Origin of the sequence: Nonomuraea sp. NPDC049419 (genome assembly GCF_040676995.1) — a bacterium.
In the GTDB taxonomy this organism is placed as follows: domain Bacteria; phylum Actinomycetota; class Actinomycetes; order Streptosporangiales; family Streptosporangiaceae; genus Nonomuraea; species Nonomuraea salmonea.
In genome coordinates this window covers 228,552-340,082 of record NZ_JBFAQB010000007.1, presented here as the reverse complement: position 1 = coordinate 340,082, position 111,531 = coordinate 228,552, and the positions used below count along the sequence as shown (strand labels likewise).

Below are 111,531 nucleotides of genomic sequence, written 5' to 3'. Positions count from 1 at the left end.
TCCCGTACGGCACACCACGCGGGTGCCGCCGAGGCCGCCCAGCCGCTCGCGGATGTCCTCCTCCATCTCGAGTTTGTCACGTTCCGCCAGGATCGCGATGACGGAGTGCTTCTGGCTGGCCTGCGCCTTGACCAGCTCGGAGATGATCGTGAACACCTGGTCCGACCAGCCGAGGATGACCGTGTGCCCGCGCTCCACGATCCGCGAGCGCCCCCTGCGCAGCCGGTCCACCTTCTGCTTGAGGCCGTTGGACAGCAGACCCACCAGCATGCTGACGATGAACAACCCGCCGAGCGACATCGCGAACATGATCGCGACGTAGGTGATGGACCCCTCGTCACTGGCGACCTTGCCCGGGCTCAGGGCGTGCATGAGGGAGATCCACAGCAGCTCGCCGGCGTGGTCGACACCCTCGGGCTCGTTGGGCGCCAGCCACAGCGTCAGTCCCGTCACGACCACCATCAGCGCGGCCGACACGATCGCCAGCCACCCGATGAGCGACGCCGTCCCCTTCGACATGGTGTTGTCGAACCAGTACCGCGCCCGTTCGCGGAACGTGACTTTCGACACTTCCCCCATACCTCCGCTTAAGGACTGATTTACCCGACGTCACAAGGTACCGGGCATACACCCCTCTCGCATGGCGAAGCGGTCACAGTTTCCCCGGCGCCATCGGGGCTGGCGCGCCCGGCCCCCTCGTCACCACGGGGCCGGGTACTCTCAAGGAGAACCACTGTCCCCAGCCAGAAAACTCTTCGACATCCGGCCCCTGAGACGGAGATCATCAACGGTATGTCTGTGATTAGGGAGGTGCCGTTCCCCAGCCCGGACTCCTCTGAGCTCCCGATGAACATCTGGATCGACGACGCCGACTCCGCCATCGACGTGATCGACGCTCTGGCACTGTCGCCGTTCGCGACGGGCGTGCAGCCGTGGTCCCGCCTGGCCAACCTGGAGCGCGTACGCCCTGACGCCCCGCTCGCCCCCGCCGGCGGCCGGGTGCTGCGCACCGCCCGGGTCGAGGACGGCTCCGAGTCGCGGCTGATCTGCGGTGACGGCTGGACCCTGCGCGTCGTACGCCACCGCAACCGCACGGCGACGGTCAGCGTCACCGCGGTCGACGAAGACCTGGCCAAGAGCGTGCTCGCGGAGAGCATCGAAGGCGCGGAAGAGGCCGTCCCCGACGTCGACCACGTGGAGATGGGCTTCTGGTGGCGCGGCATGCACGGCGGCACCCGCTCGGAGAAGCCGATCACCGCGCAGCCCTGGGACGAGATCAGCACCAACTACTCGGCGAAGGTCCGCCCGGCGCTCGACCGGCTCATGGCGGTCACCCCAGAAGACGTCAACGGCCGCCTCATCCTGCTGCACGGCCAGCCCGGCACCGGCAAGACCACGCTGCTGCGCACACTCGCCAAGCAGTGGCGCGACTGGTGCCAGGTCGACTGCGTGCTCGACCCCGAGCGGCTGTTCAACGAGCCCGGCTACCTCATGGAGGTCGCCGTCGGCTACGACACCGACGAGGAGTCCCAGCGCTGGCGGCTGCTCGTGCTGGAGGACTGCGACGAGCTGATCAGCTCCGGCGCCAAGGCCCAGGCGGGTCAGGGGCTGTCCCGGCTGCTCAACCTCACCGACGGGCTGCTCGGGCAGGGCCGCGACGTGCTCGTCGCCATCACCACCAACGAAGACCTCACCCGCCTCCACCCCGCCGTCGTCCGCCCCGGCCGCTGCCTGGCGCAGCTCGAGGTGGGGCCGCTGAGCAAGGAGGAGGCGGTGACGTGGCTGGGCACGCCGGAGGGCGTCGGCCCGTCCGGCGCCACCCTGGCCCAGCTCTACGCCCTCCGCTCAGGCCGCGAGATCACCCCGACCCCGGGCGACGAGTCGACCGGCCTCTACCTCTGACGCCGGCCCCGGGGGCGCGTTTCGCGGCGCGCCCCCGGATCGCCTTTCAGGTGAGGTAGGTGTGCAGGCGGCGGGCCTCGCGGACGAAGTTGTTCGACGCCTTGCGCTGGGCGATCTCGGCCACGCACGGCACCGCGCCGCGCGCGCCCGCCCATCGGGCCGCCCGTAACGCGAACACGAGGCCCTGCGTGTGCCGGGTGTGCGACCGCTCGCCCGGCGCGGGCAGGAAGCCCGGCAGGAACGCGGTCACGATCCGCCACACCTCCCGCTGCGCGCCGAACGCGGCCGCCGCCTCCAAGGTCTCGAACGCCGGGCCGGGCTTGAGCTCCGTACGCTGGATCAGCAGCGCGAGCCGCCGTCCCACGCGCTCGGCGTCAAGCCCGCCGCGCGCGGCCAGCTCCACGACCGGCCGCGCCCGCTCCTCCGCCGCCCCGCGCGCCCGATCCGCGACCAGGTACGCCACCACGAGCGCGACCGCCTCCCCGGGCGGCCCACCCGCCGCCGCCAGGGCCTGCGCCTGCGCCGTCTCCACGCGCGCCCGCCGCCACCGCTCCATGAGATGCGGCACGCAGTGGGCCGCCACCGCCTCGCGATCGGACGGCATCAGATGGGGCCACCACCCCAGATACCCGCCGTGATCACGCAGCCGATGCGCCACGGACCCGCTGAACAGCCCGTCCACGAGCTCCAGCCCCGTGGGCCCGTCCGGCCACAGCCGCGCGCTCAACTCGTGCACCCGCCCCGGCACCGGCCCGGTGTCAGCCGCACAACAAGCCCAGCCCTCCTGCCAAGGGCCGGACTCGCCGGCTGCCACCTCACCGTTTCGCTCACCACCATCGCCGGCTGGAAAGACGCCACCGGCTGAGCGGTCCGCACCCCCGCCGCCCGGGCTGCCGGACGGAAGGACGTTCACGCCAGGCCCTGGCGTGGCGGGCGGGAGGACGTTCACACCAAGCCCTGGCATGGCCGGCGGGAGGACGTTCACGCCAGGCGCTGGTATGGCGGCGTCCTGGCTGCCGAGCACCCGGCATGACCAGATCACCTCGGCGATCGGTTCCGGCCGCTCGCCGTTCATCCAGCGGGCGGCGATGCGGCCCGCCTCCGAGGTGAGCCGGGCCGCCTGGGCCGCCGCGTGCCGCGGGATCGCGCGGGGCAGCCGTAACAGCGCCTGCTGCAGGTCGGCGGGCAGGGCCTCGGCGCCCGCCCGTTCGTAGCCGGACAGGCGCTCCACCAGCACCTCCGGATCCAGTGCTCCGGACCCCTCGGTGGGTTCGGCGAGCAGATAGGGCGGCAGCGTGCCCGCGGCGAGCGCGTCGTGGACCTCGGCCCAGCGTCGCAACAGGAACAGGTGCGGCCCTGGCACGTCCCCCGCCCCCGGCAGTCGCTCGTCCGCGGACGACGTGACGACAATCCCGGTCACGAGGAGGGCGATCGCCTGAGCCCAGTGGCCGATGTCCAGCCAGGGGCCCGGGGGCGGGGGCCGATGTTCCGTGAGGCGGGTGGTGAGGGCGTCGCGGGCGTGTCCATACAGGCGGACGACGCCCGCGAGCCAGCGTTCCGCGCCCTGCCAGTCGTCCGGCGGGCACGGATCCAGCTCGCCCGCCGCCCGCACCGGCGGGGGGAACGCGCCGGCCTCGAGGGGTGGGGGCAAGGAGACCGGGGTGAAGCCGTCGAGATCCCCGGGCCCGGCCGCCGCGTCCGCACCGAACACGGCGGCGAGCGTCTCGGCCAGCTCCTGCGGCAGGACCCCCATCGCCTCCCTGATCGCCCGGCCCCCCTCGGCGGTGAACCGCTTGGCGTGCTTGACCGCCACCCGCACGGCCCGCCCCTGCACGTCGGTGGACTCCGAGCCGAACGCGCAGCCCAGCGCGGGCGCCAGCGCGTCGAGCCCGGCGGCGGGGTCACCGGCGGCGACCTCGTCGAGCCAGGTGACGCCGGCCGTCTGCAGCTTGCGTTCGGGCCTGAGCAGCAACGCGCGCACCGCCTCGGTCACGTCGCCCCCTTCCAGGTCGTCGAGCCGCCGTACGTGCCTGAGCACCGTCTCGGCGACCGCGCCCGGCGCGGCAGGCAGCAACCCCAGGTAGGCGCGGCGACGGCGGCTCATCTCGTCGTCCGTGGGCTGGAGCAGCTCATGGAGGCGTACGAAGAAGCGCAGGTCGGCGGGCTGCCCGCCACGCAGGAACCGCCGCAGGCACCCGTCGAGCAGCAGGTCGCGCCCGATCCGCCCGTCGCCCGCCAGCTCGTGCAGCGCGGCAAGCCACGACCGGGGCCTGAGCGGGTCGGAGCGTTCGTCGCGCAGCAGCGCCCCGACCCCCTCGGCGTCGAACATCCGGGGCACGAGGTGGTCGAGCAGCGGGTCGGCGCGCAGCCCCGCGGCGTCGGGTGTGCAGGCGGCCCACGCGACGACGAGCGGGTCGTGCTCGGGCGGGGTCACTCCGGTGTGGCGCAGCAGGGCCAGCACCGTACGGACCCCCTGCCCAGGACCGCCGCGCCGGCGCGGCCCTGGAGCGAGCTTGAGTGCGGCCAGGGTGGCGAACTCGGCCCGCCACTCCGCCGTGCGCTCGGCCAGCCCAGGCCCGAGCAACCAGAGCAGCACGGCGTCACCCGGCTCCTCCGCCCGGACACGACTCCGGACTTCTCCGGCGAAGCGCCCATACCGTTGCGAACGGCTCGTGACGGCGGCCTGGTGCGCGACGTGCGAGCCGCGATCCCATGGGACCTGCGCGCCGTCATACGGGCCGTCATACGGGCCGTCATACGCGCCGCGCCCGGAAGGAGCGTGGCGGCCGTGCCCCAAGGAGGCGCGCGGCGCCGGCTCGGAGGGGGTGTAAGGGCTGTGCGCGCCTCGTGGGCCGGGCCGCCACGGAGCGCGGGGGTCGAGGCGGTGGAGGAGGTCGGCGGCCGTCTCGGGGTCGGCGGTGGCGACGGCGGCCGCCACCGCGTCCCACGACGTGGCGAGCGGCTCCTCCCCGACGTTCACGGCGCCGCCTCCCCCGCGGCCCGGGCGCCGGGTAAGGCCGTGTCACCGGCGGGCGTGCGGCCGGGCATGCGGGCCGGCGGGCAGGGCACGGGATGCGCGTGTGCCTGGAAAGGGAAAGTCATGCCCCAGACCATAGGGTTGATCACCGACACATTCGCCCCGGTACGTAAACCATCCGATGTGCGGCATGCGGCACAAAACCACAATGTGCCTGGTGCTCACCGTCGATCTGGCCCGCGTCGCCTTCACCCGCTTCGCCGTACCGACGGCACAGGAAGGCGCGCAGGAGTGGACCGGTGCCGAGCAACCGATCGGCTTCGCGGCCACCCAGATCATCCCGTCGTGGACGGCCCGCACCCCGCCCGGCTCGTGGATCGAGATCGCGTTACGCGCGAAGGCCCGTTCCGAAGCCGAGGACACCTGGACCAAGTGGTACGTCATGGGCCGCTGGTCCGAGCACGGCGACCCGCGGACGTCGGTGCCCGGCCAGGGCGACGAGAACGGCGACGTGGCCGTGGACACGTTCGTGGCCAGGCGTCCGGTGACCGCCTACCAGGTGCGGGTGACCAGGCACGGCGCGGGCGCCGAGCTGACGGGCCTGGGCGTGATGGCCTCGGCCCTGCCGCCGCACCCGCCCGCCCCCAGCGCTCCCGGCCCGGGCGGCGCGGTGGAGCTGGACGTACCCCGTCACTCCCAGCACGCGCACGCCGGCCACCACCCGCGCTACGACGGCGGCGGCGCCAACTGGTGCAGCCCGGCCTCGGTGGCGATGGTGCTGGCGTTCTGGGGCCGCGGCCCGGCCCCCGAGGAGCTGGCCTGGGTGGGCGGCGGCGACCCCGCTCCGGCGGTGGACCACGCGGCGGCGGGCACGTACGACGCGAGCTACCAGGGCACCGGCAACTGGCCGTTCAACGTCGCCTACGCCGGCCGGTACGGTTTGTCCGGGTTCGTAACGCGGCTGCGGTCGGCGGCCGAGCTGGAGCCGTTCGTCAGAGCCGGCATCCCGGTGATCACCTCCCAGTCGTTCAAGGCGCACGAGCTGCCCGGCTCCTGCTACAGCACGAACGGTCACATCCTGGTCGTCACCGGCTTCACCGCCGAGGGCGACGTGGTGGTGAACGACCCCGCCGCCCCCACGGACGGCGAGGTCAGGCGGGTCTACCCGCGGGCCGCGTTCGAGCACGTGTGGCTGCGGAGCTCGGGCAGCGGCGGCATCGCGTACGTGCTGCACCCCCCAGACGTCCCTCTTCCTCCTAGTACCAACGGCAATTGGTGAGTTCATGAGCATTAGCCCGATCGACGTGGCGAGGACCGACGGCGGTCCCCAGTGGGTGGAGGCGGTGGCCACGCCCGCCGGGGTCGAGGTCTGGTGGGACGAGCCCCGCCCGCACGAGGGCGGCCGGCGCTGCGTGGTCCGCCGCCTGCCGGACGGCACCCGCCTGGACGCGCTCCCCGAGGGCTGGAACGCCCGCAACCGGGTCGTCGAGTACGGAGGCCGCTCCTGGCGCCCGCTGCCCGGCGGTGGCCTGGTCTTCACGAACTGGGCCGACCAGCGCCTCTACCGCCTGGACGGTCCCTTGGACGGTGCCGAGCCGGTGGCGCTCACCCCGGAGGGCCCCGCGCGCTACGGCGACCTGTACCTGCCGCCGGGCCGCGACGAGGTGTGGGCCGTCAGGGAGACCCACGACGCGCGGGACCTGGTGGCGGTGCCGCTGGACGGCGGTGACGTGCGGGTCATCGTCAAGGCCCAGCACTTCGTGATGAACCCCCGCATCTCCCCCGACGGCCGCACGGTCTCCTGGATCGGCTGGGACCACCCCAACATGCCCTGGGACGGCACCGAGCTGTGCGTCGCCACGCTGGCCGCCGACGGCACGGCGGGCCCGTACGAGGTGGTGGCGGGCGGCCCGAGCGAGTCGGTCACGCAGGCCGAGTGGCGCGACGCGACGAGCCTGTACGCGGTGACCGACCCGACCGGCTGGTGGAACGTGCACCTCGTCCCGCTCGGCGGCGGCGAGGCCCGCAACCTGACGCCGATGGAGTCCGAGTTCGGCGTGGCGCCGTGGAAGCCCGGCCTGGCCACGTTCGCGGTCGCGGACGACGGCCGGCTGGTCGTCGTGCACGGCACCGCCGACCGCCGCCGCCTGGGCGTGCTCGACCCCGGGACCGGCGAGCTGCGGGACCTGGGCGGCACGGCCACCCACTGGTCGGGGACGGTCTCGGTCGCGGGCGGCAAGGCCGTGGCGGTCAAGGGGACGCCGTACACGCCGCTGCAGGTCACGCTGGTCGGCCTGGACGACGGCGGGCACGAGGTGGTGTCGGCGCCCAAGCCGCTGCCGGACCGCGCGCTGCTGCCGGCCCCCGAGGCGGTGACGATCGAGGGCGTGCACGCCCACCTCTACCCGCCGTCCGGCGCCCAGGGTCCGGGTCCGTACGTGATCTTCGTGCACGGCGGCCCCACCGGCAACATGCCGATCCTGCTGGACCTGGAGATCGCCTACTTCACCAGCAGGGGCATCGGCGTGGCGGTGGTCAACTACGGCGGCTCGACCGGCTACGGCCGCGCCTACCGGGAGCGGCTGCGCCACCAGTGGGGCGTCGTGGACGTCCAGGACTGCGCCATAGTGGCGCGCGGGCTGGTCGAGCGCGGGGTCGCCGACGCGGCCAGGATCGCCATCAGGGGCGGCAGCGCGGGCGGCTGGACCACCGTGGCGGCGCTGGTGCACAGCGACGTGTTCGCGGGCGGGGTCGCGCACTACGCGATCACCGACCCGGAGAGCTGGGCCGCCGAGACCCACGACTTCGAGTCGCGCTATCTGGACGGCCTGGTGGGCCCGCTGCCCGAGACGCGGCAGCGCTACACAGAACGCTCCCCGCTCCTGAACGCCTTCCGGGCCTCGGGCCCCTGCCTCATGTTGCACGGCCTGGAGGACGCGATCGTGGACGTGAGCCAGGCCGAGCGATTCACCGCCGAACTGGACAAACATGGCAAAGAGTGGGCATTGCTCACCTTCCCCGGCGAGCAGCACGGCTGGCGCAGGGAAGAGACCATCGTCGCGGTATTGGAGGCCGAGCTGGCCTTCTACGGGTTGATCTTCGGCATGGAGACCCCCGACGTGCCGCCTCTGACACTGAAGGGGAGAGCGTGAAGAGCGTCGCCGAGATCTGCTCGGACCTGATCAGGTTCGACACCACCAATCCGGGCTCGGGAGAGCGGCCGGCGGCCGAGTACGTCGCCACGCTGCTCGCCGACGCCGGGATGGAGCCGGTGGTGTTCGAGTCGGCGCCGAAGCGGACCACGGTCGTGACCAGGATCGACGGCGACTCGCCCGACGCGCTGCTGATCCACGGCCACCTCGACGTGGTGCCCGCCGACCCGGCCGAGTGGCGCATGCACCCGTTCTCCGGCGAGATCGTGGACGACTGCGTGTACGGCCGCGGCGCGGTCGACATGAAGGGCTCGTGCGCGATGACGCTGGCCACCGTGCTCGGCATGGCGGCGCGCGGCGAGCGGCCCAAGCGCGACCTGGTGCTGGCGTTCCTCGCCGACGAGGAGGCGACCGGCGACTACGGCTCGCGGCACGCCGTGGGCGAGCACCGTGACCTGTTCGACGGGGTGAGCGAGGCGATCAGCGAGTCGGGCGGGTTCAGCGTGGCCTCGGGCGACGACCGGGTCTACCCGATCGCGGTGGGCGAGCGGGGCACCGCGTGGATGCGGCTGACCGCGCACGGCGTGGCGGGCCACGGCTCACGCCCGCCCAGGGACAATCCGGTCGCCACGCTGGCGCACGCCCTGTCACGGGTGGCGTCGTACGAGTGGCCGGTACGCCTGACGCCCCCGGTCGCGGCGCTCGTCAGGGAGCTCGGCGAGATCACCGGGCAGCCCGTGGACCTCGACCGCCTCGACGCCGAGGCGGCCCGGCTGGGCGCGCTCGGCCACCTGTTCAAGGGCCAGATCCGCAACTCGGCGAACCCCACCATGCTGGACGCCGGCTACAAGGTGAACGTCGTGCCCTCCACGGCCCAGGCGCACGTGGACGGGCGCTACCTGCCTGGCCTTCAGGAGGAGTTCCTCGGCGTGATCGACGAGCTGCTCGGGCCGAAGATCACCCGCGAGTTCGTCAACCTCGAGGACGCGCCGGGCGCCCCCTACCCGTCGCCGTTCTTCGACGAGCTGGCCGGGGCGCTGGTGGCCGAGGACCCGCGGGCGCGGCCGGTGCCGTACGTGATGGCCGGCGGCACGGACGCCAAGTCGTTCGCCCGCATCGGCATCAAGGGCTACGGCTTCGCGCCGCTCATGCTCCGGCCCGACCTCGACTACTTCGGCATGTTCCACGGCAAGGACGAGCGGGTGCCGGTGGAGGGCCTGGAGTTCGGCACCCGCGTGCTGACCCGGCTGCTCACCTGAGCGTCAGGAGAAGATCGTCTTGGGCCGTTCCTGCAGCACGCCGTCCACGTAAACGTCGAGCTTCTCGTCGTAGAACGCGACCAGCCCGGCGACCTTCTCGCTCTCGGGCAGCGGCGTGCGGTAGGACCAGGCCAGGTCCTTCTTGCCGTTGACCGACCAGTAGTGTGCCGTGCCCTTGTACGGGCAGTTCGTCACGGTGTCGGTCGGCTCCAGCAGGTCGAGCCGTACGTCGGTCTTCGGCAGGTAGTAGCGGGTGGGCAGCCCGGTCTCGAACAGCAGGCGCGGGCTGTGCGAGTCGGCCACCGTGACACCGTCCACCTCGATGCGGACGTGCCGCGAGCTGCTGAGGATGTCCACCCGCGTGTACGGGTTACGCGCGTGGAAGAAGACCTCCTCGTCCTCCTCGAACCAGGCGTCCATCGCGCCCCACTCGAACCGCACGTACCCCTTGATCTCCTCCAGGGGCGAGTCGGGGTAGGCGAGCGCGGCGTCGGCGGCCTCCTTCGTCCCCGAGGCGACGGTGTAGACCACGGCGTCGCCCCGGCTCGGCGAGTGCTTGGTCGCGCCCGTCGGCTTGAGCGCGGACTCGTCCACGTCGGCGAGCGGGAAGTAGTAGGCCGGGTAGTAGGGCACCTCCCAGACCAGGAGGGCGGAGGTGGTGTCGGCCACCACCCGGCCGCCGAGGTAGGTCCTGACACGCTTGGCCGTACGCTCGACGCGCACCCGGCCGCGGTTCTTGGCATCCATATCCCCGCAAACCCGCCCGCGGCCCCGCCTATTCCGGTCGTCAGCCGAGACCGAAGGCGGCCAGCGTGCCCCACGTCGTCAGCGTGCCGGTCACCGCTCCTGCGGCGACCTGCAGCCAGGTGTGGTGGGAGAGCCTGACCCGCGCCCAGCACACCAGCGCCACCACCGCCGCCCCGATGAGCGCGGCCGGCCAGGCGGGCAGCACGTGCGCGAGCACCACGACCGTGCCGGCCGAGACGGCGGCGTGGAAGGAGATCTTCCAGCGCAGCGTGATCGGGACGGTCACCGCCAGCGCGATCAGCATCGCCGTCACGGTGGCCACGAGCAGCGTCGGGGCGCCCAGCACGACCAGCAGGGCCAGCGCCACCAGCACGGCCGCGACGGCCGCCAGCAGCGGCTTGGTGCGCCGCGTCCGGTCCACGATGTGGTGCGAGTCCAGCAACCCCCTGCGTACGCCCACCGCGATCACCGCCGCCGGCACCCCGCCGCAGAGCATCGACGCCACCAGCCCCCAGGCGGCGCCGCTCCACCCCTGCGCGAGCAGCCCAACGGCCGGCGGCATGACGATGACCAGCACCTGAGGTGCCAGGATGTTCGTCACCCGCCTCGCCACCAGCTCAGCCGTCATGGCACGAAACAGTACGCGATCATGCCCCACACTCACCCCACCAGCCACAAAACCCCAGGTAAGGCACCCCCACCCCAAACAGCCAAGAAGCCTCAAACCCCCACCAACGGGCCAGGAGGGCGGCGCATCACCCAACCACCCGCCTGAACAGGCGCGGGAGTCAGGTGACATCCCCCACCAACGGGCCAGGAGGTCGGCGCGTCACCCAACCACCCGCCTGAACAGGCGCGGGGTCAGGTTTTGGAGGCTGCGTTGACGATGCGGGTGGTGGAGCGGCCCGGGACGGCGTCCATCTCCCAGCAATCGGCGCCCAGGATCGCCGCCGCGGCGGCGCGGGCGCCCGCGTGCGGGTCGCCGGCCGTGTGGGCGAGCGCGGCGGGACGCATCGGGGCGAGCAGGTCGATGTAGTCCTCCGGGCCGTGCGCCTCGGGTGGCCCGGTGACGACGAAGACGCCGGTCACGAACCGGAGCGCGGCCAGCACCTCGGCCCGCTCCTCGGCCGGGTTGACCGGCCGGGTAGGACCCTTCCACGCCCGCACCCGCGGGTCGTCCTCCACGCCGACGACCAGCGGCAGCCCGCGCGCGGCCACCGCACCGAGGTAGCGCACGTGACCCACGTGCAGGATGTCGAAGACTCCGGTCACGACCGCCGTGCCCGGCCGGTCGTACGGCTGCACCCAGACGGCCTCCAGGCTGCTCACGCGACCTCCTGCTCCCCCATGGGCCTAGACGACTCGTCGATCGCAGCGTACTCGGTCGGCGCGCGAGGCCGTGCAGGCGACCTCGGAAAGGCGATTCCTACCTTTTCGCGATAATCTCCGGCCCCCCTCTGGCGCGTCTCATAACGTCACCAGATTTGGGGGAGGTCGCCGTGGCACCGCCGGACGCGCACCAGGTGAACGAGGACGACCGGCCAGGCACAGGCGACCACGTGGTCCGGTTGCCGGGAACGCCGTCGCAGGTCTCCAGGGCCAGGGCGCTGGTGAAGACGGCGCTCGGCCGGGATCATCCGCTCTACGACGACGTGGTGCTGCTGACGAGCGAGCTGGCCACGAACGCGATCCTGCACACCAGGTCGGGCGCCGGCGGCTCGTTCACGGTGAGCCTGGCCAGCTCGCGCAGCGCGGTGCGGGTGTTCGTGACGGACGCGGGCTCGGACGGGCCGCCGTGCGTGTGCCGTACGGGGACGCAGGAGACCAACGGACGGGGGCTGCCGTTGATCGAGGCGCTCAGCCACCGCTGGGGCTTCACGCGCGAGCACGGCGCGACGACGGTCTGGTTCGAGCTGCTGGAGGAGCCCGTCCCGGCCGGCGTCGCGGTCTGACTCACCGAAGGTCAGAGGTCGAGCCGGCACAGCCCCTCGGCGAGCGCCTTCGTGGTCAGGCGGGTGCGGCTGTCGCAGCCGAGCTTGGCGAAGATGTGCTCCAGGTGCGTGGTGACCGTGCGCACGCTGAGCACGAGAGCCGCCGCGATCTGGGGGTTGGAGTCTCCGGCCGCGACCCGGGTGAGGACGTCGACCTCGCGCCCGGTCAGGTCGTACGGCAGGGGGCACGGCCGCTCGGCCGCCACCGCGCCCTGGAGCGCCCCCTGGAACCCCACTCCGGCCCTGACCAGCCGCACTTCGTGCCAGCGCCCGTCGCCGCCGAGCCACAGCCCCTGCCTGCTCAGCTCGCGCGAGTCGATGAAGGCCCGCGCGCAGGCGGCCATCGCGGGGTCGTCCCGCAGGACGGGCGACACCTCGCGGCCCGGCACCGCGCGCCGCGTGCCGAGCCGGTCGAAGGCCACCGCGCGGAAGCCGGCGGGCAGCCCCACCGGATCGATCACGCACCGGTTGAGGTCGGTGACGTGGGCGAGCAGCGGGCTGACCGCGGCCACCAGCGCGCCGGTGCGCCGCGGGAACGCCTGCCTGGCGGCCAGGTGGAGCAGCCCGGTGAAGCGGCCCTCGTCGAGGAAGAGCGGCGCGGTCAGCCCGGCCCGCCAGCCGTAGGGGGCGAGGTGGCGGCGGAAGTAGCGCTCGGTGCCTGGCTCGGGCATCTCGACGGGCGCGCGGGTGTCGAGGGCCCTGCGGTAGGCGTCGAGCCCGGCGTACTCCTCCGCCGCGTCGCGGTCGATGCGGGGGTGACCGTCGGAGATCACGCTCTGGTGGCGGCCGGTGGCGGGGTCGTAGGCGACGAACTCGTAGGCGTCGAGCGGGACGACGCGGCGCAGCGCCGCCATCGCGCCGTGGGCGCCCCCACCGCCCGCGACCTGGTAGCCGACCTCGGCGAACGCCTGGAGATGGCGCACGTCAACGGTGATCTGGGCCACGCCTGCCTTTATATCATTTACCGATTTTCGCCCTTGGCTTTACCGAAACCCGGGGTGCTATGGTCGTGCCATGCAGCAGCGCGCCTTCGTCACGACGACGCCGGACACCGTCCCGGCGCGCTGATTCCTTGCTTCCCGGGCGGACGCCCGGGGAGCTGGTCGTTCGCCCTTTCCACGGAAAGGTTGATCATGAACGACCACCGCAGGCTCGGCCGCGAGCTGGGCATCTTCGACACCGACCCGCTGATCGGCTCAGGGCTGCCCTACTGGCTGCCCGCCGGCGCGGCCGTGCGCAAGGCCGTTGAGGACTACGTGCACGAGCTCGAACGCCGCAACGGCTACCAGCACGTCAACTCGCCAGTGCTGGGCAAACGCGAGCTGTACGAACGCTCGGGCCACTGGGCTCATTACGCCGACGACATGTTCCCGCCGATGGTGGTGGGCGGTGAGGAGTTCGTGCTGCGGCCCAGCCTGTGCCCGCACCACGCGCTCATCTACCGCTCCAGGCAGCGCAGCCACCGCGAGCTGCCGCTGCGCATCGCGGAGCTGGGCGGCATGTACCGCTCGGAGCTGTCGGGCGTGCTGGGCGGCCTGACCAGGGTGCGCTCGATCCAGCTCAACGACGGCCACGTGTTCTGCGCACCCGAGCAGGCCGCCGCCGAGGTGTCGGCCGCGCTCGACCTCATCGAGGCGGCGCACGAGCGGCTCGGCATCAGGGCCGCCCGCTACCGGCTGTCGCTGCGCGGCGAGGGCGCGAAGTTCGTGGACGACCCGGCCATGTGGGCGCGCTCGGAGTCGGTGCTGCGCAAGGTGCTGAAGGAGCGCGGGCGGCCGTACGACGAGGAGCGCGGCGAGGGCGCCTTCTACGGCCCGAAGATCGACATCCAGATCGCCGACCCGGCGGGCCGCGAGTCGACCCTGTCCACCGTCCAGGTCGACTACTTCCAGCCCGAGCGCTTCGACCTGGGCTACGTCGGCGGCGAGCGCCCCGTGATGGTGCACCGCAGCGTGGTGGGCGGCATCGAGCGGCTGGTCGCCCACCTGGTCGAGGTGCACGGCGGCGCCTTCCCCGCCTGGCTGGCCCCGGTGCAGGCGGTGGTGCTGCCGCTGTCGGACGCCGAGCTGCCGGCCGCCGAGGGCCTGCTGCGGCGCTGCCTGGAGTCGGGGTTGCGGGCGGAGCTGGCGCCGGCCGATCGGGGCAGCCTCGGGGCCAGGATCAGGGCGCACCGGCTGGTGCCGTACCAGCTGGTGGTGGGGCCGCGCGAGGCGGCGAGCGGGAGCGCGTCGGTACGGCTGCGTGACGGCTCCCAGGCCGGTGAGGTGCCGGTGGAGGAGCTCGCCGGGCGAGCGCGGCCGTTCGGCCGACGGTAAAGATCAATCGGATAACGGAGGCTTCCCCGATCGTGTAAAGGGCTCGTAAAGTCCGCTGCAACGGCCGAGGTCCGAGGAGGACGGCTTGACCGAGCTGAGCGATCGTGAGGCCGACCTGGTCTCCGCCCACGAGCAGGAACGCCCGGCGCGCGAGCTGGGCGGTCCGCTCCGTGCCGGGGTGTGGGTCGTGGGCGGGCTGCTGTCGGCGTACTCGCTGCTGGTGGTGTTCCGGCCGGTCGAGGCGATCCAGCACCGGATGACGTTCCTGGCGGTGGCGCTGCCGCTGGTCTTCCTCTGCTACCGCTCGGGGCTGGACGCGGTCGTGCGCCGCCTGCTGGGGCGACCCGCACCCGAGCCCAGGGACAGCACGAAGCCGGAGCGGCCGGGCGTGGCCGACTGGCTGCTGGCCGCCGCGTCGCTGGCCGTGCTCGTCTACCCGCTGCTCGACATGGACGCCTTCCGCGAGCGCGGCTCCGGCGCGGCGCTGACGGACCTCGACGTGGTGTTCGGCGTGGCGCTGACCGTGCTGCTGCTGGAGGCGGTACGCCGCACGGTCGGCCTGGCCTTCGCCGTCATCTGCGTGGGCTTCCTGCTGTACGCCTACTACGGCGCGTACCTGCCGATCGACTGGACGATCGGGCACCCCGGCTTCGACGTCTCGCAGATCGTCTCGCAGCTCTACACCGGCACCGAGGGCTTCTTCGGCGTGCCGATGCAGGTCGCGGCGAGCTACATCATCCTGTTCACCATCTACGGCGCGGTGCTCGACCACTCCGGCGCCAGCAAGTTCTTCATCGACCTGAGCTTCGCCGCCTTCCGCAGGTCGAGGTCCGCACCCGGCCGTACGGTGACCACGGCGGGCTTCCTGCTCGGCACCGTGTCCGGCTCGGGCGTGGCGACCACGGTGAGCCTGGGCAGCGTGGCCTGGCCGGTGCTGCGGCGGGCCGGCTACCCGAGGGAGGCGGCGGGCGGCATCCTCGCGGCCGGCGGCATCGGCGCGATCCTGTCGCCGCCCACGCTCGGCGCGGCGGCGTTCATCATCGCCGAATACCTCGGCGTCAGCTACCTGCAGGTCCTGCTGTACGCGACCGTGCCGACCCTGCTCTACTACCTCGGCATCTTCCTGGCCATCGAGATCGACTCGCGCCGCTTCGGCACCCGCGCGGTCGAGGTGGACGCCCCTGGCGCGGGGCGGCTGCTGCTGCGCTTCGGCTACCACTTCAGCTCGCTGATCCTCATCGTGGTGCTGATGGCGCTCGACCGGTCGGCGTTCCAGGCGGTGGTGATCGCCACGGTGGTCGCGTTCCTGCTGTCGTTCCTCGACCCGGAGCACCGGATGGGGCCGCGGCGCATCGGGCGGGCGCTGGCCAAGGGCGCGCTGGAGGTGCTGCCGGTGACCGCGGTCTGCGCGGCGGCCGGCATCATCGTCGGCTCGATCACGCTCACCGGGCTCGGCCAGAACCTCGCCGACATCATCGTGGACATCGGCGCCGGCAGCCTGATCGCGACCACGGTCATGGCGGCGGTCGCGGTGCTGCTGCTGGGCCTCGCCGTCCCGGTGACGGCCAGCTTCATCATCGCCGCGGTGATCATCGGGCCCGCGCTGTTCGACCTCGGGGTGACGCGGCCCGAGGCGTACATGTTCGTCTTCTACTACGCGGTGCTGTCGGAGGTGAGCCCGCCCACGGCGCTGTCGGCGGTCGCGGCGGCGGCGATCACGGGCGGCAACACGTACCGGACGATGATGATGACCTGGCGGTACACGCTGCCCGCCTTCCTGGTGCCGTTCGCCTTCGTGCTCACCCCCAACGGGCAGGCGCTGCTCGGGCAGGGCCCGTTCGGCACCGTGCTGCTGATGACCGCCGTGTCGGCGGTCGCGGTGGCCGCGCTGGCGGTGGCCACCGGCGGCGCGGCCGCCTGGCCCGAGCGGGTGCTCGCGGCGGTGGCCGCGGTGCTGCTGCTCTTCCTCGAACCCGTCCCCATCGTCGCCGGCCTCGCCGTCCTGGCCGTGGCCGCCGCCGTGCATCTCGTCAGAAGAAGGAGAAGGGACCCAAGGTGAAGCGGATACTCACGATCGTCGCCGCCGCCGTCCTGACCGTGGCCGGCTGCGGGGGCGGTGGCGCGGGCGGCGGCTCGGGCAACCGGATCTCGATCGCCACGGGCGGCACGACGGGCGTCTACTACGTCTACGGCGGCGGCCTGGCCAAGCAGCTGTCGGCCAACATCGCGAACACGCAGGCCACCGCGTCGGTCACCTCGGCCTCGGTGGAGAACATCAAGCTGCTCGCCTCCGGCAAGGCCCAGATCGGCTTCTCCCAGGCCGACACCGCCGCCGACGCGGTCAACGGCAAGGACAGCTTCACCGCCAGGCAGCCCGTCAAGGCGCTGGCCCGCATCTACGACAACTACCTGCACCTGGTGCTCGCCCCAGGCGTCAGCGCGGCCAAGATCGCCGACCTGAAGGGCAAGCGCGTCTCGCTCGGTCCCGCCAACTCCGGCACGCAGGTGGTGGCGCGGCGCGTGCTGGAGGCGGCCGGGCTCGACCCCGACAACGACATCACCAAGCAGCAGCTGTCCATCAACGAGTCCGTGCAGGCCGCCAAGGACGGCACGATCGACGCGTTCTTCTGGGTCGGCGGCCTGCCCACGGCCGGCATCACCGACCTCGCGGTGAGCAGGCCGGACATGACGATGATGGACACCAGCGAGGTGCTGCCGGCGATGCGGTCCACGCACGGCGAGCAGTACGTGAGCCTCGACGTCGACCTGGCCGCCACCTACAAGCTGTCCGGAATGATCAAGACCGTCGGCATCGCCAACGTGCTGCTGGTGCCCGGCTCGATGGACGAGCAGCTCGCGTACGACATCACCAAGACGCTGTTCGAGAAGAAGGCCGAGCTGGAGAAGGTGCACCCCGAGGCGAAGAAGCTGGACCCGGCGCTCGGCCGGCAGGTCGCCCCGGTCGAGCTGCACCCCGGCGCGGCCCGCTACTACAAGGAGAAGGCCTGACCCGGCTGGTCCTGGCGCTCGTGGCGGTGGCGGCGCTCGGCGCGGCCGGCGGCCCCGGGCGCCTGACCGTGAACGGCCTGCCCATCGTGGCGGGCCGCTTCGCGATCGCGTACGTGCATTCGATGTACCGGGCGCCGTCCGCCGAGGTGTTCACCGTGGAGGGCGGCCGGTTCACGATGCGGGCGGTGGTCTCGGCGAGCGGCGGCGTGCTCGACTACTACGCGCTGGAGGGCGAGCGGGCCAGGCTGCCTGGCGGCCGGTGGGTGCTGCGCCTGGCCGAGCCGGTGGCGTACCGGGAGCTGTCGCTGCTGACCACCTCGCTCGGCCGCAGGACGCTGGTCTCGGGCGGGAGCTGCCTGCCGCTCTATCCGCGCGGCGGCGCCGCCGAGGTGCGGGTGGCGCTGCGGGTCACTCCCGACGTGCGGGGCGGGCCCTGCGATCAGAGCCAGTCCTTCTTCTTGAACACCACGTAGAGCGCGACCGAGGTGAGCCCCATCAGCGCCGTGGACAGCCAGAACCCCCACTGCTCGCCGGTGCCGGGGTAGGGCAGGTTCTGCCCGTAGAAGCCGGTGATCGCGGTGGGCACGGCGATGATCGCCGCCCAGCTCGTGATCTTCTTCATGATCTCGTTGAGCCGGAAGCCCTGCTGCGCCAGGCGGGTGTCGCGGACGTTGGCGAGCATGTCGCGGACCGCGTCCACCCACTCCCCGACGCGCAGCACGTGGTCGCGGACGTCCTCGTAGTAGGGAGCCATCACCGGGTCGCCCATCAGGGCCTGGTCGCGCCTGAGCAGGGTGCCGATGACCTCGTGCATCGGCAGCGAGACCCGGCGCAGCTTGGTGGCGTTCTTGCGCAGCACGTACAGGGTGCGCTGGAGGTCCTTGCCGTTGCTCAGCTGCTCGGCGAACAGCGACTCCTCCAGCTCCTCGGCCTCCGCGTCGAGGTCCTGGGCCAGCTCGAACTGGGTGTCCACGACGTAGTCGAGCAGGCCGTGCAGCAGGAACATCACGCCGTGCCCCGCCAGGTGCGCGGCGGCGTCCCAGCGCCTGACCACCTCAGCGATGTCGAAATGCCCGCTCTCGCGAATGGTGACCAGGGCGTTGGCGGTGACGAAGACGTCCACCTCGACGGCGTGCACGCGGCGGTCGTCGTCGAAGTGCACGCCGTAGGCGGCGATGAACAGGTGGTTGTCGTAGATGTCCAGCTTGGGCCGCTGGTGTCCGGCCAGGACGTCCTCCAGGGCCAGCTCGTGCAGCCCCAGCTCCTCGCCGATCAGGGCGAGGTCGGCCGGCGACGGCGCGCACAGGTCGAACCAGACCGTGGCGTCCCGGTCGCCCACGTATCGCGAGACGTCCGCTATGGGGAAGCCCTCGCTCTCCAGGCGGCCGTTCCGGTAAAGACGGGTGTGCACTAGCCGAGTCTGGCAAGAAGTGCGGCGAAACGTCGCGCGTTGTGCACGGCTGCTCCTCCCGGATCGTTGTTGAAGTAGACGTAGGCGTCGGGCCAGCCGGCCTCGGCGACGCGGGCGGCCCACGTCCGCAGGGCGCGCTCCCCGTACGCGTAGGCCGACCTGCCCTGGTGCAGGCGGAGGTAACCCCACGTCGCGGTACGCCAAAAGGGCGTCCGCGGCCGGCCCAGCCGGTCGGCCCAGCACAGCGCCGCCGCGCGCGACTCCAGCACCGCCCGCGCCTCCTCGGTCCACCAGGACGGGTGCCGCGGCTCCACGGCCACCCTCGTGCCGGGCGGGAAGCAGGCCAGGCAGCGGTCGAGCAGCCCCGGGTCGGCCTTGAGAGTGGGCGGGAGCTGGAGCAGGATCGGCCCCAGCTTCTCCTCCAGCCCGGCGGCCGCGGCCATCAGCCTGGCCACCGGCTCCTCCGGTTCGTTCAGCCTCCTGATGTGGGTCAGGAACCTGCTGGCCTTGACCGCCATCACGAACCCCGGCGGCGTACGCTCCCGCCAGCCGGCGAACACCTCCCTGCTCGGCAGCCGGTAGAACGCGTTGTTGCTCTCGACGGTCGGGAACTCCCCCGCGTACGTCTCCAGCCACAGCCGCTGCGGCACCCCCGGCGGATAGAGCACCCCGCGCCAGTCCTTGTACTGCCACCCTGAGGTGCCGGCCAGCCATGTCATGCCGTTGCGCCTACCCCACCCCGCGAGGTGCAGTACTGTCCTACTTCGTCGGCCAGTCGGCCAAGGAGGACCTCTCACGCGATGGGCGCCAACCACGCTCACGGCACCACCGTCACCGAAGCGGGCGGTTCACGGCGTACGGTGACGGCCGGGCTGGCCGTCCTGGTGCCGCTGGCGATCGTCACGCTGGCCGCGCTGATCTGGCTCTGGCCCGAGGGCACCGCCGCCGGGCCCGCGCCCGAGTCCGGCGTCCAGCGGCTCACCGGAACGGTCGTCAGCGTCACGCTCGGACGCTGCCCCGACGCCCCCGAGGGTGCGCCCAAGCCCGACCCGGCCACCTGCGGCGAGGCCGTCGTCACGGTCGGCGACGGGCCCGACCTGGGCGGCGAGGTGGAGCTGCGGCTGCCGGGCGGGCCGGGCGCGCAGCGCTTCACGCCGGGCGACGACGTGATCCTGCTGCGCGACGCCGACGGCGCCTACCAGCTCTCCGACCACGACAGGTCGCTGCCGCTGTGGTTGTTCGGCGCGGCGTTCGCGCTGGCCGTCATCGCCTTCGGGCGCTGGCGCGGGGTGACCGCGCTGGCGGGGCTCGCGGTGACGTTCGTGCTGCTGCTGACGTTCGTCATCCCCGGCATCCTGGAGGGCCGGTCGCCGATGCTGGTCGCCATCGTCGGGTCGGCGGCGATCATGCTGACCGTGCTCTACCTGACGCACGGCTTCTCCCCGTCCACGTCGGTCGCCGTGCTCGGGACGCTGGCCAGCCTGGCGCTGACCGGGCTGCTGTCGTACGCGGCGCTGGGGGTGGCCAGGCTCAACGGCGTCACCGACGACAGCGCGCTGACGCTCGGCATGAGCCTGAACATCGACACGCAGGGCCTGCTGCTGGCCGGGATCATCATCGGCGCGCTCGGCGTGCTCGACGACGTCACCGTCACCCAGGCCGTGACGGTGGCCGAACTGGCCCGCGCCAACCCGTCGTACGGCTTCGCCCGCCTCTACCGCGCGGCCGGGCGCATCGGGCGGGCGCACATCGCGTCGGTGATCAACACCATCATCCTGGCGTACGCGGGGGCGTCGCTGCCGCTGCTGCTGCTGTTCAGCATCGGCGCGCAGCCCCTGGGCGAGGTGATGACGACGCCGGTGATCGCGCAGGAGATCGTGCGCGGCGTGGTCGGCACGCTCGGGCTCATCGCGGCCGTCCCCATCACCACGGCCCTCGCCGCCCTCGCCGCCACCCGCTCCCGCCCCGCCCCGCCCCAGAACCCCCCGCCCCAGAACCCCCCGCCCCAGGACCGCAAGCCGCCCCGCGACCGCAGGGCCCGCGGCCGGGACGACGACGGCCCGTCGGACTTCTTCGCGCCGCAGGACCAGGACCCCGGCGACTTCTTCGCGCCGCAGGAGCGGAACCCCGGCGACTTCTTCACCCCCCGCCCGGCCGGGCCGCCTCCAGGAACGGCATCTGCCGAAAAGGCGTCACAGGCGGAGCCCCAGCGACCGGCGCGCCACCGCCGCCGCGCCGGCACCTGACGCCGTGCCGGGGTGAGGCGGGCGCCGCCCGCCGGCCGGCCCTGGCCGGGGACTCAGTCGGCTTCGATGCTGCCGTCCACGCGGAGCTTGCGGCGGGCGCGTTCGTAGAACGTGGTGCCCAGCCGGACCACCTTGGCGGCACCGGGCCAGGCGGTCACGGTGAGGCTGTCGCCGGGGCACAGATGCCCCATCACGGCGCCGTCCACCTCGACGGCCAGCCGCCCGCTGCTCGGCAGCACGTGGAGGCTCACCTCCTCGTCGGCGGGCAGCGCCAGGGCCCGGTTGAACGCGGAGTGCGCGGCGGCGGGCACGACCAGCACCGCCTCCACGCGGGGCGAGACGATCGGCCCTCCGGCGGAGAAGCTGTAGGCGGTGGACCCGGTGCTGGTGGCGACGATGACGGCGTCGGCGGAGTAGCGCACGAAGGGGCTGCCGGACGGGGTGACGGCGACGTTGGCCAGCCCGTGGCCGGGATAGCGGACGAGCGCGATGTCGTTGAACGCGGTCATCTCGGTGCCGTTGACGCTGGTGCGGATGGCCATGCGCGGCTCGATCGTGTATTCGTGCCGGTCGATGGCCGACAACGTCTTCGGCAGCTCGTCCACGTCGATCTCGGCGAGGAAGCCCAGCTTGCCGAGGTTCACGCCGAGGATGGGCGTCGGCCGCCCGGCCAGCAGCCGCATCGTCCGCAGCATGGTGCCGTCGCCGCCCAGGCCGACGAGCAGATCGGCCTTCTCGACCAGCGCGTCGGTGTCGACGGGCACGGCGGTGCAGTCGATGCGGCCCACCTCCTCGGGCAGGCCGAGCACCGTGGCACCCTTGTCGGCGGCCCACCGCAGGATGGTGTCGATCGCCTTCTTCGAGTCGCGCTGGGGGTGCAGCACCAGCCCGACCGTCCCGACCATGCCCATGCCGCCACCTTACGTGGACCGCCGGCGTGCGGACGCAACGGGGGATCATGCCTTCGCGGGTGTCCGGTAGCGTCGTGGCCATGCGGCTTCATGTGGGATGCGCGATGTGGGCGAACGCGCGGTGGCAGGGCCGTTTCGTGCCCGCCCACCTGCCTCAGGCCGAGCGGCTGAAGGCGTACGCGGGCTGGTGCGACGCGGTCGAGGGCAACACCACGTTCTACGCCACACCGGCCCGCGCCACGGTCGAGTCGTGGGCGGCGCAGACCTCGCCCGGCTTCCGTTTCGTCGTCAAGCTGCCCAAGGCCGTCACCCACGAGCACCGGCTGATGGGCGGCGAGGCCGAGCTGCGCGCGTTCCTCGACGCCATGGAGCCGCTGGGGCCGCGCGTGCACGCGTTCTGGGTGCAGGTGCCCGGCTCGTTCGGGCCGTCCGACGTGGGCACGCTCGCGGCCTTCCTGCGCCGGCTGCCGCGCGGCGTGCGCTGCGCCGTGGAGGTCCGCCACCCGGCGTTCTTCACCGACGAGCGGGCGGCCCGCCTGCTCGAACGGATGCTGGACGGCGCGGGCGCGGAGTGGGTGCCGTTCGACACCACGGTCATGTTCGCCGCGCCGCCGGCCAGCGCCGCCGAGCGGGAGGCGTGGGAACGCAAGCCACGCCTCCCCCGCCGCATGCGGGCGCTGACCGCCCACCCGATCGTGCGTTACCTCGGCCGCGACGACGAGGAGCGCACGGTGGCGGGCTGGCGCCCGTGGGTGACGACGGCCGCCGAGTGGCTCCGCGAGGGCCGCTCACCGACGGTGTTCATCCACACCCCCGACAACGCCGACGCGCCGGCGCTGGCCCGCCGCTTCCACGACGAGGTACGCGCCCTCGTCCCGGACCTGGCCCCGCTCCCCGACCCGGAGCCGCACGAGCCCCTCACGTTGTTCTGATGCTCAGCGGACCAGGCAGGGCCGCTTCGGGTCGAAGGTCCAGTCCTTCACCAGGTACTGCATGGCCACGGAGTCGTCGCGGGCGCCCAGACCGTGGCGCAGGTAGCGGTCGTGGGCCTCGGCCAGGGCGTCCCTGTCCAGCTCGACCCCGAGCCCCGGCGTGTCGGGCACCTGGACGGCGCCGTCCGTGATCTGGAACGGCTTGGTGGTGAGGGCCTGGCCGTCCTGCCAGATCCAGTGCGTGTCGAGCGCCGTGATCTCGCCCGGCGCGGCGGCCCCGACGTGGGTGAACATGGCGAGCGAGATGTCGAAGTGGTTGTTGGAGTGCGACCCCCACGTCAGCCCGAAGTCGTGGCAGAGCTGCGCGACGCGCACCGAGCCCGCCATCGTCCAGAAGTGCGGGTCGGCCAGCGGGATGTCGACCGCGTCCGAGCGTACGGCGTGGGCCAGCTCCCGCCAGTCCGTGGCGATCATGTTGGTCGCGGTCGGCAGCCCGGTCGCCCGCCGGAACTCGGCCATCGTCTCCCGCCCCGAGAAGCGGCCCTCGGCGCCGCACGGGTCCTCGGCGTAGGCCAGGACGCCTCCGAGGTCCCGGCACAGCCGTACGGCGTCGGCCAGCGGCCAGCCGCCGTTGGGGTCGAGCGTGACGCGGGCCTCGGGGAACCGGCGGGCCAGCGCCCTGACCGCCTCGATCTCCTCCTCGCCGGCCAGCACGCCGCCCTTGAGCTTGAAGTCGGTGAAGCCGTAGCGCTCCTGGGCGGCCTCGGCCAGCGCGACCACCGCGTCGGGGGTGAGCGCCTCCCGGCGGCGCAGCCGCGACCACTGGTCGTCGCCCTCGTCGTCCACGAGGTACGGCAGGTCCGTCCTGCCGGGGTCGCCGACGTAGAACAGGTAGCCGAGCATCGGCACGCGGTCGCGCTGCCTGCCCTCGCCCAGGAGGTCGGCGACGGGCAGGCCGAGGTACTGGCCGTGCAGGTCGAGCAGCCCTGACTCGAGGCCGGTGACGGCGTGCACGGTGGTGCGCAGGTCGAAGGTCTGCTGCCCGCGCCCGCCCGCGTCCCGGGCGGCGTAACGGCCGGCCACGTCGCGCAGCAGGGCGCGGTAGCGGGCGACCGGCTGCCCGGCGAGCAGCGCGCCGGCCTCCTCGACGGTCCGCCTGATGGCCTCGCCGCCGGGCACCTCGCCGAGCCCGGTACGCCCGTCGGAGTCGGTGACGATGACGACGTTGCGGGTGAAGAACGGCCCGTGGGCGCCGCTGAGGTTGAGGAGCATGCTGTCGTACCCGGCGACCGGGACGACCTCGACGCTCGCGATGGTGGGCGACATCTCGGGAGGATCCCCCTAGCTGATCTTGTTGATGAGCGCGGTCAGCTCGGCGAGCTCGCCCTCGGTGAGGTTCTGCAGCGGCGGGCGCACGGGCCCGGCGGGGCGGCCGACGGCGGTCAGCCCGGCCTTGATGATGGAGACGGCGTAGCCCTTCATACGGTCGCGGATGTCGAGGTAGGGCAGCACGAACTCGCGGATGCGCCGGTAGACGGCCTCCCGGTCCTGGGCGCGCACGTCGGCGTAGAAGTCGAGCGCGTACTGCGGCACGAAGTTGAAGATGGCCGACGAGTACGTGCTCATTCCGAGCTGCAGCAGCGGCAGCGCGAAGGTCTCGGCGGTGGGCAGGCCGCCGATGTAGGCCAGGCGGTCGCCGACGGAGGCGTAGATGCGGGTGAGGTTCTCGATGTCGCCGACGCCGTCCTTGAAGCCGATGAGCGTCTCGTTCCGCTCGACGAGGGCCGCCACGGAGCGGTCGTTGAGCACGGCGTTGGCCCGGCTGTAGACGATCACGCCGAGGTCGGTGGCGGCGCACACGGCGGAGACGTGCTCGACCAGGCCCGCCTGGCCGGCCTCGGTGAGGTAGGGCGGCATCAGCAGCAGGCCGTCGGCGCCGGCCGCCGCGGCGGCCTTGGCCTGGGCGACGGCGTTGGCGGTGCCGCCGGTGGCCGGGGCCATCACGGGGACGCGCCCGTCGACCTCGTCCACGGCGGCGCGGACCACCCGGTCGATCTCCGCGCCGGTCAGCGAGAAGCCCTCACCCGTGCCGCCCGCGGCGAACAGGCCGGCGACGGGGTAGCCGCTCAGCCAGGACAGGTGCTCGCGGTAGCGCGGCTCGTCGAACTCCAGGTCGCCGGTGAAGTGGGTGACGGGGAACGACAGCAAACCGCTCTTGAGCTGGGTGGCGAGCTCCTGCGGGGAGTAACTGGACACGATGAGGCTCCTCGCTTGACATGCGGCCGTGGGGTTTCCCCGCATCGGCTGAAAGGTCTGACGTCCGACAGGCTAAGAAGGAGGAGTGATTCCTGTCCAAGTGCGATTCTGTATCCGGCGATGCCTTACGAGCATCATGCCTCCAGGTCGGGCAGCAGGTCGAGCACCCGGCCGAGCGCGGGGTTGGTCGAGTTGCGGTCCCAGATGACGTGCAGCTCGACGGGTTCGCCGGTGGCCGCGCCGGCGTCGAGCGGGTCGCCGCCGCCGCGGACGAGGTCGCAGAAGGCGATGCCGTCCACGCCGAGCGAGCGCGCGCTGGCGGGCGCCAGCGCCACGCCGCGCCCGGCCGCCACGAGCAGCACGGCGGTGAGGATCTGGTGCACCTGCTGCTCGATGCGGGCGTGCGCGTTGGTGAGGAAGCGCACGGTCAGCTCGTGGAAGTAACGCGACTGTACGGGGTTGTAACTGATCACCGCGAGCCCGTCGAAGTCGTCGGGCGCGAGCGGCCTGCCGAGCCCGGCCAGCCGGTGCCCGGCGGGCACGACGGCGCACAGCGGCTCGCGGAAGACGACCCGGGAGTCGAGCGTGGCGATGTCGAACGGCGGCCGGGCGAGACCGAGATCGAGCTCGCCGCGCAGCAGGCCGTCCACCTGCCCCGCGGTCACCCGTTCGTGCAGGATGACGTCGATGTCGGGGAGCTGCTCTGCCAGGCGGCGCAGCAGCGTGCCGAGCATGCTGATGGCCGAGACGGCGGTGAACCCGAGCCGCACGGTGCCCGCCGCGCCGCTGGCGATCCGGCGCGCCCGGTCGCCCGCGGTGTCGACCAGCGAGAGCATGCGCCGGGCGTCCTCCAGGAAGCCGCGCCCGGCATCGGTGAGCACCACGCGGCGGTTGTCACGCTCCAGCAAGGTCACGCCGACGGCGCGTTCGAGCTTCTGGATGTGGCGGCTGAGCGGCGGCTGCGTCATGCGCAGGCGGTCGGCGGCGCGGCCGAAGTGCAGCTCTTCGGCGACCGCGACGAAGGCCCGGATCTGGTCGAGGGTCAGCATGATGCTCGCAGAGTATCACTCGATACCGAAAAGAGGTTGGACAGGCATCAAGCCAGGTCCTTAGTCTCCGGAGAACCAAAACAGCGGAAACCTTGCCGTAACCTGACGCAACTGCATCTCCGCACAGAGCAAGCCACGGGCGGCCCCCGCCCGCATGAAGGAGAAGTCCATGTCGACATCTCGGACAGCCCCCCGCCGCATCCTCCTGGGTGTCGCCGGTGCCGTCGCCGCGATGGCGCTGACCGCGTGCGGTGGTGTCAAGACGACCTCCTCCGGGGGCGGCGACGGGGAATATCCGTCGGGCAACATCGAGTTCAGCGTCGGCGCCTCCGCCGGCGGCTCCTCCGACCTCATCACCCGCGCGCTCGCCCAGGGCATCGCCAAAGAGCTCGGCGTCTCCGCGCCCGTGATCAACAAGCCCGGCGCCAACGGCGCGCTCGCGGCCAAGGAGCTGCAGGCCGCCAAGCCCGACGGCTACAAGATCGCCGTGCAGAACGCCTCGCTGTTCACGATCACGCCGCTCACGGTGTCGCCCGCCGAGGCCACCAAGATCGACTCTTTCGAGGTCATCACCGGTGTCTCCCGCGACGACTACGTCATGGCCACCAACCCCAAGTCCGGCTTCACGTCCATCGAGGACATGAAGAAGGCCGGCAAGACCATCCGGTACGGCACCACCGGCGTCGGCACCGGAGCCCAGCTCGCCTCCGCGCTGACGTTCAAGACCGCCGGCATCGACGCCACGGCCGTGCCCTTCGACGGCGGCGCCCCCAACCTGACGGCCCTGCTCGGCAACCAGGTGGACGTCTCCACCATGCAGATCGGCGAGGCCATCGAGAACATCAAGGGCGGCAAGCTCGTGCCGCTCGCCGTGTTCTCCAAGGAGCGCATCCCCTACCTGCCCGACGTCAAGACCGCCATCGAGCAGGGCTTCGACGTCCAGGTGACGCAATACCGCTTCCTGACCGCGCCCAAGGGCACGCCGGAGAACGTCAAGTCCAAGCTGCTCGACGCGGCGAAGAAGACGTTCGCCACACCGGAGTACAAGAAGTTCAACGAGCAGAACTCGCTCACTCCGATGGAGGTCTCCCCGCAGGAGGTCCTCGACGCGCTGCAGAAGGACTCCTCGACGTTCAAGGCGAAGCTCGACGAGTTCGGCATCAGCCTGGCCGGTTGATCCCCCTTCCTGCGAAGGAGTACCCCCATGTCCGTGTCCGACCCGGCGCCGCCACCGGACTCCGACGACGCCGCCGTGCTGCAGGCCGAGGCCGACCGGATCCAGGCCGAGATGGAGGAGGCCAGGCCCCCGCACGCGGGCCCGGCCGCCCAGGTCGGCGCCGCGCTGGTGGCGCTGGTCGTCGGCCTGCTCGGCGCGGCCGGCTCGTACGCGCTCGGCCTCGGCGCGCTGACCCAGCCGGGCCCCGGCCTGTGGCCGTTCGCCATCAGCGTCGTCATCGTCGTGCTGTCGGCGGTGCTCCTCATCACCGGCCGCGGCCTGCGGGACACCGAGCGGTTCTCCCGCGCGAGCCTGCAGACCGTGGTCGGCCTGGTGACGCTCGTGCTGCTCGCCGCACTGCTGCCGGTGATCGGGTTCGAGATCCCCTCGGCGCTGCTGATGTTCGTCTGGCTGCGCTGGCTGGGCAAGGAGTCGTGGCGCTCCTCCATCGTGATCAGCATCGGCGCCGTGGCCGCCTTCTACGTGCTCTTCGTGCTGCTGCTGCAGATCCCGCTCCCCCGCCTCATCTGAGGAAGGCCCCGAGAAAAGTCACATGGACATCTCCCCGATCCTCAACGGCTTCGGCGTCGTCCTGGAGCCGGCCAACCTGCTCTACTGCCTGGTCGGCGTCATCATCGGCATGCTCATCGGCGTGCTGCCCGGCCTAGGGCCCGGCGCGACGATCGCGATCCTGCTGCCGATCACGTACGGCATCGGGCCGGTCTCGGCGATCATCATGCTGGCGGGCATCTTCTACGGCGCCCAGTACGGCGGCACGATCACCTCGGTCCTGCTGCGCCTGCCCGGCGAGGCGTCCTCGGTGGTGACCGTCTTCGACGGCTTCGCCCTGGCCAAACAGGGCAAGGCGGGCACGGCGCTCGGCATCGCGGCCATCGGCTCGTTCGTCGGCGGCACGATCTCGATCGTCGGCCTGACCCTCGTCGCGCCGATCGTGGCCGGCTTCGCCCTCGACTTCGGGCCGCCCGAGTACGCCGCGCTCGGCATCCTCGGCGTGCTGCTGATCTCCTCGATCGGCAACGGCAACAAGCTCAAGGCCATCATCGCCGCCTGCGTCGGCCTGCTGATCGCGACCGTGGGCCGCGACACGTTCACCGGTGCGGAGCGCTTCACCTTCGGCAGCCTCAACCTGGCCGAGGGCATCGACTTCATCCCGATCGCCATGGGCCTGTTCGGGCTCAGCGAGATCCTCTACAACCTGGAGGAGCGGCACAACAAGGTGCACTCCCCCGCCAAGGTCGGCAACGTCTGGCCGTCGCGCCGCGACCTCAGCCAGTCCAAGGGCGCGATCGGGCGGGGCTCGCTGGTCGGGTTCGTGCTGGGCGTGCTGCCCGGCGGCGGGGCCGTGCTGTCGTCGCTGGCGGCGTACGCGCTGGAGAAGCGGCGCGCCAAGCAGCCCGAGCGCTTCGGCCGCGGCGCGGTGGAGGGCGTGGCCGCGCCCGAGACCGCCAACAACGCCGCCGCCACCTCCTCGTTCATCCCGCTGCTGACCCTCGGCATCCCAGCCAACGCCACGATGGCGCTGATCTTCGGCGCGCTGCTCATCCAGGGCATCCAGCCGGGGCCGCAGCTCGTCACCGAGCACCCCGACGTCTTCTGGGGCGTCATCAACTCGATGTACATCGGCAACATCCTGCTGCTGATCATGAGCATCCCCATGGTCGGGGTGTTCGTCAGGATCCTGCGGGTACGCCCGGCCATCCTGGCGCCCATCACGGTGCTGATCACGCTGCTCGGCGCCTACACCGTGCGCAACCAGGTCTACGACATCTTCCTGGTGATCGCCTTCGGCGTGCTGGGCTACCTGATGAAGAAGTTCGGCTTCGAGCCGGGGCCGCTGGTGCTGGCGTTCGTGCTGGGCACGATGATCGAGAGCTCGGCGCGTCAGGGGCTGCTCATCTTCGGCGGCAACCCGGCGGGCTTCCTCACCCGCCCCATTTCTGGGACGGTGTTCGCCATCGTGGTGATCGTGGCCGCCTGGCCGCTGATCCGCAGGCTCGTGCGCCGCAAACCGGCGCAGGCCGCCGCCGATCGTGCCGAGGAGAGGATCTGATGACCGTCACCGCCGGCCGGGTCAGCCGGGTCGTCGTCACGCCCGTCGCCTTCCGCGACCCGCCTCTGCTCAACGTGGTGGGCGTGCACCAGCCGTACGTGCTGCGCGCGATCGTCCAGGTGCACACCGACGAGGGGCTGGTGGGGCTCGGCGAGACGTACGCCGACGAGGCGCATCTCGGCCGCCTGGAGGCGGTGGCCGCGGCCCTGCCCGGCGCCGACGTCTTCGACCTGCACGCCCTGCGCCGCGTCGTCACCGAGACGCTCGGCGCCTCGACCGGCGGTGCGGGAGCCAGCTTCGGCGGCATGCTGGAGGTCTCCAGCGCCGTGGACACCGTGGTGTCGCCGTTCGAGGTGGCGCTGCTCGACCTCCAGGGCAGGGCGCTCGGCCGGCCGGTGAGCGACCTGCTGGGCGGCGCCGTACGCGACCGGGTGCCGTACTCGGCGTACCTGTTCTACAAATGGGCCGGGCACCCCGGCCACGACGAGGACACCTGGGGCGAGGGCCGCACGCCGGAGCAGCTGGTCGCCCAGGCGCGCCGGATGGTCGACGAGTACGGCTTCACCGCCATCAAGCTCAAGGGCGGCGTGTACGAGCCCCGCCACGAGGCCGAGACCGTCGAGGCGCTGGCCGCCGCCTTCCCCGGCCACGCGCTGCGCATCGACCCCAACGGCGCCTGGACCGTCGGCGCCTCGATCGAGATGGCCGATCGCCTGTCCGGCGTGCTGGAGTACCTCGAGGACCCGACGCCCGGCATCGACGGCATGGCCGAGGTCGCGAAGCACACCGAGCTGCCGCTGGCCACGAACATGTGCGTGATCGCCTTCGAGCACCTCAAGCCGGCCGTGGCCGCCGACGCCGTGCAGGTCGTGCTCTCCGACCACCACCTGTGGGGCGGGCTGCGCCGCTCGGCGCTGCTCGGGGGCATCTGCGAGACGTTCGGCATGGGGCTGTCGATGCACTCCAACTCGCATCTCGGGGTCAGCCTGGCCGCGATGACGCACCTGGCCGCCGCCACGCCCAACCTCACCTACGCCTGCGACACCCACTACCCGTGGAAGACCGAGGAGGTCGTCAAGCCGGGCGTGCTGGAGTTCCGCGACGGCAGTGTGGCCGTGCCGCGCGGCCCCGGCCTCGGGGTCGAGCTGGACGAGGACGCGCTGGCCGCGCTGCACGAGCAGTATCTGCGCTGCGGGCAGCGCGGGCGCGAGGACACCGCGTACATGCGCTCGATCGTCCCCGATTTCACCCCGAACACCGCCCGCTGGTAGCCCGCCTACGGGGCCTGCAGGCGGGCGCGGCTGTTGGACAGGTGCAGCCGCATCGCCGCCCGCGCCGCCGCCGCGTCCCTGTCGGCGACGGCGCGGTAGACGTTCTCGTGCTCCAGCGTCACCCGCGTCAGGTGGGTGGCGTCGGAGACTGTGTAGACATGTTCGAGCCGGGTGCGCGGCAGCATGATCATCATGGGGCCGAGCGAGGCCAGCAGGTCGGAGTAGAAGCGGTTGCCCGAGGCCAGCGCCACCTTCATGTGGAAGGCGAAGTCGGCCTCGACGGCGTGTCCCGGCTGCTCGCCTGACCGTCCGAGGTCGATCAGGGCCCGCTCGATGGCTTTGAGCTGCAGGTCCGTACGCCGCTCAGCGGCCAGCCCGGCGGCCTCCGTCTCGACGCCGATGCGGAAGTCGATCATGTCGAGGACGTCGCGGTGGGTGCGCACCTGCGCCGCCTCCACCGAGAACGCCGTGGGCGGCGGCAGCGCCAGCACGAACGAGCCCCGCCCCTGGAACGTCTCCACCAGCCCGGCCGCCTGCAGCCGCGAGACGGCCTCGCGCACCACCGTGCGGCTGACCCCGAACTCCTTGATCAGCGACGACTCGGTGGGCAATTTGTCGCCCGGCCTGATCTCGCCGGCCAGGATGCGGGCGCGGAGCCGCTCGACCAGCTCGTGCGCCAGCCCGCGCCCGCCGTCCCGCCCGATCCTGCGCGCCGACTTCCGGCCGGTCGGCATGGCATTCCTCCGGCCGCCCGGCGTGACGTCCCTCTGATCGCGCGGCGTGACGTCCCTCTGGCCGCCTGGCGTGACGTCCCTCTGGTCGCTCGGCACGGCGGACAATCTACCGGCCGGAGCCGTGGAACTCGACGTCGTCGATCAGCCGGTCGCGGGCCCGCCCGGCCAGGCTCAGCCCCAGCCCTGGACGGTCCGGCACGGCCATCCGCCCGCCCTCGATGCGCATCCGCTCCTCGAACAGCGGCGCGAGCCACTCGATGTGCTCCACCCACGACTCGCGCGGGAACGCGGCGGCCAGGTGCACGTGGATCTCCATCACGAAGTGCGGCGCGACCTGCGTGTGCGCGTGGTCGGCCAGCGCGGCGACCTTGAGGTAGGGGGTGATGCCGCCGACGCGCGGCACATCCGGCTGGATGACGTCGGCGGCGCGGGCCTCGATGAGATCGACGTGCTCGGCCACGCTGGAGAGCATCTCGCCGGTCGCGATCGGCGTGTCCAGCGCGGCGGCCAGCTGGGCGTGCCCCTCGGCGTCGTACGCGTCCAGCGGCTCCTCGATCCACACCAGGTCCAGGTCCTCGACCGCCCGCCCGAACCGCAGCGCGCTCGGCCGGTCCCACTGCTGGTTGGCGTCCACCATCAGCGGCACCCCGTCCCCGAGGTGCTCCCTGACCGCCGCCAGCCGCCGCAGATCCTCGCGCATGTCGGGCTGCCCGACCTTGATCTTGATCCCGCCGATCCCGCCGGCCAGGGACTGCGCGGCCCCCTCCTTGACCTCGTCCAGGGGCGCCTGGAGGTAACCGCCCGAGGTGTTGTAGACCCGCACGGAGTCCCGGTGGGCGCCCAGGAGCTTCGCCAGCGGCAGCCCGGCCCGCCGCGCCTTGACGTCCCACAGGGCCACGTCCACGGCCGCCAGCGCCTGCGTGGCCACCCCGGAGCGGCCCACGGACGCGCCCGCCCACAGCAGCGCCTCACAGGTCTTGCCGATGTCCGACGGGTCGCGCCCGAGCAGGCTCTCCCCCACCTCCCTGACGTGCGCGTACTGCGCCGGGGTGCCCGCCCTCGTCGTGTAGGAGAAGCCGAGCCCGCGCAGGCCGTCACGGGTGCCGATCTCGCAGGTCAGCACGTCGATCTGGGACAGCGGCCGCTGCCGTCCCGTGGCCACCTTGGCGTCGCTGACGGGGGCCGCGAGCGGCACCGCGTACCGGGCGAACCGGACGTACGCGATCGTGTCGCCCACGCGGGTCACGCCTTGCCGAACGCGACGCTGTCCGTCACCCACGCGCGGCACTGCTCGCTCAGCGTGAACCCGAGCCCGGGGCGGTCCGGCACGATCATGCGCCCGTCGCGCGTCTCCAGGCGCTCGTTGAACAGCGGGTTCAGCCACTCGAAGTGCTCCACCCACGGCTCACGCGGGTAGGCGGCGGCCAGGTGGAGGTGGATCTCCATGGCGAAGTGCGGCGCGAGCTGCAGCCCCGCATGATCGGCGAGGGTGGCCAGGCGCAGGAAGGAGGTGATGCCGCCGACGCGGGGCGCGTCGGGCTGGATGACGTCGGCGGCGCGGGCCTCGATGAGCCGTACGTGCTCGGCCACGCTGGAGAGCATCTCGCCGGTCGCGATCGGCGTGTCCAGCGCGGCGGCCAGCTGGGCGTGCCCCTCGGCGTCGTACGCGTCCAGCGGCTCCTCGATCCACACCAGCCCGAAGTCCTCCACGGCCCGCCCGAACCGCAGCGCCGACGCCCGGTCCCACTGCTGGTTGGCGTCCACCATCAGCGGCACCCCGTCCCCGAGGTGCTCCCTGACCGCCGCCAGCCGCCGCAGGTCCTCCTTCATGTCCGGCTGCCCCACCTTGATCTTGATCCCGCCGATGCCGTCGGCCAGGGACTGCGCGGCCCGCCGCGTCACCTCCTCGATCGGCGCGTGCAGGAAGCCGCCCGATGTGTTGTACGCCCGCACCGAGTCCCGGTAGGCCCCCAGGAGCTTCGCCAGCGGCAGCCCGGCCCGCCGCGCCTTCAGGTCCCACAGGGCCACGTCGATGGCGGCCAGCGCCTGCGTGGCCACGCCTGAGCGGCCCACGGACGCGCCCGCCCAGAGCAGCGTGTCGTACACCTTGCCGATGTCGGACGGGTCCTGCCCGATGAGGATCTCGCCCACCTCCTTGGCGTGCGCGTACTGCGCGGGGCCGCCGGCCCGCTTGGAGTAGCCGAACCCGGTGCCGGAATGCCCGTCCTCGGTCGCGATCTCGGCGAACAGGAACACGATCTCCGTCATCGGCTTCTGCCGCCCGGTGAGCACCTTGGCGTCGCTGACGGGCACGTCCAGGGGGAGCGTGACGGAGGAGAGCGTGACGTGACGGATGCGGTCGGCCATGAGGAACCTCGCGGGGTCAGGGTGGGGCTGGCGTACGCAAGTCATCGTACAAATCCTATATTCATACGACAACTGGCCATCCGCGGCCACGCGATGGACACCCGCATGCCCGCCACGGATCCTGAAACTGACCAGGAACCGTGATCGGGGACCCCGCCTCCGGGGACACCCGCGCCTCGAGAACCGGGAGACCCGCATGAGAACCCGCCCCTGGGCCCGCCGCACCGCCGCCTCGGCCGGCACGCTCGTCGCCGTCCTCGCCCTCACCACCGCCCCGGCCCAGGCCGCCGGCCCCTCGGACTGCGCACAGGCCGCCACGGTCGTCCGCACCCCGCAGGTCATGGTGCTGGCCGACGGCGAATCCGGCACGAAACGCCCGCTCTGACCCGCTGCGGCGCACCTGGCTCGCTGCAGAGCCTCAGGACACGCGAAAGACCGTGCCGGCGGTGCGGAACCAGTCGTCGTCGCTGAGGCCGACCACGGCGGACCAGCCGGGGGCGTGCGGCCCGATCCAGACGGCGTCGTGGCCGTTGAAGGAAAGGAACCCGTCCGGCGTCGGCGTCTCCTCCTGCTCCAGAGACGCCTCCCGCGAGCTGCGCCGGTCGAGCCCGAGGAGGCCGGCGATCTCGCCGCGATCCTCGTTCTCGATCCACGACGCGGCGAACGTCTCGCCGAAACCATGGGCCGCGAGAAGGGCGTACTGATCGGCCGCGGGCATCTTCATCATCTCGAAATGCGAAGAGGCCATCTCCGATTCTCATCGGAGATGGCCTGCTGCTTCGCAACCGTCGGGACGACAGGATTTGAACCTGCGACCCCTTGACCCCCAGGCACATCACGACGGGGCGGGATAACGGCCGAAACCCGCCCCCACCTGGTATGGCCGTCCCGTACGATCCCCTCAGATCCTTGGTCGTCCGGGCCGGTTGTCACTCAGTTAGTCACCCAGAATCTGGCCGGTTGGCTGGGCCTGCTGCCATACGTCTCGGCCGTTGCTCCACAGCTCAGAGGCATGGTAGGCGAACCGGTCGAACAGGCCGTCATCCTGATACCGCCGCAGGTGCAGCATAGGCGAGTCGTGCCCGACCAGCTTGGCCAGGTGGGGCGTGACGAGCATCTCCGAGTCGAACCGGAACACGCTCATGGCGATGTGCTCGTCGCCGAACCGGGCTTCTACGCCCGGAACGTCTCGTAGCTGTTCGGCCTCTGACAAGGTGATCCGGATGCGCGTGGAGACGGTCAGCGGAACGTTCTCCACCTCCTCACGCCGCCGGGTGACCTCGCTCTCCGGGTCACCGACGAGGAACCGGACCTTGCAGCCCTGCTGGGCCTTTCGTTTGAGCACCTTCGCGAGGTTGGGGTGTTCCAGCCACAGGAAGTAGTTCGTGTAACCGGCGAAGACGATTTCGTTGCGCGCCGAATTGATGAGATTGCGCCAGATAGATTTCGGACATGCAGAGCGATAGGGATAAACGGTCAAGACTTCCTTGTCCGGCCCGGTTTTCACCGTATTGCGGATTGCTTCTGGCCATAGCACGGCGATCTCAACTCCTAGTGCCTCTGCGGCGGCCCATTGGTGTCGCATGTGCGGAACGCGCGTTTCGTCTTGCAGCCAGCGTTCCACCGTCTTGACGTCCACGCCACATCGGTCGGCCAAGCTCTGGTTCGTGACCTGGGCGTTCAGCATGGCTCTGCGTAGGGGGACATTGGCCACGGTACACCTCGCGCTGAGGACGTCAGGGACGTCTGGAGCGTAACGCCATAACGTCCTGGACGTCTTGGTAACGCGGTGGGTTTGTCACGCGCAGGTAAGCACGCTGATCCCATGTCAACCCCGGTAATTCTCGAAGACCTCCAAGCGGCATTTCCCGGTTGGTGCATTTGGCGTAGTTCCGCCGGTCGCATCTGGGCCACCCGAAACGGTCGTCGTCTGTCTCAGCGCGAGATAGATCGCGGCCTGGCACAAACGATCGACGCGGACGACATCGCCCAACTCGCGGAGCAGTTGAAGGAGCAGGAAGCAGGAGAGCAGGCGCTGTGACCACCCCCTCGACCAGAGTCGGCTGCCGCGCCGAGATCACGGGCATGCTCCACAGCCCGGCATCAACACGAGCGTGGGCTTCCCTCCTCCTCGGACGCTTCGGGACCGTGATAGCGGTGCTGCGTAACGGCACTCTGGCCTTGCTCGCGCTGGACGGAGATGCGCACGAGATGCCGGGAGGAGTGAAGCGCTGGCCGATCCACTTGGACGACCTGCTGATCCACGATGACGAGGCACGACCTGTCACCCGATCGGACGGCTACCGCCTCGGCCTGTCCGGTCAGCAGGAGGCAGTTGTACAGCACGCGGTGCAGGCCAACCGGAAGGTGAGCCTGTGCGGGGAGACGGTGCGCCCGTTGCCGACGCTGGGGTGGTGCCTACCTTTCCTGCCCACAGCCGCACGGGCCTGCCCGGCCTGCGTCAGGCTGGTCGCGCCTGGAGCAGATGAAGGCACGCCGCCTGCCATGCCTCTTCTCCCGCCACGGTGACCATGTTGCGGTCCGGTCCCCTGCCCGCCACCTCGTACGCCGTCGACTCACCGCGTAGCGGCAGCGGGCCGGGGACGGAGCGTCAAGCCCGGCTTCGCGTGTACGTCGGCCGGTCGCCGTTCCTCGGTCATGTGTCGTCCTGCGGTCAGAGCCGGGCTTGATGCGGAGGCGATACCAAGACCAAGCGCTCCCGGCGTTCCCTGGCACTGCCCAAGCGCTGCGTGGAAGCGCTCAAGGCGCACCGCGAGCAACAGCGGAGCGACAGGAAGGCGGCGGGCGAGAAGTGGCAGGATCACGGGCTCGTCCTCGCTTCCCTCGTCGGCACGCCGCTCGACGCCACAACGTCCGACGCGCGTTCCGGAAGATCGTCATGGTGCTGGCCGACGGCGAATCCGGCACGAAACGCCCGCTCTGACCCGCTGCGGCGCACCTGGCTCGCTGCAGAGCCTCAGGACACGCGAAAGACCGTGCCGGCGGTGCGGAACCAGTCGTCGTCGCTGAGGCCGACCACGGCGGACCAGCCGGGGGCGTGCGGCCCGATCCAGACGGCGTCGTGGCCGTTGAAGGAAAGGAACCCGTCCGGCGTCGGCGCCTCCTCCTGCTCCAGAGACGCCTCCCGCGAGCTGCGCCGGTCGAGCCCGAGGAGGCCGGCGATCTCGCCGCGATCCTCGTTCTCGATCCACGACGCGGCGAACGTCTCGCCGAAACCATGGGCCGCGAGAAGGGCGTACTGATCGGCCGCGGGCATCTTCATCATCTCGAAATGCGAAGAGGCCATCTCCGATTCTCATCGGAGATGGCCTGCTGCTTCGCAACCGTCGGGACGACAGGATTTGAACCTGCGACCCCTTGACCCCCAGTCAAGTGCGCTACCAAGCTGCGCTACGTCCCGGTTGTGTCGGCCGCCCCCTGCGGGGCGGGACGTCATAACCTTAGCGCACATCAGAGGTGCACGCGTACACGGAAAAGCGGGAGCGGAGGCGGCCAGTGGGGCGCAGGCCGAGCATCGATCGGGATGAGCTGGCCAGGCTCGTCGCTCAAGGGCGGAGCGTGCAGGAGCTGGCGGCGCACTTCGGGGTGAGCGAATCGGGGGTGTTGCAGGCCAAGCGGGCCGCGGGGCTGGCCAAGCCGATGCTCGACCACAGCGCCGCCCTGCCGTGGAAGCTCGCCAGGACGCACTCCCAGTCGGGGCCCGCCACGAACCTGCGCAACCTGTCGGCCGCGGCGCAGGGCAAGCCGCCGGCGGCCGAGCGGCTGAACACGGCGCTGCGGTGGGCTCAGCGACTCGTCGACGCGGGCCTGGACGTGCGCTACGACCCCGCGGAAGGGTTCAGCGAGGTGCCGGCCTCCCCAGGGGGCTCACATGTCGCAGCCGTGCTGGAGGCGGCGAGGAAAGCACTCGACGCTCACTGAGGCTCGCGTTTCGACATACCTGTTCGAGGGCAGGCGCTGGTCTCATCAAAGAGACCGGAGGCGAGAACATGACCACCTCTGCATGGGTGGCCGTCGTCGTGGTCGTGGTGGTGGCGCTCGCCGCAGTGGGCTGGTTCATGCTGCAGCAGCAGAAGCGCCGCTCCCACCTCCGCGAACGCTTCGGCCCGGAGTACGAACGCATAGTCTCCGAGCACGACAACCGCCGGGAGGCGGAGCAGGAGCTGCTCGACCGTGAGCAGCGCCACGCCGAGCTGGACATCAGGCCCCTGTCGGACGAGTCCCGCGACGCGTACGCGAGCCGCTGGATCGAGGTCCAGGAGCGCTTCGTGGACGCGCCCGGCTTCGCGGTGACGGAGGCGGACCAGCTCGTGACGGCCGTCATGGCCGAGCGGGGCTACCCCACCGAGGACTTCGAGCAGCGCCTGTCCGACCTGTCGGTCGGGCACGCGGCGACGCTCGACCACTACAGGACGGCTCACGAGATCAGCGGGCGCGCGGCCAGGAAGGAGGCCTCCACCGAGGACCTCCGGCAGGCCATGGTGCACTACCGCGCGCTGTTCGAGGAGCTCCTCCACGAGACCACCCGAGGACGGTGAGCACGATATGAGCAGCAGCGACGAGCTCAAGGTGCCGTCGCAGCCCGGCAGGACGTACGACGACGCCGGAAACGACACCCCGCATGACACCCCGAACGACCGTGCGCGCGACTACAGGGACGGCGAGCGGGACGGCCTCGCGGACGATCTGCGTGACGATCCCAAGGACGACGTGGCGCACCGGGAGCCCGTCGAGGACGTGATCGTCAGCGACGAGCCCGTCCGCGACGGCGACGAGCTGGCCGCGTCCGAGGCCGGGACCGACCGCATCTCCCCGTACGACGACGAAGGCGACGGGACCTCGATCCCTGGCACCGGCGTCGCGGCGACCCCCGTGGCCCCCGCGGCGACCGGCCGTGACCCGTACGCGGACCAGGCGCCGGCGCACGCGGCCCCCGACGACATCGTCCTGTTCGACCAGGACCCCACCCAGGTGCAGGCCCGCTGGCGCGACCTGCAGGCGTCGTTCGTGGACGACCCCGGTGAGGCGGTGCGGCGCGCGGACGGGCTGGTCGGCGAGGTGGTGGAGTCGCTCACCAGCAGCCTGACGAGCCGTACGGAGGCGCTGCGCGGCCGCTGGAAGGACGCCGGCGAGGCGGAGACCGAGCAGCTGCGGCTGGCGCTGCGCGACTACCGCAACGTCCTGGAGCGCCTGCTGGCGCTCAGCGGCTCGCAGGACCACGGCGCGCCGCACGCCCAGGGGATCTCGCAGGACCATGGTGTCCAGCACGCCCAGGGGATCTCGCAGGACCACGGCGTCCAGCACGCTCAGGGAATGAGGTGACGTGGCATGCTCGCGATCATCGCAGCGATCATCTTCGGTCTAGGGTTCCTGCTTGACCTGGTGGGCGCGTCGATCCCCGGCGGCTTCTCCGGGATGACGTTCGTCCTGCTGGGGCTGACGCTGCTGGCGCTGCACCAGGCGGGCGTCGGCACGGCCGGCATCCGTACGGGCAACGGCGGCTGGCGCAGCAGGGCCCGCCGCTAGGACGAAGCGAAAGGGCCCGGAGATCCGGGCCCTTTCGCCATACACAATGAACGCGATGTCAGCTTTTGCCGGGAAAGCGCATGATGACCGTGCTGCCCTCGCCGCCGACCCGCAAGGTCAGGTCGGAGGAGAGCAGGCGAGCCACCCACAGCCCCATGCCGCCGACGGAGCCGGGCATCGGCCCCGGTTTCCACGAGCCGTTGTCGTGCACCTCGACGACGAGGTCGCCGTTCGAGGTCCACGTCCGCAGGAACGCGTGGTCGTGCCCGTGGGTGACGGCGTTGGTGGCGACCTCGTTGACGGCGATGACGAAGTCGCCGATGGCCTCCTCCGGCATGCCGGCGGCCCGCGCCTCCTCCTCGGCGTACTGCCGCACGCGCGGCAGATCCGGCAGGCGGAACCGCAGGCCTTTCACGGGCGCGCCGGGTGGCGGGCCCTTGTGGCCCGACTGAGGCTCCACGTCCTCGTTCACCCGGTGACCGCCCTCGTCAGGAGACCAGCTCGGCACGCAGCTGGTCGAGAACCTTGCGCAGGATGCGTGAGACGTGCATCTGCGAGATGCCGAACTCGGCCGCGATCTCGGCCTGCGTCATGTTGCCGAAGAAGCGCAGCAGCAGGATGTGCTTCTCGCGGGAGGGCAGGGCGTCGATGAGCGGCTTGACGGCCTCCCTGTCGACCATGGTGCTCAGCGTGTCGTCGTCCTCGGGGATGACGTCGCCGAGCGAGGCGGCGTCGTCGTCCGTGCCGAGCGGCGCGTCGAGCGAGAGCGTGCTGTACGCGGCCGAGGCGTCGAGCGTCAGCAGGACGTCCTCCTCCGTGATGTTCATCTTGGCGGCGAGCTCCGCAACGGTCGGGGACCTGCCGAGGTCCTGGCTCAGGTCGGCCACGAGCCGGTTGAGCTCCGAGCGGCGCTCCTGGTAGAGGCGGGGCACCCGGATCGCCCAGGTGCGGTCGCGGAAGTGCCGCTTGACCTCGCCGGTCATCGTGACGACCGCGTAGCCCCTGAACGCGTGTCCGAGGGTCGGGTCGAAGCCGTTGACGGCTTTCATCAGGCCAACATACGCGGCCTGGAGGAGATCCTCCAATGGCTCGCCGCGGTAGCGGTAGCGTCGCGCGATCTCCATGGCGAGCGGCCTGTGCATCTCGACGATGCGCTCGCGCAGGCGTTCCCTGTGGCTGTCGGGCGTCTCTTCCCTGACCATTTCGGCCAGGAGTTCTTCCGCGGTCATCTCCTCGAGGACGTATTCCTGCACAGCCATCGCTGCTCCCTATATGGATCGCAGGCGGCCTCGCAAGGAAAAAGCCCATGCAGAGGCACGCCTCGTCTGTTCTCGAGACAGAAGCCCTCTGCTGGACCTCGGATCCAGTGTCCCCCATCGAGCCGGAAGTATTCCTCGATCGCGTGGTGACAGTAGGGTTGCTCCGTGACAATGCCGGAGAACGGCGGGGAGCCCGTGGCGGCCCTCAGCCTGACGTCGTCGACCGTGGACGGGATCACCGTGGTGCGGGTCGACGGGGTGCTCGACGCCACGACACGAGCCCAGTTCGCCGACTATCTAGCCATGGCGGGCGACGACCTGATCCTCGACCTCGCCGGGGTGACGTTCATGGACTCGCGCGCGCTCGGGCTGATCGTGCATCACTGGCAGACCAGCCTCACGGCGGGCACCAAGTTCGCGCTCATCGGGGTGGAGTACACCAAGTCGAAGGTGATGTGGATCACAGGTCTGGCGCAGCGGCTGCCGATCTACGACACGCTCGCGGACGCGGTCGCCGCGATCAAGTGAGCGGCGTCCAGTCCGGTGAGCGGCTCCGGGTGAGCCGCGTCCGGTGAGGGTCAGCCGCGTTTCGACGACTTGCGCTGGTGCTCCTCGACCAGCAGCCTGGCGAGGTCGGCCACCTTCACCTGGTGGTGCTGGGAGATGCGGCGCAGCTCCTCGAACGCGGCCTCGGCGCTGCACCCGCTGGTCTGCATGATGATGCCCTTGGCCTGGTCGATCAGCGAGCGTCCTGCCAGGGCCTCCTGCAGCTGGGCGGCGTCGGTGCGCACCTCCTCGAACTCCCACATGTTGGCCATCGCCACGCCGACCTGCTCGGTCAGCATGTCGGCGAGCGACACCGCGCCCTGGGGCGAGAACGCGCCGGGGCGTACCGAGTAGAGGCCGACGACCAGCAGCGCGGGCGGCACCTCGATGGGCACCGTGAGCACGGAGCGCACGCCGGAGCGGGTGGCCAGCGCGTCGTAGCGCGGCCAGCGGGTCTCCTTGAGCACGTCGGCCACGGTGGCGCGGCCGCCGCTCTGCCTGGCTTCGATGGACGGGCCCTCGCCCAGCTCGCGTTCGCCCTCGACGAGCAGGATCAGCTCGCTGTGGGAGCCGGAGACCAGCACCCGGTGGTCGCGCCAGTGCTCGGCCGAGGCTCCCGAGCAGCCGGGCACTCCTGCCGCCAGCGCCGCCGTCAGTCCTCTGAGCACGCTCTCCGTCGAGGTGTCCTCGCCCAGGCGGCCCAGTGCGGCGAGGTCGCGCGCGAGTCCGGGGGTGATCATCGCGGTCGATTCCATAGCAACAAGCATCTACCCCTTATGGCTAGCATTATCCCGGGTGGCGTAGCGTTCAGACCATGACCATGCCGGACCTCGAACACGCGCTAGACGCGCTGGCCGGGCGCGTCTCCTCGCTGCGCGAAGCGAGGGCCGCCTACCCCAAGGACCTCGCGCCGACACTCGACGCGGCGCTGGCCGAGCTCGACACGGCCGCCGAACTCCTGGCCGAGGCCCAGGAGGAGCTGCGCAAGGCCCCCAGACGGCCGGGCGGCAAGAAGGACGGCGGGCAGCGGGAGCTGAAGCTGCTGCGCCAGGTGTTCAGGGCCTTCCCCGTGCCCGTCATCGTGCTCGACGGCGGCGGCGTGGTCAGGCGGATCAACCCCGAGACCTCCCGCATGCTGGGCAGCCCCGACGGCTATCTCGTGGGCCGATCGTTCCCGCTGCTGGTGGACGTGTCGCGGCGGGCGGCGTTCCGCTCGCATCTGACGGCGGTGCTGCAGACAGGCCAGCCGTCGGCGTTCGAGACGCGCCTCGCGCACCAGGGCCGCACCCACACCGTGCAGCTCGCGCTGACCCGGCTGACGATGCCGGGCGAGCCGCAGCAGATGGTCGCGGCGGTGGCGCTGCCGACGGAGGTGCAGCTGCCCGAGCCGGGGGCGCGGCGGCCGGAGCAGGCCGACGGCGCGCTGCTGCTGGCCGCGGCCCGGCGGCAGGACCTGCTGGCCAGGATGGCCAGGCTGCTGCTCGAAGAGGACGCGCTGATGCGTCCAGGAGCGCTGCAGCGGGCCACGCGGCTGCTGGCGGCGGAGTGGGCCGACTGGGTGATCGCCGACCTGATGCGCGACGGCCTGCCGCACCGCGCGGCCGTCATGGCGCCGAAGAACCATCCGCTGGGCGACCTGGTCAGCCAGGTGGAGTCGGCCGACCCGGCGGGCAGCATGGTCGTGATGCAGGTGCTCGACCGCCGCTCCGGCGTGGTGCAGGAGATGGTGGACGACGAGAGCGTGCTCGGGTTCTGCGCGGAGGGGCCGCTGCTGACCGTGATGGGCGCGGGCTCGCTGCTGTCGGTGCCGATCGGGCACGGCGACGGCGTGCTGACGCTCGTGCGCGCGCACGACCGTCCGCCGTTCGGCCTGGCCGACCTGGCCGTCATGCAGGAGGTGGGGCTGCAGCTCGGCCTGGCCCTGCGCGCCCAGGTGAGCTTCCAGAGCCGGTCGCGGGCCGCCGACGCGCTGTCGGCCAGCGTGGCCCCGCGCAACCTGCCCGACGTGCCCGGCTACGAGGCGGCGGCCGTCTACCATCCCGGCTCGTCGGTGGGCGCCGAGTTCTACGACGTGTTCCCGGTGTCGGGCGGCTGGGGGTTCGCGCTGGGCGGCGCGGCCGGCAAGGGCGAGGAGGCGGCCTCGGTCAGCGCGATGGTGCGCGGCGGTCTGCGGGTGCTCAGCGCCTGGGAGCCCGATCCCGACCTGGTCATGCGCAAGGTGAACGAGGCGCTGGTCGCGCAGGGCACCGGCATGTTCGTGATGGCGGTGGCGGGCTTCGTCAAGGGCCGCGAGATCCGGCTGTCGTCGGCGGGCCATCATCCCGCCGCCTTGTTGCAGCCCGACGGGGCGGTGCGGTTCGGGGCGGGCGGCGGCGTGCCGCTGGGCATCTCCGCCGAGGCGGAGACCGAGGTCCAGACGCTGACGGTGGCCGTCGGTGAGACGCTGGTGCTCTATTCGGAGGGGCTGGTCTCCTCGCGGAACGAGCGCGGCGAGCCGTACGGCGAGGAGCGGCTGGCCGACGTGCTGGGCCGGTGCGCGGGGCAGGCGCCGTCGACCGTGGTCAAGGCGGTGGAGGCCGACCGGCACGCGTTCTCGGGCGGCCAGGTCTGGGATGAGATCGTGGTCTTCGCCCTGCGCGGTGTCTGATCTGCGGGGGTTTGCGATCGGCGGAAATCTGGGTATCGTCTGAGAAGTAGAACGACGTGCCTAAGACGCAGGCACACCTTTGAGGCTGCTTTTTCCACGCTGAGGTGTGCCATGAATATCGCGATCGTCGCTTCTTCCAACGGCAACCAGCGCCACCGCATTCTCTCCGTCGCACGAGAGCTGGGGCGCGAGCACCACGTCACCATCTACTCCCGACGTGACAACGCCGAAGGCAAGCCCAAGACGCGGGTGGCCCCGGGTGTCACTCTGGAGCACATCGACGTGGGGCCCGCCAAGGAGCTGGCCGCCGACGAGGTGTCCCCTTATCTCAGCGAGGTGGGCGCCCACCTCGGCAAGCGATGGACGCAGGATCGCCCCGACGTGATCCACGCCTACTCGTGGACCGGCGGGCTGGTCGCCGTCGCCGGCGCCGAGGGGCTCGGGGTGCCGGTCACGCAGACGTTCCACCGGGTGGACGCCGGCCACAAGGACCTGGAGCGGGCGCTCGGGCGCCGGGCCAACGCGGTCATCGCGGGCTCGGGAGACGAGGAGTCCGCCCTCATCAGGCTGGGCGTGCCGCGCGGGAACATCGCGGTGGTGCCGTACGGCGTCGACACCGAGCGCTTCCAGCGCCGGGGCGCGGTCGCCACGCGCGGCACCCGCAAGCGCCTGCTGCACGTCGGCCCGCTGTCGATCGACCGCGGCGCCCACACCATCGTCAGAGCGCTGCCCGGCCTCGGTGACGTGGAGCTCGTCATCGCCGGCGGCCCCGAGCCCGACGATCTCGACCAGGACCGCGACGCCCGCCGCCTGCGCGCCCTGGCGGAGCAGCTCGGCGTGGCCGACCGGGTGACGCTGCTCGGCCAGGTGAAGCGGACCGCCGTACCGAAGCTGATGCGCAGCGCGGACGCCGTCGTGTCGGTGCCGCGCGAGGCCGTGACCGGGATCGTCGCGCTGGAGGCCATGGCCTGCGGCGTGCCGGTGATCGCCTCGGCCGTCGGCGCGCACCTCGACTCCATCGTGGACGGCGTCACCGGGCTGCTGGTGCCGCCGGACCGTCCCGCCCGCACCGCGCGGCTGGCCCGCGAACTGCTGTACGACCCCACCCTGCGCACCGCGCTCGGCTACGCGGGCGCCGACCGGGCCCGCTCGCGCTACTCCTGGGAGCGGGTGAGCCAGGAGCTCGTCCGCGTCTACGAGTCCTGCGCCTGATTCCCCATCACGCGACCCCGGCAGGTGGCCTCGGCCACCTGCCGTCTCCCTGTCCGGGGGTCAGCTGCCGATGAGGTGGGCGGCCTTGAGCGCCAGGTGCACCGCCAGCCGGTCGTCGCCGTCCGACAGGTCGCGATGGGTCAGCCGCTCGGCCTTGGCCAGCCGGTAGTAGAGGGTCTGGCGGTGCACCCCCAGCTCGGCGGCGGTCTTCTGGACGTGGCCGCCCCGGTCGAGATAGACCTCCACCGTCTGGGCCAGCTCCGCGTCCAGCGCCGCCGTCTCCGCCGCCAGCTCGCGCAGGTCGGCCTGGCTGAGCCTGGCCAGCAGGCGGTGCACGCCGAGGTCCTCCCAGCGGGCGATCGGGGCGTGGCGCGGGAAGTGCTCGGCGATGCGCAGCGCCTGGCGGGCCTCGCGCCAGCTCAGCCACGCCTCCCCCGGGTCGTCGCGGGGGGCTCCGACGCCGGCCGCGGTGCCGTACGCGCTCTGCACCGTCCGCGCCACCTCCCCCGCGAGGTGCGCGGGGGCGAGCAGGGCGACCGGCGAGCCGGTACGTGCCAGCACGCCGCGCGGCAGCGTCCACAGTGCCGCCACGCGCTCCGGCGACTCGCGTACGGCGACGGCCGCCACCGGCCCGCTCACCTCCAGCTGGACGGACGCGCGTTCCTCGGGATCGGCGGAGAGCAGGGCGCGCAGCCCGTGCCCGAGGTCCTGCCTGCTGCGCGCCTCCTGGGCGAGCGCGGCGGCGGCCCGCGCGACGAGCGGCGCGGCCGAGCGCAGCCGCTCGTCGGTCAGCTCGCCCGAGTCGAGCAGCCACAGGTAGCCGTAGGTGACGTCGGCGTGGCGCAGCGGCCAGCACACCCGGGCCAGGACCTTCAGCTCGGCGTCCGCGGGGATCCTGACCGGGCCGCTCGCGCGGGCGATGCCGTAGCGCTCGAAGTAGTCGCGCACCTCTCCCGTGGCGCGCCTGCGCAGGATCGACTCCTGGCGGACCGTGTCGATGTCGCCGTGCTGGGCGCCGTAGGCGAGCAGCCGGAACGAGCGGTCCTCCAGCGTCGCGGACGCCCCCAGCCGGGCGGCGATCTCGTCGACGATCTCTTGCAGGTCAGCCGAGTTGTGCATTTGTACGACAGCCTCCCACACCGGGCGTTACGCGCGTCGATGGCACCCTCTGAGCTGGCTTTTTACACTCGAAGCATGCTGGGTCAACTGCTGCTCGCCGCTTCGCGGAGCGGGCTCGTCCGCCGTTCGGTGTCAGGCTTCCCGCTCACGAAGAGGGTCGTGGAGCGGTTCGTCGCGGGCGAGAGCGTTGAGCAGGCCCGTGACGCCATCGAACGGCTGCGCGACGCCAAGCTCGCCGTGACCGTCGACCACCTGGGCGAGGAGACGCTGGACGCGCGGGCCGCCGAGGCGGTCGCCGACGCGTACATCACGCTGCTGCGGGCCGTCAGGCCGCTCGGGCTCGGCTCGCGGGGTGAGGTGTCGGTCAAGCTGTCGGCGGTCGGGCAGCGGCTCGACGAGTCGATGGCGCTGGAGCACGCCCGCGAGATCTGCGCCGCCGCCGCGGCGAACGACTCCACCGTGACGCTCGACATGGAGGACCACACCACGGTCGACTCCACGCTGACGATCCTGCGCAAGCTGCGCGAGGACTATCCGGGCACCGGGGTGGCGATCCAGGCGTACCTGTTCAGGAGCGAGCAGGACTGCCGGGACCTCGCCGCGGAGGGCTCACGCGTACGGCTGGTCAAGGGCGCCTACCGCGAGCCCGCGTCCGTCGCCCACCAGGGCAGGTCCGCTGTGGACAAGGCGTACGTGCGATGCCTGCGGATCCTCATGGCGGGGAAGGGTTACCCCATGGTGGCGACGCACGACGATCGCATGATCGCGATCACGGAGCTGCTCGCCGACCGGTTCGGGCGGACGATCGGCGACCACGAGTTCCAGATGCTCTACGGAATCAGGACCGACCTGCAGGAGTCCCTGGCGGGAGCGGGTCACACGGTCCGCGTCTACGTCCCCTACGGCGACGACTGGTACGGCTACTTCATGCGCCGCCTGGCCGAGCGCCCCGCCAACGTCGCCTTCTTCCTTCGTGCCCTTGGGGGTAAGTAAATGGATGCCATCAGCAACGTCCCCGTGCCCGCGAACGAGCGCGTCTACGGCTACGCGCCCGGCAGCGCCGAGCGGGCCGCGCTGGAGGACCGCATCAAGGAGCTGGCCGGTTCGCAGGCCGACCTGACCATGACCATCGGCGGCGAGCAGCGCCTCGGCGGCGGCGCGCCCATCGACGTGGTGCAGCCGCACAACCATGGCTCCGTCCTGGGCCGTACCAACGACGCTACGGCCCAGGACGTGAAGGACGCCATCGACGCCGCGCTGGCGGCGGCGCCGTCGTGGCGGTCCCTGTCGTTCGACGAGCGGGCGGCGATCTTCCTGCGGGCGGCCGACCTGCTGTCCGGGCCGTGGCGGGCCACGCTGAACGCGGCGACCGTGCTCGGGCAGTCGAAGTCGGTGCAGCAGGCGGAGATCGACGCGGCCTGCGAGCTGATCGACTTCCTGCGGTTCAACGTCTCGTACGCGCGGCAGATCTACGCCGACCAGCCGATCTCGTCGCCCGGCGTGTGGAACAGGATGGAGTACCGGCCCCTTGAGGGGTTCGTGCTGGCGATCACGCCGTTCAACTTCACCGCCATCGCCGGAAATCTGCCGACTTCTGCGGCTTTGATGGGCAATGTCGTCGTCTGGAAGCCGTCGCCCACCCAGCAGTTCGCCGCGCACTTCACGATGCGGCTCCTGGAGGCCGCCGGGCTGCCTCCCGGCGTGATCAACCTGGTCACCGGCAACGGGCAGGCCGTCTCCGAGGTGGCGCTGACCCACCCCGCGCTGGCCGGCATCCACTTCACCGGCTCCACCGCGACGTTCCAGCACCTGTGGCGCACCGTCGGCGAGAACATCGCCGGCTACCACGGCTACCCGCGACTCGTCGGCGAGACCGGCGGCAAGGACTTCGTGCTCGCGCACCCCTCCGCCGACCCCGCCGTGCTCTCGACCGCGCTGATCAGGGGCGCCTTCGAGTACCAGGGGCAGAAGTGCTCGGCGGCGTCGCGTGCGTACGTGCCCCGCTCGGTCTGGAACCGCATGCGTGACGACTTCGTCGCCACCGCCGAATCGCTGACCGTGGGCGACGTGGCGGGCGACCTGTCGACGTTCATGGGCGCGGTCATCGACGCGCGGGCCTTCGCCAAGCACAAGGAGGCCATCGACCGGGCGCGTGCCGCCTCGAACATCGACGTGCTCACCGGCTCCTACGACGACTCCACCGGCTACTTCGTCAAGCCGACCATCCTGGAGTGCGCCGACCCGGCCGACGAGATCTTCGTCAAGGAGTACTTCGGGCCGATCCTCGGCGTGCACGTCTACGACGACGGCGACTACGACAGGGTGCTCGACCAGATGGAGGGCATCGCCCCGTACGCGCTGACCGGGTCGATCGTGGCCGAGGACCGCTACGCGATCGCCGCCGCCTCCGAGCGGCTGCGCTTCGCGGCCGGCAACTTCTACGTCAACGACAAGCCGACCGGCGCCGTCGTGGGCCAGCAGCCGTTCGGCGGCGGGCGGGCCTCCGGCACCAACGACAAGGCGGGCTCGATCTTCAACCTGACGCGGTGGGTGAGCGCCCGCGCGATCAAGGAGACGTTCGTGCCGCCGACCGACCACCGTTACCCGCACATGGGCTGACCTCTCCACCGCCCGTCGCCGCCGAGAGCCTCCCGGTCCTGCCCCGGGGGCTCTCGGCGTCTTGCGGGTGGCACGATGTGCAATGAGCGTGTCATTGACGCCATCGGTGGGCGCGACCAGCATGGAAGGCATGCAGCGACGAGTCCTCGTCGTCGTCTTCCCCGGTTTCCAGCTGCTCGACATGGCCGGGCCGGCCGACGTCTGCGGCACCGCGACCCTGATCCGCCGCGACGCCTGTCAGGTCGAGGCGGGGTCGGTCTCCGGCGGGCACGTCACGGCGGGCAACGGGGTGCCGGTCGCGACCAGGCCGCTCGCCGAGTTCACCGGCGCTCGCCCCCGTCGCCCGCGACCACGGCCACGGCCTGGCCAGGAACGTCGCCCGCGGCCTCGTGGTCCATCTGCACACGCCGGGCGGGCAGAGCCGGTTCGGCACCGCCATGCGGGCGCTGACGCCGCGCGCGAGCCGCTCAGGGAGCTGCAGGGCTACATCGACGCGAACCCGGCCGCCGACCTCAGCGTGCCCGCGCTCGCCGCGCGCGGATCTCACCCGGCGACGATCGGCGCCGGTTCCAGCCGAAGGAGAGGTAACTCGTCATGCACGTGGCCATCCCGCTCTATCCCCGCTTCACCGCGCTGGACGTGGCGGGGCCCTACACGGTCCTCTCCATGGTGCCCGGCTGCACCGTCACGCTCGTCGCCGCCGCCCGCGGGCCCGTCTCCGACGACTTCGGCACGTTCATGCTCGCCGCCACCGCCTCGTACGAGGAGGTGCCCGCCCCCGACGTCGTCATGGTCCCCGGCGGCACCGGCACCCTGGACGCCCTTTCCGACGAGGCCCTGGTGAACTGGATCAGGCAGGCCCACGAGCACACCCGCTGGACCACGTCGGTGTGCACCGGCTCGCTCCTGCTCGGCGCCGCCGGCCTCCTGGAGGGTCTGCCCGCCACCAGCCACTGGGCCCTCCTCGACCTCCTCAAGCAGTACGGCGCAGAACCCGTCAGCACCCGGGTGGTGCACACGGGCAAGATCGTGACGGCGGCGGGGGTGTCGGCCGGCATCGACATGGCCCTCACGCTGGTGGGCAAGGCCGTGGACGAGGAAACCGCCCAAAGCGTCCAGCTGGCCATCGAGTACGACCCCGAGCCCCCGTTCACGGCCGGCAGCCTCCAGACGGCCCCGGCAGGCATCCCCGACCGCGCCCTCCACCTCCTGACCCAAACCCCCTGACACCGCCATAGGCGGTCACCTCGCACCGCATCGGCACGCCCGTTCACGGGGCGAGCCAGGGAAGCCCCTGGACTCACACCCTCCCGCGCCCCAACCGAGCCTGACCGGGCAGACGCTCAGCCTGCTTGCGCCACCCCGATGGGCAACACGTCGAAGTGCACGACCACATGCCCCACCACCGCTCCCCCGGACCGTTCGGACCCTGCGGCGGATCCAACGGCCCCCGCGGCACCCGTCGCCCCTGCGGCGAGTTCGATCCCGCCGGCACCGCCTGTCGTCGCCCCGGAACCCGCCGGGTCGCCCGCGACATCCGACCCCGCTGCCTGGGTCACCTGGGGATCACGTCCGTCCTCAGCACTGACCGGGCCCCCAGCACTCGCTGAACCCTGAGGGCTCGCCTCAGCACCGACCTCGGGGCCGGCCACGGCCTCGGGACCGAGCGATCGGGCTCTCCCGTCCGAGACCGCCCGGTAGCGTTCGAGCACTTCAAGAACCTCGTCCCGCATCCGCCCGGTCTCCTCGGGCGTGAGGCGGAGTGAGCGGCGCCCGAAGCCGCTGACCTGGTACCACTCCGCCGGCGCATGCTCGGCGACCTCGCGCCACCGGGCCAGCTCGGCGCTGCGCTGGCGGATCAGGTCGTCCAGCAGGAACTCGAGCGCGCTGGCCGCGTCGGGATCGGCGGGCTGGTCGCCGTAGGAGAAGCCGCCGGGTGTGATGCGCCAGTACTTCTCCTTGCCGCGCCCCATCCCGGCCACGACCTCGATCATCCCGTGCCGGGCCAGCTCACGCAGGTGGTAGCTGGTGGCGCCGGTGTTCTGGCCGAGGAGGCCGGCGAGGCGGGTGGCGGTGGAGGGGCCGTGTTCGTCGAGGAGCTCGTAGATGCGCAGCCGCAGCGGGTGGGCGAACGACTTGAGCGCGTTCGCGTCCAGCGTACGTGCCGAGTAGCGCTTGCTCGTCACTTGTGCAAACCTATCTTTGCAAAGAATCCTGTGCACACTTTCCCTTACACACTATCGGAGGGGCACCATGGCGGGTCTGGGCCGTTCGTTCGGCTTCCTGTGGGCATCGACCGCGATGTCCAACCTGGCCGACGGCCTGCTCAAGGTCGGGGCGCCGCTGCTGGCCGTCTCGCTGACCCGCTCCCCCACCCTGGTCTCGCTGGTCGGCGCGGCCGCGACGCTGCCGTGGCTGCTGCTCGCGCTGCACGCGGGCGCCGTCGCCGACCGGGCCGACCGCCGGCGCATCATGGTGCGGGCCAACCTGGTGCGCGCCGCGATCCTGGCCGGCGTCACCACGCTGGCCGCGTCCGGGCTGCTCAGCCTCTGGCTGCTGCTCGCCGCGGTGCTGCTGGCCGGGGTGAGCGAGGTCTTCGCCGACCTCTCGGCGCAGTCCGTGCTGCCGACGACTGTCTCGGGTCCCGACCTGACCAGGGCCAACGGCCGCGTCTCGACCGCCCAGATGATCGGCAACGACTTCGTCGGCGCCCCGCTGGCGGGCCTGCTCGTGGCCGTCGTCCCCGCCGTCCTGTTCGGCGCCCCGGCCATCCTGTACGCCGCCGCGGGCCTGCTGCTGCTGGGCATGCGCGGCACGTACGCACCGGCCCCGGCCGCCCGCGACCGGCCGATGCGCGCCGACATCGCGCAGGCGCTGCGGTTCTTGGGGTCACATCGGGTGCTGCGCGGCCTGGCGCTCACGGCCGGCGCGCTCAACTTCGCCAACGCCGCCTACTTCGGCGTCTTCGTGCTCTGGGCCGTCGGCGAGGAGTCGGCGATGGGGCTGCGGCCCGCCCAATACGGCCTGATGACCACGGCGTTCGCGGTCGGCGCGGTGGCCGGGTCGCTGCTGGCGGGCCGGGCGGCGGGGCTGTTCGGGGAGTTCCGCACGCTGCTGGGCGCCTGGCTGGTCAGCGCCCTGCTGCTCCTGGTGCCGGTGCTCGTGCCGTCCGCGTGGACGCTCTATCCCACCGCCGTGCTCTGGGGCGTGCTCGGCGCGGCGGGCAACGTCCTGGTGATCTCGGCGCGGCAGCGGCTGATCCCGGCCGAGCTCCTCGGCAGGGTCAACTCGGCATACCGGCTCGTCGGCATGGGCGCGATGCCGCTGGGGGCGGCGCTCGGGGGCGTCGTGGCCGAATTCGCCGGGCTTCCTGCCGTCCTCACCGGCGCGACTGGAGTATGTTTGTTCGCTGTCGGGCTGTTGTGGCGCGCTCTGTCAGATCAAATTTCTGAGCCTCTGACCAGCGCACCTACACTTTCCGACATATCCGGATCACGTTAGGCACCCTAGAGCCTGTGCCGAGGTGACATGATTATCCCCGAGCTTGAGGGGATGGTATGCGGGAGATCGGCGGACGGTACCTCCTGAACGAGGAGGCCGGTCGTGGGGGTATGGGAGTCGTCTGGAGGGCGTTCGATCAGCTCCTCCACCGTACGGTGGCGCTCAAAGAGCTGACCCTTACCGGCGAGGTCGAGATGGTGCGCCGCAGGGTGCTCCGCGAGGCCAGGATGGCTGCCGGGCTGACGCACCCCAACATCGTCACGGTGCACGACCTGATCGAGGAGAGCGGCAAGCTCTGGATCGTGATGGAATACCTTGACGGGCTCTCATTGCACCAGTTGCTCTCACAGGTGGGGACGCTGCCCGCGCAGTCGGTGGCGGCCATCGGCCAGCACCTGCTCGCGGCGCTGCGCACCGCCCATGAGGCGGGGGTGCTCCATCGAGACGTCAAGCCCGCCAACGTCATGCTGACGGGCGACCGGGTGGTGCTCACCGACTTCGGCATAGCGACCGCCGAGGGCGACATCCGCATGACCACCTCGCGGCGGCTGCGCGGCACCCCGGCGTTCATGGCGCCCGAGCGGCTGCATGGAGGGCCGGCCAGCAAGGAAGCCGACATGTGGTCCTTCGGCGCCACCCTCTACAGCGCCATCGAGGGCCAGCCGCCCTACCCGGGCCAGGACGCCGCCACGGTGCTCGGCATGGCCCGCAGCGGCCCCTACCCGCCACCGCGCCGTGCCGGCGTGATGCGCCCCCTGATCGAGGGCCTCCTCCACCACGACCCGATCCGCCGCTTCAGCCTGGACCAGACGGCAGGCCTCCTGGCCGGCATGCGCGCCAGCACCTACCAGGCCGCCATCTGACCCGAAGCCACCGACACCTCGGCCCGAGCATGCGCGGCCGAGGCGGGGGGTGGACGTCGGCGCGACCGTGGGGCGTCAGGTTTCCTTATTGGCGCGGGCCTCGGCCTCTGCGGCGTCCATGGCTTCCGCTTCCTCCGGGGTGGGGGCGGTGCCGCCCAGGTGGGCGGGTTGCCACCAGACGCCGGGGGGCACCTCAGGGTAGGTGCGCTGGGCCTTGTCCACCAGCTCCGACAGGCGGCCGTGCAGGTCGGCGACGTGGTCGTTGACGTTCTCGCCGCGCTTGGGGTAGATCGGCTCGCCCACCAGGATGGTCATCGGGACGTGCCGCTGCAGCAGCTTGCGGGGACGGCCCTTGGTCCACAGGCGCTGGCTGCCCCACAGCCCGACGGGGATGATCGGGGTGCCGGTGGCCTGGGCCATGCGGATGGCGCCGTTCTTGATCTCTTTGACGGTGAAGGAGCGGCTGATCGTGGCTTCGGCGAACACGCCGACGACTTCGCCGGCCTTGAGCATGCGCAGGGCGGTGGCGTACGAGCCGGCCCCCGCGCCCCGGTCGACCGGGATGTGGTGCATGCCGCGCATCAGGGGCCCGGAGATGCGGTGCTCGAACACGTCCTGCTTGGCCATGAACCGCACCAGGCGCTTCGACGGCAACGCGGCGAACCCGGCGAAGATGAAGTCGAGGTAGCTGATGTGGTTGCTGACCAGCACCGCTCCCCCCGACCGCGGCACGTGCTCGGTCCCCTCCATGTGGAAGCGGATGTCGAGCATGCGAAAGAGGGTCCGCGCGGCGGCGATCACCGGCGGGTACACGATCTCAGCCATGAGCAGACGGTAACCTACTCAGGCGGGTTTGACGGACGTGGGGAGGCTGACCATCCCCCTCACGTTGCCGTGCGCGGTCCTGCGGATGCCGCTCTCGTCGATGTCGTAGTCGGGCGTGACGGCGCGGGTGAGCTCCTCCAGCGCGACCCTGGCCTCCAGTCGGGCGAGCGGGGCGCCGAGGCAGAAGTGGCGGCCGGCGCCGAAGCTGATGGCGCGGCGGGTGTCACGGGTCAGGTCATAGACGTCGGCGTCGGGGAAGACGCTCTCGTCGCGGTTGGCGGAGCCGATCAGCAGCCACATCTTGGCGTCGGCGGGCACGCGGACGCCGTACCACTCGGTCTCGCGGGTGAGGCGGCGGGCGGTGCCGTGGGCGGGGGTGTCGTAGCGCAGCGTCTCCTCGGCCCACCGGTCGATCGCCCCGCCGAAGGCGGCGGCGCGCTGGTCGGGGTTGCGCCAGGCCCAATACCAGGCGGCGCTGAGCAGGTGGGCGGTGGTCTCGGCGCCTGCGCCGATGAGCAGGAAGAGGAACGCCACGATGTCGTCGTCGGTCAGCTCGTCGTCGGCGACGAGCACGGAGACGAGGTCGTCGCGGGGCGCGGCCCGGCGTTCTGCGATGATCGTACGGTAATAGACCCCGAGCGAGAGCAAGCCCTTGACACCCTCCTCGCTCATCGCGCCCGCCGGATCGGCGTCGAAGAGCGCGCCGGAGTCGCGCCGGATGTCCGCGCGGTCCGACGGCGGCACGCCGACCAGCCCGGCGATGACGTCGAGCGGCAGCCTGGCGGCGATGTCGCGGGCGAAGTCGAACGTGCCGTGGTCGAGGGCCCGTTCGATGTGCCCGCGGACGATCTGCCTGATCATGGGTTCGAGCGCGGCGACGCGGCGTGCGGTGAAGCCGCGCGAGATGGTGGCGCGCATGCGGGTGTGCTGGGGCGGGTCCATGGCGACGAACGACAGATAGCCGCGTACGTGGGGACCCCAGGCGCCGGGGTCGAGCATGGGGCCGTGGTCGCTGGACAGCAGCTCGCTGTCGATCAGCGCGGCGGAGACGTCGGCGTGCCGGGACAGCGCCCAGAAGCCGAGGTCGGGGTTGTGGTGGAGCGGTGCTTCCGCGCGCATCTCGGCGTAGACGGGGTAGGGCTCGTCGTTGATGGCCGGATCGTAGGGGCTGTAGACGACATCCACCCCGCCCACGTTATGACGCTTGCGCGGTCGTGAAAACGGGCAGATGTTTTGACCATGAAGAAGCTCATCAACACGGCCGGTTCCGTCGTTGACGACGCGCTGAACGGCATGGTCGCCGCCCACCCCTCGCTGCGGGTCCGCGACAAGGTCGTCTACCGCGCCGAGGGGCCGCGGCCCGGCAAGGTGGGCCTGGTGTCGGGCGGCGGTTCGGGGCACGAGCCGCTGCACGCGGGGTTCGTCGGTCACGGCATGCTCGACGCCGCCTGCTGCGGCGAGATCTTCACCGCGCCGGTGCCCGACCCGATCATCGCGGCGACCACGGGCGTGGACGGCGGCGCCGGGGTGCTGCACATCGTCAAGAACTACACCGGCGACGTGCTGAACTTCGAGATGGCGGCCGACGTGGTCGAGGGCATCGAGGTGGCGAGCGTGCTGGTGAACGACGACGTCGCCGTCGAGGACTCGCTCTACACGGCGGGCCGGCGCGGCACGGGCGCGACGCTGTTCGTCGAGAAGATCGCCGGGGCGCTCGCGGAGGAGGGCGCGCCGCTGGGCGAGGTCGCCGCGGTGGCGACGGAGGTCAACCAGCGCAGCCGCTCGTTCGGCATCGCCCTGACCTCCTGCACGCCGCCCACCGCCGGCAAGCCCATCTTCGACCTGCCGGAGGCCGAGGTGGAGCTGGGCATCGGCATCCACGGCGAGCCGGGGCGCAGGCGGGTGCCGCTGGCGCCGGCGCGGGAGCTGGCCGACGTGGCGATGGACGCGATCCACGGTGACCTGCCGCTGCGGGGCGACCTGCTGGTCATGGTCAACGGCATGGGCGGGACGCCGCTGTCGGAGCTGTACGTGGTGTTCGCCGAGGTGGCGGCGTACATCAAGGGCAAGGGGGCGCGGGTGACGCGCTCGCTGGTGGGCAACTACGTGACGAGCCTGGACATGCAGGGCTTCTCGGTCACCATCTGCCTGCTGGACGAGAGGCTGACCCGCCTATGGGACGCGCCGGTCGAGACGCCGGGGCTGCGCTGGGGGCGATGATGGACACCGACCTGTTCGTGGCCTGGTTCGAGGAGAGCGCCAGGCTGATCCGCCGCGAACGCGACCGCCTGACCAGGCTGGACGCGGCCATCGGCGACGCCGACCACGGCACCAATCTCGACCGCGGCTTCTCCGAGGTCTGCAAGGCGCTGGCCGACGACCCGCCCGGCTCGGCCGCCGAGGTGCTGACGACGGCGGGCGTGACCCTGATCCGCCGCGTCGGGGGCGCGGCCGGGCCACTGTACGGGTCGGTGTTCCGGCAGATGGGCAGGGCGCTGCCCGAGTCGCCGGTGACGCTGGCGGGGTTCGCGGCGGCGTTCGAGGAGGGTGTGGTGGCGGTCGAGCGGCTGGGCAAGGCCGCGCTGGGCGACAAGACGATGGTGGACGCGCTCGCGCCCGCCTCCCGCGCGCTGTCCCTGGCCGTACGCGACGGCGTCGGCGTACGCCGGGCCGTGGAGCAGGCGGCGCACGCGGCCAGGGAGGGGGCCAAGTCGACGATCCCGATGCAGGCGAAGAGGGGCCGGGCCAGCTACCTCGGCCCGCGCAGCATCGGCCACGAGGACCCCGGCGCGGCCTCCGCGGCCCTGCTGCTGGAAGCGCTGGCGAGCGTGGTGGAATGAGCGCCGCAAGCGCCCCCTCACGGCATGATGCCGGAGAGGCGGTGCGATCGTTGGGCGGCGGGGCTCTGTGATGGTGGGCGTGGTGCTGGTCTCGCACAGCGCCGGGCTGGCGGCCGAGGCGGTGGCGCTGGCCCGGAGCATCGCGGGCGAGGACGTGCCCCTCGCGGCGGCCGGCGGGACGGCCGACGGCGGGCTCGGCACCAGCGTGGACGTCGTCGAGGCGGCGGTGCGCAGCGTCGACGGGGGGCGCGGGGTGCTGCTCATCCCCGACATCGGCAGCTCCGTGCTGACCGCCCGGCTGGTGGCCGAGGAGTGCCGGGCGGTGGTGGCCGACGTACCGTTCCTGGAGGGGGCGATCGCGGCGGCGGTGACGGCGGGCGCGGGCTCGTCCCTGACCGACGTGCTCGCCGCGGCCGAGGAGGCCCGCGCCTACCGCAAATTCTGACGGCGGGCGCGGCCTCACCCCCGGCCCACAGGCTCGCCGCAGCCCTGGAGGCCCGCACCTACCGCAGGTTCCCACGGCGGGCGCGGGCTCACGCCGACCCAAGAGGCCCGCTACCCCCGGTGTCAGTGGCCCTTGAAGGCCTCCTCCAGCCACCAGGAGCCGCGGTCGCGGGTCACCTTGGCGTGGATCAGGAGCGGGCGGTCCCGGGGGCCGGAGAGCCAGGTCGAGACGTCTGCCAGGTCCTCGCGCCGGGTGACGGTCACGGCGGCGAGGCCGTGGCCGCGGGCTATGGCGGCCAGGCCGGCGGGTGGGAAGGTGACGGTGCCGAGCGGGTGGTCGTGCGGGCCGAAGTGGTGGACCTCGGCGCCGTACGCCTCGTCGTCGTACACGACGATCACCATCGGCAGGCCCAGCCGGACCACGGTCTCCAGCTCGGCGATCCCCATGAGGAAGCCGCCGTCGCCGAGCGCGGCGACGGGGAGCCGGTCGGGGCGGGCCAGCGCGGCGCCGATGGCGGTGGCGAGGCCGAGCCCGACCGACTGGAACGCCTGGGTGAAGCAGAACCCGTTCTCGTCCGGCACGTCCAGGAACATCGACGGATAGCCCATGAAGTTGCCGGAGTCGATGGACACGATGCGCTCGGCAGGCAGGAGGTCGTCCAGGCCGATGGTGAGCGTCCTGGGGTCGATGCGGCCGCCGTCGCCGCCGTCCTCGTACGGCACCGCCCGCCACCGCCCCTCGGCCCGGATCCGGCCGGCCAGCTCAGGCGTACGGTAACCGGCCTTCGCCGGAACGACGCCCGCCAGCGCGGCGGCGACCTGGGCCACGTCGCCCACCACGCCGGCGTCGGCGGGTACGTGGGTCTTGAGCGCGGCGGGTTCGAGATCGACCTTCGCCACCCGGGTGCCGGGCGAGACGAGGGACCCGTGGCGGGTGGTCCACATGTTGAGCGCGCAGCCCCAGCCGACGACGAGGTCGGCGCCGCGGATCAGCTCGGCGGCCAGCGGGGTGGCGAAGCCGCCGGAGACGTCGAGGTCCCACGGGCTGCCCCGGAACAGGCCCCTGGCCACGGCCGAGGTGGCGAGCAGCGCCCCCGTGCGCTCGGCCAGCGCCTCCAGCTCGCGCCTGCCGTGCCGGGCGCCGCGCCCCGCGATGAACACCGGCCGCTCGGCCGCCTCCAGCGCGGCGGCCAGCTCGCCCGCCGCCACGGCCGCCGAGGAGGCCTGAGACACGGCGGCCTGCTCGCCCGCCACAGCCTCCGCCGAGGACGTTTGAGACGCGGCGGGCACCTCGACCGCACCGGTGTAAGGGGCGGACTGGACGTCGAGCGGCAGGTTGAGCAGCACCGTCCGCCGCTCCCCCGCCGCCACCCGGTACGCCCGCACCGCCTGCGCGGCCGCCTCGTCCGCGCTGGTGACGCGCATCGACACCGCGCCCACCGCCGTGGCGAGCGCCGCCTGGTCGATGTGGAAGTTGGACTGCGCCTCGGTGGCCTCGCCGGCCAGCACGACCATCGGGGTGCGGCTTTTGGCCGCCTCGGCGATGCCGGTGAGCGCGTTGGTGAGCCCCGGCCCCTGGTGCACCGTGACGATGCCGGGCCGGCCGCTCATCCTGGCGTAGGCGTCGGCCATGGTGGCGGCCCCGCCCTCGTGGCGGGCGGCGACGAAGCGCGCGCCGGCCGCCACGAGGGCGTTGGTGACGTGGAAGTTGCCGCTGCCGACCACCCCGAAGACCGTCCCGGCCCCGCAGGCTGCCAGGGCGCGGCCGACGGCCTCGGCGACGATCAACGTTCCACCAGGGCGAGCACGCGGACGGGGCTGCCCGAGCCGCCGACGATGGGCAGCGGCGGCGCGACGACGACGGCGCCGGTGACGGGCAGCCGGTCGATGTTGCGGAGCTGGGTGAGGCCGTATTTCCCGGCGCCCAGGAGGAAGGAGTGGCAGGGGAAGGGCGGGTCGAAGGAGTGGGCGGCGCCCGCGTCGGTGCCGACGGTCTCGACGCCGATGCCCTGGATGGGCGTCTCGGAGGCGAGCCACTGCGCGCACTCGGAGGAGATGCCGGGCGTGTGCGGGCCGTTGTCGTCGGCGTTGAGGAAGGCGGCCTGGTCGGCGGAGCGGGCGTCCCAGCCGGTGCGGTAGAGCAGCCAGCCGCCCTCGGGGAGCGGGCCGTTGGCGCGTTCCCACTCCTTCACGTGGTCGATCTGGAGGAGGAAGTCGGGGTCCTTCGACGCCTCGGCGGCGAAGTCGAGCACGACGGCGGGCGCGATGAGGCTGCGGGCCGGCACCTGGGAGACGTCCTGGCCGTCGCGGGCGGTGACCCAGTGGACGGGGGCGTCGAAGTGGGTGCCCGTGTGCTCGCCTGTGTGGATGTCGTTCCAGTACCACGCCGGGCCGCGGTCGTCGTAGCGGCTGATCTCCTCCAGCCGGAACGGGATGGTGTTGGCGAACGGCTCGGGCAGCTGGAGGATCGGCGTCTCCGCGGTGAGGGGCGCGGTCAGGTCGATCACCTCGATCGCCCCGCTGCGCACGCTGTCCACGAAGCTCTGCAACACCGACATGTCTTCCTCCTTGGTAGGGCTGTGCGCATCCTCCTACGCTCGCCCTACCAGTGCCAACACCCGCGTCACGACTTCGTCCACTCCGCGCAGCCACCGGTCTGGAAGGCCTTGTCCGTGGGCTGGACGGTGACGGTGGCGGCGCCCGTCGGCATGCCGGCCGCGATCACGTCGCCGCTCGCGCTGCGCAGCCGGGCCCAGTAGCACATCGTGAACCCGGCGGCCGGGCCGGTGGTGCGATAGGTGCCCGGCTGGATGTCGGTGCTGACGTGGAGGGTGCGCAGGGACATGGGGTTGGTGAGGGTCCCGCCGCCCGGCTGCGTCTGACTCGGCACGCTCTGGTCGGGCGGGGTCTGTGCAGGGCCAGTGGGAACGGTCTGGGCAGGGCCGGTGGGAACGGTCTGGGCAGGGCCGGTGGGGACGGTCTGCGCCGGATCAGTGGGGACGGGCTGCACGGGAGCGCTGCTCTCCACCGGAGCCGACGGGCTGGAGTCGACCGTCACCGTCACCCTGGGCGCGGGCTCGTCCCCCGACGACGGCGACGTGGACCCGGCCCCGAATCCGACGAACACTCCCAGCAGGAACCCCAGCAGCGCGGCCAGCCCCGAGACGAGCACGATGATCGGCGGGCTGCTCGTCGCGCGCGGATATTGCGGGTAGTCAGGGGGAGGTGGCCCGTACATCACGGACCCAGCGTGCCACCCCTGTCAACCCACCCAGTCAGCACAGGCGGTCAGCACAGGCGGTCAGCGGTGAAGGTAGTCGACCAGCGACGCCTTCTCCGTCTCCAGCTCCTCGATGGCGCTCTTGACCACGTCGCCGATGCTCACGATGCCGATCAGCCGGCCGCCGTCGACGACGGGCATGTGGCGGAAGCGCTGGTTGGTCATCGTACGGCGCAGCGACTCGACGTTCTCGCCCGGCCCCACCGTGGTCACCTCGGTCGTCATGATCGAGGACACCGGGGCGTCGAGGATCGAGGCGCCGCGGTCGTGCAGCCGGCGTACGACGTCGCGCTCGGAGACGATGCCCTCGATGGTGACGCCGTCGGAGGAGACGACCACCGCCCCGATGTTGTGCTCGGCCAGCTCCGCGAGCAGGTCGCGCACGGTGGCGGCCGGTGACACGCAGGTCACGTGGCTGCCCTTGTTCCGAAGGATCGTACCGATGAGCATGTGCATCACCTCTGTCCCTCAGTGTTCCAAGCCCGCGTCCAGAGCAAACAAGCGTGTGGGGTCGGAGTCAAGCGGGTCCCGTAGGCTGCCTGCGTACGAACTCCGACATGTCACTCAGGGACCGTGAAAATGACCGAGGTGCTCAACACCGGCAGCCATGATCTGCCCGTCACCGACGAGCTGGCCGCGTTCATGCGGACGGGGTGGGCGGGCGAACGCCGGGCCGGCATCGCGCCCCTGCCGATCGCGCCGTGGGCGGCCAAGCGGCGGGCCGCGCTGGCCCAGCGCTTCCCCGGCGAGCGGCTGGTGATCCCGGCGGGCACGCTGAAGGTGCGCAGCAACGACAGCGACTACCGGTTCCGTCCGCACAGCGCGTACTCGTACCTGACGGGGGCGGGCGAGTCGGACGACGTGCTGGTGATCGAGCCGTCCGGCGAGGCCGTCCTGTACGTCAGGCCGCGCGCCCCGCGCGAGGAGGGCCAGGAGTTCTACCGGGACCGCCGCTACGGCGAGTTCTGGGCGGGCCCGCGCCCCGACTTGGCGGAGGCGGCCGAGCTGTACCAGGTGGAGTGCGCCCACATCCGCGACCTCGATGTGAAGGGCCCGGCGCGGGTGCTGCGCGGGGTGGACGCGTCGGTGGACGCCAGGGTCGAGCGGAGCGGCGGCGACGCGGAGCTGGAGTCGTTCCTGTCGGAGATGCGGCTGATCAAGGACGAGTGGGAGGTGGGCGAGCTGCGTTCGGCGGTGGACGCGACCGTGCGCGGCTTCGAGGACGTCGTGCGTGCCCTCCCCCAGGCGATGGGCCACCGGCGCGGCGAGCGGTACCTGGAGGGCGTGTTCGGGCTGCGGGCCCGCCTGGAGGGCAACGCGGTCGGCTACGACAGCATCGTGGCGTCGGGCTCGCACGCCTGCGTGCTGCACTGGATCCGCAACGACGGCCCGCTGCGCCGCGACGACCTGCTGCTGATGGACGCCGGCGTCGAGTCGGACACGCTCTACACGGCCGATGTCACCCGCACGTTCCCGCTGTCGGGCCGGTTCAGCGCGGTGCAGCGGCAGGTGTACGAGCTGGTCTACGAGGCCCAGACGGCGGCCATCGCGACGCTGCGGCCCGGCGCCCGCTTCCGCGACTTCCATCTGGCGGCCATGCGCGTCATCTGCGAGGGGCTGCGCGACTGGGGCCTGCTGAAGGAGCCGGCCGACACGCTACTGGAGACCGGCCTCTACCGCCGCTACACGCTCTGCAGCAGCGGCCACATGCTGGGCCTCGACGTGCACGACTGCGCGAAGTCGCGGGCCGAGGTCTATCTGGACGGCGTGCTGGAGGAGGGCCAGGTGCTGACCGTCGAGCCCGGCCTGTACCTCCAGCCCGACGACCTGACGCTGCCGGAGGAGCTGCGCGGCATCGGCGTGCGCATCGAGGACGACCTGGTGATCACCGCCGACGGCGCCGAGCTGCTGTCCGGTGGCCTGCCCCGCCACCCCGACGAGATCGAGGCGTGGATGGGCACGCTTTTGTAGTGGACCGCACACGTTTCGTGCGTGGCTGACAAGTCCGAACCGGGCTCTCATACCTTTTCCGCAAATTCTCACCGGAGCATCGACTACTGGACAACCCGTCAGTAGGGTTGCCAATCCGTAGGCGGCGGAGGTGGTGATGGCCTGGTCCGGGTACGTCGGGCGCCGGGCCGGCGCGGCCCTCGGCCAGGTCGGTGAGCTGTTCGTCATCGTGCTGGAGGGCCTGCGCCGCAGCTGGGACGTCAGGCGCTGGTTCTGGGAGTTCGTCGACCAGTGCTGGTTCCTGGCCCGCGTCACCAGCGTCCCCGTGCTGCTGGTCTCCCTGCCGCTCGGCGCCACCGTCGCGTTACAGGTGGGCGAGCTGGCCCGGCAGCTGGGCGCCGGGTCGGCCACCGGCAGCGCGGTCTTCGTCGGCCTCATCCGCGAGGTGGCGCCGCTGGCCAGCGCGCTGCTGATCGCCGGGGCCGGCGGCAGCGCCATGACCTCCGACATCGGGGCCCGCCACATCCGCGACGAGCTGAGCGCGATGGAGGTCATGTCGGTCAACCCCATCCACCGGCTGGTCACGCCGCGCATGTGGGCGGCGAGCACGATCGCGGTGTGCCTGTGCCCGCTGGTCATCGTGGCGGGCGCGGCCGGCGGCTACTTCTTCAACGTGGTGGTGCAGGGCGTCACACCGGGCGCGTACTTCGACGGGGCGCTGTCGCTGGTGGTGGCATCCGACCTGTACGTGACGCTGCTCAAGGCGTGGATCTTCGGGTTCATCGCCGCGGGGGTGGCCTGCTACAAGGGCATGACGTGCGCGACCAGCCCGGTCGGGGTGGGGCGGGCGGTCAACCAGTCGACCGTGGTGACGTTCATGCTGGTCTTCACCTTCAACTACGTCATCTCCGCGGTGTACTTCCTGGCCTACCCGCCGAGGTCGCTGTGACGGCGGCGCTGCGGGCCGTCGAGCGCTTCGCGTCCCTGTCCGACTGGCCGCTGTTCGTGGGCAAGGTGCTGTTCTACTGCGTCCGCGACGTCGTGCTCCGCCTCAAGTACGGCAAGGTCGTGTTACGGCAGGTCAGCGACGTGGTGGTGGGCGTCGGCGCGACGGTCATCGGCGGCGGCATGATCTTCGTGGTGTTCACGATGGCCTTCGTCGTGGGCGCGACCGTGGGGCTGCAGGGTTACCAGGGGTTGCAGGCCATCGGCGCGGAGTCGTTCATGGGCCTGGTGGGCAGCTTCGCCAACGTCCGCGAGATCACCCCGATCATCGCGGCGACGGCGCTGGCGGCGCAGGTCGGCTCGTCGTTCACGGCGGAGCTGGGCGCGATGCGGATCTCGGAGGAGATCGACGCGCTGGAGGTGATGGGCATCAACGCCTTCACCTACCTGATCTGCACCCGGGTCGTGGCGGCGCTGCTGGCGCTGGTGCCGATCTACCTGATCGCGTTGTTCGCCAGCTTCTTCGCCACGCGGCTGATGTGCACGGTGCTGTTCGGGCTGGCGCCGGGCGTCTACGACTACTACTTCTACCTGTATCTGCCGGTCAGCGACATCGTGTTCAGCGTCGCCAAGGTCGCGGTGTTCGCGTTCGCGGTGATCGTCATCCACTGCTTCCACGGGTTCCACGCCACGGGCGGCCCGGTGGGCGTCGGGGTGGCGGCGGGCCGGGCCATCCGCCAGTCGATCGTCACGATCGTGCTGCTCAACCTGTTGCTGTCGTACCTGTTCTGGGGTGGCGGCGGCAACATCCCGCTGACGGGGTGACGCGGTGGGCCGCAGCGACCTCTCCCTCTCCACCCGGCTCTGCATCGCGCTCGCCATGCTCGTGGTGCTGGCGGGAACCGTCCTGTACGCCGTGCGCACCGCCACCGAGGTCCCCGGCACCCGCTACGACGCCGTGTTCGGCCGGGCCGGGCAGGGCCTCGACGCCGGCTCCCCCGTGAAGATCCGCGGCATCACCGTGGGCGAGGTGACGGACGTCTCGCTCGACGCCGAGGGCAGTGCGGTGGTCACCATGCACGTGGACGACGCGATCAGGGTGCCCCGCACGGCGACCGCGTCGGTGGAGCCCGCGTCGGTGTTCGGCCCCAAGTTCGTGGACCTGCGGCCGGGGCGGGGCGAGGCGCGCGGGCCGTACCTGGCGGCAGGGGCCGTCATCACCCGTACCGAGGACCCGCTCGACCTGTCCGACACGCTCGGCGACGCCTACCGGGGCCTGCAGGCCGTGAATCCGCGCGAGGTGACGGTCATCGTGCACACCCTGGCCAAGGGCCTGGAGGGGCAGGGCGAGGACCTGCGCGAGCTGATCGGCGACGCCGGCACGGTCATGTCGGTGGCGCACCGGCAGCGCTTCCGCGCCCGGCGGTTCCTGCGCGACGGCGCGCTGCTCGGCACCGCCCTGTCCGGCAAGGGCGACGAGCTGGTCGCCATCTCCTCCGACGTCAACGTCATCACCCCCGACCTGCTCAAGCGGGCCGACAAGGTACGTGTCCTGCTGCAGGAGGTCACCTCGGTCTCCGGGCAGGTCACGCACGGCCTGGCCAAGCACAGGGGGAACCTGCGGGCCGGGGTGCACTCGGGCGAGCGGGTGGCCGCGCTCATCTACGCCCAGCTCGGCCTCGCGGGCGACGGCGTACGCGGCCTGAACACGCTGGTCGACCTGCTGAACGAGCTGATCGAGGCGCCGGGACCAGGAGGGACCAGGCAGCTGCAGGTGGAGGCGTTCCTGTCGGGCGACGTGTGCGAGCTGGTGGTGGGCATCTGCGGCCCCACCGACGGGAGGCGCTGATGGAGATCGCCCGCCGCCGCTGGACGCTGCTGCGCGCCGCGCTGTTCGTCGGCGGGTGCGTGGCGCTGATCGCGGCCATCGGCGTGCAGGTCGCGCGGGTGAGCACCGGCGACGGCTACCGGCTGGTCGCCGTCTTCGACGACGTGTCGGGGCTGGTCGAGGGCGACCAGGTGAAGATCGCCGGAGCGCCCGTCGGTCAGGTGGAGGCGATCAGGGCCGTGGACGGCCGCGCCGAGGTGACGCTGGAGGTGCAGCGGGCGATCACCGTGCCGCCCGACACCGAGGCCGCCGTACGCTGGCGCAACGCCGTCGGCCAGCGCGTGGTCTACCTGCTGCCCGGCACCGCGCCCGGCAGGCTCGCCGCCGGCGCGCGCATCGCCCGCACCTCGTCGGTGGTGGACATCGGCGAGCTGATCAGCGACCTCGGCCCGCTCACCCGCAGCCTCGACCCCGACCAGATCAACCGGCTGCTCACCGCCGCCGCCACGTCGCTCAAGGGCAACGACCGCACGATCCCGCGGCTGCTCGACAACGTCAACGCCATCACCACCACGGTCGAGCAGCGCAGGAAGACCATCGAGCAGCTGCTGAAGGACTACGCCACGGTCAGCGACGTGGTCGCCAGGCGCGACAAGCAGATCGAGCGGCTGGTGGACAACCTGGTGACGCTGTCGGAGTCGTTCGCCGACAACCGCGAGCTGGTGGACGACGCCCTGGTGGAGCTGGCGGCGACCATGCACACCACGAACGAGGTGCTCGGCAAGAACGCCGGCGAGCTGGGCTCCCTGGTCGACAACCTGTCGGGGCTGACCGGCGGCATCAGGCGCAACGTCAAGAGCATCGACCAGGCGGTCGGCACCTTCCCGCCGCTGTTCGAGCGGGCGTACTCGTCGGTCAACCGGGGCCACTACTTCATGACCGCGGTCCCCTGCCTGGCGCTCGGGCCCGCGCCCTGCCCGTACGGCATGCGCACCCCGCCGCCGCTGCGCAACACCCGCGTGCAGAGCGAGAAGGACCTGCGGAAGCTGCTGGTGGGGTCGTGATGGCGCTCAAGTCCTTCAGGGATCGCAACCGGCACGCCGTCGGGCTGGTGTCGCTGGCCACCCTCGCCGCGGTGCTGGTGGCCACGTTCCTGGTCGGCAACCTGGGGCTGCTGGAGGGCGGCTACACCATGTCGGGCGTGTTCGCCGACTCCGGCGGGGTGCGCACCGGCAACGACGTACGGGTGGCCGGCGTACGGGTGGGCGAGGTCACCGAGGTGCGCGCCGACTACGCGCAGGGCCATGTGATCGTCACCTGGCGGGTGGACGACGGCGTCCGGCTCGGCCGCGGCACCCGCGCCGACATCGCCCTGTCCAACCTGCTCGGCGGCCGGTACGTCAAGCTGTCGGGAGCCGTCTCGCCCCCGTACATGCACGAGCTGCCAGAGGGGCGGCGGCGCGTCCCGATGACCCGCACCGGAGTCCCCACCCTGGTCAACGACGCCGTCAAGGACGCGACCCGGCTGGTCGAACGCCTCGACACGAAGGCCGTGGACGACCTGCTCACCGAGCTGGGCAAGCTCGACGTCGTCAAGCGCGGCCGCGTCACCCGGCTGCTCGACGACATCGGCGACCTGTCCGACACCGTCAGCAAGAGCGAGCCGCAGCTGCGCCGGCTGCTCGACAACGGCGCCCGCGTCATGGACGTGCTGAAGAAGAAGGACGCCCAGCTCGGCCGGCTCATCGACGCCGTCGAGGTGATGCTGGAGGAGCTGCGCAGACGCAGGAAGGAGCTGCGCACGCTGCTCGGCGACGGCAGCGACCTGGTACGCAGCACCACCCGCCTGATCAAGGAGCACGAGCGCTCGCTCGTCCAGGTCCTCGACGACAACGCCGCCATCACCACCCGGCTCAGCGCCGGCAACGAGCGGCTGAACACGCTGCTGGCCTGGGCGGGGCCGACGTTCTCCGGGCTGTCCACGATGGGCGGCCAGGGGCCGTGGCTGGAGGCGATCGCGACCGGGTTGGGGCCGATCAACCCCGAGGTGCTGGCGGCCGTCACCAAGGACAGGGCGAAGGACAGGAGGAGCGACCGATGAGGCGGCTCGCCGCGGTGCTGGCGGCCTGGGTGCTCCTCGCGTCGGGGTGCACGGTGGGCGGGGCGGAGCCGTACCGGCTGGGCGCCGTCTTCGCCAAGACGCCCGCCCTGTACGAGGAGGCGCGGGTCAAGGTCATGGGCCTCGACGCCGGCTACGTGGACCGCATCCGCATCGACGGCGACCGCGTACGGGTGGACCTGCGGATCGACGCGCACGTGCCGCTGCCGTCCGGCGTCAAGGCCGTGGTCGCGCCGCAGAACACGCTCGGCGAGCGCAACGTCGTGCTCTACCCGCCGTGGAAGCCGGGCGACCGGCGCATCGCGCCGGGAGCGGTGATCCCGCTGGAGCGCACCGACCTGCCGGTGGAGATCGACGACGCGCTCGACGCGTTCACCAAGCTGACCGAGGCGCTCGACTCCCGCAAGCTGGGCGGCGTCGCGGGCGACCTCGCCGACGGCGTCAGGGGACGCGGGAAGACCATCGGCGACGCCATCAGCAGCACCTCCGAGCTGACCGGCGTGCTCGCCGCGCAGGACCAGCGGCTGGTCGAGCTGGCCAAGGGCCTCAACGAGCTGGCCACCAGCCTCAACGAGCGCGAGCGCCAGGTGACGGGCGCCATCGACGCCTTCTCCGAGGCGAGCGCGCTGCTGGCCGAGGAGCGGCGCCGGCTGCGCGGGTTCGTCACGTCCATGGCGGGGTTCGTGCGGCGCGGCGACGTGATCATCGAGCAGTACGCGGAACGCCTGCCCCAGGCCACCACGACGCTGGCCGAGCTGGTGCTGACGGTCAGGGCCAACAGCGCCTCCGTGGCGCGGGCGGTCAAGGGCGCCGCCGACTTCGCCGACGTGCTGATCGACTCCTGGGACCGCGACCAGCACGTGCTGCGGATCCGCATCGTGCTCAACGCGATGACCAGGGCGTGGCTGCGGCCGCTGTTCGACTCGCTGAACCTGGGCGAGGTGCCGTGCCTGCCCGCCGGCCTCAGCAACTGCCCCTTCGAGCGCAGGGGAGGCGGCCGATGAGGCGCGTCCTGACCCTGGTCCTCGTGGTGACGGTGACGGCGGCCTGCTCGCTGCGCACGCTCGGCGCCACCACCGGCGACCTCACGCTGTACGCGGTCTTCGACGACGTGCAGAGCCTGGTCTCCGGGCACAGCGTGCAGATCGCCGACGTGCGCGTCGGGTCGGTCACCGACGTGCGCCTGGAGGGCTACCGGGCCAAGGTCACCATGTCCGTCCAGTCGGCCCACCGGGTGCCCGCGGGCAGCACCGCGACCGTGGCCAAGACCTCCGTGCTGGGCGAGAACTACGTCCTGCTCACCCCGCCGCCCGGCAGGGACCTGGCCACGGGTCCGTACATGAAGGACGGCGCCACCATCTCCGAGACCTCGGTCGAGCCGGACATCGAGCAGGTCACCGCCAGGGCGGGGCCGCTCATCGAGGCGCTCGGCGCGCAGGACGTCAACGCCGTGCTGGACGCCGCGTCCACCGCCTTCGCCGGGCAGGGCGACGAGGTCAACCGGCTGATCAGGCAGACCGCCGAGGTCACCGACGCCTACGCGGCCGCCAGGAAGGACCTCGCCACCTCCATCGACGCCCTGGCGAAGCTCGGCGACGACCTGGCCGAGGGCAGCGGCGAGCTGGACCGGCTGCCCGGCACGCTGGCCGCCGCCACCGACCGGCTCGCCCACGGGCGCAAGCACGTCAAGAAGGCCGTGGTCGCCCTGACCAAGCTGGCCGAGCAGGCCAACCTCACCGTCTATCCGCGCCACGCCGCCCGGCTGCGGACGCTGCTGCGCGAACTGGAGGGCATCTCCTCGGCCATGCAGCGCGGCGGGCAGGACCTGAAGGGGCTGGTGGCCAGGTTGCAGAAGTTCATCGACGCGCCGCCGATCACCGTCAACGGGCAGGTGCTCACGTACGTGTGGCTGCGCGGCGTGCTGCTGCCCGAGCCGGGCAGGCCCGTGCGTGACACCGTGGACGCCGTCCGCCGGTTGCTGGAGCCGCCGCGATGAAGAACCGGGTCGCGCTCAATCTCGGGTTCTTCGTGGCGCTCGGGGTCGTCATGACGGTGTGGGCGTTCACCACGATCATCCGGCTGGACGCCGTCGAGCGGCCGTACCGGGTGTCGGCCGAGTTCGCCTCCTCCCCCGGCCTGATCCGCGGGTTCGACGTCGCCTACCTCGGCGTACGGGTCGGGAAGATCGGCGACGTGCGGCTCGCGCCCGGGAAGATCGTGGTCGGGCTGGACATCGACAGGGAGATCAGGCTGCCGAAGGGCGTCACCGCCGAGGTGCGGCGCCGCTCCGCCGTCGGGGAGCCGTACGTCGAGCTGTCGCCGCCCGCCACCGGCGTCACCGGGGCCAGGCTCGCCGCCGGCGACACGATCCCGCTGGCCAGGACCGCCGTGCCGCTCGACTACAAGAAGCTGTTCGAGGGCGTCGGAAAGCTGCTGAACGCGGTGCCGCCCGAGGACGCCGAGACCATCGTGCACGAGCTGGCCGTCGCGCTCGACGGGCGGGCGCCCGCCATCAGGCGCATCATCGACGACGCCCACACCCTGACCGGCACGCTGGCCGACAACGCCGACGTTCTGGACGACCTGTCGGTGCAGCTCACCCGGCTCACCCACACGCTGGCCGGCAAGCGGGGCGAGCTGGCCTCCGGCATCACCGACCTGAGCACGGTGACCGCGACGCTGCGGGCCTCACGCAAGGACCTGAACGCCGTCCTCGATCGTGGCCCTGGCGTGTTCGGGCAGCTCGACGCGGCCGTACGGGCCTCGCGGCCGGGCTTCTCGTGCCTGCTGACCGCCGCCGGGCTGCCGCACCGGCCCGCCTTCTCCGCCGCCACCGAGCGGAACGTGCACCACCTGCTCAGCATCGTGCCGACCGCGCTGAGCCTCGCCGACGACATCAGCGACCGGCGCGGCGACACCGTGTACGGGCGGGCCGAGTTCCTGTTCAGCGTCCCCGGCGGGCCGACGCCGGCCGAGGAGTACGCGGGGCCGCTCGGGCCGCCCACCGTGCCCCGGCTGCGCGCCTGCCCCGACCGTGACCCCGAGCCGCGCCCCGGCCGCTCCGGCGACCGGTACCACGAGGTCGCCGACCCGGAGCCGTCCGGACGTCCCTCGGCCCGGGACACCCCTGGAACTGATCGGAGCAAGACCCCCGCACGCACCTCGGACCCCGTCGCCGCCCCCACCGGCGGCCCCGGGCCCTCCGACCCCCTGGACAACGCCCCGCTGATCGTCGCGATCATGCTCGCCGTGCTGGCGGGCGGCGGCGTCGTGGGCTGGACCGCCGCGGGCCGCGCCGCCCGCCGCCGATGAGGAGCCCCCATGACCACCCGGCACCCGACCGCCCCCGACACCCAGGAAGACCCACCCCTGCCCGTCTCCGAGCCCGCCGCTGAGCCTGCCCCCGCCTCCGCCTCTGAGCCTGCCCCCGCCTCCGGCTCTGAGCGCGCCGGCTCGGCCGAGCCGGCCCCTGCTCGTGCCGGCTCCCCCGCCGAACCGGAGGCCGCCGCCGAGGCGGCCCCCTCGCCCGAGGCGCCCGCCACGACCGGGCAGGACGCGCGTTCGAGGGGTGGGTTCACGCGGGCCAAGCTGGTCGGGGCGCTGGGCGCGATGCTGGTGGTCGCCGTCGCGGCCACCGCCGTGCTGCAGTGGGTCTCGGCGACCCGCGCTCAGGAGGCCACCGCCCGGCTGGAGGCCGAGCGGGCGCTGCGGGTGGAGGTGTCGGGTGCGGCGGGCGCGTTCAGCCGGGCCCTGCTCAGCTACGACTACCAGAACCTGCAGACCACCCGGGGCACGCTGGCCGCCCAGGCGACGGGCGACTTCCTGGCGACCTACGACGCGGCGTTCGGCGGCGCGATGGCCCAGGTCATCGTCAAGCTCAAGGCCACCTCCCAGGCGACCGTGCGCGAGGTCTACCTGGCCGACGTGGACGAGGCCACCGCCCACGCCATCGTGGTCGTCGACCAGCAGGTCAACACCTCGGAGGCGATCCGCTCCGTCAAGGACTCGCACCTCAAGATCAGCCTGGTGAAGGAGAAGGGCACCTGGAAGATCAACGAGGTGACGGTGCTGGGCGCGGCGTCGGAGGACCAGTACGACCTGGACGGCAAGCCCACCAAGGAGTGATCAGCGGCGCGTGGGCGTGGGGCCGAGGAACACCTGCTCGACCTCGGGGAACCGATCCCGCAACCGCCGATCCACCTCGTCACAGGCGATCTCGAGACCGGCGGCGCCGGCCTCGTCCCGGACATCGACCTCGGCGGCGCCGGCCACGAGCACGGTGGCCAGGCTCTCCCGGCTTCCCGCCCATAGCGTTCAACCTCACGTGCGCTAGATTGGGGATCATGCGCGAGCCCCGGTGGCTGTCCCCGGCCGAACAGCGTGCGTGGCGCACGCACCTGGCGGTGCACAAGCTGCTCATGCACCGGCTCGACCGCGAGTTGCACGCGCACTCGCTCTCGCTCAACGACTACGAGATCCTCGTCAACCTCTCCGAGAGCCCGGGGCGCCGCATGCGCATGAGCGAGCTGGCCGACGTCACCATCCAGTCGCGCAGCCGGCTGTCGCACCAGATCTCCCGCATGGAGGCCAAGGGGCTGGTGACCAGGGAAGACTGCCGCGACGACCGGCGGGGCACCTACGCCGTGCTGACCGACGAGGGCTGGGAGACGATCCAGCGGGTGGCCCCCTACCACGTGAAGGGCGTGCGCGAGCACTTCGTCGACCGGCTCACCGACGACCAGCTGGAGGCGATCGAGGCGGCGTACGCGCCGATCGTCGAGCACCTGAAGAAGCTGCGCTGACACCCAACCGATATGCGCGAGGAGCCACGCGCCCTCCCGCCGATCGCTAGCATCCGGTCATGCTCAGAAAGCTACTGATCGTGGCGGTCCTCGCGCTGGCGACGGCGTGCTCGTCAGGCGGCGGGGGGCCAGAGCTGCCGGCCGGGCCCGACGTGATGAAGAAGGCCGTCGACGCCATGAAGACCGTCAAGTCGGCCAGCTTCTCCATCGCCACCGAGGGCAAGCCGGACGTGCCGCTGAAGAAGGCCGACGGCCGGCTCACGGCCGAGGGCGACGCCGACGGCACGATCACGCTCGAAGCGCTGGGCAACCTCCTCGAGGTCACCTTCGCCGTGGTGGGCGACACCGTGCACTTCAAGGGCGCCACCGGCGGGTTCCAGAAGATGACGCGGCAGCAGCTGGCGCAGATCTACGACCCTTCGGTCATCCTCGAGCCCACCAAGGGCGTCGCGCAGCTGCTCGCCTCCGGCACCGACCCCAAGGTCGAGGCCGTCGAGAACGGCTCCTACCGGGTCGCCACCACCTTCCCCGCGAACGTCGTGGGCCAGATCGTCCCCGGCGTCACGCAGGGCGTCAACGGCAAGATCTGGATCGACCAGGCCAGCAGCCGGCTCACCAAGGCCAGCCTGCCGTTGCAGGGCGGCACGGTGACCGTGTCGTTCAGCGACTACGACGCGCCGGTCACGATCAAGCCGCCCGCGGAGTGACGCACGTGCGACGGGACGTGAGGCGGGCCCTATGAGGCGGGCCCTATGAGGGGCGCCCGCCGGGTGGTGCTCGGCGCGGGCGGCGCGGTGGTGCTGCTGGCGGCGCTGGACGCGTACGTGGTGGTGACCGTCCTGGTCGCCATCGCCGGCGACGTCGGCATCCCGCTCAACCACCTCGAACGCGCCACCCCGATCGTGACGGGCTTCCTGCTGGGGTACGTCGCCGCGATGCCCCTGCTCGGACGGCTTTCCGACCGCTACGGCCGCCGCCCCCTCATCCACGCCTGCCTGGCCGCCTTCGCTCTCGGCTCCGTGCTGACGGCGTTGGCGAGCGGCGAGATCATGGTGGTGACCGGCCGCACGGTGCAGGGCGTGGCAGGCGGCGCCCTGCTGCCCATCACCATGGCCCTGATCGGCGACCTGTGGGACGAACACGAACGCCCGGTGGCCCTCGGCGCGGTGGGTGCCGCCCAGGAGCTGGGCAGCGCCCTCGGCCCGCTGTACGGCGGCCTCCTGGTCGGCATCCCCAGCACGGTGGTGGCGGGCCTGGAACTGGGCGGCTGGCACGCCATCTTCTGGATCAACGTCCCGCTGGCCGCGCTAGCCGCGCTCGCCATCCACCTCACCCTCCCACCCGGCCCGACCAGGGCCGTTGAGGCCGGCGCCAACGCGGACGAACCCCTCCATGCACCCCCACCCCCCGCCGCCCAAGGCCCCGCACCCAGCGCAGCCGTAGAAGCCGCCGCGCACGCGCGCCGCCAACCGGGCGAGACAGTCTCCGCAGCCGCAGGAGCCGCAGCCACAGGAGCCGACGCGGACGCGCGCTCCGAGTCCTCCACGGCCCCCGCGTCCGCTGCCGGCGGGCGCCCCGCCACCACCCCCGAAAGCGCCGCAGCCGGTGCGGGCGTTGCGGTCGCCACGGGTGGGCGGGTGGATCTTGTGGGTGGGGGGTTGTTGGCGTTGGCGTTGGCGCTGCTCGTGATCGGGCTTTACAACCCTGATCCGGCGGCCGCCGTCCTGCCGCCCTGGGGGGTTCCGCTGATCGTGGCGAGCGTCGTGGCCGGAGCGGGGTTCGTGTGGTGGGAGGTGCGGTCGCCCGTACGGCTGATCGATCTCACCGGCGCCCGTAAGGGGCCGCTGCTGGCCACCCTCGGGGTCAGTTTTCTGGCGGGCGCGGCGTTGCTCGTCACCATGGTGTTCGTGCCGATCACCGCCCAGACCCTGCTGGGCACCGATGAGCTGGGCGCGTCGCTGGTGCTGGCGAGGTTCCTGGCGGCGCTGACGGTGGCCGCGTTCCTCGGCGGGCTGCTCGCCCGCAGGCTGGGCGACCGGGTCGTGGCGATAGCGGGCATGATCCCGGCGGCGGCGGGATACGCGCTGATGAGCCGATGGCCGCTCGACCTGGCCGGCGCGGGCCTGACGGTCGATCTCACGCTGGCGCTGGCCGGCCTGGGCCTGGGGCTGGTGATCGCCCCGGTGTCGTCGGCGGTGCTCAGGGTGAGCCGCCCCGACCAGCACGGCGTGGCGTCGGCCGCGGTCGTGGTGGCGCGGATGATGGGCATGCTGGTCGGCATCGCGGCCGTCTCGGCCTGGGGTTTCTACCGGTTCCAGTCGCTGACGGCCCACCTGGACACGCCGCTGCCGTTCGGCGTGGACGCGGCGACGTACCAGCGGCAACTGGCCGAGTACACCGAGCTGGTGCAGGCGGCGCTGCACACCGAGTACACCGAGATGTTCCTGGTCACGGCGTTCATCTGCCTGCTGGGGGCGGCGGTCGCCGTCCGCATGCCGGCCCGCCGCTAGGGGCGGCCCCCACGAAGAGGGCCGCCCCCAGGCGGGGGTCAGGGCGACAGGCGATGCAGGTCGCGGGGGAACGCGGTGACCTGCCGGACGTTGGCGGCGCCCGTCAGGCGGGCGGTCCAGCGTTCGAGCCCGAGGGCGAACCCGCCGTGCGGCGGCATCCCGTACCGGAACGCCTGGAGGTACCCCTCGTACGGACCGGTCCCCTCGCCCCGGGCGGCCAGCGCGCGGACGTAGTCGTCGTAGCGGTGCAGCCGCTGCCCGCCCGTCACCAGTTCGAGCCCGCGGAAGAGCAGGTCGAACCCGTTGGAGTAGCCGGGCCGCGCGGGGTCGGGATGGGTGTAGAAGGGCCGCTTGGACATCGGGTAACCGGTGACGAACAGGAACTCCGACCCGTGCTCCCGCTCGGCCCACTCCGACAGCCACCGTTCCTGCCCGGGCGACAGGTCGGGCTCGGAGGAGGAGGTGAGCCGCTGCGCCTCGGTGAAGTGCACGGAGGGGATCTCCGCGGGCACCTCGGGCACCCGTACGCCGAGCAGCGAAAGGGCCTGCGACGCCCGCCGGCGTACGGACTCCAGCATGCCCGCCACCACCTCCCGCAGCACCGCCATCACGTCCCGGTGGTCGCGGACGAAGCCGAGCTCGGCGTCCAGGCTGGTGTACTGGGCGAGGTGCCGTACGGTGTCGTGCGGCTCGGCCCGGAAGACGGGCCCGACCTCGTAGACCCGCTCGAACACCCCCACCATCGCCTGCTTGTAGAACTGCGGCGACTGGGCGAGGTAGGCGGGCCGCCCGAAGTAGTCGATGGCGAAGACGTTCGCCCCGGACTCGGTGGCCGAGCCGACGATCTTCGGTGTGTGGATCTCGGTGAACCCGAGCCGGTCGAGCGTCTCCCTGAACCCGGCCACGCCGGCCGCCGCGATCTCCAGCGGCGCCCGCAGCAGCGGGTGCCGCAGCGCGACGGGCGCGTGGTCGAGCACGGTCGGCAGCCCGGCGCCGACCACGGGCCGGTAGAGGTCGAACGGCGGCGCCGTGCCCGGCTCGGCCAGCGCCTCGATCGAGGGCGAGACCAGCTCGTGGCCGCCCGGGGCCTGCGGGTTGACGGCCACCGTGCCGGTGACCGCGACCACGCTCTCCTCGGGCGGCAGGACGGCTTCTGAGCCGGTGACCGCCTGGGCGAGCCCGGCGCGGTCGCGTACGACGAGGAAGGAAACGGACTTCAGCTGCCGGCGGCGATGGACCCAGCCGGCGATCGTCACTCGTTGTCCCGCGTGCTCGGCGAGCTCCGCGGAGAGAATACGAGAGATCATCACAACTCCTGCGAGACGTGGATGACCCCTTGGGAGTGCGGGGGAGAAGGGAGCTCCCGGTGCCACCGCACTTTCGCCGCCCCCGCGAAGGGGGCGGCCTCGAAACGACCCGATGACGGGGGTCAGGCCGGCGGGGCATTTCCTCCCCGCGCTCGGGAGTGTCTTCACCGGCGGGTCACGGCGCCGCCTTCGCAGCTACCGGCAGCTCTCTGAGGCCGTGGTGCCCGCGGTTACTCGTCTCCGTCAACGCGTTGCCGCAGACCTTATCACTTGTCCTTCTTGGCGCGCTTCTCCCTGATCTTCATCGTCACCTCGATCGGCGAGCCCGCGAAGCCGAACTCCTCGCGGATGCGCCGCTCGATGAAGCGCCGGTAGGTGTCCTCCAGCCAGCCGGAGGTGAACAGCACGAACTTGGGCGGCTCGACCGACGCCTGCGTGGCGAAGAGGATCTTCGGCTGCTTGCCGCCGCGCACCGGCGGCGGGGTCTCGTGCACCAGCTCGGTCAGGAACGCGTTGAGCCGCGCCGTGGGCACCCGCGTGGACCACGAGTCGAGCGCCTTCTCCAGGGCGGGCACGAGCCGGTCGAGGTGGCGCCCCGTCTTGGCGGAGATGTTGACGCGCAGCGCCCACGGGGTGCGGACGAGCTGGCGGTCGATCTCCCTCTCGAGGTAGTAGCGCCGGTCCTCGTCGAGGAGGTCCCACTTGTTGAAGGCGACCACCATGGCCCGGCCCGACTCGATGACCAGGCCGATGATGCGGAGGTCCTGCTCGGTGAGCGGCTGGCTGGCGTCGATGAGCACGACCGCGACCTCGCTGCGCTCAAGGGCGGCGCGGGTGCGCATGGCGGCGTAGAAGTCGGCGCCCTGCAGCTCGCGGTCGCGCCGGCGGATGCCGGCGGTGTCGACGAAGCGCCAGGTGCGCCCGCCCAGCTCGATCAGCTCGTCGACGGGGTCGCGGGTGGTGCCGGCCATCGGGTCGACGAGCACGCGCTCCTCCCCCGCCAGCTTGTTGAGCAGCGAGGACTTGCCGACGTTGGGCTTGCCGAGCAGCGCGACGCGGGCGGGCCCGCGCTCGGCCTCGAACGTGAGGCGCGGCGTCTCGGGCAGCGCGTCGAGCACGACGTCGAGCAGGTCGCCGCTGGAGCGCCCGTGCAGCGCGGAGACGGGGTAGGGCTCCCCGAGCCCGAGCGACCACAGCGCGGCGGCCTCCAGCTCGAGCTGCTGGTTGTCGACCTTGTTGGCGGCCAGCACGACCGGCTTGCCCGACTGGCGCAGCACGGAGCCGACGATCTCGTCGGCGTCGGTGGCGCCCACGGTGGCGTCGACCACGAACACGATCACGTCGGCCAGCTCGACGGCGACCTGCGCCTGCTCGGCGATGCGCAGGTTCATGCCCGTGGCGTCGGGGTCCCAGCCGCCGGTGTCGACGACCGTGAAGCGGCGGCCACGCCAGTTGGCGTCGTAGGTGACGCGGTCGCGGGTCACGCCCGGCACGTCTTCGACGACCGCCTCACGGCGGCCGATGATGCGGTTGACCAGCGTGGACTTGCCGACGTTGGGCCGGCCCACGATGGCGACGACCGGAAGCGGCGTGGCGTCTTCGTGCTCGCCGATCTCAAGCTCGTCGAGGTCGGCCTCGACCCAATCCCCCGTTGTCACGATTTTTGTCCTTTGTGAGTCCCGCACCGGACTTCGGGTCAGGTGCGCTCTTTGACCAGTCTCAACACCTCCGCGATGACCTCGTCCAAGGTCAGCGCGGTGGTGTCGAGCTCGATGGCGCCATCCGCCATCGAGAGCGGGTCTGTCTTACGTGTCGAGTCAAGAGTGTCACGCCTGGCCAGGGCCTCGCGCTGCGCCTCGACCGTCGAGCCCGCCACCTCGGCGCTGCGCCGCAGCGCACGGGCCTCGGGGCTGGCCGTCAGGTAGACCTTGACGGTGGCGTCGGGGCAGACGACCGTGCCGATGTCGCGGCCCTCCACCACGATGTCACCGGCGCCGACGATCTCGCGCTGGAGCGCCACCAGGCGGGCGCGCACCTCGGGGACGGCCGCCACGGCCGACACCGCGCCGGTCACCTCGGCCTCCCTGATCGGCCCCGCCACGTCGACGCCGTCGACGTGGATGGTGGGACCGTCGGGGTCGGTGCCGGAGGCGACGGCCGGCTCGCCGCAGCGGGCCGCGATCGCGGCCGGATCGGCGAGATCGACGCCCTGGCGCAGCATCCACCAGGTCATCGCGCGGTACATCGCCCCGGTGTCCAGGTAGCGCAGGCCCAGCGCGCGGGCTACCCCGCGCGACACGCTCGACTTACCCGACCCCGAAGGGCCGTCCATCGCGACGACCAGACCGGTCACGGCCTCTCCCTCTTCACGTTTCAGCTTGCCTCGAAGAGGCTACCGCCTCCGGCTCAGTCGGCGATCCAGCTCGCGTGAAAGCCGAGCGGCACGCGGGCGGGCAGGTGCACGGTGGCGAGGGGCTCGCCGGTGAAGTCCTGGGCGGACAGGATCACCAGGTCGCCCGCGCCCCGCTCGGGGTTGTTGACGTAGGAGAGCACGTATCCGTCGTCCTCGCCCTCCCCTGCGGGGACGAAGACCGGCTCGCCCGCGAACGCCTCGCGGCCCATCCGCCGCGTCTCCTGCGTCCCGCGCTCCAGGTCGTGCTTGATCAGCCTGTTGTCGAACGCCGTGTGGGGCATGTCCTCCAGATCGGTGGCGCCCGGGTAGAAGCGCTCCTCCATGTCCAGGGTGGCGGCGGTGTAGCCGTAGCGGTACGGCCGGCCGGTGCGGCGCTCGTCCATGCGCGGGAACTCCTGCGCCCGGTCGTCGAGCCGGGTCTCGGACACCCGCCCTGTGCGCAGGTCGATGCGCCAGCGGTCGAGCGTGGGCGTGCCGCCGAGGTCGAGCCGGGAGTCCAGGAAGCGCTTGGGGTAGCGGACGACGTCCACGACCACCTCATCGCCCTCCTCGTACGCGTTGAGCGTGTGGAACACCCAGCACGGCGCCACCTCGAACCAGCGCACCTCGCCGGTCGCGCGCGACAGGAGCCCGAGCCGCGCGCCGTGGTCCTCGTCCCAGGCGACGGGCAGCGGCGAGCCCTTCTCGGCGTGCGGCATGCTGAACGTCACCGGCAGGTCATAGATCACCACGAACCGCTCGGTGAGCGCGAAGTCGTGCATCATCGGCGCGTCGGGGACCGGGATCTTCCTGACCTCGGTCACCACGCCCTTGTCGTCGATGACGATGTGCTGGTGGTGGTCCCAGCCGAAGAAGTACGCCATCGCGTGCAGCTCGCCGGTGAACGGGTCGAGGTGGGCGTGGCCGGTGTAGCCGCCGGGCAGCCCGCCGTCGAAGTCGCACGGCCCGATCGTGTCGAGCTCGTAACTCAGCTCGTACGGCCGCGCGCCCCCTTCCTGCGTCGCGAACGTGCGCCCGGCCAGCCCGATCACGTGGGTGTTGGGCGCGAAGTCGAGGCCGGAGTGCACCGGCCCTGGCCGCGGTTCCTCGCCGAGCCGCCGCGCGACGGGGGCGCTGCGCACCCACCGGTTGCGGTACCACTCGGCGCGGCCGTCGCGCAGCCGCACCCCGTGCACCATGCCCTCGCCGATGAGCAGGTGGGCGGCGCCGGGGTCGTCGAGGCCGAGCGGGTTGGGTCCGTTGCGCAGGAAGCGGCCGTTCAGCTCGGCCGGGATGCGGCCGGTGACCTCGAGGTCGAAGGCGGTGACCTCCTCGGTGGCCGGGGCGAAGCCGCCGGTGAACGGGGTGGTGCTCATCATGCTCTCCCTCTCGTCTTCAGGAACGGCGGTCGTGGGCCGGCAGGAACCGGGTGAGCACCGAAGTGCAGAGCAGCCGGTAGCGCGGCGACGCGTCGGCCTCCTCGAAATAGCTCATGATCTCCAGGCTCACGGCGCCGTGGACGGCCATCCACAGCAGGTCCGCGATCTCGGCCGCCGCGCCCCCGGCCAGCTCCCCCGCCTCCAGGCAGGCGGCCACGGACGCCACGAGCAGGCCGAAGGTGTGCTTGGCCGTCCGCGTCGCCTCTTCCCCCGCCCTGAAGCCCGGCAGGGCGCCCAGGAACATGACGCGGTAGTAGTCGGGCTCTGCCAGCGCGTACGCCCGGTACGCGCCCAGCACGGCCATCAGCCGGTCGAGCGGGCCCTCCTCGCGGGGCACCGCCAGCAGCCGCTGTTCGAGCCGGGCGAAGCCCTCCAGCCAGAGGGCCTCGCTGAGGCCGTCCTTGCCGCCGAAGAGCGTGTAGATGACCTTCGTGGAGCAGCCGGCCTCGGCCGCGATCCGCCGGACGGTCAGCGCCGCCGGCCCTTCGCTGATGAGCAGGTGCTTGGCCGCGTCGAGGACGGCCGCCCTGACGACGCTCTGCCCTTCGCGCTGGGCCAGCTGGTACGGGGTACTCACGGTAACGCCGTTTCTTGTTGGTAACACTGTTACCGATCTTTCTACCCGCTCCTTCGCAGCCTGTCAACGACTAAGCGAGGGCGTGCAGGTAAGTGCGAGGGGTGTGGAGAGCGAATCGCGTGTCACGGTCGTGGTGGCCAGCAGGGACAGGGTGCGGACGCTGACCCGTACGCTGCCGCTGCACCCGCGCCCGGTGATCCTGGTGGACAACGGCTCGGGTGACGGCACCGCCGGGTTCGTCCGCCGCCACTTCCCCGACGTCCACGTGGTCGAGGCGGGCAGGAACCTGGGCGCCCCCGGCCGCAACCTCGGCGTCGAGCTGGCCGGGACGCCCTACGTGGCCTTCGCCGACGACGACTCCTGGTGGGCGCCGAAGGCGCTGGAACGGGCGGCCGACGTGCTGGACGCCCATCCCCGCCTCGCCGCGCTGGGCGCGCGCGTGCTGGTCGGCCCCGACGAGCGGCTGGACCCGGTGTCGGAACGCATGCGCGACTCCCCGCTCGGCACCGAGCCCGGAATGCCGGGGCCGAGCGTGCTGGGGTTCCTGGCGTGCGGGGTGGTGGTGCGCAGGGACGCGTTCCTGGAGGCGGGCGGGTTCGACGACGTGGTCTTCTTCTTCGGTGAGGAGGAACGGCTGGCGCTCGATCTGGCGGCGCTGGGGTGGGGGCTGGCGTACGTGGACGACGTCGTGGCCCACCATCACCCCTCGCCCGCCCGCGACCCCGAGGGCCGCCGCGCCCTGGCCGCCAGGAACGCGCTGCTGACAGCCGTGCTGCGGCGCCCCTGGCCGGTGGTGGCGCGGCGGGTGGTCGACGCGCTGCGCGGCGGCCGGGCGGGCCGGCGCGGTCTCCTTACGGCGCTGCGCCGGCTCCCCGCGGCCCTTTCTGAACGCCGCCGCCTCCCACCAGCAGTGGAACGGAACCGACACATGCTGGAGATTCGTTACACATCGTGATTGATGGGCATCAGAGGGTCATGACAACAGCACCTAACCCGATCGACCTGCAGAAGCACCTGAGCGGGGTGGACTACCCGGCCAGCAAGCAGGACCTGATCAAGGCCGCTCGCGAGCACAACGCGAGCAACGACATAGTCAAGGCTCTCGAAGCCATGCCTGACCGCGAGTACGACGGCCCGAACGCCGTCAGCCAGGCGATCACCAAGCGCTGATCGCCGGAACGCGCCGGGCGGGCCCCCTCACGGGGACCCGCCCGGCGTGCGTCCATGAACAGCCCGCCCGGACAGCGGCGAGGTGGTCTCAGGGGACCTGCCAGCCGCGTTCGTGCAGAGCCTGGGTGAGGGCGGCGGCGGCGCCGGGCTCCACAGACAGCTCCGCGATGCCCAGCGGCAGGCCGGGGGCGTGCTCCAGACGGACGTCCTCGACGTTGACCCCGACCTCGTCGCACGCCTGGAACAGGCGGGCGAGCTGACCGGGACGGTCGCCGATGACCACCTGCACCACGGCGTAGGAGGAGGCGGGCCCGCCGTGCTTGCCGGGGATGCGGTCGTGACCCACGACGCCGCGCTTGAGCAGCTGGGTGATCTCGTTGGTCGCGGTGCCGTCGCCGTCGGCCAGGGCCCGCAGCGCGTTCGCCGCGTCGGCCAGGTCGTTGGCCACCGCCTCCAGCACCTCGGCGACCGGCGCCGCGTTGCCGGACAGGATGCCCAGCCACAGCCCCGGATCGCTGCCCGCGATGCGCGTGACGTCGCGGATGCCCTGACCGGCCAGCCCGAGCGCGACGTCGGTGGCGTCGGCCAGCCGGGCCGCCACCGCCGAGGCCGCCACGTGGGGAGCGTGGGAGACGACCGCGACCGCACGGTCATGGTCGATGGCGCCGACCTCGACCGCGTTGGCCCCGCACAGCTCGATCAGCCGCAACACCGCCGCCTTCGCCTCGGGATCGGCCTCCTCTGTGGGGCACAGCGCCCACGGCCGGCCCAGGAACAGGTCGTCCCTGGCCGCGCCTGGCCCCGACTTCTCCCGCCCGGCGAGCGGGTGCGAGGCGACGTAGGAGGACAGGTCGCAGCCGAGCTGAATGGCCCGGTGGATGGGCTCGCCCTTGACGCTCGCCACGTCGGTGTAGAAGCGGGCCGCGCCGAGGCGCTGCAGCTCCAGCAGCTCGGTCGCCACGTGCGCGGGCGGCACCGCGATGACCGCGAGGTCGGCCCGCTCCGCGCCGGCGCCCGGCCGCCACTCCTCACCGGCGCCGAGCTCCCGTGCCAGTCGTACGGCCCCCTCATCCTGATCGGCGAGCAGCACCCGCACACCCCGCTTGCGCAGGGCCAGCGCCGCGGAGGTGCCGATGAGACCGGTGCCGACGACGAGCACGGTACGAAGATCCATCTCGATGTCCTGATTGGTCGGGCTGAACGGTTGAGAGGTGCCGCGCGGCCAGCATGCCCGCCGCGCCCTGCCTTACGGCGAATCTACTGGGCGATGTCCTGCCGCAGCGCCACCGCACCCCGCAGATAGACGTGCTGCATCTCGGAACGCGGCCGGTCGGTCTCGATGTGGGCCATGAGGCGCACCACCCGCGGCAGCGCGCCGGGGACGTCGATCTCGGTGCAGCAGATCAGCGGCACCTCGTGGAAGCCCAGCTTGCGCGCGGCCAGCGCGGGGAACTCGGCCGTCAGGTCGGGCGTCGCGGTGAACAGCACGCTGATCACGTCGTCGGGAGTCAGGTCGTTACGCTCCATGATCGCGCTGACCAGCTCGGTCGTGCCCGAGATGACCGCGTCGCGGTCGTTGGCGTCGACCTGGATCGCCCCACGGATCGCCCGCACCATGTGCTTCGTTCCCTTCCATGGCCATAGAGCCCGTGCGGAGGCACCGCACGGGCTCCTGCGTCCGGCCAGATTACAGCTTCACGGCCGCGTACAGCTCGCCGACTTCCTTCAGCGACAGCGCCCTGACGGTGCCCGGCTTCGTGCGGCCTAGCTTCACCGGCCCGAACTCGATCCTGGCCAGGTCGATCACCCGGTGACCCGCCTCTTCCAGCATCCGCCTGACCACGTGCTTGCGGCCCTCGTGCAGCACCACCTCGACCAGCGCCTGCTGGCCGTGCTCCTGCACGATCGAGAACGCGTCGGCCCTCGCGATGCCGTCCTCCAGCTCGATGCCCTGCTTGAGGCGGCGGCCGAGGTCGCGCGGGATCGGCCCCGGCACCTTGGCCCAGTATTTCTTCTGCACGCCGTAGCTCGGGTGCGTCAGCCTGTTGGCCAGCTCGCCGTCGTTGGTGAGCAGCAGCAGGCCCTCGGTCTCGGTGTCGAGCCGCCCGACGTGGAACAACCTGGGCGCCAGCTCCTCGACGTAGTCGGCCAGGCACGGACGGCCCTGCGGGTCGTCCATGGTGGACACGACGCCGATCGGCTTGTTGAGCGCGTAGTAGACCAGGTCGGGGGCGGTCGGGATGCGCATGCCGTCGACGTGGATGACCTGCGTCGCCGGGTCGACCTTGGCGCCGAACCTGCGGACGACCTGGCCGTTGACCGTGACCCGGCCCTCGCCGATCATCTCCTCGCACGCCCTGCGGCTGGCGACGCCCGCCTGGGCGAGCACCTTCTGCAGCCGCACGCCGTCGGGGACCTCGGTGGTGTCGCGCTCGTCGGTGTAGCCCTCGGGGTAGAAGTCGCGGTCGCGAAGCGGCTGCCTGGCCGCCTTGACGCGGTCGCGCTGAGGGCTGCCGGGACCGCTGCCGCGCCGTCCCCCGCCGACGGTCTGCACGTCGTCCCTGCGCCCGGCACGCGCGCCAGGACGCCCGTTCCGCTCGAACCGCCCCCGCTCAGGACGCTCGCCCCGCTCAGGACGCTCGCCCCGCTCAGGACGACCGCCACGCTCAGGACGACCGCCACGCTCGGGACGGCCGCGCCCGTCGGAGCGCTCGCCGCGCTCGAAACGGTCGCGCCCGTCGGAGCGCTCGCCGCGCTCGAAACGGTCGCGCCCGTCGGAGCGGTCACCGCGCTCGAAACGGTCGCCGCGCTCGGGGCGATCCTGCCAGCCGGAACGCTGCGGGCGGGCCTGGCGGTCGTCGCGCTCGGCCCGCTCGGGACGGTCGCTCCCGTCGCGCCGGGCCGGCCTGTCGTCGCCGTCACGCCGGCCGTAGCGGGCGCGCGTCGAGCTCACGGGCCTTGATCCGGCGTCCTCACGCCGCCCGCTCCGACCCGCACGGAACGCACTGGCGCCCCGCTCGTCACGCCGGTCGCCCCGCCGGTCGTCTCGCCGGTCGTCTCGCCGGTCGTCTCGCCGGTCCTCCGATCGGTCGGAACGGTAACCGCCCCGGCCCTCGTCACGGAAGCGCTCACCGCGCTCGTAACGGTCGCCGCCCCGGTGGAACCGGTCACCCCCGCCGAAGCGGTCGCCGCGCCCTCCGGCGCGGTCGTCCCGGCCGAAGCGCTCCTGGCGGTCACCACCGCCGAACCGCCCGCGGTCACCGCCACCGAAGCGGTCGCGGTCGCCGCTGTATCGCTGCCGGCGGTCGTCGCCGCCGGCGTACCTGTCATCGCGCCTGTCATCGCGCCTGTCATCGCGCCTGTCGCTGCGCCTGTCGTCGCGCGGGCCCTGCCGACGGTCGCCGTCGCCGCGGTCGTACCGGGCGCGGGCACCGCCCCGGTCGGCGCGCAGGGAGTCGCGGGACGGCCGGGCGCGGAAGCCGTCTCCGCCGCGTACGTCGTCGTCGCGCCGGAAGTCGCCCCGGCCACCGCGGGCACCGCGGGAGTCCCCTCCACGCGTGCCGCCGCCACGGGTGTCACCGGAGCGGAAGGCGGGACGCCCGCCACGGCCGGAGCCGCCGGCACGTCCACGACCGCGTCCATCACCGGACGGGGTGCTACGCCTGTTGATCACTTTGTCGTCTCCTCGAGATTTTCCACGTCGTCAGGGAGGAAGGGGGCGAGCTCAGGCAGCTCGCTCAGATCCCGCATTCCCAGACGTTCAAGGAAGTATGAGCTTGTCCGGTAGAGCACTGCCTGGCTCTCCGGGTCGGTGCCGGCCTCCTCGACCAGCCCCCTGGCGACGAGCGTCCGCATGACGCCGTCGCTGTTGACGCCGCGCACCGCGGCGACGCGGGCACGGCTCACCGGTTGCCGGTAGGCCACGACCGCGAGTGTCTCCAGCGCGGCCTGGGTCAGCCGCGTCTGCTGGCCGTCGCGTACGAACCGCTCGACCAGCGCCGCGCAGTCGGCACGCGTGTAAAAGCGCCAGCCGCCCGCGACTTCTCGCAAATCAAAACCCCGGCCGGCGGCGGTGTATTCCGCCGCCAGTGCGCGCAACGCAGCGGCCACCTGATGCGTCGGCCGCTCCAGCACCTGAGCCAGCGTCACCTCGGCGACGGGCTCGTCAACCACCATCAGGATAGCCTCAAGCGCCGCCTCCAACGACGGCCCCTCCCCGCCACCCCCGCCGCCACCGGCGTTCCCAGGCTCTTCACCTGCACGAGCAGACGCCGCCACAGCAGGCTTCTCGGCCTCGGTGGCATCCCGCCACCCGGCCCGCGGCACGCCCTCATCCGCCTCGTCCCGCACTGCGGAACGGGCCTCATCCACCGAAGGTGCCGCCGGCCCACCCTCCGAAGGCTCGGGCGCGTCCGGCGTCTCCGCGACCTCAGCCGCCGGGGCCTCAGGCGCGTCCGGCGCCCGCGCGGGCTCAACCGCCGAAGACCCCGCATCGGATGCCTGCGCGGCCTCGTCCGGGGCCTCCGGCTCCCCTGCGGCCGCGTTCGCCTCCGCCTGCTCGGCGTGTGGCGGTGCGTCGTCGACGGGCCCAGGGCCGGCCGGGTCGCCGGGCTCGGTGGTGTCGGTGCCCTCCACGCGAGGGGCGCCCGGCTGGACCAGGGAGCCGGGGAGGGTCATCCAGGCGGGCAGGGGTGGGTCGGAGTCGGGTGAGCGGCGTGGGTTGGGCAGCGGGTTGTCGTCAGTCATCAGTGCGTTTCTCCGCCGGTTCCTCGTAGTCGTCCCCCACCGCGACGTCGCCGTCGTCGGTGCCCGTCCAGGTCACGTGCAGCTCCCCCAGCGGCTCGACCTGGTCGAACGTGACCGCCGACTCGCGGAAGAGCTCAAGCACGGCCAGGAAGCGCGCGATCACCTCGATGGTGCCCTCGCAGTCGGCGGTGAGGGCGCGGAAGGTGGCCCGCCGCATCCGGCGCAGGTGCATGACCAGGATGGCGGCCTGCTCCTTGACGCTGGCGAGCGGCTGGTAGATGTGGCCGACGCTCACGGTGGGCGGCAGCTTGGGGGTGAACGCCTTGGCCGCGATGCGGGCGAGCTGCTCGGGCCCGATGCCGAGGATCAGCTCGGGCAGCAGGTTGGCGAACTGCTCCTCCATCGGCACCGTACGCGGAAAGCGCAGCGCCTCCTCGGCCATCCGCCCGGCGAAGACCTTGGCCACCTCCTTGTAGGCCTTGTACTGCAGCAGCCGCGCGAACAGCAGGTCTCTGGCCTCGAGCAGCGCCAGGTCCTCTTCGTCCTCGACCTCGCCCGACGGCAGCAGCCTGGCCGCCTTGAGGTCGAGCAGGGTCGCCGCGACCAGCAGGAAGTGGCTGGTCTGGTCGAGGTCCCACTCGGGCCCCCGCGACTTGATGTACGCGATGAACTCGTCGGTGACCTTGGAGAGCGAGACCTCGGTGATGTCGAGCTTGTGCTTGGCGATGAGGCCGAGGAGCAGGTCGAAGGGGCCCTCGAAGACGTCCAGATGAACCTGGAAGCCCTGGGTCTCGGTCTGCTCTGCGGTCACCTGGCCATTGTGGCAGGCGCGGGCCAGCGCGAGAGCACCTCTCGGGCCAGCTCACGGTAGGCGTTGGCGCCGAGCGACGACGGGTCGAACGTCGTGATGGGCTCGCCCGCCACGGTGGCGTCGGGGAAGCGCACCGTACGGTTGATCACGGTGTGGAACACCTTGTCGCCGAACGCCTCCACGACCCGGGCCAGCACCTCGCGGCCGTGCAGGGTGCGGGCGTCGTACATGGTGGCGAGCAGGCCCTCGATCTCGAGGTCCTCGTTGAGCCGCTCCTGCACCTTGGAGATGGTGTCCATGAGCAGCGCGACACCGCGCAGCGCGAAGAACTCGCACTCCAGCGGCACCATGACGCCGTGGGCGCAGGTGAGGGCGTTGATGGTGAGCAGGCCGAGCGACGGCTGGCAGTCGATGAGGCAGACGTCGTAGTGGGGCAGCAGCGGCTTGATGACGCGGCCGAGCACCTGCTCGCGGGCGACCTCGGTGACGAGCTGCACTTCGGCGGCGGACAGGTCGATGTTGCTGGGCAGCAGGTCGAGGCCCTCGACGCCGGTCTCGAGCAGGACGTCTTCGGCGGTGACCCCGCGTTCCATCAGCAGGTTGTAGACGGTCAGGTCGAGCTGCAGCGGGTTGATGCCGAGCCCGACGGAGAGCGCGCCCTGCGGGTCGAAGTCGACCAGCAGCACCTTGAGGCCGTATTCGACCAGCGCGGCGCCGAGATTGATGGTGGTCGTGGTCTTGCCGACGCCACCCTTCTGGTTGACCATCGCGACCACGCGCGCCGGGCCGTGCACCGAGGGGGGCACCGGCTCGGGGAACACGGGTCTGGGCCGCTGTGTCGGGCCCAAATTGACGCCGTTGGAGGGCGCGTTGGTCTTGGTGTCGCCCCAGGGGTTGTCGGGGGTCCCCGGGGTCGAACCCTTGGTCGTCACAGTCACCAGCTCGAACCTCCCTGACGATCCCGAACCGGACCGTCCGGACGGACACTATGGCGTCATCACTTAACGCGGCAAGGCGGCACGCCGTGGGCGGCGCACGTCCCAAAAGACTATAGATCACTGCCGGGCGCGCGGATGCGCGGCGGCGTAGACCTCGCGGAGCTTGTCGACCGTGACCAGGGTGTAGACCTGCGTGGTCGTGACCGAGGCGTGGCCGAGCAGCTCCTGCACCACCCTAACGTCCGCGCCGCCGTCCAAAAGGTGAGTTGCGAAGGAATGCCGGAGTACGTGCGGGCTTATCCCGTCGAGTCCGGCTCGTTCGGCGGCGGCCTGCAGCACCTCCCACGCGCCCTGCCTGGTCAGCCGCCCGCCGCGGGCGTTGAGGAAGACCGCGGGGGTGCCGCGGCCGTGGGCGAGCAGCCCCGGCCTGGCGCGCACGAGGTAGGCGTCCAGCGCGGCCCGCGCGTAGCGGCCCAGCGGCACGATGCGGGTGCGGGCGCCCTTGCCGCGCAGGCGTACCTGGTCGTCCTCCAGGTCGTCCACGGCCAGCCCGACGGCCTCGGAGATGCGGGCGCCGGTGCCGTAGAGGACTTCGAGCAGAGCCCTGTTGCGCAGCGTGAGCGGCGCGCCGTCGGGGCCGGACGCGGCGATGAGGCGCTCGACCTCGGCGACGCCGATGGCCTTGGGCAGGCGGCGCAGCCTGCGGGGCGGGCGTACCTCGTGGGCGGGGTCGTGGGCCGTCACGCCTTCGCGCAGGGCGAAGCGGTGCAGCCCGCGCACGGCGGAGACGGCGCGGGCCGCGGAGCTGGCCACGAGGGCGGGGTGCTCGCCGTCGCCCTCGCGCAGCGCGGCGAGGAAGGCCTGGACGTCGGCCTCCCCCACCTGGTCGAGCTCCAGGCGCCCGCGCGCCCGGAGGTGGTCGACGTAGCGGCGCAGGTCACGGCGGTAGGACGCGAGCGTGTTGGCAGCCAGACCTCGTTCGACCGCGAGATGGGCGAGGTAGCTGGAGAGCACTGCCTCCACGAACAGGTCCTTCCGTCACGCCTCCGGAGCGTCGGCGGGGCGCAACAGGGCGAACCCCTCAACCGATGCCGCATATGCGGCGAGGATACCGGCCACGGCCGTGGAATTGTGGATCATTCCCATGAGGGCCTTCTCCACCGCGTCGGCCAGCGGCACCCATTCGATCGGCATGCCGATCTCCTCGTGCCGCTGGACGAAGTCGTTCTCCTCGTCGGGGATCCTGGTCAGGCCGCGGGCGAGGAACACCCTGACCCGCTCGTCGGTCATGCCGGGCGACGAGCGCAGGTCGGCCAGGGTGTACCAGGTCTCGGCGCGGTAGCCGGCCTCCTCGGCGAGCTCGCGCGCGGCGGTCTCGACCAGCGGTTCGCCCGCCACGTCGCGGATCCCGGCGGGCAGCTCCCACATCAGGTGGCGGGTGGGGTGGCGGTATTGCCTGATGAGCAGGACGCGGTCGTGCTCGTCGAGGGCGAGCGCGGCGACGGCTCCTGGATGGACGACGTAGTCGCGCTCGGCCACCTCGTCGCGGGGCATCCTGACCGTGTCGGTGACGACGTCGATGATGTGGCCCTTGAAGCGGTGGCGGGATTCGACGACGTCCCATGACTCGGGCGTGTCCGCGATCAGCCGGCCGCCCGCGGCGCCCTGCGGTGACGAGCCGTTGGGGTGGCCGTTCACGGGTGCACCTTGGCGCTGCCGACGCGGCTGTCGGCGTAGACGAGCGCGGCTCCGACGAGGCCCTTGAACATCGGGTTGGCCCTGGTGGGCCGGGAGCGGAACTCGGGGTGCGCCTGGGTGCCGATGAAGAACGGGTGGATCTCGGGGGGCAGCTCGGTGTACTCGACCAGCCGGCCGTCGGGCGACAGGCCGGAGAAGACCAGGCCGACCTGCTCCAGCCGCTCGCGGTAGGCGTTGTTGACCTCGTAGCGGTGGCGGTGGCGCTCGTCGGCCTTGGCCTTGCCGCCGTAGAGGTGCCTGGCCAGCGTGCCCTCGCCGAGCTTGGCGGTGTAGCTGCCGAGCCGCATGGTGCCGCCCATGTCGCGCTCGCCGGCGATGACGTCTTCCTGGTCGGCCATGGTGGAGATGACCGGGTGCTTGGTGTCGGGGTCGAACTCGGAGGAGTTGGCGTCCTCGATGCCGGCCATGTTGCGGGCGGCCTCGATGACCATGCCCTGCATGCCGAGGCAGATGCCGAGCAGCGGGATCTTGTTCTCGCGGGCGTGGCGGATGGCGCCGATCTTGCCCTCGATGCCGCGGACGCCGAAGCCACCGGGGATCAGCACGCCGTCGACGCCGTCGAGCTCGCGCTCTGCGCCCTCGGGGGTCTCGCAGTCGTCGCTCTTGACCCAGCGGATGTTGACGCGGGCGTCGTTGGCGAAGCCGCCGGCGCGCAGCGCCTCGGTGACCGAGAGGTACGCGTCCGGCAAATCGATATATTTCCCGACGAGGGCGATCGTGACTTCCTTGGCCGGGCGGTGCACCCGGCGCAGGAGCTGCTCCCACTCCGTCCAGTCGACGTCGCGGAAGGGCAGGCCGAGCCGCCGCACGACGTACGCGTCGAGGCCCTCGGCGTGGAGCACCTTCGGGATGTCGTAGATCGAGGCCGCGTCGACGGCGGAGACGACGGCGTCCTCGTCGACGTCGCACATCAGGCTGATCTTGCGCTTGATGGCCGTCTGCACCGGCCGGTCGGAGCGCAGCACGATCGCGTCGGGCTGGATGCCGATGCTGCGCAGCGCGGCCACGCTGTGCTGGGTCGGCTTGGTCTTGAGCTCGCCCGACGGCCCGATGTACGGCAGCAGCGACACGTGCAGGAAGAACACGTTGTCGCGGCCCACCTCGTGCCTGATCTGGCGGACGGCCTCCAGGAACGGCTGCGACTCGATGTCGCCGACCGTGCCGCCCACCTCGGTGATGACCACGTCCACGTCAGGACCGGCCATGCCCCGGATGCGGTCCTTGATCTCGTTGGTGATGTGCGGGATGACCTGCACGGTGTCGCCCAGGTATTCGCCGCGGCGCTCCTTGGCGATGACGTTGGAGTAGACCTGCCCGGTGGTCACGTTGGCCGAGCCGAGCAGGCTGGTGTCGAGGAACCGCTCGTAGTGGCCGACGTCGAGGTCGGTCTCGGCACCGTCGTCGGTGACGAACACCTCGCCGTGCTGGAACGGGTTCATGGTGCCGGGGTCGACGTTGAGGTAAGGGTCGAGCTTCTGCATGGTGACCCTGAGACCGCGCCCCTTGAGAAGGCGACCGAGGCTGGATGCCGTGAGCCCCTTGCCGAGACTGGAGGCGACACCGCCGGTGACGAACAGATGCTTGGTTTGCGATGCGCTGCGCAAAGGGGCTCCCGTGGCTCGAGGTGTGGTCGAAGTGTCCACGGGCTCTCAGGATATCAAACAACGCCCCTCACATGCCCGAACGGCTTGACCTAGCGGTAACTTTGGTCCCTATGTCACTCGTTCGGCGGGCTTTGGGCGCGTTGATTCACCGTACGTACACGGCGATCCGGCACGCAGGGGCGATCACCCCGTCCACTTCCGCGGGCTACCGATTCGGCCGGCTCGGCGACGGTGTCAGCATCGCCTTCCCCCCTGGCGCGATCTTCGGCGAGCAGTGGATCGAGATCGGCGAGCACACGCTCGTGGGCGAGCGGGTGTCGCTGTCGTGCGGCATGATGCCGGGGCACGACCTCGGCGACGGCTCCGTCCTGCGCATCGGCGGCGGCTGCTCGATCGGCAGGGGCTCCCACATCGTCGCGCACCAGTCCATCGACATCGGCGACCACGTCTTCACCGGCCCATACGTCTACATCACCGACCAGAACCACGTCTACGACGACCCCGAGGTGCCGATCGGCCGGCAGTGGCCGCGCAACAGCCCGGTCTCCATCGGCGCGGGCTCCTGGCTGGGCGCGGGCGCGATCATCCTGCCGGGCACCACGCTGGGCCGCCAGTGCGTGGTGGCGGGCGGCGCGGTGGTGCGCGGCGAGTTCCCCGACCACAGCGTGGTGGCGGGTGTGCCGGCCAGGCGGGTCCGCGGCTACACGCCCGAGCTGGGCTGGCACGCGCCCGTCACGTTCAACGCGACGACCTGAGCTCCAGGGGATGGACCGAACAACCTTCTGACCGTTAGCGTCGGTTCATGCGCACCGCGATAAGTGAGCGTTTAGGGATCGAGTTTCCGCTCTTCGCCTTCAGCCACTGCCGCGACGTGGTGGCCGCCGTCACGAACGCGGGCGGGTTCGGGGTGCTGGGCGCGGTCGCGTACTCGCCCGAGCAGCTCGACACCGAGCTGACGTGGCTGGACGAGCGGGTGGGCGGCCGGCCGTACGGGGTGGACGTGCTCGTCCCCGGCAAGATCGACTCATCGGCGCACGACCGGCGCGTGCACCTCATGGACGCCGTCCCCGACCGGCATCGCGACTTCGTCACCCACCTGCTGACCAAGTACGGCGTCAGCGCCCCTGGCCGGCCGATGAGCGCCACCGCCGACGAGATGGGCCGGCGGGTCACCGCGGCCGGCGCGACCGGGCTGATCGACGTGGCGCTGAAGCACCGCATCGGGCTGATCGCCAGCGCCCTGGGCCCGCCGCCGCCCGAGATGGTGACGAAGGCCAGGGAGGCGGGCGTGCCCGTGGCGGCCCTGGTGGGCACCGTCGAGCACGCGCGCAGGCAGGTCGAGGCCGGTGCCGACCTCATCGTGGCGCAGGGCACGGAGGCGGGCGGCCACACCGGCGACGTCTCCACGATGGTGCTGGTGCCGCAGGTCGTGGACGCGGTCGCGCCGGTGCCCGTGCTGGCCGCGGGCGGCATCGCGTCGGGGCGGCAGATGGCGGCGGCCATGGCGCTCGGCGCGGAGGGCGTGTGGTGCGGCTCGCTCTGGCTGACGACCGAGGAGGCCGAGACCTCTCCGGCGGTCAAGCGGAAGCTGCTGGCGGCCTCGTCGCTGGACACCGTACGGTCGCGCTCCCGTACGGGGAAGCCGGCCCGCCAGCTCAAGTCGGCCTGGACCGAGGAGTGGGACTCCGGGCAGGAGAGCCCCGGCCCGCTGGGCATGCCGCTGCAGCTGCTGCTGGCCGAGGGCGCGATGGCGCGGATCGGGGCGGCGGCGGAGAAGGGCGAGCCCGGCGCCGTGGAGCTGGTCAACTACTTCGTCGGGCAGGTCGTCGGCCAGCTCGACCAGGTACGCCCGGCCAGGGAGGTCGTCTACGACCTGGTCAGCGAGTTCGGCGAGGCGGTCGAACGCCTGGGCCGCCTCACGGCGGACTGACGCGGCCGAGCGGCCTTCGGCCGGGCGACGCAGCCGGGCGACGCGGCGGGATGACGCGGCGGGGCGGACGCACGGCTGAGTGACGGCGAGGGGCGAACGCGGCTCCCCCGCACTTTCCGCCCACCCCAAGGCGTTGCCAAGCCAGCGGCAAGAGGTACCCTGCGCCTGTGGTCGGGACCCCGCCTGAGCTGGAGCGCGGCACCGGCGTCCCCGCGCACGTGCAGATCGAGCGCTGGCTGCTCGACTCGATCGCCGGCGGCGAGCTGGCGCCGGGTGACCGGCTGCCCGGCGAGCGGGAGCTGGCCGGGCGGCTCGGCGTGAGCAGGATGACGCTCAGGCAGGCGCTCGCCACCCTGGAACGCGACGGCGTGCTGCTGCGCGTGCCCGGCAGGTCGGGCGGCGCGTTCGTGGCGGAGCCGCCGCCGGGGCCGCGCATCGAGTGCGACCTGACGGGGCTGGCCGGGTTCACCGAGCAGATGCGCCGCGCCCACCTGCGGGCCGAGGCGCGCATCCTGCGGGCCGCCACCGTGCCCGCGCCGGCCGCCGCCGCGGTGGCGCTCGGCGTCCCGGTGGGCGAGCCGGTGCACGAGGTGGCGCGGGTGCGCTCGGCGGGCCGCTCCCCCGTCGCGCTGGAGCGCTCCTACTTCCCCGCCCTGCCAGGACTGCTCGACCAGGACCTGACCGGCTCCCTGTACGACCTGCTCGCCGCCCGCTACGACCTGCGCCCTCGCACGGCGGTCGAGCACCTCGACCCGGTGGTCGCCGAGCCGGCCGACGCGGCGGAGCTGGGCATCGCGGCGGGCGCGCCGCTCATGCTGGTCGAGCGCACCGCCTACGCGGCGGGCGGCGTCCCCGTGGAGTACGCGCTCGACCTGTTCCGCCCCGACCGGGTGCGCATCTCCGTACGCAGCGGCGTCACGGCACCACCGGCCCCTTGACCACGGTGCCCGGCACCCACCGGCCCTCCACCTCGACCTCGACGGGCGCGCCCGGCGCGCTCTCGTCCGCGGGCAGGTAGGCGTAGGCGATGGAGGCGCGGGCGGTGTAGCCGTAGCCGCCGGAGGTGACGCGGGAGACGACGCGGCCGGTGAGGCGTACCGGCTCGTTGCCGAGGGCGACGGCGCGCGGGTCGTCCAGCGTCAGGCAGCGCAGCCGGCGCGCGGGCCGGGGGTCGAGCGCGTCCTTGCCGAGGAAGTCCTTGTCGGGTTTGACGCAGAAGCCGAGTCCCGCCTCGTACGGTGTCGTCTCGGGCCCGAGGTCGGCGCCCCACACCCGGTAGCCCTTCTCCAGGCGCAGGCTGTCGATGGCCCGGTAGCCGCCGGCCATCAGCCCGTGCGGCCGTCCCGCCGCCCAGAGCGCCTGCCAGAGCGCGAGCCCGTACTCGCTGGAGCAGTACAGCTCCCAGCCGTGCTCCCCCACGAACGTCACCCGCAGCGCCAGCACCGGCACGTCCCCCACGGTGAGCTCGCGCGCCGTCATGAACGGCAGGTCGGCGGGCTCGGGCGTCAGCCCGGCGAGCACGTCGCGGGCGCGTGGCCCCCACAGCGCGAAGCAGGCGTACTGGCCGGTCACGTCGGCGATCCTGACGTCCGCGCTCGTGCGGGCCGCCTGCTTGCGCAGCCAGCCGAGGTCGTGGGCGCCGAACGCGGTGCCGGTGACGACGAGGAACTCCCGCTCGCCGCGCCGGGTGACGGTGAAGTCGCACTCGATGCCGCCGCGCCGGTTGAGCGCCTGCGTGTACGTGACGGCGCCGACGTCGCGGGCGACCCGGTTGTCGCACACCCATTCCAGCAGCTCGGCGGCGTCGGGCCCGGTCACCTCGATCTTGGCGAACGAGCTCTCGTCGAACAGCCCGGCCGCCGTACGCGTGGCGCGGTGCTCGGCCCCGATCGCCGGCGACCAGGACCGCCCTGCCCATCCCGCGGGCCGCTCGTCCTCGCCCGGCAGCTCGTTCGCGGTGTAGTAGTTGACCCGCTCCCAGCCCGACTTCTCGCCGAAGGCGGCGCCATGGGCGGCGTGCCAGCCGTAGGCGGGCGAGACCCGCAGCGGCCGGCCCGCCGAGCGCTCGTGCCCGGGGTAGCGGATGTCGTAGTACGTCTCGTAGTTCTCGACCGCCCGCTTGAGCGTGTACGACGGCGAGCGGTAGTGGCGGCCGAAGCGGCGCACGTCCATGTGCCACAGGTCCATGCCTGGCTCGCCCTCGACGATCCACTCGGCCATGACCTTGCCGATGCCGCCCGCGCCCGCGATGCCGTGCGCGCAGAACCCGGCCGCCACGAAGAACCCGCCGACCTCGGTCTCCCCCAGGCAGAACTCGTTGTCGGGGGTGAACGCCTCGGGCCCGTTGATCAGCTTGCGGATGCCGACGTCGGCCATCGCGGGCACGCGGACGCGCGAGTTGTCGGAGATCTCCTCGAACCTGGGCCAGTCCTCGGGCAGCAGGCGGCCGTTGAAGTCGGCGGGGATCGCGTCGTACGCGTCAGGCCCGGCGGTCCAGGGGGCGCAGCGGCGCTCGTAGCCGCCCATGACCAGGCCGCGCACCTCCTGCCGGTAGTAGACGAGCAGGTCGGGGTCGCGCAGCGTGGGCAGGTTCGCGTGCTCGTGGAAGGCATCGGTCACCACGTACTGGTGCGACATGGGCACGATCGGGACGCGCACCCCGGCCATGCGGCCGATCTCGGCGGCGAACATGCCGCCGCAGTTGACCACGATCTCGCAGGCGATGTCGCCCTGGTCGGTGCGCACGCCGGTGACCCGGCCGCCGGTCACGTCGATGCCGAGCACGCGGGTGCCGGTGCGCAGCTTCGCGCCGCCCGCGCGGGCGCGCTCGGCCAAGGCGTAGCAGAGCTGCGACGGGTCGATCTGCCCGTCCGTCGGCAGGTACGCGGCTCCGACCACGCCCTCAGGGTCCATGAGCGGGAACAGCTCGACCGCCTCGGCCACCGAGATCTCCTCCAGCGGCAGCCCGAACGTGCGCGCCCAGCCGATCTGGCGGCGGATCTCCTCCATGCGTTCGGGCGTGGAGGCCAGCTTGATGCCGCCGCACTCGGTCCAGCCGGCGTCGAGCGTCCGGTAGAGCTCGACGGAGTACTGGTTCATCCTGGTCAGCGTGGGGTCGGCGCGCAGCTGGCCGACGAGCCCCGCCGAGTGGAAGGTGGAGCCGCTGGTCAGCGCGTCGCGTTCGAGCAGCACGACATCGCGCTCGCCGAGCTGGGTGAGGTGGTAGGCGACGGACGCGCCGCCCACCCCGCCGCCGATGATCACGATGCGGGCCGAGTCGCTCATGGTCGCGAGGCTAACCCGCGTACCCTAAAAGGTCTAGACCGTTTAGGGCGGCGGAGCTAGCATCGAGCATGGCCGCGCCAGAGGTGCTCGATCGCATCCCCTTGCTGTCCGGCGTGCCGCGCTCCGTGGAGGAGCTGCCCGGCGGGCTCACCAACCACAACTACAAGGTCACCACCCCGCGTGGCGCGTACGTCGTGCGCGTGCAGGCCAGCGACGGCGCGCTGCTGGCCATCGACAGGGACGCCGAGCACGCCAACTCGCTCGCCGCGGCCGCGGCCGGAGTCGGGGCGCCGGTGCACGACTACCTGCCCGACCTGGGCGTCCTGGTGGTGGGGTACGTCTCCGCGCGCACGTTCACCGAGGCCGACCTGCACGACCCGGCCAACCTGCCCCGCGTGGCCGAGGCGTGCCGGCGGCTGCACGCGGGCCCGCGGTTCGTCCGCGACTTCGACATGTTCGACGTGCAGCGGCGCTATCTGGCGATCGTCCGCGAGCGCGGCTTCCGGCTGCCGCCCCGCTACCTCGACTTCATGCCCGTCGTGGCCCGGATCAGGGCGTGCCTGGCGGTCAGGGACGAGGGCACCGTGCCGTGCAACAACGACCTGCTGCCCGGCAACATCCTCGACGACGGCACACGCCTGTGGCTGATCGACTACGAGTACTCCGGCAACAACGACGCCTGCTTCGAGCTGGGCAACGTCTGGAGCGAGTCCGACCTGCCGCCCGGCCACCTGGAGGAGTTGGTCACCGCCTACTACGGCCGCCGCCTGCGCCACAAGATCGCCCGCGCCCGGCTGCTCGGCCTGATGTCCAAGTACGGCTGGACGCTGTGGGCCTCCATCCAGGACGGCGCCAACGACACCATCGACTTCGACTTCTGGTCGTGGGGCATGGAGAAGTACGACCGGGCGCTGACCGAGTTCACCGATCGCGCGCTCGGCCACCTCATGGACGAGGCGGCCAGGCCGGACTGAGAGGCAGACTAGGGGGATGCTCGCCGCTCTGACCGGTTTGGGCCTGTCCACGGCCGCCGGCCTCAACGCCTACATCCCCCTCCTGGTCGTGGGCGTGCTCGCCAACGTCACCGACGCCGTACGCCTGCCCGACGGCTACGCCTGGCTGTCGAACTGGGGCGTGCTCGCGATCATCGCCGTGCTGCTGGCCGCCGAGCTGGTGCTGGACAAGGTGCCCGCGATCGACAGCGTCAACGACACCATCCAGACCGTGATCCGCCCGGCCTCCGGCGGCGTGGTCTTCTCCGCCACCGCGGCCGCCGCCGAGTTCGAGCGCTCCGCGTGGATGACCGAGAACCCGTGGGCGGGGTGGCTGATCGGCATCGTGGCGGCGCTGGCGGTCCACGCGGTCAAGTCCCTCGTGCGCCCGGTGGTCAACGCGGGCACGGCCGGGTTCGGCGCGCCGGTGCTGAGCACCGCCGAGGACGCCGGATCGATCGGGATGAGCCTGGTCGCGGTGTTCGCGCCCGTTCTGGTGATCGTCGCGCTGCTGGTGCTGGCCGTGCTCGCCTGGCTGCTGATCCGCCGGGTACTCCGGGCCCGCGCCCGCCGGCGGGAGGTCCGCCCGCCTCGACGCGTCTAGAGGCGGGTCTCTAGAGCCGGTTTCGGAACCGGTTTCAGAGCCGGTTTCACGGGCGGCTTTTCAGGCGGCCTTATAGGCGGCGCAGCCAGCCCTCCACGGCGGTCACGAAGTCCTCGGGACGTTCCTCGTGCAGCCGGTGGCTCGCGCCCTCCCAGCACAGCACCGCCGACGCCGGGTCCTTGAGCAGCCCGCTCTCCCACTGCGCGCGACCCTGATCGGCCCAGATCGACAGCACCGGGCACCGCCTGCGCGCCAGATAGTCGTCGCTGGCCGGGCGCACCCCGATGGCGTCACCGGTGACGAACATGGCCTCGAACGCCTCCGCCAGCACGTGCGGCGGCATGCCGTACAGGCGGCGTTTGTGCCAGCGCCTGATGAGGGCGGGGGTGGCGGCGTTGGTGCACCACTCGTCGATGCGCTCGGCGGCCTCGTGCGGCCGATCGCCGCGCAGGCCGGCGATCATGCCGGGGAAGCCGGCGGCGATCCCGGCGCTCATGCCGTAGCCGGGGTCGAGGGTGACGAGCGCCCGTACGCGCTCCGGATGCTCGACGGCCAGGATCGAGACCACCTGGCCGCCCATGGAGTGGCCGACGGCCACGACCTGCGCGATGCCGAGCCGGCCGAGCAGGGCGTCGAGGTCGGCCGCCATCGCGCGCGGCGTGTTGCCGGTCTCGGGGACCGACGAGTAGCCGTGGCCGCGCAGGTCCACCGCGATGACGCGGTGCCGTTCCGCGAGGGCGTCGATGTGCCAGGACCACTGGTGGGAGTCGGTGCCCCAGCCGTGCACGAGCAGCAGCGGCGGCGCGCTCATGGCGTCGCCGTCGTCGGTGTAGAAGAGCCTGACGTCGGGTTCGACCTGCGCGTACGGCACCTAGCCTCCGTTCTTCGGCGCCAGCGCGACCTCGCCCGCCGTCCAGCCGCCGTCCACGGCCAGTTCGGCGCCGGTGACGTACGAGGCGGCGTCGGACAGCAGGAACGCGATCGCCTCCGCGACCTCCTCGGGCTCGCCCCACCGCCCGGCCGGGGCCAGCGGGAACGTGCCCTCCCCCGACACCGCGCCCAGCGGCAGCGTCATGGGGGTGACGATCATCCCGGGATGGACGGAGTTGACGCGGATGCGGTCCTTGGCGAACTCCACCGCCGCGATCTTGGTGAGCCCGCGTACGCCCCACTTCGACGCCCCGTACCCGCCGGTGCCCGGCAGCGCGAACAGCCCCGCGACCGACGACAGGTTGACGATCGCGCCGCCGCCCGACGCCCGCATGGCGCCCAGCACCGCCTTGAGCCCGAGGAAGGTGCCGGTCAGGTTGACCTGGATGACCCGCTCGAAATCCGCCAGTGACTGCTGTTCGATGAGCTGGGCGGTGGCGATGCCGGCGTTGTTGACCAGGCCGTCGAGCCGCCCGTAGGCGTCCACGGTCTCCTTCACCACGGCCGCCCAGGCGTCCTCGCTGGTCACGTCGTGGGCGATGAACCTGGCCTCCAGCTCCTTGGCGGTGGCCGCGCCCTCCTCGGCGAGCACGTCGGTGAGCACGAGGCGGGCGCCTGCCGCCGCGCACCTCCGGGCGGTCGCCGCTCCCATGCCCCTCGCCCCGCCGGTGATGATGACGACCTTGCCGTCCAGCACGCCTGCCCCGCCCTTCGTGAGGGTGATCCCTGCCGCCATGTCAGCACAGCGCCCGCTCCCGATCAAGGGCTTGCTCGGGGCGCTCATCGCGCGGCGCGCCCGATCGGCACTATCCTTCAAAGCAGCAGCACCGAGCAGGAGGTGGCGGAGATCAGCGAGTTCCTAGTCGTCGTCCTTGTGGTCCTGGCGTTCCTCCTGCTTCTGGGCGGGCTGGGCATCTGGCTGCTGGTCAAGCTGGGCAAGAAGGCAGCGGTCAAGGCCAGGGAGGCAACCTCCCGCATCACCACCCACGTCAACGCCATGGGCACCGGCGACGCCGCCGAGGTCGAGCGGCTCCGGCTCGACCTGCGCCGCGAGGTCACGCTCACCCGGCAGGCCGTCGAGCAGGCCCAGCGTCAGGGCTGGGGGCTCGGAGAGCTGCCCCGGCTGCTCGCCGACCTCACCGCCCAGGCCGACGTGCACGACCAGCAGCTCGGCATGTACGCCCAGCAGCGCCGCCTGTCCCCCTACGTCGACCACGCCACCCTCGACCGGCTGCGCCAGCACCAGGCCACGCTGACCGCCATGTGCGCCCGCCTGCGCGCCGACCTGCTGAGCGACCAGGTGCACCACACCGGGGCCGGCATCGCCGACCTCGGCCAGCGCACCGACCTCGAGATCGAGGCCCGCCGCCAGGCGCCCGACCCTCTCGACGAGATCGACGACCTCTACCGCCGCACGATGCAGGAACGCAAAGACCTCCCCTGACATGGCGGGGGCGGCGGCAGGCCCGCTGGATCCCGCGCCTCACGCAGACAGGTCAAGCCAGATCCCGCGCCTCACGCAGAGAGGTCCCGCTGGATCTCGCGCCTCACGTGAGGAGGTCCCGCTGGATCTCGCCCCTCACGCGGGGAGGAGCGTCTTCAGGGTGCGCGCGAACGCCTCGGGGTTGTCGAGCATGATGTTGTGCCCCGACTCCGGGATGCCCAGCACCCGCACCCCGGCCGCCCGCAGCTCCTCGGCCCCGGCCGGCTCATCACCCTCGGGGAACAGGAACGCGCGCGGGATCGTGAGCCCGGCCAGCAGCTCCCGCATCGCCGGCGTGCTGCCCCGGGCCAGGCTGACCGCCGTACGGTGCAGGGCGCGCAGGTCGGCCAGGCGCATCGTGGACCACCAGTGCGGCCCCACCCGGTCACGCACCTCCTTCCAGCCGCCGGACACGAACTCCTCCTCGCCGTAGGCGGCGATGCCGCTGGTGCCCGGGCGTACGGGCGTCGCCGGGTAGGGGTCGAGGTTGGCGTCCACCAGGACCAGGTCGGCCACCAGGCCGGGGTGGCGGGCGGCCAGCACGATGGCGACGGCCCCGCCCATGCTGTGCGCGATCATCGACGCGCCCTCCACGCCCGCCTTGTGCAACGCCTCCGCGAGGGCGTCGGCGTGGGCCTCCAGCGTGTACGAGAAGTCCTGCGGCCGGTCGCTGATGCCGAACCCGAGCAGGTCGATGAGGAGGGAACGGTGGCGCGGCAGCAGCGGGTGGGCCGCGACCTCCGCGTAGTAGGGGGCCGAGGTGGCGCCGAGGCCGTGAACGTAGACGCGGGCCGGCTCCGCGCCCGGCAGCTCGACCCAGCGGATGCGGGCGCCGCCGGGGTGGACGATGGCATCGTGCATGAAGGCTCTCCTCGTGTATCGGTCTCAATATATATCGATGCCGAGGTATGATCGGAAGCATGCTGGAGCTGGCCATCCTGGGTTTTCTCAGGGATCAGCCGTTGCACGGTTACGACCTGCGTACGCGGGTGGCCGCCCTGATGGGCCACGTACGCCCGGTCGCCGACGGCACCCTCTACCCCGCGATCAAACGCCTGGCCACGGTCGGCTGGCTGCTCAGAAAGGACGAGCCAGGCGCCGCCGCAGCCCCCCGCCGCATGCTCTATCTGACCCAGGAAGGCCAGGAAGAGCTCGAACGCCGCCTCCGCGACCCGGCCGACCTCGACATCAGCGACGAGAACCGCTGGTTCACGCTCTTGGCCTTCCTCCGCCACCTGACCAACCCAAAGGACCAGGCGAACGTTCTCAGGCGACGTCTGGCCTTCCTGGAACAACCGACGAGCTTCTTCTACGACGGCCCCCGCCCGATGGCCGCCGAAGAGTTCGCCGACCCCTTCCGCCAGGGCCTCCTCACCATCGCCCACGCCACCACCCAAGCCGAACTGACCTGGCTCCACACCACCCTCGCCACTTTGGACTCCCCCACCAGGCCCTGACCGCAACCCCACCGCCCCTCGGCGCGCATGTGCGCTCTCAGCAGGACCCGCTCACCGGCCCGCCCACCCCGCCCGTCTCCAGTCCCGCCGTCCCTACGCCAGAGCAGCCTCCGTGACGAACGGACCCAGCGGGCGAAGGGGTTGATCCCAGACGACCCGCCACACAGGGCACCCGCCGCACACGGGATCCGCCACACAGGAGCACACCGGTGGCGAAGTCGACCTAGAGGCGACCCGCCACGCGAGAAACCAGCGGCAGCGGGGTTGGTCCTCGGGCTGCGGTCCTGCGGTGAGTGATGAGGCGGCTGGGTGGTGACTTGCGGGGTGAGGGGTTGGGGGTTGGTTCGGGGGCCGTGGTCAGGAGGTGGAGCCGCTCTTGCGGGTGACCTCGCCGGTTGCGGCGTCGATGGCGACTTCCTGCTTGGTGCCGTTGGGTGTGATCACGTCGGACTCCCAGACGGTCTTGTCCTGCTCGTCGTCCAGGTTCAGTTCGGTGATGCGCCCCTCGGGGACCGCGGCGACGATCTTGTCGGCGGCCTGGGCGTAGTCGAGCTTGGCCGCGCCCAACCGCTCGCGGTGCTTGGCCTTGTCGTCGGCGTCGTCCTCCTCGGTGGTGGGGCCGTTGACGACCTTGCCGCCCTCGACGTCGAGCTGGTGCTCGGTGCCGTCCTCGCCGACGACCTGGACCTCCCAGCGGCGGCCGTTCTCCTCGCTCTCCATGGAGATGACCTTGGAGCCGGGCACTGCCGCGATCGCCGCCTGCCCGGCCCGCTTGAGACCTTCCAGGCCGGCCTGGGCGTCGTCCGGCGCGGGACTGCCGGTCCCCTCACCGGTCTCCGTGCCGGTGGGTGTGCCGGTCGGGCTGTCAGCCGGGCTGTCGGTGGGAACGGCGGTGGGCGTGCCGAGGGTCGGTGAGGAACGTACAGTCAGTCGCTCCGCCTCGCTCGTCACGGCGCCGCAGCCTCCCGCGAGCACCGTGGCACCGACCACGGCACCGATGATCGACTTGTTCATACCCTGGACGCTGCCCCCCAGAAGGTAAAGCATTCCCCCAGGTCACACGCCACCCCACAGCCGCTCCTCACCTCACGCGGGCCTGTTTGAGCCGCGGATCGCAACGCGGGTCCGCGTGAGCGCAAATCGACATGCGGGTCCCCGTGAGACGCAAGTCGACTGCTTGCGGGCCGCCGCATCCCGGCGGGGTCGCTTCACGTGGTGCGCCACGCGTGAGGCCGCCCGTGCTGGGCCGCCTCACGCCTGGTTTTCCTACTGGACGCCTGCTTCGCGCATGTCGCGGAGTTCGCGCTTCAGCTCCTTGATCTCGTCGCGGAGGCGGGCGGCCACCTCGAACTGGAGGTCGGCGGCGGCCTGGTGCATCTGCTCGGTCAGCGACTCGATCAGGGATTCCATCTGGGCGCGTGGCATCTCGCCGGCGATCGCCTTGGCGTGCTGGCCGGCCTGGCGGGCGGCGAAGCCGGGGACCGGGGCCTTGCCTCTGGACTGCTGGCGGCCGCCGCCCATGAGCTGCTGGGTGTCGGCGTCTTCGCGCTGCAGCGAGTCGAGGATGTCGGCGATCTTTTTACGCAGCGGCTGCGGGTCGATGCCGTTGGCCTCGTTGTAGGCGATCTGCTTGGCGCGGCGCCGGTTGGTCTCGTCGATGGCCCGCTCCATGGAGGGGGTGACCTTGTCGGCGTACATGTGGACCTGGCCCGACACGTTACGGGCGGCCCGGCCGATGGTCTGGATCAGCGACGTCTCCGAGCGCAGGAAGCCCTCCTTGTCGGCGTCGAGGATGGCCACCAGCGACACCTCGGGCAGGTCGAGGCCCTCGCGCAGCAGGTTGATGCCGACCAGCACGTCGAACTCGCCGACGCGCAGCTCGCGCAGCAGCTCGATGCGGCGCAGCGTGTCGACCTCGCTGTGCAGGTAGCGGACCCGGATGCCGAGCTCGAGAAGGTAGTCGGTGAGGTCTTCCGCCATCTTCTTGGTCAGCGTGGTGACCAGCACGCGCTCGTCGCGCTCGGCCCGCTCGCGGATCTCGTGAACGAGGTCGTCGATCTGGCCCTTGGTGGGCTTGACCACGATCTCGGGGTCGACCAGGCCGGTCGGGCGGATGACCTGCTCGACCACCTCGCCCTTGACCCGCCCCAGCTCGTAGGGGCCGGGCGTGGCCGACAGGTAGACGGTCTGGCCGATGCGCTCCAGGAACTCCTCCCACTTCAGCGGCCGGTTGTCGAGCGCCGACGGCAGCCGGAACCCGTGCTCGACCAGCGTGCGCTTGCGGGAGGCGTCGCCTTCGTACATGGCGCCGATCTGCGGGACGGTCTGGTGGGACTCGTCGAGGACCAGCAGGAAGTCTTCGGGAAAGTAGTCGAGCAGCGTGTTGGGCGCGCTGCCCGGCTCGCGGCCGTCCATGTGGCGCGAGTAGTTCTCGATGCCGGAGCAGGTGCCGATCTGCCGCATCATCTCGATGTCGTACGTCGTGCGCATCCGCAGCCGCTGCGCCTCCAGCAGCTTGCCCTGCCGCTCGAGCTCGGACAGCCGCTCGGCCAGCTCGGCCTCGATGCCGGCCACGGCCGCCGCCATGCGCTGCTCGCCCGCGACGTAGTGGGAGGCGGGGAAGATGTAGAGCTCTTCGTCCTCGGTGATGACCTCGCCGGTGAGCGGATGCATGGTCGAGAGCTTCTCGATCTCGTCGCCGAACATCTCGATGCGCACGGCCAGCTCTTCGTACTTCGGGATGATCTCGATGGTGTCGCCGCGCACCCGGAACGTGCCGCGGGTGAAGGCCAGGTCGTTGCGGGTGTACTGCATGTCGACCAGGCGGCGCAGGAGCTGGTCGCGGTCGATGTCCATGCCGACGCGCAGGCGGGCCATGCGGTCGACGTATTCCTGCGGCGTGCCCAGGCCGTAGATGCACGACACCGACGCGACCACGATGGTGTCGCGGCGGGTGAGCAGCGAGTTGGTGGCCGAGTGGCGCAGCCGCTCGACCTCGTCGTTGATCGACGAGTCCTTCTCGATATAGGTGTCGCTCTGCGGGACGTACGCCTCAGGCTGGTAGTAGTCGTAGTAGGAGACGAAGTATTCGACAGCGTTGTTGGGCAGCATCTCGCGCAGCTCGTTGGCGAACTGCGCGGCGAGCGTCTTGTTGGGCTGCATGACCAGGGCGGGCCGCTGCAGCCGCTCGATCAGCCACGCGATGGTGGCGGTCTTGCCGGTGCCGGTGGCGCCCAGCAGCACGCTGTCCTTCTCCCCGGCCTTGACGCGGCGCTCCAGCTCGGCGATGGCCGTCGGCTGGTCGCCCGATGGAGTCATCTCGGTGACGACCTCGAAGGGCGCCACCTTCCGCTGCAAATCAGTGACCGGTCGCATGATGCCACTGTAGGCGGCCCCACCGACAGAAACGGTCAGGGCGGCCACTCCCCTGAACGGCGGGGCAGGCAGCGCCGCGAAGCCCAGGGGTGGCCGATGAACACCGCGGGTGATCGCCGATCGTCGCACTCTCGCTACAGCCAGCAATACCCATATGGCATCACATTGCAAGCGAACCGTAAGCAGTAGCCGATACGGTCGAATCCGCCTGTAGCGGAAAAGGAAGGTTTCATGTCACGACCCAGAGAGGCACTGATCCAGGCAGGACGGGGCGTAGCCCAGGCGGTGGCCCAAGGGGGTGACGTACGCCAGGCCGTCGGCCAGGCCGTCGGGCAGTACGCCGGCCAGGCCGGGCCGGGTGGCCAGGGTGGCCAGGGCGGTCAGGGCGGCCAGGGCTTCGCGCTGAACCCGCACGACTTCGCCGCGGCCCGCGACGGCGGCCCCTCGCTGGGGACCGTCATCGAAGCCAGGACGGCCTCGCTCAACGAGGCCGGCGAGATCGTCAACCGCAGCTTCACCGAGGACGGGATGCACGTCATCTCGCCGGTGGTGATCCCCAAGGGCAGCACCGCCAAGGTGATCGTGCCGCTGGGCATCCTCGTGCTGCTCGGCCTCATCGGCGCGCTCGGCAACATCGTCCCGAACGCCGACGTACTCTTCGGCCCCCACTACTGGGTGGTGCTGGTGCTGGCCGCCGCGTTCCTGTGGTGGCGGCGCAGCGTGGTGATGGTACCCGAGGGCTGCAAGGCGCTCATCACGCAGTTCGGCAAGCTGGTGCACATCGCCGACCCCGGGCGGGTGACGCTGTTCAACCCGTGGAAGCGGGTCAGTTACATCGTCAACACCACGCGCGAGTACCCGTTCAACGCCCCGATCAGCGAGGCGCCCACCCAGCAGGGCGTCAAGGCGAGCGTGGACCTGTTCCTGCAGTTCAGGATCGAGAACCCGGCGGAGTTCATCTTCGTGCTCGGCTCGGTCAGCGGCTTCCAGTCCAAGCTGCAGAACGCCATCAGCGAGGTCACCCGCTCGCTCATCTACGCCCAGCGGGCCGAGGAGATCTACGACCTCGTCGGCGAGAGCACGCTCGGCATGCTGGAGAGCCTCAACCAGCAGTTCCTGCCCGCCGTGCGGCTCACCGACGTGAACATCACGCACGCCGAGCCGTCCAGCCAGGAGTACCGCATGGACCTGGCCGCGCCCGAGATGGTGCGCGTCGCCAAGGAGGCCTACACCTACGAGTACGAGCTCCAGCTGCGCAAGGAGCAGAACGAGGGTGACCTGGTCAAGGAGCTGGCCGGGCTGCAGGAGACGCTGAGCGCCATCCAGGCGGAGATCGCCGGCTACCAGGCCCGCATGGACACCGCGCTCGAACGCGCCACCCACCAGGCGACCGCGCAGGCCAGGCAGCGCCTGGTCGAGGCGGAGTCCACGGCCAACGCCAACGCCGCCCTCCTGGAGGCGCAGGCGCTGGACATCAGGGCGCTGTCGGCCGCCGAGGCGCCGGAGATCCTCGACTACCGCTTCCAGCAGGACCTGCTGGCCAAGCTGGAGTCCGTCGCGACCCGGCTGCCGCAGGTGGTGCAGGTGGGCGACGAGACCGACATCGACTTCCTGGTACTCGCCCAGCAGCTCGTGGGCGGCAAGGACGCGGCGCTGTTCTCCGCCGAGGACATGGCCGCCATCCGGGGCAGGCTCGACGAGATCGCGGCCCGCGTACGCGACCGCGAGCGGGAGATCTCCGGCCTGCTGCAGAAGGCCGCGGCCGGCGTGGAGGAGCCGCCGCACACGCCGGAGCCGGACACCGACCTCGAGCGCACCGTCGAGCGGCTGCTGCCGGGCGGTAAGCACCACGGAGAGCAGCCTGGGAGTGGCATCTGATGAGCAGGGAATTCTCGAAGATCAAGGAGTCGCTGGCCTCCTGGAGTGAGATCCGCCAGCTCCTGCGCGGCGGCGAGCAGGGCCAGCTCGTGCCGGTCGTCATCCCGAAGGACCGGCGCGGCTTCGCGTGGATGACGCTGGTGTTCCTGGCGATCTACTTCGCCGGCATGGCCGTGATGACCGACTTCACGCTGGTCGCGGCGTTCGCGGCGCTGGTGTTCCTGCTGCTGGCACTGCTCACGATGTGGCGCAAGGCCATCATCGAGATCGAGGAGGGCACCACCGGCGTGCGCAGCCGCTGGGGCGCCATCACCGGCACCCTCCCGCCCGGCCGCCACTACCTGTGGCTGCCGTGGGACCGGGTGGACGCCGTGGTGGACACCTCGACGGAGATCCCGTACTCGGCGCCGATCGTGGCCTGCCCGACGGCCGAGAACGTGCCGCTGAAGTCGATCGAGTTCTTCCTGAAGTTCAGGATCGTGGACCCGGTCGCGTTCGTCCGCACGATCGGTGCGGGCAACTTCGACCTCGTGCTGTCCAGCGCCGTGCAGGACGCCATCAGGCAGCGCAGCCGCCGCGTCAACACCGAGCGCGCGTACGACCTGCGCGGCTCCGACGTCGGCGACATGCAGGACGCGCTCAACCGCCAGCTCGGCCGCTACGGCGTGCGCATCACCGGCGCGAACATCCCCGACGTGCAGCTGCCCGACCAGTACCAGCAGCACCTGGCCACCCGCGAGAAGGTCGCCAAGGAGCTGTCGGCCTACGAGCGCGAGTGGGAGCTGACCCGCAAGCGCCGCATCGACACGCTGCTGATGGAGATCGAGCGTTCCAAGAAGACCCGTGACGCCCGCGTGGTCGAGGTCAAGGCCGCCTACAACACCGCGCGCAAGGACGTGGCGCGCATGCTGGAGGAGCAGGAGACCGAGGCGCAGCGCGTGACGTGGGAGATCGAGGCGCGCGGCAGGGCCGAGCTGACCGCCGCCGAGAACGAGGCCAAGGCGCTGCGGCGGCTGGCCGAGTCGTACCGGGACAACCGGGCCGTGCTGCAGTACGAGCTGGCCCGCAGGCGCCTCGATGTCGGCGCCAAGCTCGCGGAGAACGCGCCGCAGCCGCTGGTCGTCAGGACCCAGCAGGGCCAGTCGGACTCCGCGCTCAGCACCCTCCTGCTCGCCCAGTTGCTCCCCCGCATCTCGGGGACGGGGGCGGGAAACGTGAACGGCCACTCACCTTCCGCTTAGGAGAACCCCATGGTGTTCCGCAAACTGATGGCCGCGTTCGGCGCGGGCGTCGAGGTAGACACGGTGCTGACCGACACGAGTGTCAAGCCGGGCGGGCCGCTGCGCGGCGTCGTCCACTTCCGTGGCGGCAACTCCGACTACAAGGTCGAAGGCATCCACATCGACCTGACCGCCGTGGTCGAGGTGGAGTCGGGCGACAACGAGTACAAGACGAGCTACAGCTTCCTGCGCCAGCAGGTGGCCGGGACGTTCCAGCTCGCGGCGGGCGCGCAGCACCAGCAGCCGTTCGAGATCGCGATGCCGTGGGAGACGCCGATCAGCGCGGTCGCCGGGCATCCGCTGCACGGCATGAAGCTGGGCGTGCAGACGGAGCTGGCGCTCGCGGGCGCGCTCGACAAGGGCGACCTCGACCCGCTGTACGTCGGCCCGCTGCCTGCCCAGGACCACGTGCTCGGGGCACTCGACCGGCTGGGCTTCCAGTTCAAGAAGGCCGACCTGGAGCGCGGCACGCTGTACGGCTCGACGATGCCGTTCTTCCAGGAGATCGAGTATTACGCGGGCGGGCAGTGGCGTCGCCACTTCAACGAGCTGGAGCTGACGTTCATCGCCGGGCCGCGGCAGATGGACGTCATCCTGGAGGCCGACAAGCAGGGCGGCTTCCTGACCTCCAGCCATGACGCGTACAACCGGTTCACCGTGCGCTACGACGAGCCGCCGCAGGCGGCGGACGCGGCGCTGCAGCGCGGGCTGGAGCAGATGGCCCGCCGCAGGGGCTGGTTCTAGGCGTTCTGAAGCCGGGGTCACGGCGCGCAGATGGCCGCTGCCCCCAGCGGTGACGGCTCGCACTCGATCTGTCGGGCGGCGTCGAGCAGCAGCTCGCGCCGCCCGTCGCCGTGCAGGCAGCCGCGGAGACCGTGTTCGGACGTTCCCGCGGCGCAAGCGAGGCATCGTCCCCGTGCAGCCAGGGGTTTCCGTCTCCGCGTGACCTGGCAGCCACCAGGTGCGGTCGTTACCATGACGACGGGCACTGACTGATCGTCGGCACGGGCGGGGCGGGGCGCATGGGACGGTTGAAGGCGGCTTTGCGACGGACCGCCCCGTGGGCGGCGCGCAACGCCGACGGCGCCATCGCGCTCGCGCTGGCCTTCGTGGTCGGCGTGCTCGGCATCATGCCGCCGGAGATCTTCGGCAGCGAGGGCGACAAGATCCAGACGCAGCTGGTGAACTCGTCGTCCCTGGTCATCATGGCGCTGGTGGCCACCGCGCTGCTGCGCGACCGCGCCCGCCAGGCCCCCGTCGAGCGGACGATCACCTCGGGCGCGCTGGCCGAGCTGCCGATCCGGCTGGCCCGCCTGGAGGAGATCGAGACGCTGGCCCACAGCACCCGCCACGCGCTCGACGCGCTGCAGCTCGTCCGCGTGCTGGGCAGCAGGCAGGAGATCGCCCAGTGCCACGCCGAGGCCAGGCGCGACACCACGCGCTGGCTGTTCAAGGGCGGCACCGGCACCTACCTGCGGGCCGTGACGCTGCCGCAGTGCGTGGCCGCCGCCCGCAGGGACAAGCGCCACCTCACCGTACGCGTCGAGGTCATCGACCCGTCCGACCTCGAGGTGTGCGAGACGTACGCCCACTACCGCCGCTCGCTGTCCGACACCCCCGACGGCACCGGCGAGACGTGGACGACCGACCGGGTCAGGAAGGAGTCGTACGCGACCGTCCTGGCCGCCTTCTGGCACCGGCAGCGCTACGGCCTGCTCGACATCGGGGTCGGCCTGTCGTCCACGATGACCACGTTCCGCTGGGACCTGTCCTCCAGCCGCCTCATCATGACGGTCGAGGACCCCAACAAGGCCATGACGGCGCTCGCCGGCACCTTCTACTACGAGAACTGCGACACCGAGCTGCGGCTGAGCTTCGAGCAGGCGCGGCGGCTGCCGCTGGAGATGTACAGGAAGGTGCCGCTGAGCGACGAGCCCACGATCGAGGAGGTGCAGGAGTTGTTCGAGCGTGCGGGGCTGCCCCTGCCCAAGTCCTACAACGGGCACGACGTCGTCGACATCGCCCGTAAGGCGCTGCGCGCCGTGGACCCGTACGCATGAGCCGCCATCTCGTCCAAAGGGCGGTGGCCGAGGGGCGCGCCAGATCGTGGGCCCTGGCGGAGCTGGCGCGGCCCGGCCTGACCGCGGTGCGCCATCCGCTCGGGTTCGTCTGCCTGCCGCTGGAGCGCGACGGCGACGACGGCGTGTGCCTGCACGTGTGGTCGAAAGCGCTGGCCCATGCCGAGACCACCACCTCGCAGATCCACTGCCACAGCTGGGACCTGGAGAGCCACGTGCTCTACGGCCAGGTCCGCAACGTGCACGCGGTCGTCACCGACGCGGGCGCCGACGCCACCCACCGCGTCTACGAGGTGGTGAGCGGGGCCGACGGCGACCGCATCTCGCCCACCGGCCGCACCGTGCGGCACGCGACGGGGCTGGTGGAGGTCTTCGGGCCGGGCGAGACGTACACGCTGGCCGCCGACCGCTTCCACAGCAGCGTCGTGCCGGAGGACGGCGAGGCGGCCACCATCGCGCTCGGCAGCGGCCGGCCCGGTGGCCGTGACCTGTCCCTCGGCCCGCTCGGCGGCGGCGCGCACCACGTGGCCAGGCAGCCGCTCGACGCCGACGAGACGGCGCTGGCCGTCCGGCTGATCACCGCGCATCTCACCTGAGAGGGCAACGCCGATGGACCTGGATCACGCTCGCACGGTCGCCGTCGAAGCCGCCGAGGCCGCGGGGGCGCTGATCAGGGAGGGCACCAGGCGCGCGCTGCGCGTGCACGCCAAGGGCACGGCCGGCGACGTGGTGACCGACCTCGACCTGGCCTCGGAGAAGCTGCTGCTGGAGCGGATTCTGACGGCCTTCCCCTCGCACGCGGTGATCGCCGAGGAGTCGGGGCTG

Annotated in this window: 112 protein-coding genes and 2 tRNA genes (2 of these 114 running past the window's edge); 61 read left to right on the top strand and 53 right to left on the bottom strand. The window is 71.8% G+C overall.

Annotation, left to right across the window (positions count from 1 at the left end):
* A protein-coding gene (locus tag AB0K12_RS23500; RefSeq protein ID WP_364564827.1) for a potassium transporter TrkA crosses the window boundary here: on the bottom strand, positions 1–579 show its 5' portion. 1,296 nt of this gene lie to the left of the window's left edge; 579 of the gene's 1,875 nt are visible here — the first part of the coding sequence; it begins with the start codon at positions 577–579; the stop codon falls past the left edge of the window.
* A 213-nt stretch (positions 580–792) separates the two neighbouring features.
* Between AB0K12_RS23500 and AB0K12_RS23495 the strand changes: the two genes are divergently transcribed.
* Positions 793–1,902 carry a DUF5925 domain-containing protein gene (locus tag AB0K12_RS23495; protein WP_364564820.1) on the top strand — a complete coding sequence of 370 codons (1,110 nt, stop codon included), beginning with the start codon at positions 793–795 and terminating at the stop codon, positions 1,900–1,902.
* A 46-nt stretch (positions 1,903–1,948) separates the two neighbouring features.
* Here AB0K12_RS23495 and AB0K12_RS23490 read toward each other — a convergent pair whose 3' ends face one another.
* Together AB0K12_RS23490 and AB0K12_RS23485 are read right to left on the bottom strand one after the other, a co-directional pair.
* A complete protein-coding gene (locus AB0K12_RS23490; RefSeq protein WP_364564812.1) occupies positions 1,949–4,882 on the bottom strand; it encodes a DUF6493 family protein in 2,934 nt (977 codons plus the stop codon).
* Positions 4,879–5,004: a hypothetical protein gene (locus tag AB0K12_RS23485; protein ID WP_364564809.1), complete on the bottom strand. Its 126-nt coding sequence runs from the start codon at positions 5,002–5,004 to the stop codon at positions 4,879–4,881. The genes AB0K12_RS23490 and AB0K12_RS23485 overlap by 4 nt, the downstream gene beginning before the upstream one ends.
* Positions 5,005–5,087: 83 nt before the next feature.
* On the opposite strand from AB0K12_RS23485, the gene AB0K12_RS23480 reads away from it, so the two are divergent.
* Genes AB0K12_RS23480 through AB0K12_RS23470 form a run of 3 tightly spaced genes read left to right on the top strand, consistent with a single transcriptional unit; the run spans position 5,088 to position 9,290 of the window.
* Positions 5,088–6,158 (top strand): C39 family peptidase, encoded by a 1,071-nt coding sequence (locus AB0K12_RS23480; protein WP_364565025.1) that lies wholly within the window; start codon positions 5,088–5,090, stop codon positions 6,156–6,158.
* Between the two features lie 4 nt (positions 6,159–6,162).
* The gene (locus AB0K12_RS23475; RefSeq protein WP_364564806.1) at positions 6,163–8,031 is read left to right on the top strand and encodes a prolyl oligopeptidase family serine peptidase; all 1,869 of its coding nucleotides are present in this window, start codon (positions 6,163–6,165) and stop codon (positions 8,029–8,031) included.
* A complete protein-coding gene (locus AB0K12_RS23470; protein ID WP_364564804.1) occupies positions 8,028–9,290 on the top strand; it encodes a M20/M25/M40 family metallo-hydrolase in 1,263 nt (420 codons plus the stop codon). Before AB0K12_RS23475 ends, AB0K12_RS23470 begins: the two co-directional genes overlap by 4 nt.
* A gap of 3 nt (positions 9,291–9,293) precedes the next feature.
* Here the strand turns inward: AB0K12_RS23470 and AB0K12_RS23465 are convergent, their stop codons facing one another.
* The 3 genes from AB0K12_RS23465 to AB0K12_RS23455 form a co-directional block, all read right to left on the bottom strand.
* Complete coding sequence (locus AB0K12_RS23465) at positions 9,294–10,037, bottom strand: DUF427 domain-containing protein (protein ID WP_364564802.1); 744 nt, start codon at positions 10,035–10,037, stop codon at positions 9,294–9,296.
* A 40-nt stretch (positions 10,038–10,077) separates the two neighbouring features.
* Complete coding sequence (locus AB0K12_RS23460; protein WP_364564800.1) at positions 10,078–10,665, bottom strand: hypothetical protein; 588 nt, start codon at positions 10,663–10,665, stop codon at positions 10,078–10,080.
* 233 nt (positions 10,666–10,898) lie between these two features.
* Complete coding sequence (locus AB0K12_RS23455) at positions 10,899–11,366, bottom strand: adenylyltransferase/cytidyltransferase family protein (RefSeq protein ID WP_364564794.1); 468 nt, start codon at positions 11,364–11,366, stop codon at positions 10,899–10,901.
* 170 nt (positions 11,367–11,536) lie between these two features.
* Here AB0K12_RS23455 and AB0K12_RS23450 point away from each other — a divergent pair, with 170 nt between their 5' ends.
* Positions 11,537–11,989: an ATP-binding protein gene (locus AB0K12_RS23450; protein WP_364564781.1), complete on the top strand. Its 453-nt coding sequence runs from the start codon at positions 11,537–11,539 to the stop codon at positions 11,987–11,989.
* Between the two features lie 11 nt (positions 11,990–12,000).
* Here AB0K12_RS23450 and AB0K12_RS23445 read toward each other — a convergent pair whose 3' ends face one another.
* On the bottom strand, positions 12,001–12,972 hold the full coding sequence (locus AB0K12_RS23445; RefSeq protein ID WP_364564776.1) for a LuxR C-terminal-related transcriptional regulator: 972 nt from the start codon (positions 12,970–12,972) through the stop codon (positions 12,001–12,003).
* Between AB0K12_RS23445 and thrS the strand changes: the two genes are divergently transcribed.
* The 4 genes from thrS (at position 12,943) to AB0K12_RS23425 (ending at position 17,825) form a co-directional block, all read left to right on the top strand.
* Positions 12,943–14,343 carry a threonine--tRNA ligase gene (thrS, locus tag AB0K12_RS23440; protein ID WP_364565022.1) on the top strand — a complete coding sequence of 467 codons (1,401 nt, stop codon included), beginning with the start codon at positions 12,943–12,945 and terminating at the stop codon, positions 14,341–14,343. The two genes, AB0K12_RS23445 and thrS, sit on opposite strands and share 30 nt — an antisense overlap.
* A gap of 85 nt (positions 14,344–14,428) precedes the next feature.
* On the top strand, positions 14,429–16,402 hold the full coding sequence (locus tag AB0K12_RS23435; RefSeq protein WP_364564771.1) for a TRAP transporter fused permease subunit: 1,974 nt from the start codon (positions 14,429–14,431) through the stop codon (positions 16,400–16,402).
* On the top strand, positions 16,399–17,352 hold the full coding sequence (locus AB0K12_RS23430) for a TAXI family TRAP transporter solute-binding subunit (RefSeq protein WP_364564767.1): 954 nt from the start codon (positions 16,399–16,401) through the stop codon (positions 17,350–17,352). Before AB0K12_RS23435 ends, AB0K12_RS23430 begins: the two co-directional genes overlap by 4 nt.
* 20 nt (positions 17,353–17,372) lie before the next feature.
* Complete coding sequence (locus AB0K12_RS23425; protein WP_364564758.1) at positions 17,373–17,825, top strand: DUF1850 domain-containing protein; 453 nt, start codon at positions 17,373–17,375, stop codon at positions 17,823–17,825.
* Here AB0K12_RS23425 and AB0K12_RS23420 read toward each other — a convergent pair.
* Positions 17,792–18,763, bottom strand: a complete 972-nt coding sequence (locus AB0K12_RS23420) for a magnesium transporter CorA family protein (protein WP_364564755.1) — start codon at positions 18,761–18,763, stop codon at positions 17,792–17,794. The two genes, AB0K12_RS23425 and AB0K12_RS23420, sit on opposite strands and share 34 nt — an antisense overlap.
* Entirely contained in the window at positions 18,763–19,482 is a 720-nt protein-coding gene (locus AB0K12_RS23415; RefSeq protein ID WP_364564750.1) for a DUF72 domain-containing protein, read from the bottom strand. Before AB0K12_RS23415 ends, AB0K12_RS23420 begins: the two co-directional genes overlap by 1 nt.
* Before the next feature lie 81 nt (positions 19,483–19,563).
* Between AB0K12_RS23415 and AB0K12_RS23410 the strand changes: the two genes are divergently transcribed.
* Positions 19,564–21,009 carry a YibE/F family protein gene (locus AB0K12_RS23410; protein ID WP_364564747.1) on the top strand — a complete coding sequence of 482 codons (1,446 nt, stop codon included), beginning with the start codon at positions 19,564–19,566 and terminating at the stop codon, positions 21,007–21,009.
* A 53-nt stretch (positions 21,010–21,062) separates the two neighbouring features.
* Here the strand turns inward: AB0K12_RS23410 and AB0K12_RS23405 are convergent, their stop codons facing one another.
* Positions 21,063–21,920 (bottom strand): NAD(+)/NADH kinase, encoded by an 858-nt coding sequence (locus AB0K12_RS23405; RefSeq protein ID WP_364564744.1) that lies wholly within the window; start codon positions 21,918–21,920, stop codon positions 21,063–21,065.
* 80 nt (positions 21,921–22,000) lie between these two features.
* Here AB0K12_RS23405 and AB0K12_RS23400 point away from each other — a divergent pair, with 80 nt between their 5' ends.
* Positions 22,001–22,852 carry a DUF72 domain-containing protein gene (locus AB0K12_RS23400; protein ID WP_364564740.1) on the top strand — a complete coding sequence of 284 codons (852 nt, stop codon included), beginning with the start codon at positions 22,001–22,003 and terminating at the stop codon, positions 22,850–22,852.
* A 3-nt stretch (positions 22,853–22,855) separates the two neighbouring features.
* Here AB0K12_RS23400 and AB0K12_RS23395 read toward each other — a convergent pair whose 3' ends face one another.
* The 3 genes from AB0K12_RS23395 to AB0K12_RS23385 form a co-directional block, all read right to left on the bottom strand.
* On the bottom strand, positions 22,856–24,178 hold the full coding sequence (locus AB0K12_RS23395) for an enolase C-terminal domain-like protein (protein WP_364564735.1): 1,323 nt from the start codon (positions 24,176–24,178) through the stop codon (positions 22,856–22,858).
* Between the two features lie 15 nt (positions 24,179–24,193).
* Positions 24,194–25,108 carry a 5-dehydro-4-deoxyglucarate dehydratase gene (gene kdgD / locus AB0K12_RS23390; RefSeq protein WP_364564730.1) on the bottom strand — a complete coding sequence of 305 codons (915 nt, stop codon included), beginning with the start codon at positions 25,106–25,108 and terminating at the stop codon, positions 24,194–24,196.
* 134 nt (positions 25,109–25,242) lie between these two features.
* The gene (locus AB0K12_RS23385; RefSeq protein WP_364564724.1) at positions 25,243–26,157 is read right to left on the bottom strand and encodes a LysR family transcriptional regulator; all 915 of its coding nucleotides are present in this window, start codon (positions 26,155–26,157) and stop codon (positions 25,243–25,245) included.
* A gap of 169 nt (positions 26,158–26,326) precedes the next feature.
* Between AB0K12_RS23385 and AB0K12_RS23380 the strand changes: the two genes are divergently transcribed.
* Genes AB0K12_RS23380 through AB0K12_RS23365 form a run of 4 tightly spaced genes read left to right on the top strand, consistent with a single transcriptional unit; the run spans position 26,327 to position 30,715 of the window.
* Positions 26,327–27,334 (top strand): tripartite tricarboxylate transporter substrate binding protein, encoded by a 1,008-nt coding sequence (locus tag AB0K12_RS23380; protein ID WP_364564717.1) that lies wholly within the window; start codon positions 26,327–26,329, stop codon positions 27,332–27,334.
* A gap of 27 nt (positions 27,335–27,361) precedes the next feature.
* Positions 27,362–27,904, top strand: coding sequence for a tripartite tricarboxylate transporter TctB family protein (locus tag AB0K12_RS23375; protein ID WP_364564713.1), 543 nt, complete (start codon positions 27,362–27,364; stop codon positions 27,902–27,904).
* Between the two features lie 22 nt (positions 27,905–27,926).
* A complete protein-coding gene (locus AB0K12_RS23370) occupies positions 27,927–29,444 on the top strand; it encodes a tripartite tricarboxylate transporter permease (RefSeq protein ID WP_364564710.1) in 1,518 nt (505 codons plus the stop codon).
* Positions 29,444–30,715, top strand: a complete 1,272-nt coding sequence (locus AB0K12_RS23365) for a glucarate dehydratase family protein (RefSeq protein ID WP_364564706.1) — start codon at positions 29,444–29,446, stop codon at positions 30,713–30,715. Before AB0K12_RS23370 ends, AB0K12_RS23365 begins: the two co-directional genes overlap by 1 nt.
* Positions 30,716–30,720: 5 nt before the next feature.
* Here the strand turns inward: AB0K12_RS23365 and AB0K12_RS23360 are convergent, their stop codons facing one another.
* From AB0K12_RS23360 to AB0K12_RS23350, 3 genes are all read right to left on the bottom strand, one after another.
* A complete protein-coding gene (locus AB0K12_RS23360; protein WP_364564701.1) occupies positions 30,721–31,449 on the bottom strand; it encodes a FadR/GntR family transcriptional regulator in 729 nt (242 codons plus the stop codon).
* A 106-nt stretch (positions 31,450–31,555) separates the two neighbouring features.
* The gene (locus tag AB0K12_RS23355) at positions 31,556–32,695 is read right to left on the bottom strand and encodes a mandelate racemase/muconate lactonizing enzyme family protein (protein WP_364564695.1); all 1,140 of its coding nucleotides are present in this window, start codon (positions 32,693–32,695) and stop codon (positions 31,556–31,558) included.
* Positions 32,692–33,861 (bottom strand): mandelate racemase/muconate lactonizing enzyme family protein, encoded by a 1,170-nt coding sequence (locus AB0K12_RS23350; protein WP_364564690.1) that lies wholly within the window; start codon positions 33,859–33,861, stop codon positions 32,692–32,694. The genes AB0K12_RS23355 and AB0K12_RS23350 overlap by 4 nt, the downstream gene beginning before the upstream one ends.
* 151 nt (positions 33,862–34,012) lie before the next feature.
* Between AB0K12_RS23350 and AB0K12_RS23345 the strand changes: the two genes are divergently transcribed.
* The gene (locus AB0K12_RS23345; RefSeq protein WP_364564683.1) at positions 34,013–34,201 is read left to right on the top strand and encodes a hypothetical protein; all 189 of its coding nucleotides are present in this window, start codon (positions 34,013–34,015) and stop codon (positions 34,199–34,201) included.
* A gap of 33 nt (positions 34,202–34,234) precedes the next feature.
* Here AB0K12_RS23345 and AB0K12_RS23340 read toward each other — a convergent pair whose 3' ends face one another.
* From AB0K12_RS23340 to AB0K12_RS23330, 3 genes are all read right to left on the bottom strand, one after another.
* Positions 34,235–34,543, bottom strand: a complete 309-nt coding sequence (locus tag AB0K12_RS23340; RefSeq protein ID WP_364564680.1) for a hypothetical protein — start codon at positions 34,541–34,543, stop codon at positions 34,235–34,237.
* Between the two features lie 61 nt (positions 34,544–34,604).
* A tRNA-OTHER gene (locus tag AB0K12_RS23335) sits at positions 34,605–34,707 on the bottom strand.
* A 46-nt stretch (positions 34,708–34,753) separates the two neighbouring features.
* Complete coding sequence (locus AB0K12_RS23330) at positions 34,754–35,530, bottom strand: hypothetical protein (protein WP_364564675.1); 777 nt, start codon at positions 35,528–35,530, stop codon at positions 34,754–34,756.
* 111 nt (positions 35,531–35,641) lie between these two features.
* On the opposite strand from AB0K12_RS23330, the gene AB0K12_RS23325 reads away from it, so the two are divergent.
* Together AB0K12_RS23325 and AB0K12_RS23320 are read left to right on the top strand one after the other, a co-directional pair.
* Positions 35,642–35,857 carry a hypothetical protein gene (locus AB0K12_RS23325; RefSeq protein WP_364564669.1) on the top strand — a complete coding sequence of 72 codons (216 nt, stop codon included), beginning with the start codon at positions 35,642–35,644 and terminating at the stop codon, positions 35,855–35,857.
* 116 nt (positions 35,858–35,973) lie between these two features.
* Positions 35,974–36,345 carry a hypothetical protein gene (locus tag AB0K12_RS23320; RefSeq protein WP_364564665.1) on the top strand — a complete coding sequence of 124 codons (372 nt, stop codon included), beginning with the start codon at positions 35,974–35,976 and terminating at the stop codon, positions 36,343–36,345.
* A gap of 448 nt (positions 36,346–36,793) precedes the next feature.
* On the opposite strand, the gene AB0K12_RS23315 is transcribed toward AB0K12_RS23320, so the two are convergent.
* Both AB0K12_RS23315 and AB0K12_RS23310 read right to left on the bottom strand, forming a co-directional pair.
* Entirely contained in the window at positions 36,794–37,102 is a 309-nt protein-coding gene (locus tag AB0K12_RS23315) for a hypothetical protein (RefSeq protein ID WP_364564662.1), read from the bottom strand.
* Between the two features lie 61 nt (positions 37,103–37,163).
* Positions 37,164–37,237, bottom strand: a tRNA-Pro gene (locus AB0K12_RS23310).
* Positions 37,238–37,332: 95 nt separating this feature from the next.
* Between AB0K12_RS23310 and AB0K12_RS23305 the strand changes: the two genes are divergently transcribed.
* From AB0K12_RS23305 to AB0K12_RS23290, 4 genes are all read left to right on the top strand, one after another.
* The gene (locus AB0K12_RS23305; RefSeq protein ID WP_364366378.1) at positions 37,333–37,758 is read left to right on the top strand and encodes a hypothetical protein; all 426 of its coding nucleotides are present in this window, start codon (positions 37,333–37,335) and stop codon (positions 37,756–37,758) included.
* Positions 37,759–37,826: 68 nt separating this feature from the next.
* Positions 37,827–38,375, top strand: coding sequence for a hypothetical protein (locus AB0K12_RS23300; RefSeq protein WP_364564657.1), 549 nt, complete (start codon positions 37,827–37,829; stop codon positions 38,373–38,375).
* 7 nt (positions 38,376–38,382) lie between these two features.
* A complete protein-coding gene (locus tag AB0K12_RS23295; RefSeq protein WP_364564655.1) occupies positions 38,383–39,159 on the top strand; it encodes a hypothetical protein in 777 nt (258 codons plus the stop codon).
* A gap of 6 nt (positions 39,160–39,165) precedes the next feature.
* The gene (locus AB0K12_RS23290; RefSeq protein ID WP_355421584.1) at positions 39,166–39,363 is read left to right on the top strand and encodes a hypothetical protein; all 198 of its coding nucleotides are present in this window, start codon (positions 39,166–39,168) and stop codon (positions 39,361–39,363) included.
* A gap of 58 nt (positions 39,364–39,421) precedes the next feature.
* Here AB0K12_RS23290 and AB0K12_RS23285 read toward each other — a convergent pair whose 3' ends face one another.
* Together AB0K12_RS23285 and AB0K12_RS23280 are read right to left on the bottom strand one after the other, a co-directional pair.
* The gene (locus AB0K12_RS23285; protein WP_364564652.1) at positions 39,422–39,871 is read right to left on the bottom strand and encodes an ATP-binding protein; all 450 of its coding nucleotides are present in this window, start codon (positions 39,869–39,871) and stop codon (positions 39,422–39,424) included.
* A complete protein-coding gene (locus AB0K12_RS23280) occupies positions 39,852–40,622 on the bottom strand; it encodes a SigB/SigF/SigG family RNA polymerase sigma factor (RefSeq protein WP_345401745.1) in 771 nt (256 codons plus the stop codon). Before AB0K12_RS23280 ends, AB0K12_RS23285 begins: the two co-directional genes overlap by 20 nt.
* Before the next feature lie 171 nt (positions 40,623–40,793).
* On the opposite strand from AB0K12_RS23280, the gene AB0K12_RS23275 reads away from it, so the two are divergent.
* Positions 40,794–41,150, top strand: a complete 357-nt coding sequence (locus tag AB0K12_RS23275) for an STAS domain-containing protein (RefSeq protein ID WP_345409712.1) — start codon at positions 40,794–40,796, stop codon at positions 41,148–41,150.
* A gap of 50 nt (positions 41,151–41,200) precedes the next feature.
* Here AB0K12_RS23275 and AB0K12_RS23270 read toward each other — a convergent pair whose 3' ends face one another.
* Positions 41,201–41,923, bottom strand: a complete 723-nt coding sequence (locus AB0K12_RS23270) for a GAF and ANTAR domain-containing protein (RefSeq protein ID WP_364564648.1) — start codon at positions 41,921–41,923, stop codon at positions 41,201–41,203.
* Positions 41,924–41,982: 59 nt separating this feature from the next.
* Here AB0K12_RS23270 and AB0K12_RS23265 point away from each other — a divergent pair, with 59 nt between their 5' ends.
* Positions 41,983–43,815, top strand: a complete 1,833-nt coding sequence (locus tag AB0K12_RS23265) for a SpoIIE family protein phosphatase (RefSeq protein WP_364564646.1) — start codon at positions 41,983–41,985, stop codon at positions 43,813–43,815.
* A gap of 111 nt (positions 43,816–43,926) precedes the next feature.
* A complete protein-coding gene (locus AB0K12_RS23260) occupies positions 43,927–45,027 on the top strand; it encodes a glycosyltransferase (RefSeq protein WP_364564643.1) in 1,101 nt (366 codons plus the stop codon).
* Between the two features lie 60 nt (positions 45,028–45,087).
* On the opposite strand, the gene AB0K12_RS23255 is transcribed toward AB0K12_RS23260, so the two are convergent.
* Positions 45,088–46,146: a helix-turn-helix domain-containing protein gene (locus AB0K12_RS23255; RefSeq protein WP_364564640.1), complete on the bottom strand. Its 1,059-nt coding sequence runs from the start codon at positions 46,144–46,146 to the stop codon at positions 45,088–45,090.
* 75 nt (positions 46,147–46,221) lie between these two features.
* Between AB0K12_RS23255 and AB0K12_RS23250 the strand changes: the two genes are divergently transcribed.
* The 3 genes from AB0K12_RS23250 to AB0K12_RS23240 all read left to right on the top strand — a co-directional run bounded on the left by AB0K12_RS23250 (position 46,222) and on the right by AB0K12_RS23240 (position 49,992).
* Positions 46,222–47,139, top strand: a complete 918-nt coding sequence (locus tag AB0K12_RS23250) for a proline dehydrogenase family protein (protein WP_364564637.1) — start codon at positions 46,222–46,224, stop codon at positions 47,137–47,139.
* Positions 47,140–48,765, top strand: a complete 1,626-nt coding sequence (gene pruA / locus AB0K12_RS23245; RefSeq protein ID WP_364564634.1) for an L-glutamate gamma-semialdehyde dehydrogenase — start codon at positions 47,140–47,142, stop codon at positions 48,763–48,765.
* Positions 48,766–49,359: 594 nt separating this feature from the next.
* A complete protein-coding gene (locus AB0K12_RS23240) occupies positions 49,360–49,992 on the top strand; it encodes a DJ-1/PfpI family protein (protein ID WP_364564630.1) in 633 nt (210 codons plus the stop codon).
* A gap of 116 nt (positions 49,993–50,108) precedes the next feature.
* On the opposite strand, the gene AB0K12_RS23235 is transcribed toward AB0K12_RS23240, so the two are convergent.
* Entirely contained in the window at positions 50,109–50,951 is an 843-nt protein-coding gene (locus AB0K12_RS23235; protein ID WP_364564625.1) for a winged helix-turn-helix domain-containing protein, read from the bottom strand.
* A gap of 67 nt (positions 50,952–51,018) precedes the next feature.
* Between AB0K12_RS23235 and AB0K12_RS23230 the strand changes: the two genes are divergently transcribed.
* Both AB0K12_RS23230 and AB0K12_RS23225 read left to right on the top strand, forming a co-directional pair.
* Positions 51,019–52,266 carry an MFS transporter gene (locus tag AB0K12_RS23230; protein ID WP_364564620.1) on the top strand — a complete coding sequence of 416 codons (1,248 nt, stop codon included), beginning with the start codon at positions 51,019–51,021 and terminating at the stop codon, positions 52,264–52,266.
* Between the two features lie 56 nt (positions 52,267–52,322).
* Positions 52,323–53,129, top strand: coding sequence for a serine/threonine-protein kinase (locus AB0K12_RS23225; RefSeq protein WP_355421554.1), 807 nt, complete (start codon positions 52,323–52,325; stop codon positions 53,127–53,129).
* A 75-nt stretch (positions 53,130–53,204) separates the two neighbouring features.
* On the opposite strand, the gene AB0K12_RS23220 is transcribed toward AB0K12_RS23225, so the two are convergent.
* The gene (locus tag AB0K12_RS23220; RefSeq protein ID WP_364564616.1) at positions 53,205–53,954 is read right to left on the bottom strand and encodes a lysophospholipid acyltransferase family protein; all 750 of its coding nucleotides are present in this window, start codon (positions 53,952–53,954) and stop codon (positions 53,205–53,207) included.
* An 18-nt stretch (positions 53,955–53,972) separates the two neighbouring features.
* A complete protein-coding gene (locus AB0K12_RS23215; protein ID WP_364564613.1) occupies positions 53,973–55,139 on the bottom strand; it encodes a cytochrome P450 in 1,167 nt (388 codons plus the stop codon).
* 54 nt (positions 55,140–55,193) lie between these two features.
* Here AB0K12_RS23215 and dhaK point away from each other — a divergent pair, with 54 nt between their 5' ends.
* From dhaK to AB0K12_RS23200, 3 genes are all read left to right on the top strand, one after another.
* Entirely contained in the window at positions 55,194–56,174 is a 981-nt protein-coding gene (gene dhaK, locus AB0K12_RS23210) for a dihydroxyacetone kinase subunit DhaK (protein WP_364564609.1), read from the top strand.
* On the top strand, positions 56,171–56,794 hold the full coding sequence (gene dhaL, locus AB0K12_RS23205; protein WP_364564606.1) for a dihydroxyacetone kinase subunit DhaL: 624 nt from the start codon (positions 56,171–56,173) through the stop codon (positions 56,792–56,794). Before dhaK ends, dhaL begins: the two co-directional genes overlap by 4 nt.
* A 70-nt stretch (positions 56,795–56,864) precedes the next feature.
* Positions 56,865–57,239, top strand: coding sequence for a phosphoenolpyruvate--protein phosphotransferase (locus tag AB0K12_RS23200; protein WP_364564603.1), 375 nt, complete (start codon positions 56,865–56,867; stop codon positions 57,237–57,239).
* A 122-nt stretch (positions 57,240–57,361) separates the two neighbouring features.
* Here AB0K12_RS23200 and AB0K12_RS23195 read toward each other — a convergent pair whose 3' ends face one another.
* The 4 genes from AB0K12_RS23195 to AB0K12_RS23180 form a co-directional block, all read right to left on the bottom strand.
* Complete coding sequence (locus AB0K12_RS23195) at positions 57,362–59,026, bottom strand: thiamine pyrophosphate-binding protein (protein WP_364564599.1); 1,665 nt, start codon at positions 59,024–59,026, stop codon at positions 57,362–57,364.
* Positions 59,023–59,796 carry a cyclase family protein gene (locus AB0K12_RS23190; RefSeq protein ID WP_364564595.1) on the bottom strand — a complete coding sequence of 258 codons (774 nt, stop codon included), beginning with the start codon at positions 59,794–59,796 and terminating at the stop codon, positions 59,023–59,025. The genes AB0K12_RS23195 and AB0K12_RS23190 overlap by 4 nt, the downstream gene beginning before the upstream one ends.
* A 65-nt stretch (positions 59,797–59,861) precedes the next feature.
* A complete protein-coding gene (locus tag AB0K12_RS23185) occupies positions 59,862–60,476 on the bottom strand; it encodes a hypothetical protein (RefSeq protein WP_364565018.1) in 615 nt (204 codons plus the stop codon).
* Between the two features lie 63 nt (positions 60,477–60,539).
* Positions 60,540–60,968 (bottom strand): CBS domain-containing protein, encoded by a 429-nt coding sequence (locus AB0K12_RS23180; RefSeq protein ID WP_364564592.1) that lies wholly within the window; start codon positions 60,966–60,968, stop codon positions 60,540–60,542.
* A gap of 129 nt (positions 60,969–61,097) precedes the next feature.
* Here AB0K12_RS23180 and AB0K12_RS23175 point away from each other — a divergent pair, with 129 nt between their 5' ends.
* From AB0K12_RS23175 to AB0K12_RS23130, 10 genes are all read left to right on the top strand, one after another.
* Positions 61,098–62,489 (top strand): aminopeptidase P family protein, encoded by a 1,392-nt coding sequence (locus AB0K12_RS23175; protein ID WP_364564589.1) that lies wholly within the window; start codon positions 61,098–61,100, stop codon positions 62,487–62,489.
* A gap of 136 nt (positions 62,490–62,625) precedes the next feature.
* Positions 62,626–63,417, top strand: coding sequence for an ABC transporter permease (locus tag AB0K12_RS23170; RefSeq protein ID WP_355421523.1), 792 nt, complete (start codon positions 62,626–62,628; stop codon positions 63,415–63,417).
* Complete coding sequence (locus AB0K12_RS23165) at positions 63,414–64,238, top strand: ABC transporter permease (protein WP_364564584.1); 825 nt, start codon at positions 63,414–63,416, stop codon at positions 64,236–64,238. The genes AB0K12_RS23170 and AB0K12_RS23165 overlap by 4 nt, the downstream gene beginning before the upstream one ends.
* 4 nt (positions 64,239–64,242) lie before the next feature.
* The gene (locus AB0K12_RS23160) at positions 64,243–65,262 is read left to right on the top strand and encodes an MlaD family protein (protein ID WP_364564581.1); all 1,020 of its coding nucleotides are present in this window, start codon (positions 64,243–64,245) and stop codon (positions 65,260–65,262) included.
* Positions 65,262–66,305, top strand: coding sequence for an MlaD family protein (locus AB0K12_RS23155; protein ID WP_364564578.1), 1,044 nt, complete (start codon positions 65,262–65,264; stop codon positions 66,303–66,305). The genes AB0K12_RS23160 and AB0K12_RS23155 overlap by 1 nt, the downstream gene beginning before the upstream one ends.
* Positions 66,305–67,342, top strand: coding sequence for an MlaD family protein (locus AB0K12_RS23150; protein ID WP_364564575.1), 1,038 nt, complete (start codon positions 66,305–66,307; stop codon positions 67,340–67,342). Before AB0K12_RS23155 ends, AB0K12_RS23150 begins: the two co-directional genes overlap by 1 nt.
* Positions 67,339–68,364, top strand: coding sequence for an MCE family protein (locus tag AB0K12_RS23145; protein WP_364564572.1), 1,026 nt, complete (start codon positions 67,339–67,341; stop codon positions 68,362–68,364). The genes AB0K12_RS23150 and AB0K12_RS23145 overlap by 4 nt, the downstream gene beginning before the upstream one ends.
* On the top strand, positions 68,361–69,356 hold the full coding sequence (locus AB0K12_RS23140) for an MCE family protein (protein ID WP_364564569.1): 996 nt from the start codon (positions 68,361–68,363) through the stop codon (positions 69,354–69,356). The genes AB0K12_RS23145 and AB0K12_RS23140 overlap by 4 nt, the downstream gene beginning before the upstream one ends.
* Positions 69,353–70,672 carry an MCE family protein gene (locus AB0K12_RS23135; RefSeq protein WP_364564566.1) on the top strand — a complete coding sequence of 440 codons (1,320 nt, stop codon included), beginning with the start codon at positions 69,353–69,355 and terminating at the stop codon, positions 70,670–70,672. Before AB0K12_RS23140 ends, AB0K12_RS23135 begins: the two co-directional genes overlap by 4 nt.
* Positions 70,673–70,681: 9 nt before the next feature.
* The gene (locus AB0K12_RS23130) at positions 70,682–71,485 is read left to right on the top strand and encodes a hypothetical protein (protein ID WP_364564563.1); all 804 of its coding nucleotides are present in this window, start codon (positions 70,682–70,684) and stop codon (positions 71,483–71,485) included.
* On the opposite strand, the gene AB0K12_RS23125 is transcribed toward AB0K12_RS23130, so the two are convergent.
* On the bottom strand, positions 71,486–71,638 hold the full coding sequence (locus AB0K12_RS23125; RefSeq protein ID WP_364564560.1) for a hypothetical protein: 153 nt from the start codon (positions 71,636–71,638) through the stop codon (positions 71,486–71,488). It lies immediately after the preceding gene.
* A gap of 65 nt (positions 71,639–71,703) precedes the next feature.
* On the opposite strand from AB0K12_RS23125, the gene AB0K12_RS23120 reads away from it, so the two are divergent.
* The 3 genes from AB0K12_RS23120 to AB0K12_RS23110 are packed head-to-tail and all read left to right on the top strand — an operon-like array spanning position 71,704 to position 74,672.
* Complete coding sequence (locus tag AB0K12_RS23120) at positions 71,704–72,162, top strand: MarR family transcriptional regulator (RefSeq protein WP_355421494.1); 459 nt, start codon at positions 71,704–71,706, stop codon at positions 72,160–72,162.
* Positions 72,163–72,221: 59 nt separating this feature from the next.
* Positions 72,222–72,869: an LppX_LprAFG lipoprotein gene (locus tag AB0K12_RS23115; RefSeq protein WP_345401667.1), complete on the top strand. Its 648-nt coding sequence runs from the start codon at positions 72,222–72,224 to the stop codon at positions 72,867–72,869.
* Positions 72,870–72,914: 45 nt separating this feature from the next.
* A complete protein-coding gene (locus tag AB0K12_RS23110; RefSeq protein ID WP_364564555.1) occupies positions 72,915–74,672 on the top strand; it encodes an MFS transporter in 1,758 nt (585 codons plus the stop codon).
* 38 nt (positions 74,673–74,710) lie between these two features.
* Here AB0K12_RS23110 and aspS read toward each other — a convergent pair whose 3' ends face one another.
* The 5 genes from aspS to AB0K12_RS23085 all read right to left on the bottom strand — a co-directional run bounded on the left by aspS (position 74,711) and on the right by AB0K12_RS23085 (position 80,387).
* Positions 74,711–75,979, bottom strand: a complete 1,269-nt coding sequence (gene aspS / locus AB0K12_RS23105; protein WP_364564552.1) for an aspartate--tRNA(Asn) ligase — start codon at positions 75,977–75,979, stop codon at positions 74,711–74,713.
* A 266-nt stretch (positions 75,980–76,245) separates the two neighbouring features.
* Positions 76,246–77,637: a ribosome biogenesis GTPase Der gene (gene der, locus AB0K12_RS23100; RefSeq protein ID WP_345401658.1), complete on the bottom strand. Its 1,392-nt coding sequence runs from the start codon at positions 77,635–77,637 to the stop codon at positions 76,246–76,248.
* 38 nt (positions 77,638–77,675) lie between these two features.
* Positions 77,676–78,332 carry a (d)CMP kinase gene (cmk, locus tag AB0K12_RS23095; RefSeq protein ID WP_364564547.1) on the bottom strand — a complete coding sequence of 219 codons (657 nt, stop codon included), beginning with the start codon at positions 78,330–78,332 and terminating at the stop codon, positions 77,676–77,678.
* Positions 78,333–78,385: 53 nt separating this feature from the next.
* Positions 78,386–79,750 carry a carotenoid oxygenase family protein gene (locus AB0K12_RS23090; protein WP_364564543.1) on the bottom strand — a complete coding sequence of 455 codons (1,365 nt, stop codon included), beginning with the start codon at positions 79,748–79,750 and terminating at the stop codon, positions 78,386–78,388.
* A gap of 16 nt (positions 79,751–79,766) precedes the next feature.
* Entirely contained in the window at positions 79,767–80,387 is a 621-nt protein-coding gene (locus AB0K12_RS23085) for a TetR/AcrR family transcriptional regulator (RefSeq protein ID WP_364564539.1), read from the bottom strand.
* Positions 80,388–80,490: 103 nt separating this feature from the next.
* Here AB0K12_RS23085 and AB0K12_RS23080 point away from each other — a divergent pair, with 103 nt between their 5' ends.
* Both AB0K12_RS23080 and AB0K12_RS23075 read left to right on the top strand, forming a co-directional pair.
* Positions 80,491–81,342, top strand: coding sequence for a glycosyltransferase (locus AB0K12_RS23080; RefSeq protein ID WP_364564536.1), 852 nt, complete (start codon positions 80,491–80,493; stop codon positions 81,340–81,342).
* A 20-nt stretch (positions 81,343–81,362) separates the two neighbouring features.
* Positions 81,363–81,557, top strand: a complete 195-nt coding sequence (locus AB0K12_RS23075; protein WP_355421464.1) for a DUF2795 domain-containing protein — start codon at positions 81,363–81,365, stop codon at positions 81,555–81,557.
* Between the two features lie 88 nt (positions 81,558–81,645).
* Here AB0K12_RS23075 and AB0K12_RS23070 read toward each other — a convergent pair whose 3' ends face one another.
* From AB0K12_RS23070 to AB0K12_RS23030, 9 genes are all read right to left on the bottom strand, one after another.
* Complete coding sequence (locus AB0K12_RS23070; protein ID WP_364564532.1) at positions 81,646–82,731, bottom strand: prephenate dehydrogenase; 1,086 nt, start codon at positions 82,729–82,731, stop codon at positions 81,646–81,648.
* Positions 82,732–82,814: 83 nt separating this feature from the next.
* Positions 82,815–83,174, bottom strand: a complete 360-nt coding sequence (aroH, locus tag AB0K12_RS23065) for a chorismate mutase (RefSeq protein WP_345401642.1) — start codon at positions 83,172–83,174, stop codon at positions 82,815–82,817.
* Positions 83,175–83,244: 70 nt separating this feature from the next.
* Entirely contained in the window at positions 83,245–85,230 is a 1,986-nt protein-coding gene (locus AB0K12_RS23060) for a pseudouridine synthase (protein ID WP_364564528.1), read from the bottom strand.
* A complete protein-coding gene (gene scpB, locus AB0K12_RS23055) occupies positions 85,227–85,760 on the bottom strand; it encodes an SMC-Scp complex subunit ScpB (RefSeq protein WP_364565015.1) in 534 nt (177 codons plus the stop codon). Before scpB ends, AB0K12_RS23060 begins: the two co-directional genes overlap by 4 nt.
* 535 nt (positions 85,761–86,295) lie before the next feature.
* Positions 86,296–87,114 carry a segregation/condensation protein A gene (locus AB0K12_RS23050; protein WP_364366270.1) on the bottom strand — a complete coding sequence of 273 codons (819 nt, stop codon included), beginning with the start codon at positions 87,112–87,114 and terminating at the stop codon, positions 86,296–86,298.
* Positions 87,111–88,052 (bottom strand): ParA family protein, encoded by a 942-nt coding sequence (locus tag AB0K12_RS23045; protein ID WP_364564524.1) that lies wholly within the window; start codon positions 88,050–88,052, stop codon positions 87,111–87,113. The genes AB0K12_RS23050 and AB0K12_RS23045 overlap by 4 nt, the downstream gene beginning before the upstream one ends.
* A 117-nt stretch (positions 88,053–88,169) precedes the next feature.
* Complete coding sequence (locus AB0K12_RS23040) at positions 88,170–89,075, bottom strand: site-specific tyrosine recombinase XerD (protein WP_364564521.1); 906 nt, start codon at positions 89,073–89,075, stop codon at positions 88,170–88,172.
* Between the two features lie 15 nt (positions 89,076–89,090).
* Positions 89,091–89,750, bottom strand: a complete 660-nt coding sequence (locus tag AB0K12_RS23035) for an NUDIX hydrolase (RefSeq protein WP_355427931.1) — start codon at positions 89,748–89,750, stop codon at positions 89,091–89,093.
* Positions 89,747–91,414, bottom strand: a complete 1,668-nt coding sequence (locus AB0K12_RS23030) for a CTP synthase (RefSeq protein WP_345401630.1) — start codon at positions 91,412–91,414, stop codon at positions 89,747–89,749. Before AB0K12_RS23030 ends, AB0K12_RS23035 begins: the two co-directional genes overlap by 4 nt.
* A gap of 110 nt (positions 91,415–91,524) precedes the next feature.
* Between AB0K12_RS23030 and AB0K12_RS23025 the strand changes: the two genes are divergently transcribed.
* From AB0K12_RS23025 to AB0K12_RS23015, 3 genes are all read left to right on the top strand, one after another.
* Entirely contained in the window at positions 91,525–92,169 is a 645-nt protein-coding gene (locus tag AB0K12_RS23025; RefSeq protein ID WP_364564516.1) for a DapH/DapD/GlmU-related protein, read from the top strand.
* Between the two features lie 47 nt (positions 92,170–92,216).
* Entirely contained in the window at positions 92,217–93,344 is a 1,128-nt protein-coding gene (locus AB0K12_RS23020) for a nitronate monooxygenase family protein (RefSeq protein WP_345401624.1), read from the top strand.
* A gap of 167 nt (positions 93,345–93,511) precedes the next feature.
* Positions 93,512–94,282 (top strand): GntR family transcriptional regulator, encoded by a 771-nt coding sequence (locus AB0K12_RS23015; RefSeq protein ID WP_364564512.1) that lies wholly within the window; start codon positions 93,512–93,514, stop codon positions 94,280–94,282.
* Here the strand turns inward: AB0K12_RS23015 and AB0K12_RS23010 are convergent.
* Complete coding sequence (locus AB0K12_RS23010) at positions 94,260–96,629, bottom strand: FAD-dependent oxidoreductase (RefSeq protein WP_364564508.1); 2,370 nt, start codon at positions 96,627–96,629, stop codon at positions 94,260–94,262. The genes AB0K12_RS23015 and AB0K12_RS23010 overlap by 23 nt on opposite strands.
* Before the next feature lie 68 nt (positions 96,630–96,697).
* Here AB0K12_RS23010 and AB0K12_RS23005 point away from each other — a divergent pair, with 68 nt between their 5' ends.
* Positions 96,698–97,603: a phosphotransferase gene (locus tag AB0K12_RS23005; RefSeq protein WP_364564505.1), complete on the top strand. Its 906-nt coding sequence runs from the start codon at positions 96,698–96,700 to the stop codon at positions 97,601–97,603.
* A gap of 16 nt (positions 97,604–97,619) precedes the next feature.
* A complete protein-coding gene (locus AB0K12_RS23000; protein ID WP_364564502.1) occupies positions 97,620–98,225 on the top strand; it encodes a DUF4126 domain-containing protein in 606 nt (201 codons plus the stop codon).
* A 70-nt stretch (positions 98,226–98,295) separates the two neighbouring features.
* Here AB0K12_RS23000 and AB0K12_RS22995 read toward each other — a convergent pair whose 3' ends face one another.
* Together AB0K12_RS22995 and AB0K12_RS22990 are read right to left on the bottom strand one after the other, a co-directional pair.
* A complete protein-coding gene (locus AB0K12_RS22995; RefSeq protein WP_364564499.1) occupies positions 98,296–99,096 on the bottom strand; it encodes an alpha/beta hydrolase in 801 nt (266 codons plus the stop codon).
* Positions 99,097–99,891: a glucose 1-dehydrogenase gene (locus AB0K12_RS22990; RefSeq protein WP_364564496.1), complete on the bottom strand. Its 795-nt coding sequence runs from the start codon at positions 99,889–99,891 to the stop codon at positions 99,097–99,099.
* Positions 99,892–99,993: 102 nt separating this feature from the next.
* Between AB0K12_RS22990 and AB0K12_RS22985 the strand changes: the two genes are divergently transcribed.
* Complete coding sequence (locus AB0K12_RS22985; protein ID WP_364564493.1) at positions 99,994–100,599, top strand: hypothetical protein; 606 nt, start codon at positions 99,994–99,996, stop codon at positions 100,597–100,599.
* A 135-nt stretch (positions 100,600–100,734) separates the two neighbouring features.
* On the opposite strand, the gene AB0K12_RS22980 is transcribed toward AB0K12_RS22985, so the two are convergent.
* Positions 100,735–101,499: an alpha/beta hydrolase gene (locus tag AB0K12_RS22980; RefSeq protein ID WP_364564490.1), complete on the bottom strand. Its 765-nt coding sequence runs from the start codon at positions 101,497–101,499 to the stop codon at positions 100,735–100,737.
* Positions 101,500–101,558: 59 nt separating this feature from the next.
* Between AB0K12_RS22980 and AB0K12_RS22975 the strand changes: the two genes are divergently transcribed.
* Positions 101,559–102,095, top strand: coding sequence for a PadR family transcriptional regulator (locus AB0K12_RS22975; RefSeq protein ID WP_364564487.1), 537 nt, complete (start codon positions 101,559–101,561; stop codon positions 102,093–102,095).
* Between the two features lie 357 nt (positions 102,096–102,452).
* Here AB0K12_RS22975 and AB0K12_RS22970 read toward each other — a convergent pair whose 3' ends face one another.
* Both AB0K12_RS22970 and uvrB read right to left on the bottom strand, forming a co-directional pair.
* Positions 102,453–103,109, bottom strand: a complete 657-nt coding sequence (locus AB0K12_RS22970) for a PepSY domain-containing protein (protein WP_364564485.1) — start codon at positions 103,107–103,109, stop codon at positions 102,453–102,455.
* Positions 103,110–103,361: 252 nt separating this feature from the next.
* The gene (gene uvrB, locus AB0K12_RS22965; RefSeq protein WP_364564482.1) at positions 103,362–105,470 is read right to left on the bottom strand and encodes an excinuclease ABC subunit UvrB; all 2,109 of its coding nucleotides are present in this window, start codon (positions 105,468–105,470) and stop codon (positions 103,362–103,364) included.
* Positions 105,471–105,701: 231 nt separating this feature from the next.
* On the opposite strand from uvrB, the gene AB0K12_RS22960 reads away from it, so the two are divergent.
* The 6 genes from AB0K12_RS22960 to AB0K12_RS22935 form a co-directional block, all read left to right on the top strand.
* A complete protein-coding gene (locus AB0K12_RS22960) occupies positions 105,702–107,348 on the top strand; it encodes an SPFH domain-containing protein (RefSeq protein WP_364564480.1) in 1,647 nt (548 codons plus the stop codon).
* The gene (locus tag AB0K12_RS22955) at positions 107,348–108,589 is read left to right on the top strand and encodes an SPFH domain-containing protein (RefSeq protein ID WP_364564477.1); all 1,242 of its coding nucleotides are present in this window, start codon (positions 107,348–107,350) and stop codon (positions 108,587–108,589) included. The genes AB0K12_RS22960 and AB0K12_RS22955 overlap by 1 nt, the downstream gene beginning before the upstream one ends.
* Before the next feature lie 9 nt (positions 108,590–108,598).
* Positions 108,599–109,372, top strand: coding sequence for a sporulation protein (locus tag AB0K12_RS22950; protein WP_364564474.1), 774 nt, complete (start codon positions 108,599–108,601; stop codon positions 109,370–109,372).
* A 299-nt stretch (positions 109,373–109,671) separates the two neighbouring features.
* Positions 109,672–110,688, top strand: coding sequence for a hypothetical protein (locus tag AB0K12_RS22945; RefSeq protein WP_364564471.1), 1,017 nt, complete (start codon positions 109,672–109,674; stop codon positions 110,686–110,688).
* Positions 110,685–111,302, top strand: coding sequence for a hypothetical protein (locus AB0K12_RS22940; protein ID WP_364564468.1), 618 nt, complete (start codon positions 110,685–110,687; stop codon positions 111,300–111,302). The genes AB0K12_RS22945 and AB0K12_RS22940 overlap by 4 nt, the downstream gene beginning before the upstream one ends.
* Before the next feature lie 13 nt (positions 111,303–111,315).
* Positions 111,316–111,531, top strand: the beginning of a protein-coding gene (locus AB0K12_RS22935; RefSeq protein WP_364564465.1) for an inositol monophosphatase. Its footprint extends 585 nt past the window's final position; 216 of the gene's 801 nt are visible here — the first part of the coding sequence; the start codon lies at positions 111,316–111,318; its stop codon lies beyond the right edge, outside the window.

Coding starts and splice junctions, on each gene's coding strand:
- AB0K12_RS23495 (WP_364564820.1), top strand. CDS start 793: ATGTCTGTGATTAGGGAGGTGCCGTTCCCCAGCCCGGACTCCTCTGAG.
- AB0K12_RS23485 (WP_364564809.1), bottom strand. CDS start 5,004: ATGACTTTCCCTTTCCAGGCACACGCGCATCCCGTGCCCTGCCCGCCG.
- AB0K12_RS23480 (WP_364565025.1), top strand. CDS start 5,088: ATGTGCCTGGTGCTCACCGTCGATCTGGCCCGCGTCGCCTTCACCCGC.
- AB0K12_RS23475 (WP_364564806.1), top strand. CDS start 6,163: ATGAGCATTAGCCCGATCGACGTGGCGAGGACCGACGGCGGTCCCCAG.
- AB0K12_RS23465 (WP_364564802.1), bottom strand. CDS start 10,037: ATGGATGCCAAGAACCGCGGCCGGGTGCGCGTCGAGCGTACGGCCAAG.
- AB0K12_RS23460 (WP_364564800.1), bottom strand. CDS start 10,665: ATGACGGCTGAGCTGGTGGCGAGGCGGGTGACGAACATCCTGGCACCT.
- thrS (WP_364565022.1), top strand. CDS start 12,943: ATGGCGCACGTCAACGGTGATCTGGGCCACGCCTGCCTTTATATCATT.
- AB0K12_RS23415 (WP_364564750.1), bottom strand. CDS start 19,482: ATGACATGGCTGGCCGGCACCTCAGGGTGGCAGTACAAGGACTGGCGC.
- AB0K12_RS23410 (WP_364564747.1), top strand. CDS start 19,564: ATGGGCGCCAACCACGCTCACGGCACCACCGTCACCGAAGCGGGCGGT.
- AB0K12_RS23405 (WP_364564744.1), bottom strand. CDS start 21,920: ATGGGCATGGTCGGGACGGTCGGGCTGGTGCTGCACCCCCAGCGCGAC.
- AB0K12_RS23400 (WP_364564740.1), top strand. CDS start 22,001: ATGCGGCTTCATGTGGGATGCGCGATGTGGGCGAACGCGCGGTGGCAG.
- AB0K12_RS23395 (WP_364564735.1), bottom strand. CDS start 24,178: ATGTCGCCCACCATCGCGAGCGTCGAGGTCGTCCCGGTCGCCGGGTAC.
- AB0K12_RS23385 (WP_364564724.1), bottom strand. CDS start 26,157: ATGCTGACCCTCGACCAGATCCGGGCCTTCGTCGCGGTCGCCGAAGAG.
- AB0K12_RS23380 (WP_364564717.1), top strand. CDS start 26,327: ATGTCGACATCTCGGACAGCCCCCCGCCGCATCCTCCTGGGTGTCGCC.
- AB0K12_RS23375 (WP_364564713.1), top strand. CDS start 27,362: ATGTCCGTGTCCGACCCGGCGCCGCCACCGGACTCCGACGACGCCGCC.
- AB0K12_RS23370 (WP_364564710.1), top strand. CDS start 27,927: ATGGACATCTCCCCGATCCTCAACGGCTTCGGCGTCGTCCTGGAGCCG.
- AB0K12_RS23365 (WP_364564706.1), top strand. CDS start 29,444: ATGACCGTCACCGCCGGCCGGGTCAGCCGGGTCGTCGTCACGCCCGTC.
- AB0K12_RS23360 (WP_364564701.1), bottom strand. CDS start 31,449: ATGCCGACCGGCCGGAAGTCGGCGCGCAGGATCGGGCGGGACGGCGGG.
- AB0K12_RS23350 (WP_364564690.1), bottom strand. CDS start 33,861: ATGACTTGCGTACGCCAGCCCCACCCTGACCCCGCGAGGTTCCTCATG.
- AB0K12_RS23345 (WP_364564683.1), top strand. CDS start 34,013: ATGAGAACCCGCCCCTGGGCCCGCCGCACCGCCGCCTCGGCCGGCACG.
- AB0K12_RS23340 (WP_364564680.1), bottom strand. CDS start 34,543: ATGATGAAGATGCCCGCGGCCGATCAGTACGCCCTTCTCGCGGCCCAT.
- AB0K12_RS23325 (WP_364564669.1), top strand. CDS start 35,642: ATGTCAACCCCGGTAATTCTCGAAGACCTCCAAGCGGCATTTCCCGGT.
- AB0K12_RS23315 (WP_364564662.1), bottom strand. CDS start 37,102: ATGATGAAGATGCCCGCGGCCGATCAGTACGCCCTTCTCGCGGCCCAT.
- AB0K12_RS23300 (WP_364564657.1), top strand. CDS start 37,827: ATGACCACCTCTGCATGGGTGGCCGTCGTCGTGGTCGTGGTGGTGGCG.
- AB0K12_RS23295 (WP_364564655.1), top strand. CDS start 38,383: ATGAGCAGCAGCGACGAGCTCAAGGTGCCGTCGCAGCCCGGCAGGACG.
- AB0K12_RS23290 (WP_355421584.1), top strand. CDS start 39,166: ATGCTCGCGATCATCGCAGCGATCATCTTCGGTCTAGGGTTCCTGCTT.
- AB0K12_RS23280 (WP_345401745.1), bottom strand. CDS start 40,622: ATGGCTGTGCAGGAATACGTCCTCGAGGAGATGACCGCGGAAGAACTC.
- AB0K12_RS23275 (WP_345409712.1), top strand. CDS start 40,794: ATGCCGGAGAACGGCGGGGAGCCCGTGGCGGCCCTCAGCCTGACGTCG.
- AB0K12_RS23270 (WP_364564648.1), bottom strand. CDS start 41,923: ATGGAATCGACCGCGATGATCACCCCCGGACTCGCGCGCGACCTCGCC.
- AB0K12_RS23265 (WP_364564646.1), top strand. CDS start 41,983: ATGACCATGCCGGACCTCGAACACGCGCTAGACGCGCTGGCCGGGCGC.
- AB0K12_RS23260 (WP_364564643.1), top strand. CDS start 43,927: ATGAATATCGCGATCGTCGCTTCTTCCAACGGCAACCAGCGCCACCGC.
- AB0K12_RS23255 (WP_364564640.1), bottom strand. CDS start 46,146: ATGCACAACTCGGCTGACCTGCAAGAGATCGTCGACGAGATCGCCGCC.
- AB0K12_RS23250 (WP_364564637.1), top strand. CDS start 46,222: ATGCTGGGTCAACTGCTGCTCGCCGCTTCGCGGAGCGGGCTCGTCCGC.
- pruA (WP_364564634.1), top strand. CDS start 47,140: ATGGATGCCATCAGCAACGTCCCCGTGCCCGCGAACGAGCGCGTCTAC.
- AB0K12_RS23240 (WP_364564630.1), top strand. CDS start 49,360: ATGCACGTGGCCATCCCGCTCTATCCCCGCTTCACCGCGCTGGACGTG.
- AB0K12_RS23230 (WP_364564620.1), top strand. CDS start 51,019: ATGGCGGGTCTGGGCCGTTCGTTCGGCTTCCTGTGGGCATCGACCGCG.
- AB0K12_RS23225 (WP_355421554.1), top strand. CDS start 52,323: ATGCGGGAGATCGGCGGACGGTACCTCCTGAACGAGGAGGCCGGTCGT.
- AB0K12_RS23220 (WP_364564616.1), bottom strand. CDS start 53,954: ATGGCTGAGATCGTGTACCCGCCGGTGATCGCCGCCGCGCGGACCCTC.
- dhaK (WP_364564609.1), top strand. CDS start 55,194: ATGAAGAAGCTCATCAACACGGCCGGTTCCGTCGTTGACGACGCGCTG.
- dhaL (WP_364564606.1), top strand. CDS start 56,171: ATGATGGACACCGACCTGTTCGTGGCCTGGTTCGAGGAGAGCGCCAGG.
- AB0K12_RS23200 (WP_364564603.1), top strand. CDS start 56,865: ATGGTGGGCGTGGTGCTGGTCTCGCACAGCGCCGGGCTGGCGGCCGAG.
- AB0K12_RS23190 (WP_364564595.1), bottom strand. CDS start 59,796: ATGTCGGTGTTGCAGAGCTTCGTGGACAGCGTGCGCAGCGGGGCGATC.
- AB0K12_RS23185 (WP_364565018.1), bottom strand. CDS start 60,476: ATGTACGGGCCACCTCCCCCTGACTACCCGCAATATCCGCGCGCGACG.
- AB0K12_RS23180 (WP_364564592.1), bottom strand. CDS start 60,968: ATGCTCATCGGTACGATCCTTCGGAACAAGGGCAGCCACGTGACCTGC.
- AB0K12_RS23175 (WP_364564589.1), top strand. CDS start 61,098: ATGACCGAGGTGCTCAACACCGGCAGCCATGATCTGCCCGTCACCGAC.
- AB0K12_RS23170 (WP_355421523.1), top strand. CDS start 62,626: ATGGCCTGGTCCGGGTACGTCGGGCGCCGGGCCGGCGCGGCCCTCGGC.
- AB0K12_RS23155 (WP_364564578.1), top strand. CDS start 65,262: ATGGAGATCGCCCGCCGCCGCTGGACGCTGCTGCGCGCCGCGCTGTTC.
- AB0K12_RS23150 (WP_364564575.1), top strand. CDS start 66,305: ATGGCGCTCAAGTCCTTCAGGGATCGCAACCGGCACGCCGTCGGGCTG.
- AB0K12_RS23145 (WP_364564572.1), top strand. CDS start 67,339: ATGAGGCGGCTCGCCGCGGTGCTGGCGGCCTGGGTGCTCCTCGCGTCG.
- AB0K12_RS23140 (WP_364564569.1), top strand. CDS start 68,361: ATGAGGCGCGTCCTGACCCTGGTCCTCGTGGTGACGGTGACGGCGGCC.
- AB0K12_RS23135 (WP_364564566.1), top strand. CDS start 69,353: ATGAAGAACCGGGTCGCGCTCAATCTCGGGTTCTTCGTGGCGCTCGGG.
- AB0K12_RS23130 (WP_364564563.1), top strand. CDS start 70,682: ATGACCACCCGGCACCCGACCGCCCCCGACACCCAGGAAGACCCACCC.
- AB0K12_RS23120 (WP_355421494.1), top strand. CDS start 71,704: ATGCGCGAGCCCCGGTGGCTGTCCCCGGCCGAACAGCGTGCGTGGCGC.
- AB0K12_RS23115 (WP_345401667.1), top strand. CDS start 72,222: ATGCTCAGAAAGCTACTGATCGTGGCGGTCCTCGCGCTGGCGACGGCG.
- AB0K12_RS23110 (WP_364564555.1), top strand. CDS start 72,915: ATGAGGGGCGCCCGCCGGGTGGTGCTCGGCGCGGGCGGCGCGGTGGTG.
- aspS (WP_364564552.1), bottom strand. CDS start 75,979: ATGATCTCTCGTATTCTCTCCGCGGAGCTCGCCGAGCACGCGGGACAA.
- AB0K12_RS23090 (WP_364564543.1), bottom strand. CDS start 79,750: ATGATGAGCACCACCCCGTTCACCGGCGGCTTCGCCCCGGCCACCGAG.
- AB0K12_RS23075 (WP_355421464.1), top strand. CDS start 81,363: ATGACAACAGCACCTAACCCGATCGACCTGCAGAAGCACCTGAGCGGG.
- AB0K12_RS23070 (WP_364564532.1), bottom strand. CDS start 82,731: ATGGATCTTCGTACCGTGCTCGTCGTCGGCACCGGTCTCATCGGCACC.
- aroH (WP_345401642.1), bottom strand. CDS start 83,174: ATGGTGCGGGCGATCCGTGGGGCGATCCAGGTCGACGCCAACGACCGC.
- AB0K12_RS23025 (WP_364564516.1), top strand. CDS start 91,525: ATGTCACTCGTTCGGCGGGCTTTGGGCGCGTTGATTCACCGTACGTAC.
- AB0K12_RS23020 (WP_345401624.1), top strand. CDS start 92,217: ATGCGCACCGCGATAAGTGAGCGTTTAGGGATCGAGTTTCCGCTCTTC.
- AB0K12_RS23010 (WP_364564508.1), bottom strand. CDS start 96,629: ATGAGCGACTCGGCCCGCATCGTGATCATCGGCGGCGGGGTGGGCGGC.
- AB0K12_RS23005 (WP_364564505.1), top strand. CDS start 96,698: ATGGCCGCGCCAGAGGTGCTCGATCGCATCCCCTTGCTGTCCGGCGTG.
- AB0K12_RS23000 (WP_364564502.1), top strand. CDS start 97,620: ATGCTCGCCGCTCTGACCGGTTTGGGCCTGTCCACGGCCGCCGGCCTC.
- AB0K12_RS22990 (WP_364564496.1), bottom strand. CDS start 99,891: ATGGCGGCAGGGATCACCCTCACGAAGGGCGGGGCAGGCGTGCTGGAC.
- AB0K12_RS22980 (WP_364564490.1), bottom strand. CDS start 101,499: ATGCACGATGCCATCGTCCACCCCGGCGGCGCCCGCATCCGCTGGGTC.
- AB0K12_RS22975 (WP_364564487.1), top strand. CDS start 101,559: ATGCTGGAGCTGGCCATCCTGGGTTTTCTCAGGGATCAGCCGTTGCAC.
- AB0K12_RS22970 (WP_364564485.1), bottom strand. CDS start 103,109: ATGAACAAGTCGATCATCGGTGCCGTGGTCGGTGCCACGGTGCTCGCG.
- uvrB (WP_364564482.1), bottom strand. CDS start 105,470: ATGCGACCGGTCACTGATTTGCAGCGGAAGGTGGCGCCCTTCGAGGTC.
- AB0K12_RS22960 (WP_364564480.1), top strand. CDS start 105,702: ATGTCACGACCCAGAGAGGCACTGATCCAGGCAGGACGGGGCGTAGCC.
- AB0K12_RS22955 (WP_364564477.1), top strand. CDS start 107,348: ATGAGCAGGGAATTCTCGAAGATCAAGGAGTCGCTGGCCTCCTGGAGT.
- AB0K12_RS22950 (WP_364564474.1), top strand. CDS start 108,599: ATGGTGTTCCGCAAACTGATGGCCGCGTTCGGCGCGGGCGTCGAGGTA.
- AB0K12_RS22940 (WP_364564468.1), top strand. CDS start 110,685: ATGAGCCGCCATCTCGTCCAAAGGGCGGTGGCCGAGGGGCGCGCCAGA.